The sequence below is a fragment of the Brachybacterium sp. p3-SID957 genome (assembly GCF_025144775.1).
Lineage (GTDB): Bacteria > Actinomycetota > Actinomycetes > Actinomycetales > Dermabacteraceae > Brachybacterium > Brachybacterium epidermidis.
Map to the genome: position 1 here is coordinate 1 of NZ_JALXKT010000003.1, position 100,108 is coordinate 100,108.

General features: G+C 71.0%; 74 protein-coding genes. 34 read left to right on the top strand and 40 right to left on the bottom strand.

Translation table 11 applies throughout. From position 1 onward, the window contains the following. Positions 1-941, bottom strand: a 941-nt coding sequence (locus M3B01_RS00870) for a hypothetical protein (RefSeq protein WP_259788952.1), incomplete at its 3' end; no start/stop codon positions are given. A 278-nt stretch (positions 942-1,219) separates the two neighbouring features. Between M3B01_RS00870 and M3B01_RS00875 the strand changes: the two genes are divergently transcribed. Continuing rightward, positions 1,220-3,406 (top strand): hypothetical protein, encoded by a 2,187-nt coding sequence (locus M3B01_RS00875; RefSeq protein WP_259788953.1) that lies wholly within the window; start codon positions 1,220-1,222, stop codon positions 3,404-3,406. Positions 3,407-3,477: 71 nt separating this feature from the next. On the opposite strand, the gene M3B01_RS00880 is transcribed toward M3B01_RS00875, so the two are convergent. The 4 genes from M3B01_RS00880 to glsA form a co-directional block, all read right to left on the bottom strand. Beyond that, a complete protein-coding gene (locus tag M3B01_RS00880) occupies positions 3,478-5,031 on the bottom strand; it encodes a glycosyltransferase (protein ID WP_259788954.1) in 1,554 nt (517 codons plus the stop codon). Further along, positions 5,028-5,858 (bottom strand): DUF5926 family protein, encoded by an 831-nt coding sequence (locus tag M3B01_RS00885; protein ID WP_259788955.1) that lies wholly within the window; start codon positions 5,856-5,858, stop codon positions 5,028-5,030. Before M3B01_RS00885 ends, M3B01_RS00880 begins: the two co-directional genes overlap by 4 nt. Positions 5,859-6,045: 187 nt before the next feature. Continuing rightward, the gene (locus tag M3B01_RS00890) at positions 6,046-6,504 is read right to left on the bottom strand and encodes a hypothetical protein (RefSeq protein ID WP_259788956.1); all 459 of its coding nucleotides are present in this window, start codon (positions 6,502-6,504) and stop codon (positions 6,046-6,048) included. Between the two features lie 435 nt (positions 6,505-6,939). After that, entirely contained in the window at positions 6,940-7,998 is a 1,059-nt protein-coding gene (gene glsA / locus M3B01_RS00895; protein WP_259788957.1) for a glutaminase A, read from the bottom strand. Positions 7,999-8,400: 402 nt separating this feature from the next. Between glsA and M3B01_RS00900 the strand changes: the two genes are divergently transcribed. The 3 genes from M3B01_RS00900 (at position 8,401) to pulA (M3B01_RS00910) (ending at position 18,717) form a co-directional block, all read left to right on the top strand. Then, on the top strand, positions 8,401-8,901 hold the full coding sequence (locus tag M3B01_RS00900) for an FAD-binding oxidoreductase (protein WP_259788958.1): 501 nt from the start codon (positions 8,401-8,403) through the stop codon (positions 8,899-8,901). 47 nt (positions 8,902-8,948) lie between these two features. Beyond that, positions 8,949-11,771 carry a pullulanase-type alpha-1,6-glucosidase gene (gene pulA / locus M3B01_RS00905; RefSeq protein ID WP_259788959.1) on the top strand — a complete coding sequence of 941 codons (2,823 nt, stop codon included), beginning with the start codon at positions 8,949-8,951 and terminating at the stop codon, positions 11,769-11,771. Between the two features lie 322 nt (positions 11,772-12,093). Beyond that, positions 12,094-18,717, top strand: a complete 6,624-nt coding sequence (gene pulA, locus M3B01_RS00910) for a pullulanase-type alpha-1,6-glucosidase (protein ID WP_259788960.1) — start codon at positions 12,094-12,096, stop codon at positions 18,715-18,717. 151 nt (positions 18,718-18,868) lie between these two features. On the opposite strand, the gene M3B01_RS00915 is transcribed toward pulA (M3B01_RS00910), so the two are convergent. The 4 genes from M3B01_RS00915 to M3B01_RS00930 form a co-directional block, all read right to left on the bottom strand. Next, on the bottom strand, positions 18,869-20,515 hold the full coding sequence (locus M3B01_RS00915) for an NAD-dependent epimerase/dehydratase family protein (protein ID WP_259788961.1): 1,647 nt from the start codon (positions 20,513-20,515) through the stop codon (positions 18,869-18,871). Positions 20,516-20,755: 240 nt separating this feature from the next. After that, on the bottom strand, positions 20,756-22,126 hold the full coding sequence (locus M3B01_RS00920) for a uracil-xanthine permease family protein (RefSeq protein WP_259788962.1): 1,371 nt from the start codon (positions 22,124-22,126) through the stop codon (positions 20,756-20,758). A gap of 117 nt (positions 22,127-22,243) precedes the next feature. Further along, a complete protein-coding gene (locus M3B01_RS00925; protein WP_259788963.1) occupies positions 22,244-24,118 on the bottom strand; it encodes a hypothetical protein in 1,875 nt (624 codons plus the stop codon). 91 nt (positions 24,119-24,209) lie between these two features. Further along, entirely contained in the window at positions 24,210-24,629 is a 420-nt protein-coding gene (locus M3B01_RS00930) for a YccF domain-containing protein (RefSeq protein ID WP_259788964.1), read from the bottom strand. A 210-nt stretch (positions 24,630-24,839) separates the two neighbouring features. Here M3B01_RS00930 and argS point away from each other — a divergent pair, with 210 nt between their 5' ends. Beyond that, positions 24,840-26,660, top strand: a complete 1,821-nt coding sequence (argS, locus tag M3B01_RS00935) for an arginine--tRNA ligase (protein WP_259788965.1) — start codon at positions 24,840-24,842, stop codon at positions 26,658-26,660. Between the two features lie 99 nt (positions 26,661-26,759). Then, the gene (locus tag M3B01_RS00940; RefSeq protein ID WP_259788966.1) at positions 26,760-27,467 is read left to right on the top strand and encodes a lysoplasmalogenase; all 708 of its coding nucleotides are present in this window, start codon (positions 26,760-26,762) and stop codon (positions 27,465-27,467) included. Here M3B01_RS00940 and M3B01_RS00945 read toward each other — a convergent pair. After that, positions 27,451-28,359 (bottom strand): alpha/beta hydrolase, encoded by a 909-nt coding sequence (locus M3B01_RS00945; RefSeq protein ID WP_259788967.1) that lies wholly within the window; start codon positions 28,357-28,359, stop codon positions 27,451-27,453. The genes M3B01_RS00940 and M3B01_RS00945 overlap by 17 nt on opposite strands. A gap of 152 nt (positions 28,360-28,511) precedes the next feature. Between M3B01_RS00945 and mtnN the strand changes: the two genes are divergently transcribed. After that, positions 28,512-29,246: a 5'-methylthioadenosine/S-adenosylhomocysteine nucleosidase gene (gene mtnN / locus M3B01_RS00950; RefSeq protein WP_259788968.1), complete on the top strand. Its 735-nt coding sequence runs from the start codon at positions 28,512-28,514 to the stop codon at positions 29,244-29,246. 307 nt (positions 29,247-29,553) lie between these two features. Next, positions 29,554-31,401 (top strand): BCCT family transporter, encoded by a 1,848-nt coding sequence (locus M3B01_RS00955; protein WP_259788969.1) that lies wholly within the window; start codon positions 29,554-29,556, stop codon positions 31,399-31,401. Here the strand turns inward: M3B01_RS00955 and M3B01_RS00960 are convergent, their stop codons facing one another. Continuing rightward, the gene (locus M3B01_RS00960; protein ID WP_259788970.1) at positions 31,402-32,346 is read right to left on the bottom strand and encodes an NAD(P)-dependent oxidoreductase; all 945 of its coding nucleotides are present in this window, start codon (positions 32,344-32,346) and stop codon (positions 31,402-31,404) included. Positions 32,347-32,410: 64 nt separating this feature from the next. Here M3B01_RS00960 and M3B01_RS00965 point away from each other — a divergent pair, with 64 nt between their 5' ends. Beyond that, positions 32,411-34,225, top strand: coding sequence for an alpha/beta-hydrolase family protein (locus M3B01_RS00965; RefSeq protein WP_259788971.1), 1,815 nt, complete (start codon positions 32,411-32,413; stop codon positions 34,223-34,225). Between the two features lie 2 nt (positions 34,226-34,227). On the opposite strand, the gene M3B01_RS00970 is transcribed toward M3B01_RS00965, so the two are convergent. Next, entirely contained in the window at positions 34,228-35,121 is an 894-nt protein-coding gene (locus M3B01_RS00970; protein ID WP_259788972.1) for a sulfurtransferase, read from the bottom strand. Between the two features lie 97 nt (positions 35,122-35,218). Next, positions 35,219-36,475 (bottom strand): endonuclease/exonuclease/phosphatase family protein, encoded by a 1,257-nt coding sequence (locus M3B01_RS00975; RefSeq protein WP_259788973.1) that lies wholly within the window; start codon positions 36,473-36,475, stop codon positions 35,219-35,221. A gap of 108 nt (positions 36,476-36,583) precedes the next feature. Between M3B01_RS00975 and M3B01_RS00980 the strand changes: the two genes are divergently transcribed. Then, entirely contained in the window at positions 36,584-37,507 is a 924-nt protein-coding gene (locus tag M3B01_RS00980; RefSeq protein ID WP_259788974.1) for an NAD(P)-dependent oxidoreductase, read from the top strand. 36 nt (positions 37,508-37,543) lie between these two features. Here M3B01_RS00980 and M3B01_RS00985 read toward each other — a convergent pair whose 3' ends face one another. The 4 genes from M3B01_RS00985 to M3B01_RS01000 all read right to left on the bottom strand — a co-directional run bounded on the left by M3B01_RS00985 (position 37,544) and on the right by M3B01_RS01000 (position 41,071). Further along, positions 37,544-37,690 (bottom strand): hypothetical protein, encoded by a 147-nt coding sequence (locus M3B01_RS00985; RefSeq protein WP_259788976.1) that lies wholly within the window; start codon positions 37,688-37,690, stop codon positions 37,544-37,546. Between the two features lie 13 nt (positions 37,691-37,703). Next, positions 37,704-38,033, bottom strand: a complete 330-nt coding sequence (locus M3B01_RS00990; protein WP_259788977.1) for a hypothetical protein — start codon at positions 38,031-38,033, stop codon at positions 37,704-37,706. A gap of 103 nt (positions 38,034-38,136) precedes the next feature. Continuing rightward, positions 38,137-39,867: a TFIIB-type zinc ribbon-containing protein gene (locus M3B01_RS00995; RefSeq protein ID WP_259788978.1), complete on the bottom strand. Its 1,731-nt coding sequence runs from the start codon at positions 39,865-39,867 to the stop codon at positions 38,137-38,139. 1 nt (position 39,868) lies between these two features. Then, entirely contained in the window at positions 39,869-41,071 is a 1,203-nt protein-coding gene (locus M3B01_RS01000; RefSeq protein ID WP_259788979.1) for an SPFH domain-containing protein, read from the bottom strand. Between the two features lie 893 nt (positions 41,072-41,964). Here M3B01_RS01000 and M3B01_RS01005 point away from each other — a divergent pair. Further along, the gene (locus M3B01_RS01005) at positions 41,965-42,633 is read left to right on the top strand and encodes an ATP-binding cassette domain-containing protein (RefSeq protein WP_193866593.1); all 669 of its coding nucleotides are present in this window, start codon (positions 41,965-41,967) and stop codon (positions 42,631-42,633) included. Between the two features lie 89 nt (positions 42,634-42,722). Further along, complete coding sequence (locus M3B01_RS01010; protein WP_259788980.1) at positions 42,723-44,861, top strand: hypothetical protein; 2,139 nt, start codon at positions 42,723-42,725, stop codon at positions 44,859-44,861. A gap of 159 nt (positions 44,862-45,020) precedes the next feature. Here M3B01_RS01010 and M3B01_RS01015 read toward each other — a convergent pair whose 3' ends face one another. The 7 genes from M3B01_RS01015 to M3B01_RS01045 all read right to left on the bottom strand — a co-directional run bounded on the left by M3B01_RS01015 (position 45,021) and on the right by M3B01_RS01045 (position 54,302). Continuing rightward, positions 45,021-46,823 carry an ABC transporter ATP-binding protein gene (locus tag M3B01_RS01015; protein WP_259788981.1) on the bottom strand — a complete coding sequence of 601 codons (1,803 nt, stop codon included), beginning with the start codon at positions 46,821-46,823 and terminating at the stop codon, positions 45,021-45,023. 181 nt (positions 46,824-47,004) lie between these two features. Further along, positions 47,005-49,272 carry a cation-translocating P-type ATPase gene (locus M3B01_RS01020; protein ID WP_259789048.1) on the bottom strand — a complete coding sequence of 756 codons (2,268 nt, stop codon included), beginning with the start codon at positions 49,270-49,272 and terminating at the stop codon, positions 47,005-47,007. 167 nt (positions 49,273-49,439) lie between these two features. After that, positions 49,440-50,234, bottom strand: a complete 795-nt coding sequence (locus M3B01_RS01025) for a Na+-dependent transporter (RefSeq protein WP_259788982.1) — start codon at positions 50,232-50,234, stop codon at positions 49,440-49,442. 167 nt (positions 50,235-50,401) lie between these two features. Next, positions 50,402-51,067 (bottom strand): response regulator transcription factor, encoded by a 666-nt coding sequence (locus M3B01_RS01030; RefSeq protein WP_259788983.1) that lies wholly within the window; start codon positions 51,065-51,067, stop codon positions 50,402-50,404. Then, positions 51,064-52,272, bottom strand: coding sequence for a sensor histidine kinase (locus tag M3B01_RS01035; RefSeq protein WP_259788984.1), 1,209 nt, complete (start codon positions 52,270-52,272; stop codon positions 51,064-51,066). The genes M3B01_RS01030 and M3B01_RS01035 overlap by 4 nt, the downstream gene beginning before the upstream one ends. 143 nt (positions 52,273-52,415) lie before the next feature. Then, on the bottom strand, positions 52,416-53,258 hold the full coding sequence (locus tag M3B01_RS01040; RefSeq protein WP_259788985.1) for an ABC transporter permease: 843 nt from the start codon (positions 53,256-53,258) through the stop codon (positions 52,416-52,418). Positions 53,259-53,324: 66 nt separating this feature from the next. Further along, positions 53,325-54,302, bottom strand: a complete 978-nt coding sequence (locus tag M3B01_RS01045) for an ABC transporter ATP-binding protein (RefSeq protein WP_259788986.1) — start codon at positions 54,300-54,302, stop codon at positions 53,325-53,327. A 99-nt stretch (positions 54,303-54,401) separates the two neighbouring features. On the opposite strand from M3B01_RS01045, the gene M3B01_RS01050 reads away from it, so the two are divergent. Beyond that, a complete protein-coding gene (locus M3B01_RS01050) occupies positions 54,402-55,991 on the top strand; it encodes an amidohydrolase (RefSeq protein ID WP_259788988.1) in 1,590 nt (529 codons plus the stop codon). 78 nt (positions 55,992-56,069) lie between these two features. After that, positions 56,070-56,852, top strand: coding sequence for a GNAT family N-acetyltransferase (locus M3B01_RS01055; protein ID WP_259788990.1), 783 nt, complete (start codon positions 56,070-56,072; stop codon positions 56,850-56,852). Positions 56,853-56,985: 133 nt separating this feature from the next. On the opposite strand, the gene M3B01_RS01060 is transcribed toward M3B01_RS01055, so the two are convergent. Then, positions 56,986-57,318, bottom strand: coding sequence for a hypothetical protein (locus M3B01_RS01060; protein WP_259788991.1), 333 nt, complete (start codon positions 57,316-57,318; stop codon positions 56,986-56,988). 148 nt (positions 57,319-57,466) lie between these two features. Here M3B01_RS01060 and M3B01_RS01065 point away from each other — a divergent pair, with 148 nt between their 5' ends. After that, positions 57,467-58,159 carry a Type 1 glutamine amidotransferase-like domain-containing protein gene (locus tag M3B01_RS01065; RefSeq protein WP_259788992.1) on the top strand — a complete coding sequence of 231 codons (693 nt, stop codon included), beginning with the start codon at positions 57,467-57,469 and terminating at the stop codon, positions 58,157-58,159. 84 nt (positions 58,160-58,243) lie between these two features. On the opposite strand, the gene M3B01_RS01070 is transcribed toward M3B01_RS01065, so the two are convergent. The 3 genes from M3B01_RS01070 to M3B01_RS01080 form a co-directional block, all read right to left on the bottom strand. Next, positions 58,244-58,744, bottom strand: coding sequence for a DUF1992 domain-containing protein (locus M3B01_RS01070; RefSeq protein ID WP_259788993.1), 501 nt, complete (start codon positions 58,742-58,744; stop codon positions 58,244-58,246). A gap of 23 nt (positions 58,745-58,767) precedes the next feature. Continuing rightward, positions 58,768-59,292 (bottom strand): SRPBCC family protein, encoded by a 525-nt coding sequence (locus M3B01_RS01075; protein ID WP_259788994.1) that lies wholly within the window; start codon positions 59,290-59,292, stop codon positions 58,768-58,770. A gap of 117 nt (positions 59,293-59,409) precedes the next feature. Next, entirely contained in the window at positions 59,410-60,501 is a 1,092-nt protein-coding gene (locus M3B01_RS01080; RefSeq protein WP_259788995.1) for a GNAT family N-acetyltransferase, read from the bottom strand. A 72-nt stretch (positions 60,502-60,573) separates the two neighbouring features. Between M3B01_RS01080 and M3B01_RS01085 the strand changes: the two genes are divergently transcribed. The 8 genes from M3B01_RS01085 to M3B01_RS01120 all read left to right on the top strand — a co-directional run bounded on the left by M3B01_RS01085 (position 60,574) and on the right by M3B01_RS01120 (position 74,427). Beyond that, positions 60,574-62,796 carry an NADPH-dependent 2,4-dienoyl-CoA reductase gene (locus M3B01_RS01085; protein ID WP_259788998.1) on the top strand — a complete coding sequence of 741 codons (2,223 nt, stop codon included), beginning with the start codon at positions 60,574-60,576 and terminating at the stop codon, positions 62,794-62,796. Beyond that, a complete protein-coding gene (locus tag M3B01_RS01090) occupies positions 62,796-63,386 on the top strand; it encodes a hypothetical protein (protein ID WP_259789000.1) in 591 nt (196 codons plus the stop codon). Before M3B01_RS01085 ends, M3B01_RS01090 begins: the two co-directional genes overlap by 1 nt. Before the next feature lie 9 nt (positions 63,387-63,395). Then, complete coding sequence (locus tag M3B01_RS01095) at positions 63,396-64,307, top strand: PfkB family carbohydrate kinase (protein ID WP_259789002.1); 912 nt, start codon at positions 63,396-63,398, stop codon at positions 64,305-64,307. A 66-nt stretch (positions 64,308-64,373) separates the two neighbouring features. Next, positions 64,374-65,507: an SPFH domain-containing protein gene (locus M3B01_RS01100; RefSeq protein ID WP_259789004.1), complete on the top strand. Its 1,134-nt coding sequence runs from the start codon at positions 64,374-64,376 to the stop codon at positions 65,505-65,507. A gap of 198 nt (positions 65,508-65,705) precedes the next feature. Then, positions 65,706-67,235 carry an arylsulfatase gene (locus M3B01_RS01105; protein ID WP_259789006.1) on the top strand — a complete coding sequence of 510 codons (1,530 nt, stop codon included), beginning with the start codon at positions 65,706-65,708 and terminating at the stop codon, positions 67,233-67,235. Between the two features lie 217 nt (positions 67,236-67,452). After that, a complete protein-coding gene (locus tag M3B01_RS01110) occupies positions 67,453-70,326 on the top strand; it encodes a PD-(D/E)XK nuclease family protein (RefSeq protein ID WP_259789008.1) in 2,874 nt (957 codons plus the stop codon). Further along, entirely contained in the window at positions 70,323-73,685 is a 3,363-nt protein-coding gene (locus M3B01_RS01115) for an exodeoxyribonuclease V subunit beta (RefSeq protein WP_259789010.1), read from the top strand. Before M3B01_RS01110 ends, M3B01_RS01115 begins: the two co-directional genes overlap by 4 nt. Before the next feature lie 64 nt (positions 73,686-73,749). After that, positions 73,750-74,427 carry a nucleoside/nucleotide kinase family protein gene (locus M3B01_RS01120; protein ID WP_396123321.1) on the top strand — a complete coding sequence of 226 codons (678 nt, stop codon included), beginning with the start codon at positions 73,750-73,752 and terminating at the stop codon, positions 74,425-74,427. 39 nt (positions 74,428-74,466) lie between these two features. On the opposite strand, the gene M3B01_RS01125 is transcribed toward M3B01_RS01120, so the two are convergent. The 6 genes from M3B01_RS01125 to M3B01_RS01150 all read right to left on the bottom strand — a co-directional run bounded on the left by M3B01_RS01125 (position 74,467) and on the right by M3B01_RS01150 (position 81,497). Further along, a complete protein-coding gene (locus tag M3B01_RS01125; RefSeq protein ID WP_259789012.1) occupies positions 74,467-74,964 on the bottom strand; it encodes an FBP domain-containing protein in 498 nt (165 codons plus the stop codon). A 125-nt stretch (positions 74,965-75,089) separates the two neighbouring features. Then, positions 75,090-75,998 (bottom strand): aldo/keto reductase, encoded by a 909-nt coding sequence (locus M3B01_RS01130; RefSeq protein ID WP_259789013.1) that lies wholly within the window; start codon positions 75,996-75,998, stop codon positions 75,090-75,092. A 26-nt stretch (positions 75,999-76,024) separates the two neighbouring features. Then, a complete protein-coding gene (locus M3B01_RS01135) occupies positions 76,025-77,074 on the bottom strand; it encodes a LacI family DNA-binding transcriptional regulator (RefSeq protein WP_259789014.1) in 1,050 nt (349 codons plus the stop codon). A 25-nt stretch (positions 77,075-77,099) separates the two neighbouring features. After that, positions 77,100-78,761: a fucose isomerase gene (locus M3B01_RS01140; RefSeq protein WP_259789015.1), complete on the bottom strand. Its 1,662-nt coding sequence runs from the start codon at positions 78,759-78,761 to the stop codon at positions 77,100-77,102. Between the two features lie 76 nt (positions 78,762-78,837). After that, the gene (locus M3B01_RS01145) at positions 78,838-80,358 is read right to left on the bottom strand and encodes an FGGY-family carbohydrate kinase (RefSeq protein ID WP_259789017.1); all 1,521 of its coding nucleotides are present in this window, start codon (positions 80,356-80,358) and stop codon (positions 78,838-78,840) included. 5 nt (positions 80,359-80,363) lie between these two features. Then, complete coding sequence (locus tag M3B01_RS01150) at positions 80,364-81,497, bottom strand: glycoside hydrolase family 172 protein (protein ID WP_259789019.1); 1,134 nt, start codon at positions 81,495-81,497, stop codon at positions 80,364-80,366. 438 nt (positions 81,498-81,935) lie between these two features. Here M3B01_RS01150 and M3B01_RS01155 point away from each other — a divergent pair, with 438 nt between their 5' ends. The 3 genes from M3B01_RS01155 (at position 81,936) to M3B01_RS01165 (ending at position 85,157) form a co-directional block, all read left to right on the top strand. Continuing rightward, positions 81,936-83,288 carry an extracellular solute-binding protein gene (locus M3B01_RS01155; RefSeq protein WP_259789021.1) on the top strand — a complete coding sequence of 451 codons (1,353 nt, stop codon included), beginning with the start codon at positions 81,936-81,938 and terminating at the stop codon, positions 83,286-83,288. 26 nt (positions 83,289-83,314) lie between these two features. Beyond that, a complete protein-coding gene (locus M3B01_RS01160; protein ID WP_259789023.1) occupies positions 83,315-84,238 on the top strand; it encodes a carbohydrate ABC transporter permease in 924 nt (307 codons plus the stop codon). 109 nt (positions 84,239-84,347) lie between these two features. Then, on the top strand, positions 84,348-85,157 hold the full coding sequence (locus M3B01_RS01165) for a carbohydrate ABC transporter permease (protein ID WP_259789025.1): 810 nt from the start codon (positions 84,348-84,350) through the stop codon (positions 85,155-85,157). Between the two features lie 586 nt (positions 85,158-85,743). Here the strand turns inward: M3B01_RS01165 and M3B01_RS01170 are convergent. Further along, on the bottom strand, positions 85,744-86,604 hold the full coding sequence (locus tag M3B01_RS01170; protein ID WP_259789027.1) for a family 43 glycosylhydrolase: 861 nt from the start codon (positions 86,602-86,604) through the stop codon (positions 85,744-85,746). Between the two features lie 231 nt (positions 86,605-86,835). Between M3B01_RS01170 and M3B01_RS01175 the strand changes: the two genes are divergently transcribed. The 4 genes from M3B01_RS01175 to M3B01_RS01190 all read left to right on the top strand — a co-directional run bounded on the left by M3B01_RS01175 (position 86,836) and on the right by M3B01_RS01190 (position 91,008). Beyond that, complete coding sequence (locus tag M3B01_RS01175; RefSeq protein WP_259789029.1) at positions 86,836-88,110, top strand: DUF4185 domain-containing protein; 1,275 nt, start codon at positions 86,836-86,838, stop codon at positions 88,108-88,110. A 239-nt stretch (positions 88,111-88,349) separates the two neighbouring features. Continuing rightward, the gene (locus tag M3B01_RS01180; RefSeq protein WP_259789031.1) at positions 88,350-89,321 is read left to right on the top strand and encodes a DUF4185 domain-containing protein; all 972 of its coding nucleotides are present in this window, start codon (positions 88,350-88,352) and stop codon (positions 89,319-89,321) included. 91 nt (positions 89,322-89,412) lie between these two features. Next, the gene (locus M3B01_RS01185) at positions 89,413-89,835 is read left to right on the top strand and encodes a GNAT family N-acetyltransferase (protein WP_259789033.1); all 423 of its coding nucleotides are present in this window, start codon (positions 89,413-89,415) and stop codon (positions 89,833-89,835) included. A gap of 162 nt (positions 89,836-89,997) precedes the next feature. Then, positions 89,998-91,008 (top strand): formylglycine-generating enzyme family protein, encoded by a 1,011-nt coding sequence (locus tag M3B01_RS01190; protein ID WP_259789035.1) that lies wholly within the window; start codon positions 89,998-90,000, stop codon positions 91,006-91,008. Positions 91,009-91,085: 77 nt separating this feature from the next. Here the strand turns inward: M3B01_RS01190 and M3B01_RS01195 are convergent, their stop codons facing one another. The 3 genes from M3B01_RS01195 to M3B01_RS01205 all read right to left on the bottom strand — a co-directional run bounded on the left by M3B01_RS01195 (position 91,086) and on the right by M3B01_RS01205 (position 94,344). Further along, the gene (locus M3B01_RS01195; protein WP_259789037.1) at positions 91,086-92,384 is read right to left on the bottom strand and encodes an alpha/beta hydrolase; all 1,299 of its coding nucleotides are present in this window, start codon (positions 92,382-92,384) and stop codon (positions 91,086-91,088) included. Positions 92,385-92,398: 14 nt separating this feature from the next. After that, the gene (locus M3B01_RS01200) at positions 92,399-93,418 is read right to left on the bottom strand and encodes a LacI family DNA-binding transcriptional regulator (RefSeq protein ID WP_259789038.1); all 1,020 of its coding nucleotides are present in this window, start codon (positions 93,416-93,418) and stop codon (positions 92,399-92,401) included. A 74-nt stretch (positions 93,419-93,492) separates the two neighbouring features. Then, complete coding sequence (locus tag M3B01_RS01205; protein WP_259789039.1) at positions 93,493-94,344, bottom strand: DeoR/GlpR family DNA-binding transcription regulator; 852 nt, start codon at positions 94,342-94,344, stop codon at positions 93,493-93,495. Positions 94,345-94,717: 373 nt separating this feature from the next. On the opposite strand from M3B01_RS01205, the gene M3B01_RS01210 reads away from it, so the two are divergent. Genes M3B01_RS01210 through M3B01_RS01225 form a run of 4 tightly spaced genes read left to right on the top strand, consistent with a single transcriptional unit; the run spans position 94,718 to position 98,629 of the window. Further along, on the top strand, positions 94,718-95,638 hold the full coding sequence (locus M3B01_RS01210) for an SIS domain-containing protein (protein WP_259789041.1): 921 nt from the start codon (positions 94,718-94,720) through the stop codon (positions 95,636-95,638). Between the two features lie 26 nt (positions 95,639-95,664). After that, on the top strand, positions 95,665-96,729 hold the full coding sequence (locus M3B01_RS01215) for an ROK family protein (RefSeq protein WP_259789042.1): 1,065 nt from the start codon (positions 95,665-95,667) through the stop codon (positions 96,727-96,729). Beyond that, the gene (locus tag M3B01_RS01220; protein ID WP_259789043.1) at positions 96,726-97,784 is read left to right on the top strand and encodes a 1-phosphofructokinase family hexose kinase; all 1,059 of its coding nucleotides are present in this window, start codon (positions 96,726-96,728) and stop codon (positions 97,782-97,784) included. The genes M3B01_RS01215 and M3B01_RS01220 overlap by 4 nt, the downstream gene beginning before the upstream one ends. After that, positions 97,784-98,629 (top strand): class II fructose-bisphosphate aldolase, encoded by an 846-nt coding sequence (locus M3B01_RS01225; RefSeq protein ID WP_259789045.1) that lies wholly within the window; start codon positions 97,784-97,786, stop codon positions 98,627-98,629. The genes M3B01_RS01220 and M3B01_RS01225 overlap by 1 nt, the downstream gene beginning before the upstream one ends. 55 nt (positions 98,630-98,684) lie before the next feature. Here M3B01_RS01225 and M3B01_RS01230 read toward each other — a convergent pair whose 3' ends face one another. Together M3B01_RS01230 and M3B01_RS01235 are read right to left on the bottom strand one after the other, a co-directional pair. Next, a complete protein-coding gene (locus tag M3B01_RS01230) occupies positions 98,685-99,242 on the bottom strand; it encodes a carbohydrate ABC transporter permease (protein WP_259789046.1) in 558 nt (185 codons plus the stop codon). Between the two features lie 43 nt (positions 99,243-99,285). Further along, positions 99,286-100,108: IS256 family transposase (locus M3B01_RS01235; RefSeq protein WP_259789047.1), on the bottom strand; the 823-nt coding region annotated here is incomplete at its 5' end.

The following is a 100,108-nucleotide window of genomic DNA, read 5'->3' on the forward strand; positions in this document are numbered from 1 at the left end:
GCCCCGCGGCTTCCGGGTTTCCCGGTGCGGGCCCGGTTGGCGCTGTCGGGGATGCGGCGAGCGATGGCGGCGGGCACGCACACCATCACTGCGCCCAGCACTGCGGACAGCAGGCCCACGATGGCTACCGCCACGGAGATGACGGTGCCGGCCACCCCGAGCACCATCTCCTGGTACTCCGGCTGTGCCACCCGCAGGAAGCCCAGCAGCCCGTGCATCGCCAGGACCTGTGCGGTGAGGCCGGTCCCCACCGCGATCGCGCCCAGCAGGGAGGTGAGCGAGCGGCGCCGCAGCAGCAGGTCGTGCGGGTCCGCGCTGGGCCTGCGCCGCACCACGATCACCAGCGCGCCGATGCCCGTGAGTGCCAGAACTCCCAGTGCCACCAGCACGGGCACCGTGTACCACTGCCCGGGGAACGGCCCGTAGGCGCCCGAGGTGAAACCGTCCACCCCGGTGTGCGCGAGGCTGCGGCCAGGCCTTCCCTGGTCGTCCGGTGAGGCCACAGCGGTGGTGAACAGGGCGTATGCGATCAGGGCGGTCGCGGAGACGGCGGCGTTCATCAGGGCGGGGCGCGACACCAGCGCGCGTGAGTCGCGGGGGGCGAGCAGGCCGTAGCGCTGTGAGGCGGAGCGCGCCGGCAGCGTCAGCTCACCGACGAGGATGGCGAGAACCAGGGCCGTCACCCCGATCAGGAGCGATGTCCCGGTCAGGGCTCCCAGTCCGAGCCGGCCTGAGGGCCATGTCCCCTGCAGGCTCAGCGCCACGATCCCGATGGTGAGGACGACGGCAGCGACCGCGCCGATCCACCGCGCCAGCAGTGCCCCGGGGTGCAGCCCGGTGCGCTCGCTGCTCGAGACGGTGGCGTACACCAGCAGTGCTGCCACTGCGAGCAGGGGGAGCACCAGCGTCCCCATCATCCCCAGCAGGGCGATTCCGCTCATGACTGTCTCTCCTCACCCGTCGCGGAGGGTCGGTCCGTCCCGCCCGTCACCGCTTGTATCGATTGTCTGACACAACCGTGCACCGATCTGGTGTTTGTGTCAAGGTGTTGGAACAAGATTCGTCATTGTCTGCATCTCTCCGCGGGGCGCGGTGCCCGGGGCACCGGCCACGAGGCGCGGGTGCGCAGGGCATTGGCCACGAGACGCGGGGCGCGGGCCGCTGGTGCGCGGGGCGTCGGCGCACCGTCCCGGCCCGGGGCGACCCGTAGCATCGGAGCGTGCTTCCTCACTGCCCCACCGCACCGGTGGCCCCCTCGTCACCGACGACGGGGGTCCTGACGATCACGCCACGTGGCGCTGCGGGCCCGGTGCTGCGCAGGCTCGCGCTCAGCCTGGTGGCCGCGCTGCTGATGGTTCCCGGACTGACGGTGCTGATCCCTCCGTCCGCGCAGGCCGATGACACGGGTGCCCCCGCCGAGGATCCGGTGCGCCTGGTGATCGCCACGGCCGGACTCACCTGGGAGGACATCAGCAGCGCGGACACCCCCTCGCTGCAGTGCCTCGCGGACGTGTCCGGGGCGGGTGCGATGAACACCACCTCCACCACAGTGGTGAGCACGAAGCGCCAGGGCATGGAGACCCTGCGCACCGGGTATCGGGGGCTCGCCGAGGAGGCACCGCGCACCGCCGGGATCCCCTCGCCGCCCATGGACCAGTGGCAGCAGCTGGACGTGCCCGTGGTCGAGATCGACGCCGCCGGTGGGGGCGAGACTCCCGCCCATGTCGCGCTGCAGGTCTCCAGCGGGCTGGACGACGGGGCGATCCTGCTGGTGGACGCCGGGTCCGTGCCCGATCACGACGACCCCGGCCGCCCCGAGGCACTCGCCGCGCTGGACTCGCAGGTGGGGGCAGTGCTGGACGCCGCCGGTGTGGAGCGCGGGCTCTCCGACGCCAAGGGCGATGGCGGGGTGAGCACCCGTCCCGGGGACGCCGCCTGCACTGAGGGGGCACTCCCCCGCACCCTGCTGCTCTCCGTCGCCGCGACCGACCCTCCCGTCTCCGAGCTCGACGAGGTGGAGCGCGCCGGCGCCGTCGCCTCCCGCACCGTGGGGTTGCAGGTCGCGATGGACAGCGCCTTTCCCGGCCAGGCCCTCACCAGCGGTGCCACCAAGCAGAGAGGCGTGGTGGTGCTCACCGATGCCCTGGCCACCGTCCTCACCTCGCACGACACCTCGCCCGACGGACTGATCCCCGGGCAGCCGTTCCGGGGGGTGGGCCATCCCGATCCGCAGCGCCTGGCAGTGGATCGCTCGATGGCGGCCGCCGCGGTCGACGCCGCCTCCGTGCCCGCCCTGGGCTCCTGGTTCGGGATCGGCCTGGTGGGCGCGGTGCTGCTGCTGATCCCGGCCACCGCGCGCCGTCCTCGCGTGGCCGCGGTGGCCCGGGCGGCGGCGTCGGTCGCACCCCTGCCGCTGGCCGTCGGACTGTTCGCCTCGATCGTGCCGTGGTGGCGGGCCGAGCCGCAGGCGCTGGCGCTGACCGGTGTGGTGTGGGCGGGCAGCGCCCTGCTGGCAGCCGTCTGCCTGGCCGGCCCGTGGAGGCGCCACCGCTTCGGCCCCGCCGGGGTGGCCGCTGCCCTGGTGGCCGGGCTGGTGCTGCTGGAATCCGCCACCGGCTCCCGCTTCCAGCTGGGCTCACCGCTGGGCGCTCAGCCCATCTCCGGCGGGCGTTTCTACGGCCTGTCCAATCACCTCTTCGGCCTGGTCCTGGGGGCATCCCTGATGGCCCTGCTGTGCCTGTTCACGGTGGTGCGCACCGCGCGGGCGCGGGTGCTGTGGACCCTGACGGCGGGGGCGGTGGTCGCGATCGTGTGCGTGGCCCCGTCGATGGGCGCGGACTTCGGGTCGATGCTCGCCACGGTCCCGGTGTTCGGGCTGCTGGCCCTGCTGGTCTCCGGGATCCGCGTGCGCATCTGGCACTTGGCCCTGCTGGCCATCGCCGGTGCCGCGGCGGTGCTCGGGGTGTCGTTCCTGGACTGGCTGCGCCCCCCGGAGGAGCGCACCCACCTGGGGCGCTTCATCGACGAGCTGCTCAGCGGGGAGCTGGTCGCGGTGGTGGTCCGCAAGCTCGCCCAGAACGTGGCGATGGTGACCGGGTACTGGGGGCTCGGCATACTGATGCTGCTGGCCATTGCCCTGTCGGTGGTGATCCTGATGCCGGGTCGGCTGGGCCTGCCGCGCCTGGCACGGATGGACGCGGAGCATCCCGCGTCCTACCCCGTGCGAGTGGCGCTGGTGGTGGGTGCCTGGCTGGGCTACGCCGTCAACGACACCGGTCCCGTGCTGGTGGCGGCGATGCTCGCCGTGTGGATCACGCAGCTGCCCGCGGTGCTGCCGGATCCGTCCGGTCCTGAGGTGTATAAGCCGGCGGCGGGCCCGCACGCGGAGCCGCCTGCTGGATGCTGAGCACAGGGGTCCTGCAGGCGGGCGCCACCGGGCCAGGATCGAAGCGCCGCGCCGGGCATGTGCCCTCAGGCTCAGTGCTCGTCGTTCTCCGCGTCCACGGCGGCGTGCACCACGAGCGAGGTGTACTCGTCGGCCGTCAGCGGCGGGACGATCGATGGCGGCAGCACCGGCTCGGGGGCGTCCAGGTGCGAGGCGATGATCACGGCGTGCTGCGGATCGAAGGGGCCCGAGACCGGAGCGCTGCGCAGACGCTCGGCGAGCGCATCCAGGTCGACGCCCGCCAGCAGCACCACGTCATCGGGCTCGAAGGCCCCCGCCACCGGGAGTGCGCGCAGCTGCCCGTCCACCCTCCCGGCGTCCACGTCGCCCAGTGCGCGGGTCTGGTCGTCACTGAAGGTGCCGGCGACCGGGAGCGCCTGCAGCGCTGCGCGTCGACGATCGGCGCGGTCGTCGGCGCCGGTGTCCGGCGTGATGGACCAGGCGTCCTCGTCGTCGGTGTCGTCCTCGTGGGGGCGAGCCGGGGCGATGGACGATGTGGCAGACCCGTCGGATGCCGTCCTCGACGAGTCCGGGGGCGCGTCGACCGGGGCGGGGCGGTCAGCGCCCTCAGCCGCGCCCGGCACCGCTGCCGGCCCGGGATGCGCGGGGTCGGGGACAGGGGGCGCTGGGTCAGCGGGCACCGGGTCGAGGCGCGCGGCCCCCGATGCTGCGTCGGCCTCCTGGGAGGTGCTGGTGCCGGTGGCGGCCGCCTGTGGGGCTGCTGCCGACGGGGTTGCCGCGTCGTCCTCGGCGGGGTCGTCCGGGGTGACATGGCGGCGCCGGGCCAGGGCCCGCAGCACGTCCTTGAGCTGGCGGGCGCGGTGCAGCTGACCGCTCAGGTCCCGACCCGTGGCCCGATGGTGCAGATCGCACTCGATCTCCTTGACCCAGAAACCTCCGGTGAGGGCGTCGATGGTCAGGGAGGTCTCCACGCCCCAGCCCGGTGCCAGCGGCTGGCAGGCGTCCCAGGTCTCCCGGGTGATGCAACGGGTGCCGGACAGCGGCTGGGTCGGCTCCCATCCGGTGGCGCGCAGGATCCCGGAGCGGGCGGTGCGCACCACGATGCCGAGCCCGGCGGCGCCGTCCTGCGGGGGCAGCAGGGCGATGGCCATGTCCACGCCGTCGCCGAGGACCGCGTCGACCAGCGGCTGCGCTGCGGTGCCGCTGCCCTCCATGTCGGCGTCGAGGAACAGCAGGGCGCGGGGACGTTCACCGTCCGCGTCGATCACCGGCAGCGGACCGGTGTGGCCGGGCACCCGCGGTTCGGCATGCAGCTCCTCGCGGAAGGCCTCCCCTCCGTCGGCCCGGTGGGCATCCTCGCGCATGGCGACCAGCTGGGCGCCCGTGGCCATCGCCGCGGCCTTGCCGCGGTTGGTCTTGTGCCGCACCACCAGGGCGTCCGCGCCCATGGCCACGGCGGCGGTGGCGTCGGTGGAGCCGTCGTCCACCACCACGACCAGGTCCACCCCGTCGATGCGGCGGGCGGCCTCGATGGTCGCCTCGATGCGCTCCGCCTCGTTCTTGGCGGGGATGACGACGGCGACGCTGGTGGGGCGGTCGGTCGTGAGCGGCCCCGCGGTGCTCATCGCAGCGTCACCTGTCGGGCCACGATGCCGCCGCGCGCCCTCCGCTCGAGTGGGGTGAGGGGCTCCTCGGTGTCCAGGGCCTCCTCGAAGCGGGTGCGGAAGGCCTCGGCCTCCTTCTCCACACCCTCGACGCCGTACCCGGCGGGCAGGTCCCACACGGGGATGGTCATGCCCTCGGCGCGGAAGGAGCCCACGTACTTGGTGTCCTCCCCCACGCCGGACTCGCGGCGAGCGTGGAGGCGGGCCACGGCGTCGATCACCCTGTCCTCGTCGGCATCCAGCACCCAGCGCAGGTGCTCCTTGGGGCCGGCGTCCACCCAGTAGGCGTGCGGCAGGCCCTCCACGGGCTTGGTGGACATGATCGACTCGTCGGCCTGCTTGATGGACTGCTCGATCTCGGCGGTGCGCTCGGCGCCCGGGTCCACCCAGAAGTCGAAGCTGTCGTGCACGGTGATCGGGAAGTCGCCGGTGAGATCCAGCAGGTCCTGCAGGCGCGGGGAGTCCTCGTCCAGCTGCACGGTGGTCACGGGGGTGCCGGGCTCGGCCTCGAGGGCCTGCAGCAGCGCCTGGCCGATACCGCGGGACAGGTCACCGCCCGGGAAAGTGGACTGCACGCCGATGATCACCGAACCGTCGGTGCGACGCACGGCCGGCCAGGCCATCGGCAGGATCGTGGCCAGCACGACGTCCACACCGCCGTGCTCCTCGACGGTGGTCGCGGTCATCGTGGCCGCCGGGATCAGCTGGCGCATCGCCACCAGGTCGCGCTCGGCGGGGATCCCCTCGAAGGGGCGTCGGACCAGGGCATTGCTCGAGGTGGAACTCATGGCGGGAAGTCTACCGACCGGCGGGGCCGCCACAACGGAGCCGGGCCTCACCTCGAGCCCGTCGGTGGGGAGAGCACTGCATCGGGCGCGGGCGGGCTCCCGGGCCCTGACGCGCTCGGGCGCCGACCCTTGGGGAGCCTGCTGTTGGTCGACGAGCCGGCCGACGCCAGCTGGCCCTGCTGCGCAGTCAGTCCGTCAGCGCGGACTCGTCGCAGGCACCCTCGACCTCCACGGCGAGGCCATGCAGGTAGATAGTCGATTCGCCCCTCCACGAGTCGATCCGCAGTCGCCCGCCTGCAGGCCCCTCCGTCTCGAACCCGTAGGCGGCTCCGCCGATGTACTCAGGATCGCCCACCTCCCCCAGCCCGTGCTCGGCCAGCACCTCGTTGACGCGCTCACGTCGATCAGGCCAGCTCGGGTCGCTCTCCTCGAACCGCAGCGGGGTGCTCCACGTACCGGGCCGCCACCGGCAGCTGCCGTCCTCCCCAGGCGCGAGCGCCTCCCGGTCCGGTCCGCTCCATTCCACCTCCTCCCCTAAGGTGAAGGCTTCCTGCAGTTCCCCCACCAGGGCCGCGACCTCGTTGCGCGCCTCCCCCAGCGGTACGGCCTCACCCGGCCCCGGCGTGCATCCTGAGATCAGCGCCATGACCAGTGCCCCTCCCCATATCCCTCGGTATCGCCACGTGTGCATCGACGTCCTTCCTGGCTCTCGCCCACGTTATCCACATACGTGGGACTGGTGCCATGTCGGTACCGACAATGGGGATGAGCGAGCGGAACGGGGATGGCATGTTCTACGGGGCCGATACGGAATCGCTGCGGCGGTGCGCCGATGTCCTCCCCGGCCACGTGTACGTCGTCGACGAGGTCATACGCCCGTCAGGCGGATCTGAGCCCCGCATCCGTCTCATCAATCCTTGGGGGGATGTGAACTCGCAAAAGCCGCAGGTCCTCGAATTCACCTAGAGCGAGTACTCACGGAGCTTCGTCTCGCACAATTCGCACGGGAATTGATCGCCTCGCCCCTTCCAGCCATGCGTCGTCCATGGCCGGGCGGCGCCACTGCCTCGCCCGACGTCGTTCAGGGCAGGCGCACCAGTTCCTCGGCCCGCCGCTCCAGGTCGGTCGGCTCCTGCCCGTCCAGCATGTGCAGGGCGAAGTCCTCGCTGATCCGCTCGAACGCCAGGGTGCCGCGCACGGAGTTGCCGTGCTGGTCCAACTGCGGTGCGTAGGTGGCGATGCCGAACCGCGACGGCAGAGCGGCGATGATGCCGCCGCCCACCCCGGACTTCGCGGGGATCCCCACATCGCTGACCCAGTCGCCGGCGTTGTCGTACATCCCGCAGGTGAGCATCACCGAAAGCACCTGCCGCGACGCCACCCGGGAGAACACCTCCACACCGGTGATGGGATTGGTGCCGCCCCCGGCGAGGGTCGCGGCCATCACCGCGAGATCCGCCACGCTCACCAGCACCGAGCAGCCCTCGGTGTACCCGCCGACGACGTCCTCCGCGTTCTCGTCCATCGAGCCGGCCGCACGCAGCATGTAGGCCAGCGCCAGGTTGCGGTCGGCGGTCTCGAGCTCGGCCTGCCGGGTCACCTCGTGCACCTCCAGGGTGCGCCCGGCGGCGGCGTCGAGCACATCGCGCAACCGCGCGGTGCGCTCCTGCTGGGTGGGGCCGAGCATGGCGTGGGTGCGGATCGCACCGATGTTCACCAGGGGGTTCTTGGGCTTCTTCGTGACCGGATCCAGGCTGAGCGCGTTGAACTCCTCTCCCGTGGGCTCCTCGTCCACGATGGAGGTGACGTAGTCCAGCCCGTGCAGGTCGATCGCCGCCCCGTAGGCGAACGCCTTCGAGATGGACTGCACCGGGAACGCGTGCTCACTGCCCACCGAGGTGATCTCCCCGTCGATCGAGCACAGGGCCACCCCGATCTGGTCCTCCTTCGCGCCGGACAGCAGCGCCAGCTCCGGGATCTCGCCCTCGCTCTCGGCGGAGGACAGTGCCTCCTCCAGGCGCTGCAAGTACGTGCGCAGGGCGGTGTCGGGGTAGGTGCTGGCCTCGCGGTCACTGTCCGGGTCGGAGCGCGGAGCGGGATGGGCGCTATAACCGGGTGTGGTGTGGAATGCGGCAGACACACCGCCGACGTTACATGGGCCGCGCCGCAGCGTCCCCCGCACGGCCGGACACCCGACCCACCGCGCCACCACCGACCCACCGCGCCACCACCGACCCACCGCACCACCACCGACCCGCGCAGCCAAGCCCCTGAGCTGCCGCCAACCGGCGGCCAGACGCGCTTCCGGCGGCTGGACCCGCTTCCGGCGGTTGGCCCCGCTCCCGGCGGCCGGACCCGCTCCCGGCGGCCGGACCCCCGACCTTGAGTTCGACATCGAGGCAGTTGGCGTTTACACGGCTCGATTCCGCCAACTGCCCCAACATCGACGCTCTCAACGCGCCGCGTCAGGTGCCCGCACCCTGCGCGAGCGCGAGCCTGCCCTGCACGAAGGGCTGCTGCGACTGATGCGCAGGTGCGCGAGGTGCCCGAACTGCGGCGCATCATCACCGAGCGCTTCGCCATGAAGAACACCATGGGCTACGGCATCAACGCCCTGCTGGACTTCGATCAGCCGGCCGATGTGCTCGCCCACCTGGTGGTGGGGTCGGAGGGGACGCTCACCTTCGTCTCCTCCGCGGTATTCCGCACCGTGCCGGTGCAGAAGCACGTGGCCACAGGGCTGCTCACCGCGCCGTCCCTGCAGGCGGCCACCGCGATGCTGCCGGGCGTGGTGCAGGCGGGCTTCGCCGCCGTGGAGCTGCTGGATGCCCGGTCCTTGCTGACCGCGCAGCAGCTGGCCGGGTCCCCGCAGGAGATCGCGGCACCGGACGTGCAGGACCATGCCGCGCCGCTGGTGGAGCAGCGGGTGCCGGTGGCCTGGGGCGGCAGCGACGGGCTGAGGAGGCCCTGGTCACCCGGAGCCGCTGGCCGCGGCCCACCGTCACGGACATTCGGCGACAATGGGACGTCGATCGGCGCCTGACCATCGCGCCTGCCCCACTCGTCCACGCCATCCGGGAGCCCCGCACCGTGACCCCCACTGAGCAGTCCGCCCACCAGAGCACCGCTGAGCACGCCGGGGCGGCCGACGCACCGGCCCTGCTCTCGGATGCGATCGCCACCGGGCCCGGACATCAGCGCGCGCACCTGCTCACCCCCGGTGTGATCGCCTGGCCCGCCGACCTCGTGGACGACGCCGCAGGCACGTCCTGGGAGCTGTGGGTGGCGCCGGAGGGTGGCCTCACCCTGGCAGGCGGGCGGGCCGGCGGGCAGGTCGCGGGTGGCGAGCGCCTGGGTGAGCTCACCCTGCGGGAGGGGCCTCTCACCGAGGCGGAGACCAAGGACCGTCGGCACCTGGCCGGCCACCTGGTCCTGGAGCTCGGCGGGCTGGACCGGACCGTGCTCGAGCAGGCCCTCACGGGTCAGCTGGCCGTGGTCCAGCGCCGCGGGGGCGGCATCGAGGTGGCGACCGGTGTGCAGATCGCGGGCGTGCTCGATGCGCTGTACGCCGAGGAGGCAACGGTCGCACCGCTGGGGCCCCGCCTGGCGGGCGACCGCTGGGAGCTGTCCCTGTGGGCTCCGACGGCGAAGAGCGTCGCCCTGCAGGTGTTCGGACCCGTCGCCCACGCAGCCCGCGACGCAGAGCTCGGCACACAGCAACCCGGCGCGCAGCCGCCCGCGGAACAAGAGCAGCCGGCGGTCACCGTCCCCATGGAGCGGGACGGCAACGGGATCTGGCGCGCCTCGGGCCCGGCCGTCGGCGCCGAGGACTGGACGGACCGCACCTACCAGTTCGAGGTGGAGGTGTACGTGCCCCGCGAGGACCGCGTGGTGAAGAACCGCGTCACCGACCCGTACTCGGTGGCCCTGACCGTGGACTCCGAGCACTCGGTGCTGGTGGATCTCACCGACCCGCGCTGGGCGCCCGAGCAGTGGGCGAGCACCCCGGCGCCGCGACTGGAGCGCCCCGCGCAGCAGACCATCTACGAGCTGCACGTGCGGGACTTCTCCGGTGGCGACGAGGCCCTGCCCGCCGAACTGCGCGGCACCTACCTGGCCTTCGGCCACCCCGACTCCACCGGCACGGCGCGGCTGCGGGAGTTGGCCGAAGCGGGCCTGACCACGGTGCACCTGCTGCCCACCTACGACATCGCCACCATCCCCGAGCTGCGCTCCCGGCAGAAGCAGGCCGTGATCCCCTCCGGCGCGGGCCCCGCCTCGATCGAGCAGCAGGCCGCCGTGGGCGAGGTGGCCGACGAGGACGCCTACAACTGGGGCTACGACCCCTTCCACTACCTCGCGCCCGAGGGCTCCTACGCAACCGACGGCCACCAGGACGGCGGCGAGCGCACCGCCCAGTTCCGCTCCATGGTGGGCTCTCTGCACGGCATGGGCCTGCAGGTGGTGCTGGACGTGGTGTTCAACCACACCGCGCACGACGGTCAGCACGAGCGCTCGGTGCTGGACCGGATCGTGCCGGGCTACTACCACCGGCTGGACGCGGCGGGCAGTGTGGAGGACTCCACCTGCACCTCCAACACCGCCACCGAGCACGCGATGATGCGCCGCCTGATGGTGGATGCCCTGGTGCTGTGGGCACGCCACTACCGGGTGGACGGCTTCCGCTTCGACCTGATGGGCCACCATCGGCGCGCGGACATGGAGGCCGTTCGCGAGGCGCTGGATGCTCTCACCCTGGAGACCGACGGAGTCGACGGGAAGGGCATCTACCTGTACGGGGAGGGCTGGAACTTCGGGGAGGTGGCCGATGGCGCCCGCTTCACCCAGGCCACCCAGGGCAATCTCGACGGCACCTCGATCGGCTGCTTCAACGACCGCATCCGCGACGCGGTGCACGGCGGCAGCCTGATGGACGAGGACGCCCGCATGAACCGCGGCTTCGCCACCGGCCTGTTCCTCACCCACAACGAGCTCTCACCCCATTCGGCGCAGGAGCAGCGGGCGGACCTGCTGCACCGCACCGACCAGATCCGCCTGTCCATGGCCGGCAATCTCAAGGACTACGAGCTGCTGGCCTCCACCGGGCAGGTGCTGCGCGGGCAGGAGCTGGACTACAACGGTTCCCCCGCGGCCTTCGCCTCACGCCCCGAGGAGAATGTCAACTACGTCGACGCCCACGACAACGAGACCCTGTTCGACACCTTCGTGTGGAAGCTGCCGCAGGACACCTCGATGGACGTCCGGGTACGGCTGAACACCCTGGCCCTGGCCACGGTGGCGCTGGGCCAGTCTCCCGCGTTCTGGGCCGCGGGCACGGACCTGCTGCGATCGAAGTCCCTGGACACCGACAGCTACAACTCCGGCGACCTGGTCAACATGATCGACTGGACGATGCAGGACAGCGGCTTCGGGCGGGGCCTGCCCTCGGCCGGCCGCAACCAGCACCTGTGGGTGCTGCAGGCCCCGATGCTGGAGGACCCGGCCATGCGCCCCACTCCCGAGCACATCGCCCGCAGCGCCGCCATGGCGCTGGACCTGCTGCGGCTGCGGCACTCCACGCCCCTGTTCACCCTGGGGGACGCCGAGCTGATCAAGCAGAAGGTGACGTTCCCGAACGCCGGCCCCGAGGCCACGCCCGGGCTGCTGCTGATGCGGATCGACGACACGATCGGGCCGGACGTCGACCCCGCGCTCGACGGGCTGCTGGTGGTGCTGAACGCCTCCCCCGAGGCGATCTCCGAGCAGGTCGAGGGCATGGAGGGGACCTGTCTGGAGCTGTCCGCGGTGCACGTGGAGGGGGCCGATGCCGTGACCCGCGAGACGACCTGGGATGCGGCAGCCGGGACCGTGACGGTGCCCGCGCACACGGCGGCGGTGCTGGTCCAGCGGTGATCTCGTAGCAGGGCCGCGTCCTTCGCCGCTGTCGAAGCGCTGCTGTGCGTGAAGTCCCCCGGGGGTGGTGCGGGGTGTCATGCGGGCTGCGCTGCGGGGTGCCATGCGGGCTGCGCTGCGGGCGCCCCTCCACCCCTGTGAACTGAAATATCTTGCAAGTTCTGGCTGGTGGTTGATGCTGGTGGGGCGGGCCTTTAGGGTGGAGTGAGCGTGCTGGAGGCGAGGCCGCCGCCACACCGATGAATATCTTGCACTTCCAATGCCTGGAGTGCGCCTCGGCCGTTCCCCTCGGCCGTTCCTTGCCCGGACAGAGGAGTCCCGCATGTCGGTCCCGCGGTTTTCCCGCCCCGTCCCCTCCCCTCGTGCAGCCCGCATCCTCGGGCATCCGCACCCCCGCTCGCGTCGGTCCTCGGCCGCGCCGGCGGTGATGCGGCACCGTGGCTCGTCGGCCGCGGCGATCACCGCACCGCTGCCACGTCGCGGGCTGGCGATCATCGCTGCCCTGATGATGGCGATGGCGAGCGTGATGGGCACCGCTCCGCTGGTGCACGCCGTCGGCTCGAACGACCCGGTGCTGGTGGGCTCCCTGCAGGACGAGCTGGGCTGCGGGGCCGACTGGGCACCGGACTGCGAGGCCACGAGGCTCCTGCCCACTGGTGAGGCCGGGGTGTGGGCCGCGACCTTCGAGGTGCCCGCCGGGCAGTGGGAGACCAAGGTCGCCATCGGCGGCAGCTGGGACGAGGCCTACGGCCTGGACGGCGGCGACAAGAACATCCCGCTAGCCTTCGCCGCCCCCACCACGGTGCGCTTCCAGTTCGACGAGGCCACCAGCCGACTCTCCATCGCCCTGCCCGAGCTGCCCGGTGAGTACACCGAGGACGACGCCGCGCTCGCAGCGGCGCCCCACCGCCACCCCGGCGCCGGGCAGACCTTCTACTTCGTGCTCACCGATCGCTTCGAGAACGGTGACCTCTCCAACGACACCGGTGGCATCGAGGGCGACCGTCTGGACCACGGCTTCGACCCCGCCGACAAGGGCTTCTACCAGGGCGGTGACATCGCCGGCCTGCACTCCCAGCTGGACTACATCGAGGACCTGGGGATGACGGCCATCTGGCTGACCCCCTCGTTCAAGAACAACCCCGTCCAGGGCGAGGGCGAGAACGCCAGCGCCGGCTACCACGGGTACTGGGTCACCGACTTCACCACCATCGACCCGCACCTGGGAACCAACGACGAGCTGAAGGCCCTGATCGACGACGCCCATTCGCGCGGCATCAAGGTGTACTTCGACATCATCGTCAACCACACCGCGGACCTCATCGACTACGAGGAGGGCGAGTACGGGTACATCGACCAGGCCACCTCCCCGTACCGCGACGCCGACGGCAACCCGGTGGACCTCGCCCAGGTGGCGCAGTCCCCCGACTTCCCCACCTTCGACCCGCAGACCTCCTTCCCGTACACGCCGGTGCGCAGCGAGGAGAACACGGTGATGGTGCCGGAGGCGCTCAACGACGTCACCATGTATCACAACCGCGGCAACTCGACGTGGGAGGGAGAGTCGGTCACCCACGGCGACTTCGACGGTCTGGATGACGTGATGACCGAGGACCCGCGGGTACTGGACCTCATGGAGGACATCTACACCACGTGGATGGACTTCGGGATCGACGGCTTCCGCATCGACACCGTCAAGCACGTGGACTTCGGTTTCTGGGAGTCCTTCACCAGCACGATGGCCGCTCACCAGGGCTCCACCCCGGCGGGCGAGGAGTTCTTCACCTTCGGCGAGGTGTACGACGCCGATGCGCGCCTGCTGTCCCCCTACGTGCGGGACACCGACATGGACTCGGTGCTGGACTTCGCCTACCAGTCGGCGAGCACCAACTGGGCGCGCGGCTACACCGCGCAGGGCATGGCGGCCCTGTTCGACGCCGACGACCACTACATCACCCCCACCTCCTCCGCCGCGGACCTGCCCACCTTCGTGGGCAATCACGACATGGGGCGCATCGGCTACCTGCTGCGGGACTCCGGCCGGCTCGATGAGCGCGCTGCCTTCGCGCACACCACGATGCTGCTGACGCGCGGCCAGCCGGTGATCTACTACGGCGACGAGCAGGGCTTCGTGGGCGATGGCAACGACAAGGACGCCCGCCAGTCGATGTTCCCCAGCCGCACCCCGTCCTACCTGGACGACACCCTGATCGACGGCTCCCCCTACGGGTCCGGCGACCACTTCGACACCGGCGCGCAGCTGTATCCGCTCATCAGCGAGCTGGCCACGCTGCGCAACTCCACCCCGGCGCTGTCCACCGGAGCGCAGATCGAGCTGTACGCCGAGGACGGCCCCGGCGTGTACGCCTTCTCCCGCGTGGACCGCGAGGAGAAGGTCGAGCACCTGGTGGCGCTGAACAATGCCGGCTCCGCCAGCACCGTCACGCTCACCACCCTCACCCCGGGCGCCAGCTACTCGGTGCTGCACGGCGACCACGCCCCCGTCACCGCCGGGGCGGACGGCACCGTGGAACTGACCGTGCCGTCGCTGTCGGCCGTGGTGCTGGTGGCCGATGCCCCGGTCGCCGCTGCCGGTGAGGCGCAGGCGATCACCCTCACCCCCGCCCAGGGCGGTGCAGTGGAGGGTCTGGCCCCGATCAGCGCGCAGATCGCTGCGGACCGTTGGGCGGAGACCTCCTTCAGCTACCGGATCGCCGGCGAGGTGGCGTGGACGCCGCTCGGCACCGCTGAGGACGACACCCCGCGGGTGTTCCACGACGTGCGCGGCCTGCCCACCGGCACCGTGATCGAGTACCGCGCGGTCTCCACCGATGCGAGCGGCTCCCGCGTGGCGGCCTCCACCAGTGCGGTGGTGGGCGCGGATCTCTCCGCTACCGGCCCGGCCGAGGGGCCCGGCGGGATCGACGCGGAGTCGATCACGCTGCCGGGCTCCCACAACGCGGCGATGGGATGCGCGGGCGACTGGCAGCCGGACTGCGAGTCCGCCCAGCTGACCCTGGACGCGGCCTCCAGGAAGTACACCGGCACCTTCGACATCCCCGCCGGGACCTACGAGTTCAAGGTCGCCCACGGCGGCTCCTGGGACCAGAACTACGGCGCGGGCGGTGTGCCCGGTGGGGAGAACATCTCCTACACGCACGAGGGCGGGCCGGTCACCTTCTGGTACGACCCGGTCACCCACATCGTCCAGTCCAGCGCCGAGGGTCCCTTCGTGACCCTTCCCGGTTCGTTCAACGCGGCCCTGGGCTGCACCGAGGACTGGATGCCCTCCTGCATGGCCACCTGGATGCAGGACGGTGACGGGGACGGCGTGTACACCTTCACCACCGATGCCCTGCCCACCGGCAGCTACGAGGTGAAGGCGGCCCACGGTCGCTCCTGGGACGAGAACTACGGGGTGGACGGTGCCCGCGGCGGCGCCAACTACTCCTTCTCCACCCAGGAGGGGAAGGTCGTCACCTTCTCCTACGACCTGGCCACCCACGTGCTGACCATCGAGTCGGAGGATCCGTTGGTGGCGGGCTCCGGCCAGCAGCTGGCGCACTTCGTGGACGCCGACACCATCGCCTGGCCCGCCGACCGGGTCAGCGATCCGGTCACCACCAGCTGGCAGCTGTGGTCGGCCCCCGAGGGCGGGCTCACGGTGGCCGACGGTGCGGTCACCGGCGGGCAGCAGCTCGGTGAGCTGGCCCTGCGCGACGGCGGCCTGGACGCGGCGGAGCTGGAGGGCCGCGGCCATCTGGGCGACTTCCTGGCGCTGGACCTCTCCGGTGTGGACCGCGACGCGCTCGAGCAGGCCCTCACCGGCGAGCTGGCCGTGGTCCAGATCGGGGCCGACGACATCGAGGTGATGACCGGTCTGCAGATCCCGGGCGTTCTGGATGCGCTGTACGCCGAGGACGCCGACGCCCACGAGCTCGGCGTGGTGTTCGACGAGGCCGGCACCCCGACCGTGACGCTGTGGGCACCCACCGCCAAGAGCGTGGACCTGCAGCTGTCCCCGGCACCGGTGATGGAGGCGGAAGGCCCGTCGGCCCGTGCCGCCGCCCCGGAGGGCGCCGAGGTGCTGCCGATGGAGCGCGGCGAGGGCGGCGTGTGGACCATCACCGGTGAGCCCGGCTGGGAGGACCGCGCCTACACCTTCGCGGTGGACGTGTACGTCCCCGCCGAGGGAGAGGTGGTCACCAACGTGGTGACCGATCCGTACTCCGTGGGGCTGACGCTGAACTCGCAGCAATCGGTGATGGTGGACCTGGACGACGAGCGCTGGGCCCCGCAGGTGTGGACGGACACTCCCGCCCCGCAGGTCGAGCAGTTCGCCGACCAGACCATCTATGAGCTGCACATGCGGGACTTCTCCGCCGGGGACGAGGGCCTGCCGGAGGAGGTGCGCGGCACCTACGCGGCGTTCGGGCACCCGGACTCGGCCGGGTCGGCGCGCCTGCAGGAGCTCTCCGATGCGGGCGTGACCACGGTGCACCTGCTTCCCACCTTCGACATCGCCACCATCGAGGAGGATCGCTCCGCTCAGGTGCAGCCGGAGGTCCCTGATGCGGGCCCGGCCTCCCCGGACCAGCAGGCGGCGATCGCGGAGGTCGCGGATCAGGACCCGTACAACTGGGGCTACGACCCGTACCACTACCAGACCCCGGAGGGCTCCTACGCGACCGCCGGGAACCAGGTGGGCGGTGCCCGCACCGCGGAGTTCCGCTCCATGGTCGGTGAGCTGCACCGGATGGGCCTGCAGGTGGTGCTGGACAAGGTGTACAACCACACCGCCGCTCATGGTCAGGCCGATCGCTCGGTGCTGGACAAGGTGGTGCCCGGGTACTACCACCGGTTGAGCCTGCAGGGCACGGTGGAGACCTCCACCTGCTGCTCGAACATCGCCACCGAGAACGAGATGGCCGGCCGCATCATGGTGGACTCCACCGTGCTGTGGGCCCGCCACTACGGGGTGGACGGCTTCCGCTTCGACCTGATGGGCCACCACTCCCGCGAGAACATGGAGGAGGTGCGGGCCGCCCTGGACGAGCTGACCCTGGAGGCCGACGGCATCGACGGGTCCGGCATCTACCTGTACGGCGAGGGCTGGAACTTCGGCGAGATCGAGAACAACGCCCGGTTCAAGCAGGCCACGCAGGGGCAGCTGGACGGCACCTCGATCGGTGCGTTCAACGATCGTCTGCGCGATGCGGTGCACGGCGGCAGCCCCTTCGACACCGACAAGCGCACCATGCAGGGCTTCGGCAACGGCCAGTACACGATGCCCAACGGGTTCTCCGAGCTGTCGGAGGAGGACCAGCGGGCGGATCTGCTGCACCGCACCGACCTGATCCGTCTGGGCCTGGCCGGCAACCTGACGGACTTCGAGCTGGAGTCCTCCAGCGGTGAGGTGCTGCGCGGTGACCAGCTGGACTACAACGGGTCTGCGGCCGGGTTCACCTCGCGTCCGGAGGAGTCGGTGAACTACGTGGACGCCCACGACAACGAGGCGCTGTACGACCTCAACGTGTGGAAGCTGCCGCAGGATGCGTCGATGGAGGTGAGGGGCCGGATGAACACCCTGTCCCTGGCCACGGTGACGCTGGGCCAGTCCCCGTCGTTCTGGGCGGGCGGAACCGATCTGATGCGCTCGAAGTCGCTGGATCGCGACTCCTACAACTCCGGGGATCACTTCAACGTGATCGACTGGACGATGCAGGACAACGGCTACGGCCGGGGCCTGCCGCCGGAGGGCAAGAACGGCGAGGCGTGGGACCTGATGGTGCCGATGCTGGAGGACCCGGCCAAGACTCCTTCCCCGGCGGACATCGGGTTCAGCTCGGAGGTGACGCTGGACCTGCTGCGACTGCGCTCCTCGACGAACCTGTTCACCCTGGGCGAGGCGGAGCTGATCCACCAGAAGGTCAGCTTCCCCAATGCCGGTGCGGATGCCACGCCGGGCCTGCTGGTGATGCGGGTCGACGACACCGTGGGGGCTGACGCCGACCCGGCCCTGGACGGTCTGGTCACGGTGTTCAACGCCTCCGACGAGCCGATCACCGAGCAGGTCGACGGCATGGTGGGACTGGAGTACTCGCTGCACGAGGTGCAGGCCGAGGGCGTCGACCCGGTGGTCAAGGAGGCCACCTGGGAGGCCTCGACGGGCACGGTGACGGTGCCGGCGCACACGGTGGCCGTGTTCGTGGCCCCGCAGGAGACGGCGCCCGGCGAGCCCGGCGAGCCCGGCGAGCCCGGCGAGCCCGGCGAGCCCGGCGAGCCCGGCGAGCCCGGCGAGCCCGGCGAGCCCGGCGAGCCCGGCGAGCCCGGCGAGCCCGGCCAGCCCGGCCAGCCCGGCCAGCCCGGCCAGCCCGGCCAGCCCGGCCAGCCCGGCCAGCCCGGCCAGCCCGGCCAGCCCGGCCAGCCCGGCGAGCCCGGCGAGCCCGGCGAGCCCGGCGAGCCCGGCGAGCCCGGCGAGCCCGGCGAGCCCGGCGAGCCCGGCGAGCCCGGCCAGCCCGGCCAGCCCGGCCAGCCCGGCCAGCCCGGCCAGCCCGGCCAGCCCGGCCAGCCCGGCGAGCCCGGCCAGCCCGGCCAGCCCGGAGAGCCCGGTGAACCCGGTGAACCCGGTGAACCCGGTGAACCCGGTGAACCGGGTGAACCCGGCGAGCCCGGCCAGCCCGGAGAACCCGGCCAGCCCGGAGATCCCGGCCAGCCCGGCCAGCCCGGAGAGCCCGGGGAACCGGGTCAGCCCGGCCAGCCCGAGGAACCGGGTGAGCCCGGAGAGCCAGGCGACCCGGGGAAAGCCGGCGATCCTGGCCGTGCAGATCGTGATCGCGGTCCGCTGGCCCGCACCGGCACGGACGCGTGGGGCTACGTGCTGGCGGCAGCCGCACTGATCGCCGTGGGTGGTGGGCTCACCGCCTGGAAGCGCCGGGCGGCCTGACACACCCCACACACGGATCCCCCGGTTCCCTCGCTCGATCGAGGGAACCGGGGGATCCGTTGTTCAGTCCTCAGCGCATCGCTGTCCTTCGTGCATCACGGTCGGCGACGTGCAGGCGTTCACCCTGGGACGAACCGGCGGCCGTGGCGGCTCAGTCCTGCGGGGTGAAGGTCTCCAGGTCTGTGCGGAAGGCGCGGCGGCGCGCGTAGGCGTGCACCTGGTCCAGCACCGCGACCTGCCGGTCCACGTTGTCCACCAGATCGGCGAACACCTGCTTGTCCAGGCCCAGCAGCTGGGCGTTGTCCCGCAGGGTCTCCCAGCCGCCCTTCTTCCCGATCACGGCGCTGCGCATCAGCTCGGCCTCCAGCACCAGCGTCATCGGCGAGCGCTTGACGAGGCGACCGTTGTTCTTGAGCCGCGCTGCCTTCTCCCCCACCCAGGCGGCGGCCTGCCGGTGCGGGAGCTGCTTGAAGCCGAGGTCCTCCAGCAGCTGTTCGAGGAACCGGCGCTCGTTGCGGATCTCGTGGGCCAGCATCGAGAGCTCGGCGAACACGGGGGTGTCCACGTTGGCCTCGGCCATCCGCTCGATGCGGGACATCCCGGCAGTGGCCCCGGTGAGGTGGTCGGAGATGTACAGGTTCAGCAGGTCCCGGTCGACGTCCTCGGAGATCCTCGGCGAGCCCTTTCCGGCCGAGGCACCCTCCCCGGCATCCGCCCCGCCGGGAACGGCCGAGACGGGAAGGGATCCCCCGCCGGCATCACGGGGGCGCATCGGCACCGAATCGGCTCCGGTGCCTTCGATCATCCCTCCCAGCAGTTCGGCGACGGCATCGGCTGCGGTGCGGGTGGGCTTCCAGCCCAGCTCTGCCTTGGCCCGGGCGTTGTCCATCACCGGGACGTTCATGCCCATGTCGAGCCATCCCGGGTCGGCCGCGACCAGTCCGGTGAGGTGCCCGGCCGACATCGCTGTGCGGACCATCGACGGCGGCAGCTCCACGGGCCGCACCTTCTTGCCGTCGCCGACGATGTCGGCCAGGTCCTGCACGCCGAGCACGTCGTCGGCGCAGATGTTGAAGGCACCCTTGACGCCGGCCACGGCGGCGGCCGCGTAGGCGGCGCCCATGTCATCGGCGTGGACGGCCTGGATGCGCAGGCCCTGCGGGAGCGGCAGCAGCGAGGGCCGGCCGGCCTTGAGCGCCTGCACGGGCATCCAGGAGCCCAGGAAGTAGCGCTGGATCTCGGATGCCGCGGCGGCCGAGAAGATCAGTGCGGGGCGCAGCCGGGTCACGGTCACCTCGGGGTGCTCGGCCTCGAACTCGTCCAGCACGCGCTCCTGGGCGGCCTTGTCGACGCTGTAGTGGGAGGTGGAGATCCCTCTGGTCTCCCAGCTCTCGTCCCGCACCTCCAGGCCCGGGGAGGGTGAGTAGGCACCCACGGAGGAGGCCACCACCAGGGTGTCCACGCCCGCGGCGGCGGCAGCGCGAGCCACGTTGCGGGTGCCCTCCACGTTGACGCGGTGCAGCAGGTCCCGCTTGGAGTTGGGCTGGATCAGCCAGGCCAGGTGGATGACGGCGTCGACATCCGCGAACGCCTTCGTCAGGTGGGCGATCGCCTCGGGCGCCTTGACGGCGGCACCGATGTCGATCGAGGCCCAGTCGGCCTGGGCGTAGGGCTCGGCGCCCTGGTCGGGCATGCGCCGGGCGATGCCCAGCACGGAGGAGACCTCCGGGCGTACGTGCAGGGCCGTGAGGACTGCGGTTCCGACGTTCCCGGTGGCACCGACGACGGCGACTCTCATGGGTTTCTCCCTCGTGGGGTCACGCGCTGCGCGACGAGTGGGCGTGCGTGGACCCCTCCAACCTACGCAGGGATCCTGAGCGCCCGGAAGGAAAGGCCTTCGCCTCGACCGGTCGGTCTCCTGGAGCAGAGGCCATGCGGGCCGGGCGTGAGCACGAGGCGAGGGATGCGAGCTGCCAGGTGCGGCCCGGGCCAGCACCGGCCGCCGCACCCCCGGGGCCACCGCAGCCCCCCGGAGTCGTCAGCTCCTGTGGGGATCCTCCCCCTGCACGGGATCGTCCACCTGCACGGGATCGTCCACCTGCACGGGGCCCTCCCCCTGCACGGGATCGTCCACCTGCATGGGCCCGCCGGGTTCGGTGTCGGTGCCGGTGGCGCGGCCGATGCCGGCCATCAGGTGGTACACCAGCAGTGCAGCCACTGTGCCCAGCGCGATGCCCGTGAGCTGGATGCCCTCGATCTCCCAGGTCACATTGGCGATGCCCACCACCAGGGCCACACCGGCAGTGAACTGGTTCTTGGACTTGGAGAAGTCCACCTTGCCGTCCACCCACATGCGCACGCCGATGATGCCGATCAGGCCGTACAGCACGAAGGTGACGCCGCCCAGCACACCGGGCGGGATGGTGAAGATCGCCGCGCCCACCTTCGGGGACAGCGACAGCAGGATCGCGACGATCCCGGCCACCCAGTAGGCGGCGGTGGAGTACACGCGGGTAGCGCTCATGACGCCGATGTTCTCGCCGTAGGTGGTGGTGGGTGAGCCGCCGAACCCGGCGGACAGCGCGGTGGCGGCGCCGTCGGCGAACAGGGTGCGGCCCACCATGTGGTCGAGGTTGCGACCGGTCATCAGGCCCACGCTGGTCACATGACCCACGTTCTCGGCCAGCAGCACCAGGATCACCGGCAGGAACATCGGCAGCAGCGCGAGGTTGAACTCGGGGTGGTGGAACTGCGGCAGGCCGATCCAGGGGGCCTCAGCCACGGGGGTGAAGTCCACCTCGCCCCGCAGCACCGCGACCAGGTACCCCACCAGCACGCCCACCAGCACCGAGATGCGACCCAGCAGGCCCTTGAACACAGCGGTGCACAGCACCACAGCGAACAGGGTGATAGTGGCGGTGACGGCGGACTGCTTGAAGTTGTCGTACGCGGTCGGGGCCAGGTTGAAGCCGATCAGCGCGACGATCGATCCCATCACCACCGGCGGCATCAGCACACCGATCCAGGCGGTGCCGATGCGGGCGACAAGCAGGCCCAGCAGGGCCAGCAGGATGCCGGTGACCATCACGCCGCCCAGGGCCGCGCCCATGGAATCGGCCTCGGTGGAGGCCACGATCGGCGCGATGAACGCGAAGGAGGAGCCCAGGTAGCTGGGCACCCGGTTGCGGGTGATCAGCAGGAACAGCAGGGTGCCGATGCCGCTGAACAGCAGGGTGGTCGAGGGTGGGAACCCGGTGAGCAGGGGCACCAGGAAGGTGGCACCGAACATGGCGATCACGTGCTGGGCGCCGATGCCGATGGTCACCGGCCAGGCCAGGCGCTCCTCGGGCTTGACGATGGCGGCGGGGGCGACGGTGCGGCCGTTGCCGTGCAGGGTCCAGAGCGGCATGGCTCTCCAGGGGTGTGAGCGGGGTGGGGATCGGGAGGAGTGACGGGGAGTCGGCGCAGGGACGGCAGGCGGCGCGGGCGGTTTCGGCCCGGCAGGATCGACCTTGCCGTCCGTGGCTCACCCGCCGGGGAAGGTCTTCCTGCGGGCGCGCTCGGCGTTGACGTCGGGCACCTGGTCCAGCAGGGAGGCGCGGCGGGTGTCGCGCATGCGGAAGTCGGCGAACATGCGGGTGAGGTCCGGTGCGCCGAACTCGTCGCGCACCGGGGCGGGGACGGTGAGCATCAGCACGGCGGCGATGCCGGTGGTCAGAGCCACGCCCCCGGTGAGCAGGCCGGAGCCGGCACCGGTGGCCACGGAGTTCACGATGATGTCCAGGAAGCCCACCATCACCAGCACGGCCCCGGCCATCACACCGCTGGCGCGGGCCACCTCGGCGCGGCGCTCCAGCAGGGCGCGCCGGGCGAAGATCGACACCGCCACGAAACAGGCGCACACCACGGCGTCCAGCAGGTGCAGCACAGGACCGCCCCGGGTCACGCCCGTGGGCGAGGCGATCGCGGCCAGCAGGTGCCAGATCACTGCGGCAGTGTGCATCAGCACGCTGAACTCGAACACGCGCACCGTGTACACCAGCCAGTCGGCGCGCCGGAAGGAGATCGGGATGGTGCGGATGAACGAGCGGGAGATCATCACCCCGAACGCGGCGAACAGCGGCGGCAGGTACACGAAGCCGGTGGCGAAGCTGAGCGGGGCGGCGAACTGGAGGCGCAGGGTGTTGTCGGCCAGGGCGCAGGCCACCAGGCCGGCCACCGCGGCCACCGAGAACACAATCCAGGAGCGGTCCCGCCGCCACACCGCAGCGAACACGATCGCCAGCAGCAGGGCGGAGATCAGGGCATCGGCGAACACCATCACCGAGAAGCCCCAACCGGTGGTGAACAGCCTGCCGACGATCATCACCAGTGCCAGCAGCAGTGCCGCGGCGGCGGCCACCCCGATGCCCAGCACCAGCAGGCGGGCGCGGTTGCGGGCCACGTGATGCGGGAGGTAGCCCTCGTGACGGCGCGGTTCGATGCCGACGATCGCGCCCAGCAGCAACAGCGGCACGCCCACCCCGATACCAACGGGGGGCCCGTCGGGCAGGGAGGAGAACAGCCGCGGAAGGGAGACGACGAGGTCCACGGCCACCACGACCAGCGGGACCGCCAAGGCGGGCAGCAGGCCGATCACCCGCACCGCGCGCACCACCGCCAGCGGCGGGCGGGCGGGGACCCACCGCAGCAGGTGCACGACGATCAGCGCGGCCAGGCCGATGCCGATGGAGATCTTCCCAGCCATGCCCAGCATCGGTACCGGAGCGTAGGTGAAAGTGGTGGTCAGCGCGGTGACCAGGCATACCAGCGCCAGCAGATCGCGCAGGGCGTCGAACACGCCGAGCTCGCGGAACCGCTCGGGCACCTCGATGCCGCCGGCGGCGCCGTCCTCGACGTTCGGGGTGGTGCCGGAGCGGGCGTAGGAGACGGTCCGCGAGGGCAGCACGGGTTGGTCCGTGCCTGGTCCCGCGCCGGGTGTCTCGCGCTCCTCGGTGTCCAGGTCCCAGTCGAGCGTGCGCCGGCGATCGGGGGCTGTCGGCGCATCGGGCCAGGGGCGCGCCTCGGGCCGCGGACGCGCGGACGGGCCCGGGGTCAGCGGTGAGCGGGGTGCCGCGGCGGGCGCGCCGCCGTCGTGGAGCGCGGGGCTCTGCGGGGCGCCGTCAGACGGGGCCGCCTCGGACGGGGCTCGAACCGTGGCTGCCGCTCCCGAGTCACGCTGGGCCACCTGTTCCTGCAGCGCCTGGGCGCGTTCGGCCCGCTTGCGCTCCAGCAGCGGGGCGGCGTAGCGGTCGAAGGCGGCGCGGTCAGGCAGCCGCTCGGTGGGAAGGGTGCGGGGGTCGTCGGATGCGAAGATCCAATCGGAATCCCCCGCCGTGCCGCGTTCGCGCTCCCCCGCCATGAACCCTCTTCCTCTGTCGGTCCTGCCGGCACGAGTCTAGAGAGGCTCGGGCGGGCGCCCGCGGTGGCGCGCCGGGGCGACGCAGTGATGCTCAGCGCGCGGTGGGGTACATCCGCGCGCGCTGCGAGCTGGAGTCGACGACCTCCTTGCCGAAGGGGAAGCAGGTCACGGGGATCAGCTTGATGTTCGCCCACGCCAGGGGGATGCCGATGATGGTCACGGCCTGCGCCACCGCGGTGAGCACGTGCCCGATGGCCAGCCAGAGCCCGGCCACCAGGAACCACACCACGTTGCCGACGCCGCTGAGCGCATTGCCGCGGCCGGTGACCACGACCTCGCGACCGAACGGCCACAGCACGAAACCGGCGATCCTGAACGAGGCCACCCCGAAGGGGATGGTGACGATGAAGATGCAGGCGATCACGCCGGCCAGCAGATAGCCGAGGAACAGGGGGATCCCCGCGGTGAACAGCCAGATGAGATTGAGGACCAGGGTGATGAAGAAGCGCATGCCTCCACACTAGGCAAAGGTCCCCGCGCGGCGACAGGAGGAAAGCCCCCGTTCCCGGGCGGGGACGGGCCTGCCCTCCCATGCGCGGGCTCTGCTTCCATGCTTCCATGCGGGCTCACGGGTCCGGGTCTCTGCGGCCGCACCGGCCCTCCGACGGATCTCACGTGCGCGGGCGCGACCCGCCTGCCTGCCCACGACTACCCTGAGTCCATGCCTGCTCCCGAGATCGTGCTGACCGAGCGCTTCCAGTCCGCCTTCGCCTCCGCCTTCGGGCCCGAGTACGCCGAGGCCGACCCGCTGATCCGCCCCTCCCAGTTCGCCGACTTCCAGTGCAATGCGGCGATGGGACTGGCCAAGCGCCTGGGGAAGAAGCCCCGCGACATCGCCGCGGAGATCCTGGAGGCCGTGCAGCTCGAGGACGTGGCCGAGCCCCTCGAGGTGGCCGGGCCCGGGTTCCTGAACATCCGGCTGCGCACCGAGTGGATCGCCTCGCAGGTCGCGCAGCTGGCCGACGACTCCCGCCTGGGCATCCCCGCCGGGCAGCCCCGCACTGTGGTGCTGGACTACTCCGCGCCCAACGTGGCCAAGGAGATGCACGTGGGGCACTTGCGCACCACCGTGGTGGGTGACGCTCTGGCGCGCACGCTGGAGAAGCTGGGCCACACGGTGATCCGCCAGAACCACATCGGTGACTGGGGCACCCCCTTCGGGATGCTGATCGAGCACCTGCTGGAGGTGGGCGAGGACTCGCCGGAGGCTGCCCTGCTGCTGACCGACCCCAATGCGTTCTACCAGGCTGCACGGCAGAAGTTCGATGCGACCGACGGCAAGGCCGCCAGCGACGCCGACGCGGCCGGCACCCCCGGGGCAACCGTGGCCGAGGGGACCGAGGCGCCCGCCGTCGCTGCTGATTTCGCGGCCCGGGCCCGTCGCCGGGTGGCCACCCTGCAGTCCGGGGATGCCCGCTCCCTGGAGATCTGGCAGCGCCTGGTGGAGATGTCCAAGCAGTACTTCCACCGCATCTACGACATGCTGGACGTGACCCTCACCGATGCGGACCTGGCCGGGGAGTCCACCTACAACGATCAGCTGGAGGCGGTGTGCCGCGATCTGGAGGAGGCAGGCATCGCCCGCATCTCCGACGGTGCGCTGTGCGTGTTCCCCGAAGGGTTCACCGGCCGTGACGACCAGCCGCTGCCGCTGATCATCCGCAAGTCCGACGGCGGCTACGGCTACGCCACCACCGACCTTGCGGCGATCCGCCACCGGGTGCGCACCCTGGGAGCGGACCGCATCGGCTACGTGGTGGGCACCGCTCAGGAGCTCCACTTCCAGATGATCTTCACGACCGCGCGGGAGGCCGGCTGGCTGCCCGAGGGCGTGAAGGCCACCCACGTCAAGATCGGCTCGGTGCTCGGTGAGGACGGGAAGATCCTGCGCACCCGCTCCGGTTCCTCCCTGCGACTGATGGCGCTGCTGGAGGAGGCCGTCGCCAAGGCCCAGGGCGTGATCGACGAGCTGAGGCCGGATCTGTCCCAGCAGGAGCGCGCCTCCATCGCCCATGACATCGGCATCGGCGGCGTGAAGTACGCGGACCTGTCCACCGCGCACGACTCCGACTACGTGTTCGACCTGGACCGGATGCTGGCACTGACCGGCAACACGGCCCCGTACCTGCAGTACGCGGTGGCGCGTATCCGCTCGATCGGCCGCCGGGCCGCGGAGCAGGGGGTGGACGCCGCCGGGGCCGCGCCTCGGGTCGACAACGACGCCGAGCGCGCCCTGGCCCTGCAGCTGCTGGAGTTCGGTCCCACGCTGGCCCAGGTGGGCGCTGCCTATGAGCCGCACCGCCTGTGCTCCTACCTGTTCGCGACCGCCCAGGCGTTCACCGCGTTCTACGAGGCCTCCCCGATCCTCAAGGAGGCCGATGCGCAGGTGCGTGCCGGTCGTCTGGCCCTGGCGCAGCTCACCGAGCAGGTGCTGGTCGAGGGTCTCGCGGCCCTCGGCGTGAACGCCCCGCAGCAGATGTGAGCGGGCGTGACCGGATCGTGTCCGGTTGTTATCCAAACGTGCCCAGGTGAGTCCCGGAACGGCCTTACCTTGAACACCCTCGTTCCATAATCTTGCAGGGTGCCATCGCTTCGCCTCGCCCAGCTCACCCTGTGGGCTGTCTATGCCCTGGTGGTGGCGGTGCACCTGGGGGCGCTGCTGACCGAGTCCAGCCTGACCCAGCGGGTCACGCAGCCATTGTTCGCTCCGCTGCTGATAGCGATCCTTCTGGTGAGCGCGCCCTCGCGCCACCGCACCACGGTGCTGCTCACGGCGGGACTGTTCTTCGCCTGGCTCGGTGACACCATGCCGCCGTTCCTGCCGCAGATGCTGCGACCGGCCGCCGTCGTGCTGTTCCTGGTGGCACTGATCCTGTACTGCCTCGCGCTGCTGCCGCTGTGGGCCCGCAACCGCGAGCCGCTGCGCCTGGCCCTGGCGATCCCCTACGCCGGTGTGGTGATCGGGCTGTTCGTGGCCTGCGCGGACGGCGCCGGCGAGATGACGCCGCTGGTGGCCGCCTACGCGACCGTGCTGGCCACAATGGCGTTCCTGTCCTCCGGCGGCAACGGGATGACCTGGATGGGCGGCACCCTGTTCCTGCTGTCCAGCTCACTGCTGGCGATGGACTGGTTCCTGCCGGGCGCCGCGATCATGTACAGCACCGTGTGGGTGATGCTCACCTACGCCCTGGGGCAGGCGCTGCTGGTGGCAGGGATGCTGCGCATCATCCCCTCGCGCGAGCACACGATGCAGCCCGTCGGGGCTGAGCTGGTCATCGTCGAGGGGTGACCCCCAGGACGCGGGCGATCAGTTCGCCCTGCTCCCGGTGCAGGCGCTCGAGGTCCTCACCGCGCCGCTGCATCAGCTGCAGGCCCAGGCGGCCGTTGATCTCCCGGTAGGCCACCTCCAGCCCGTTCTCCTCCAGCTGCAGCCGGGCCACCCGGACATCGGAGAGGAACAGGTCGCGCGTTCCCACGCTGAGGTGCACCGGCGGCAGGCCCTCCAGACTCGCGTTGATCGGGGAGAGGTCCGGATCGTCCAGCGGCGCACGCCCGGCGTAGGCGCGGGCGGCCTCGCGCAGCATCCGGCGCTCGTGCACGGGATCCACCTGGTCCGTCTCAGTGATGCCGGCGTTGGCCAGTTCGAGGTCCAGCCAGGGCGACATGGTCACCAGCGCGGCCGGCGCCGGGATCTGCGGATGCTCCCGGAGCCTGCGGGCGATCGCGAAGGCAAGTCCACCGCCGGCGTGCTGACCGCTGAGCACCCACGGGCCGGCGCCGAGCCGACCGTCGGCCGCCAGCGCCTGCAGCACGCTCTCGGCGTCGTCCCGCGCCACGGGGTGAGTGTGGTCCGGAGCGGTGCGGTAGTCGACCATCAACCCGGCGCAGTCGCGGGCATCGGCCTGCTTCGACAGCCACGTCCAGTCCCCGGTGAACGGCCCGGAGACGTAGGCGCCGCCGTGCAGGTGGATGATCAGCCCCTGGTCGCGGCGATGGCCGTCCAGCCACACGCAGCGGGTGCGGCCGATCATCTCCACGTCCACCGCGTGGCGCTTCTGCACCGAGCTCGGGGGCAGTGCCCGCCGGGCCTCTCGCAGCGCATGGTTGGTGACCGCTGAGGGGATCGGCACCCGGCGCACGGTGCGGGCGCCCACCACCACGGCGTCTCGGATGCGTCCCATTGCTGACTCCTAGCCGCGACCCTCTGGTCGCATCGATGCGGGGTGCCTTGCGCGGCCAGCCTAGCGAACCCCGCTCCTGCCCTCCTGGGCACGACGACGATCACCCAGGGCACGCGCCTTCGCGGCCGTGTGAGCGCAGGTAGCCTGCCTTCATGACGACGCCCTCCCCCGCCCCTGTCCTGGTGATGGTCGCGATGCCGGAGGAGGCAGCGCCGCTGGAATCCCGGCTGGACGGCGCGAGGGCGCTGCCGACCCCGTTCGTCGACGACGCGGCGATGCGCCCGGTGCGAGCGGTGGCCGGCCTCCTTGCGGGCACGCCCACGGTGGTGGTCACCACCGGCATCGGCATCGCCGCAGCGAGCGCCGCCGCCACCTGGGCGATCCTCGAGCATCGGCCCACCTGCGTGGTCGCGGCTGGTTCCTGCGGGGGCCTGGCGGCCGACGTCGAGGTGGGCACGGTGATCGTGGGCGATGCCTTCACCTGGTCGCTGGCGGACGCCACCGCCTTCGGCTACGAGCCCGGGCAGGTGCCCGGCTCGCCAGCACGCCTCGAGGCCGATGACGACTGGGCCGACGTCGCGGCGCGCGCTGCCGGTGCTGCCGGCACCGCGGTGCGCCGGGGGCTCATGCTCTCCGGTGACGCCTTCGTCACCGCTCCCCTGGCCGATCCCATGCGGGAGCGGTTCCCCGGTGCCCTCAGCGCGGACATGGAGACCACTGCCACCGCCCGCACCGCCGCCGCGCTCGGGGTGCCGTTCGTGACACTGCGCGCTGTCTCGGATCTCTGCGGCCCCGCTGCGGGCCAGCAGTTCCACATGGAGCTGGACCTGGTCGCGGAGATCTCGGCTAGAGCGGTGGAACAGCTGGTGCGGGAGCTGCCCGCATGAGCCACCCCGCATCGTTCATGTGAATCAGACAACCCCGCGGACGAACGGTCCCATGCCCCACGCGAACACCCCGTTCCCCTTCTGACCTGGCCTTTTGGTCAGGACTGGCGGTGTGCGGCACCGTTCCGGATCGCGCCACCCCCTGGCCTCGCCCGGGGTGCGACCCGTATGGTGCAGGCGAGCCTCGTGACCCGCAGATGCGCTTCGGCCTGCAACCACGGGGCTTTCCCCTGCCCCTCCACCGGAACGAGTGATCGTGTCGGCTTCGACTGCTGCCTCCCCGCCCCCCGCCCCGCCCCATGACCCTGTGGACGGGTCCGAGAACCGCAAACCCCGCCCGTACTCCCTGGCCAAGGGAGTGTTCGGGGTGACCGCCGGCGTGGTGGCCATCGCGGTCGCCTTCGCGCTGTTCCTGCCCACGGTGTTCGCCGAGGTCATCTCGACCCTGAACTCCACGGTGGTGAACTCCATCGGCTGGTACTACGTGCTGCTGGTGACCGGCTTCGTGGGCTTCGCGATCGTGGTCGCACTGAGCCGTCTGGGCACGATCAAGCTGGGCCGGGACGACGATGAGCCCGAGTACGGCCTGCTGTCCTGGTTCGCGATGCTTTTCGCCGCGGGCATGGGCATCGGCCTGGTGTTCTGGGGGGCAGCGGAGCCGCTGACCTTCTTCGCCTCCGACGGCGGGATCCCGCCGAACGCCGTTCATCTGGACGATCCGGCCCGGGCGCAGCGCGCCCTGGGGCAGACCTTCCTGCACTGGGGGCTGCACGCCTGGGCGATCTACGTGGTCGTGGGCCTGGCGATCGCCTACTCTGTGCACCGCCGTCGCCGTCCCGTGTCGATCCGTTGGGCACTCGAGCCGATCCTCGGCAAGCGCACCGACACCTGGATCGGTGACTTGATCGACATCATCGCCCTGGTGGGCACCCTGTTCGGCATCGCCACCTCCCTGGGCTTCGGCGTCAACCAGATCGCCGCCGGCCTGGACCACCTGGGCCTGCTGCCGAACTCCACCACCGTTCAGGTGATCATCGTGCTGTCGGTGACCGCGCTGGCCACCATCTCCGCCGCTTCCGGGGTGGACAAGGGCATCAAGTTCCTCTCCAACCTCAACCTGGGACTGGCGGCGCTGCTGCTGGTCGCCGTGCTGATCCTGGGCCCCACCCTGTTCCTGCTCCGCGACGTGGTGCAGAACATCGGCTACTACCTGCAGCACTTCCTCGAGCTCTCCTTCCAGACCCTGCCGTTCATGGGCGATGAGGGGGCCAGCTGGATCTCCGGCTGGACCACCTACTACTGGGGCTGGTGGATGTCCTGGTCGCCGTTCGTGGGCGTGTTCATCGCCCGCATCTCCCGCGGCCGCACCGTGCGCGAGTTCATCACCGGTGTGCTGCTGGTCCCCACCCTGGTGACTATGGTCTGGTTCACCGTGATGGGTGGCACCGCCCTGTACAAGAGCCTGTTCGAGAACATCGACTTCACCGGCGAGGACGGCACCATCGATGCCAACACCGCCCTGTTCGACACCCTCTCGACGCTCCCGCTGGGCATGCTGCTGTCCGGAATCGCCGTTGTGCTGGTGACCATCTTCTTCATCACCAGTGCGGACTCCGGCGCCTTCGTGATGGACATGATCGCCCACCGCGGCGACCCGAACCCGCCGCGCCTGACCCGCATCTTCTGGGCCTCGGCCTCCGGCATCATCGCCGCCGCGCTGATCTGGGCCGGCTCGGTCTCCGGTGCGGAGGGCGCAGGCATGACGGGCCTGCAGGCGATGGCTCTGCTGAGCGCCCTGCCGTTCTCCATTGTGATGATCGGCATGTGCGTCTCCACCTGGGTCGCCCTGTCGCGCGAGGTGAAGATCATCCAGCGCCTGGAGCTGCGGATCCGTCAGCGGGAGTTCGTGGAGCGCTACTCCGACCAGCTCACCGGCACGGTCAGCGACCGCGTGAGCGCGCAGATCGCCGAGCAGGTCACTGCTCAGGTCGACGGGCGGGTGGCCGAGCAGGTGGAGCAGCAGGTCGCCACCCAGATCGATGCCCGCGTGGACGAGCAGGTCAGCGCGCGCCTGGACGAGCACGCGGCGGATCAGGCTGCGCAGCCCGGGCAGCAGGACGGGCACCGTCGCGGCCGGAACCCCTTCCGCCGCTGATCACCCGCGCTCGGCCAGTTGGGTGATCTCCCCGTCGCCGTCGAGTGCGAGCAGGTTCTCGCGGATCCGCTCATCGGCACCGACGGGCCTGCCGCCGGCGGCGTGCGGGGTGATCAGCAGGCGGGGCGCGTCCCACAGGGGGTCCTCGGCCGGCAGGGGCTCGGGGTCGGTGACGTCCAGCGCGGCCGCCCCGAGGGTTCCCGCCTCGAGGGCCTCGGCAAGCGCCCCCTGGTCCACGGTGGTGCCGCGGCCCACGTTGATCAGCACGGCGTGGTCGGGCAGCGCGTCCAGCACCTCCCGGCCCACCAGTCCGCGGGTGGCCTCCCCGCCGGGCAGGATGTTGATCAGCACGTCCACCTCGGGCAGGGCCGCGAGCACGTCGTCGTCGGCGAGCACCTCGAAGCCGGCACGCTCGCCGGCGCTGCGGGCCGCACCGCGCACGGTGGCCCCCAGGGCGCTGAGAACGGGGGCGAGGGTCTGGCCGATCTGCCCGAAGCCCCAGATCAGCACCCGAGCGCCGACCAGGCTGGTCATCCGGCCCTCGGGGTTCAGCGGCTGCATTCCCCCGAGCTCCTGGGACCATTCGTGGCGCTCCTGGGCCTGCTTCGACTCGGGCAGGCGCCTCAGGATCGACAGCAGCAGGCCCAGTGTGTGCTCGGAGACCGTCAGGGAGTGCAGGCCGGCGCCGGTGGCGATCTGCACGTCCTCGCCGAAGCCGGCCTCGAGGATGCCGTCCACCCCGGCGGCGAGGGACTGCACCAGGCGCAGGTCGTGGAGGTTCTCCGCTGCTGAGGCGAGGTGGCGGCGGGAGGCGCCCCAGACCACGAGCACCTGGGCATCGTGGTGCTCGGCGGGGATCTCGGCGCGGGCGTCGATCGTGACGGCCTCCCAGCCCTCGGGCAGGTCGGGGTCGAGCTCGGTGGTGTCGGGCAGCAGGATCTTCATGGATCCAGGCTACGGGGCAGCGCTGCAGGACGTCCTGCCGGTCGCGTTCCGATAGCCTGCCGCCATGGTTCTCGGCCTCGGTTCAGCCGCCACAGGGATCGACCGCGCCGGCAGGGGGATCGGGCATGCCGCCCGGGGGATCGCCTCCGCGCTGCGCGGGGCGACACGCGCCACCGGTCAGCAGGTGTGGCGCACCGCCGTGCGCGCACCCCTGGACACCGGCGGCTTCCTGGGCGCCTCCGCCGCTGCCTGGATCGCCACCTCCCCCAGTCTGCTGCCGCGCACCTGGTGGATGTGGACGGCCAACATCGGGCTCTCGCAGATCTACGGGTACACCACCGGCGCTCTCACCCAGCGACTGCTGGGGCGCGCCGGCCGGGCGGTGGGCCTGCAGGTGAGCATCTCCCCGGAGGGTCGGCATCGGGCGCGCCTGCTGGGCGGGGCGGCGCTGACCGGCATCACCACCTACTCGTGGGTGCGTGGCGTGCTGCGGCAGCGGGAGATCAGCCACCTGGTGCAGCAGGAGCCCAAGAACCTCGCCACCCACCTGGTGGGCGCCGCCGGCGGGGTGGTCGCGTCGGCCGGGGCCCTGCTGGCGGCCCGCGCCGTGATCGCCACCGCGCGCGTGTACCGCGCGGTGCTGCGCCCCTACCTGCCGCCGCGGGTGCTGGAGGCGACGTCCCTGCTGCTGACCCTGGCCACCGTCGGTGTGCTGGCAGAGCGGTTCGTGCGGGGGCGGCTGCTGGAGCAGGCCATCGAGCGCGCCGAAGCCGCCAACCTTCTGATCTCCCCCGAGCTCACACCGCCTGCCTCACCGCTGCGCTCGGGCAGTGCCGCCTCGGGCGAGGACTGGACGGCCCTGGGTGCGCAGGGCCGCCGGATCGTGTCCTTCGGGGCCGACGCCCGCTTGATCTCCGCAACCACGGGCGAGCCGGCGGTGGAGCCGATCCGGGTGTACGCCGGCAAGTCCACCACCCGCACCATCGAGGAAGCGGTGGACGCGGTGCTGGCGGAGCTGGACCGCACCGGCGCCTGGGAACGGGAGGTGCTGGTGCTGTTCACCGGGACGGGCACCGGCTGGCTGCAGGAGTGGTCGCTCTCGGCGATCGAGTTCCTCACCGGTGGCAACTGCGCCACCGCGTCCCTGCAGTACTCGGTGTACACCAGCGCGCTCAGCTACATCCTGGACCGCCGCTCCCCGCAGCGGGCCGGGCACCTGCTGTTCGACGCGGTGCGCAGGCGGCTGGACCGGATGCCGGCGGCGGACAGGCCGCGACTGTTCGTGGCCGGGGAGTCACTGGGATCATTCGGCGGCCATGCCGCCTTCCGCGATCTGCCGGACATGCTGGACAGGGTGGACGGAGCGGTGTGGACCGGCACGCCCGGCTTCACCCCGATCTGGCGCCAGCTGGTGGCCCGCAGCCGACCGGGCGCCCCCGCGATCGCCCCGATCCTGGACAACGGCCGTCACGTGCGGGTGGTGACCCGGCCGCGTGACCTGTACCAGGACTACTGGGGCGGGCTCTACGAGCCGTGGCAGAGCCCGCGCGTGGTGTACGCCCAGCATCCCTCCGACCCGGTGGCGTGGTGGGAGCCCTCGCTGCTGTGGGCGGAGCCCGCGTGGCTGCGGGAGAGGGTGGGGCACGACGTCACCGACGCCATGCGCTGGTTCCCCTGGATCACGTTCTGGCAGATCGCGGCCGACATGCCCCTGTCGATCAAGGTCACCGGCGGGCACGGACACGCCTACCACGAGGAGCTCGTGCCGATCTGGGCCGCCGTGCTGGGCAGGGACGGCACCGACGATGACGAGCACGAGCTGCATCGCCGGCACCGCCGCATCGTCGATGCGATCCGCGAGCTGGGCCCGCCGGACTGACCTCAGGGGTTGGGGCCGGTGGCGACCTCGCGGGTGTCGTCAGCGCTCCACTGCGACCACGAGCCGGGGAACAGCCGCGCGCCCTCGTAGCCGGCGCGCTCCAGGGCCAGGATGTCGTGGGTGGCGGTCACCCCGGAGCCGCAGTACACGATGACCTCGCCGCCGGGCTCGACACCGGCGGCGGCGAAGCGCTCACGCAGCTGCTGCGGCGGCAGGAAGCGGCCGTGCTCGTCGGTGTTCTGGGAGAACGGCAGATTGATGGCCCCGGGCACGTGGCCGGCGCGGGGGTCCATCGGCTCCACCTCGCCTCGGTAGCGCTCTGGTGCGCGGGCGTCGATCACCAGGGCGCTCCCGGAGGCCACCTCGTCGATGGTGGCGATCGCCGTCTCCGGCCAGGGCCTGGCCGGGACGCTGCCGGGCTCGGGTCGCACGTCATCGGTGGCGAGCTCCCCGTCCCATGCGTCGAGACCGCCGTCCAGCAGGGCGGCGGGCTGGTCCAGGGAACGCAGCATCCACACCAGGCGGGAGGCCTGGGAGCCGTCGGCATCGTCGTAGGCCACCACGATCGTGGACTCGTCGACGCCGGCTGAGCGCAGGGCGCCGGCGAAGTCCTCCGGATCGGGCAGCGGGTGGCGGCCCCGCCCCACCTGGGCAGGTGCGGCCAGGGCGGTGGGCAGGTCGATGTAGACCGCTTCGGGAAGGTGCCCGGTGAGGTAGGTGTGGTGCCCCTTGGAGCCGTCCAGCGCCCAGCGCACGTCCAGCAGCCGTACCGTGGATTCCTTGCCGGTCTGGGCGGTGCCACCCTGCAGGTCCCGCAGTTCGGCCACGTCGATCACCGGGGGCAGGCCCGCGGTGCGTGCGGGCTCAGGGGCGTCGGGCGATGTGTGCGCGCTCATGGGAGCAGACTACGTCGGCCGATGGCGGCTGGCCCGGTGCGGTTCGTGGGGCCAGCAGACGTTCACGGCCCCCAGTGGTCGCAGATCTCGCTGCCGATCAGAGCCCGCGGCACTGGATGTCCACCCGGACCAGGCGGTGGTCCGAGGTGGGGAAGGGGTACTCGCCGGTGAGCTCGCTGCCGGGCTGTCCCGGGGCCGGCCAGTACACGGCCGAGCTCACCACCTGGAGGTCCTTGGAGGGCAGCACGTAGTCCACGCGGAGGTTGCCCGGACTGGGCACGTCGGAGAAGTCCGCCGTGTCGTAGCGGGGATCGCCCTGATGGTCCTCGTTGCTGCCGCTCTGCTTCTGGGCGGCGTCGACGGCGCCCTGGCTGGCGGGCTTCGTGTCGCGAACCCGGGGGTGGTTGAGCAGCTGGTCGATGGCGCCGGGCCAGGAGTCGCCGTCCTTCGGATCGGAGTTGTAGTCACCGGCGATCACGAAGGACTCGCTGGGGTGCAGCCCGCCCCGGGTGCCGGCGTCGTCCACGATCCAGCGGGAGGCCTTCCCGGGGCTGAGGTAATCCGCCCACAGGCGGATCTCGTCATGGTTGCGGCGGCCGTTGCGATCCTCGGGACCGTCGAAGCTGGGCGGGGTGGGGTGGGCGGCCAGCAGGTGGATGGTGGTGGAGCCCACCTGGACCGGCACATCCCAGTGGGACTTGGAGCTCAGGCGCAGCTGCGGGGCGATCTCGCTGCCGTAGAAGCTCTCCGGGATCAGGTTGCCGGGCATCGAGGCCCAGCGCAGATCCCGGAAGGTGCGCACCTGGTGCGTGAGGATCGGGTACCGGGAGAGCACCACCATGCCGTACTGGCCGGGGAACTCGCCGAAGCCCCAGGCGTCGTCCGGGCCGCCCACGGTGCCGTCACGGTTCAGGTCCAGCCCGCTGGGCACGCCGGTGTTCACCGGTGCGGTGTACGCGTACGGGTAGTGCACGGGGCTGCGGCCGTTCTGCCCCACTTCGAGGTAGTTGCGGCGGAACAGGTCGATCCCGCGGTGGCCAGCGTCGTGGTCGAACTCGTTGATCAGCAGGACGTCGGGGTTGTTGATCTGGATGACCTGGGCGACCGCCTTGATCTGCACGTCCTCCCCCGTGGCGAGGTCCTCCAGCAGCTCGCCCTCGGCGGCCCGGTTGAGGGAGGCGTTGTAGGTGGCGAAGCGGACGTTCATCGACCGGCCCCCGCCCCCACGAGCAGGGGCGGGCTGCGCGGCACGCTCCGAAGCTGCGGGCTGGGCCTGGGCGGCAGCGGTGGGGATTGCGAGGCCGGCAGCAGCGGCGGCGGTGAGGGCACGACGACGGCTGATCCTGGGCGACATGGCCTCCATTGTGCACGGTGGGCCCCGACACCGATAGGGCGGCCCACAATGCACAGGTCACGGCATGTTCCGGTGGCGAGGCATCTGTGCTGGTGAGAGACTCGCCCCATGAGGATCACGTTTCTGGGAACCGGACGCATGGGCACCGAGCTCGCCCTCCATCTGCTCGCTGAGCACGAGCTGAGGGTGTGGAACCGCACCGAGCGTCGCACGCAGCGCCTGGCTGAGGCCGGGGCACGTGTGGCCTCCTCCCCTGCCGAGGCCGTCCAGGGCGCGGAGGTGGTGGTCACCTCGCTGTTCGGCCCGGACGCGGTGCGCGAGACCGTCATCGGCCCCGGTCTGATCCCCGCGGGTGTCCCGTGGGTGGACACCACCACCGTCTCCCCCGCCGACGCCGAGGAGTTCGGCGCGGCCGTCCCCACCTATGTGGGCGTGCCCGTGATCGGCACCCTGGGCCCGGCCCGGGCCGGGAAGCTCGGTGTGTACGTCGGCACCCCGGACGATGCTCTGCGGGAGAAGGTGCTGGCGCTGGTCGCACCGTGGGCTGACCCGGAGCGTCTGCGCGGCGTGGACACTGCCGCGAAGGCCGCCACCGGGAAGCTGCTGGCGAACCTGGCGCTCGCGGTGAGCGCGCAGGGCCTGCGGGAGGCGCTCGCGCTCGGCGCGGCCACGGGGACGCCGGCCGAGGACGTGCTGGACATGCTGGCCTCGACGGGCCTGGCGTTCATCGCGGGGATGAAGGGCCCGTTCGTGCGCGGTGAGCGCACCACCGAGGGCGGTGACTTCACGGCCGATGCGATCGCCAAGGATGCCCGGCTGATGATCGACACCGTCGCTGCCGCTGCAGCGGAGCAGGGCGGCACGGCCGATGTCCCCGCGGGCACCGCGATCCCGGCCTCCCCTCGGCCCGGTTCGGACCTGCCCGCGGTCAGGGCCGCTCTCGCCTCCTTGGATGCGGAGATCGACGCCGGTCACGGTGACCGCGACTTCTCCACCATGCTGCTGCCCGAGGCGCGGCCGACGGGCGACTGACCACGCGGACCCGGACTCCGAGACCCGCTGCACGGCTCAAGCGGCTGCCGGGAGCAGGCCGTCGCGTCCTGTGTTCAGGAGGTCGGGTATCTCGCAGGCGGCGACCAGTCCTGCCAGTCCAGCGCCGACGACGATCGCGTCGAACTCGCGGCTGCCCGTCTCGCCCCCGGTGCCGGCGCCCATGGTCCTCGCTGTGTCATCGCACCGCGATGCGGCGCACTCGCTCCAGGTGGTTGTCCTGGTTGGCTCCACTCATGGTGCGGCTGCTCTGGCGGTTGTTGCTTCCGCGCCTGCGGTCTCCGGTGCGCAGGTTCCCCACCGCCACCTCGGTCTCCTTCTCGAAGTGGTGGCGCTTGTCGGTGTTGCGGTAGTAGCGGTAGATCCCCCCGTACACGGCGGCGAACACGGCCGGTCCCGCGATGAAGGGGAACATCAGCCCCACCACCCCGCTGTCCCCGGAGTCGGCGAGGATCATCACGGCAGTGGGGTCCACGGCGGTGGCGGCGTCGGCGAGCAGCGGCAGCATCGCGATGTCCTTCCCTGATAGGTGGGGTGGGCGGGTGGAGCAGAACCTGGCGGGCGGGTGGAGCAGAACCTGGCGGGCGGGTGGAGCGTGGGACGGGCGGGGTTCAGCCGAGGAAGAACCATCCCCAGCCGATGGCGGCAGCGATGGCCGTGGCCATGCTGCCGAGCGCGCAGGACAGCGCGAAGATCTTCGGGTGGGACACGGGCACCGAGCCCATGGTGTTGCCGTTGCGGCCGTTGACGGCGATGTAGTGCACCAGCGAGCCCTCGCCCTTGGCGGAGTCCGCGTAGCTGTACAGCCACACCGGCACGTACACGGCCACCCAGCGGGTGCCGTGCACGGCCACGCCCTCGTGCTCCCATCGCACGCCACGGTCGTACCGGGAGATGGTGGGGCGGGCCTTGGCGCGGGCGATGGACAGGAACTTCTCCTCGACGCTGTCGTCGACGTCGCGGATGTTCAGGTCGCGCCGCTCCGAGGTGAAGCCCCGCAGGTAGTTGGAGTTGTAGGCGACGGCGGCGGCGGTGTCGTACGGCTGGACGGCGTTGAGGATGTTGTTGGTGGAGCGGGTGTTGTCCCGCGCGTCGTACCGGCGGGAGGATTCCACGGTGAGGTCGTCCACCAGCAGGTCGAAGGCGCGGCGCACGTCGTACACGTCGGCGTCGTAGTAGGTCTCCGAGACGTAGTTGTCCCCCACCTTGCGGCGCACGGTGTACTGGCGGGTGGTCACCTCGCCCGTTCCCTGCATCACGGCGTGCAAGTTACCGTCGACCACCATGTACGGGATGTACACGCCCATCACGTTGTCGGGCACGAACTCGCTCTTGAAGCGGGCGTGGGCGAAGGCGCGGCGGGACCCGACGAACTCGTTGATCCGGTCGATGGCCTGCTCTCGGGTGAGCTGGAAGGGCAGGACCGCGTCGGGCACGGCACCGTTGGGGATCTGCGTGTTGATGGAGAGGGTCTGGCGGCACCAGTGGCAGCGCTTCTGCAGCTGCTCGTCGACCCTGATGACGACCTCGGCACCGCAGCCCTGGCACTTCAGGGTGACGGTGGTGAGGTCCTCGCGGATGTCGCCGGTGCCGGAGGCCATGGTGTGGCCGCGCAGCTCCTCGATGGCGCTGTCCAGGCCGAAGGCCTGCTCGGCCACGTTTTCGTTCCACTGGTTGCGGCAGTACCCACACACCAGGGCCTTCGCGGTGATCGAGTAGTGGATGTCGGTGCTGCCACAGCGGGGGCACTTGTCCAGGCCGTCGGTCTTGCCGGAGCTGGTGTCGACGATGCGGTTGCCGGCGTTCCTCAGTGCCTTCTGCGCTGCCTCGCCGAGGGACTGCTCGGGCAGCATGGTCGCTGCCCGGCCCTCGGGAGCGCCGCCCTGGCCCGGGGCCCCGTGCGGGGCGCCTCCGGCCTGGGGGCCCACGGGACGCTGCTGGCCGTGCGCCGGACCGGCCGGGCGCTGCTGACCGTGCGGGGTCCCGCTGCGCTCGGCGTGGGCGCTGCCGCTGCGGTACTGGTCACCGGCCCATTGGGGCACCTCCCGCTGGCCCGTGCTCTGGGTGCCCGAGGGGATCGGATCCCCCCGACGGGCCTCCTGGGATCCCGGTGCCGCCTGGGGTCGACGGCCGGGCGGGGGCGGCAGCATCCCGCCGCCGGGCGCGGCTGGATAGCTGGGCTGTCCGAAGACGTTCGGCTGCCCGGGCGCACCGGCCTGCGAGGGCGGCCCGGCAGGGGCACCGCTCCCGTCGTGCCCCCCGGGAGCAGGGTTCTGCTGGGTCCCCGGCTGGGCGGGCCACTGGGGGCTCGCCCAGCCCGGTTGCTGGGGAGGGACCGACATGTCAGAGCCCGAGGGCGTTCTTCTTCGCCGCCTCGTAGTCCTCCTCGGTGATCAGGCCCTCCTCCAGCATCTTCTTGTACTGGGCGAGCTTGGCCACCGGGTCGTCCTGCTGGGGCGCCTGCTGGCCGCCCTGCTGGGGCTGGCCCTGCTGGGGCTGCTGACCGGGCTGGTTCTGCCACGGCTGGACCGGCTGCACCAGACCACCGGCTGCACCGGCACCTGCCCCGAACATCGCCAGGCCCGCACCGCCGCCGGTCTCCCCGGCGGACTGCACACCGCGTGCCACGGCCTGGTGGATGAAGGACTGCGAGCGGTTGCCGGAGAGGGCATCGGCCTTCTGGACGTCCGCCAGCAGCTCACGGGTGCGCTGGTCGTACTCGATCGAGGCGATCGCGACCTTGACGATGGTGAGGCCGCGGTCGGTGGACCAGCGGTACCCCTCCTCCACCGCGGCGGCCAGGGACTGGGCGAAGCCCACCGAGTCGCCCTGGATGCGGGTGATGCGGTTGCCCTTGTCCGGGTCGTTGGTGTAGCGGGAGAATGCGGCCGCGAGCGAGCCGACCACCTCCTGGAACAGCTGGTTGCCGGCGGAGTTGTCCGGGTCGGAGAAGTCGAACACCGGTGCACCCTCGGAGATGAAGGTGGCGGGCACGAAGTTGTGCACGAACAGCAGCGGGTCGATGATCCGCAGCGTGTAGGAGCCGCGTGCCACGGCCCCCACCTGGGTGTTGAGGTAGGCGTCGTCCCAGTAGATCTCCGACTGGGTGCCGAAGCGGTTGTCCGGGATCTCCTTGAGGTTCACGAAGAACGCGAGCTGCTGCGAGGTGGGGCGGCCGCCGAACTTGAAGCGCTCCCAGGACATGCCCACGGTGGAGGCCAGCGGGTCGTCACCCGCGAACACGGAGCGGGAATCGGGCGAGTCGCTGTTGAACTCGTAGCCGCCGGCCTCGGTGATCAGGCCGGTGGCGCGACCGTCCAGCACGGTGATCAGGCCGTACCCCTGGGGCACCAGGATCCGTGAGCCGTTGGAGATGACGTTCTGCGAGCCGCGGGTGTTGGAGCCGCGACCGGCGTTGGTGCCGCGCGGCACCGCCGGGAACAGCGCTGCCGTCTGCGGCAGGCCCTCCGGGATGGTGAGGAAGTCCTTCCACTGATCGGCGAACATGCCACCGATGGCGCCCTTGAATGCCTGGATGAATCCCATGTGAGCTCCTTCGTCGCCCCCGAGTATCTGTGACGTGAGCCATCGTAGCCCCCGGCCCTGACACCGTCGCGTGGATCACTGCGGATGCTCGCGCCTTCGACAATCGGTTCCCAGGGCGCCGTTCCGACGCTCACCTCCGCGCCGCCGAGACCAGGCAGGCTGATGCCGAGAAGGCGAGGCGGTCACCGCAGGCGTCGTGGCTCCAACTCCGGTGCGCCTGCTGCTCGATATATCGACGGGCCGCGGGCGTTCGCGCACGATAGATCCGACCTGGGCCGAGTGCAGGCTCTATGCGCACCTCAGGCGGTGCACCGCGGTTCTGGAGCAACCAGGATGTCGTCAGCTGACCTTGCGGAGGCTCAGGTGGGGGGCGGTAGCGTCCACCTTGGTAGATCAGAGCCGATCTACTTCACTCAAGGGGGAAGGTGTTTGCTCATGTCAAAGACGACCGCACATCTCAGACGCGCACTGGTGACGGCGTTCGCAGCAGGGTGATTGCCACGGGAGCAGGCGCAGCCCAGGCGTATGCACAGAATTATGATGGAGGTGGTTCTGTCATGAACGTCAACAGCGCCAGAACCACTGTTTCCGTTCGCGACGGAAAGGCGGACGGGGTCCGTGCCTACGGGAACTATTGGCGAAACAACTCCTCCTCCCGGTACCAGCTGATCACCAGGGCCCACGGTGAGACTGCGAGCGCTACCCTCAGCGGCAGCACGAGGGTCTCCTCGTTCCAGACCTGTGTTGATCGCCCGGTCAGGCCCGATGGCTGCGGCACCCGCCAGTACATCTGATAATTCCTCGCCGCTCACCAGCGGCACCGGTCACGCCCGGTGATCGGCGCCGCTGGTTGCTGAATGCATGACCACCCTGCTCGAGAGGCCACTGATGTGATGCACTGCAGCGATGTTGCAATCCGTCATGGACGGCGCACTGTCGTCTCCGGAATCGACCTGAGCCTCGAGGACGGCATGTCCGCTGCGATCACCGGCAGGTCGGGATCGGGGAAGTCCTCACTCCTCAGCGCGATCCTGGGCATGGTCCCGATCGCATCAGGGACCATCGAGGTCGATGGGAAAGGCGTCCACTCCCTGCGCGGCGCTCATCGGCGTGAGTACCTCCGTCACACCGTGTCGGTCGTATTCCAGCACGGGGAACTGCTCGAGGAGCTTGAGCCCGTTGAGAACGTGGCCATCGCCGCGATCTTGGCGGGCTCACCTCGGCGAGCGGCGTTCCAGGAAGCGGAGGAACTCCTGGAGGACTTGGGGGTACCAGCCCGGGGGGTGAGCACGCAGGTGCTCTCCGGTGGGGAGCACCAGCGAGTGGCGGTAGCCCGAGCACTGATCACGCGCCCTTCCCTCGTCCTCGCCGACGAGCCCACAGGGTCACTCGATGCCGAGTTCCGCGAGATGGTCGGAGATCTCGTGCTGTCCATTCCCAAGCGATGGGGCAGCAGCGTCCTGATCGTGACTCACGACGATGCGCTGGCACGACGGGCGGACGCCGCCTTCTCCCTCGTCCCCGACCACAACGGGGTGGCCCACCTCGAACCTGCGCCGTGACGCGCCAAGCGGGTTCGGCGCGCTACTCGTGGGTCCGTCTCGGGAAGGACGTGGATCGCGGCACTCCGGAACGACGCACGGGAACCCTTGTGATCACAGTCGCCACAGCGCTTCTGACATTGGCCATCGCCGCGATGGGCATCCTGATCGGAAGCTACCAGGAGCGTTTGGAACGGGATTACGCGCGGGTTCCCACTGCCTACACCGGGGTCGGCGGGATGACCGTCGAGGGGCCGAGGTGGCGCATCATTGCCGATACGGCAGACGGTCGCTGGGTGCATGCCTTCGTTGTCGTCCCGGAAGCCGACACTCCTCTCCCCCCTGGTTTGGAGGCCTGGCCTGACCCCGGGCAGGTCGTCCTCGCGCCCGCTCTCCGTGGGACCCAGGCGGGACGGGAGGTCCTCGAGCGCTACGGCACGGAAAGCAGGCAGACGATCCAGTTGGAGGGCCTCGTCTCTCCACAGGAACGGATCGCCTATGTCCGTCCGGCCGATGACATCCTCGACCGGGTCGAAGGCATTCCCTTGACCGGCTACGGCGTCCCTTATCCGGCCCGCGCGAACCAAGAAGGGTTCTTCGGTGGTGCCGCATACCAGAGAAGCCTTGCCCAGGCGCTGTCAGGAGCAGGCATCGCCGCCGTCCTCCCAGCGATGACACTCATGCTGGTCGCTTCCCGCACCGGGTCCGCACGCCGCGATCGCCGGCTTCAGGTTCTCCGTGCCCAGGGCGCCGGTCCCCGTGAGCATCTAGCGTTCCTCTGGGGCGCCACGGGCCACGGTCTCGTCATCGGTGGACTCGGTGCGCTGGCGATCCTTGCCCTGATGATGCTGATCGACGTGCCCGTGCCCGCGTCCGAAGCAGTCATCCTGGCCCGCGACCTTCGGGCCCAGGCACCTCTGGCTCTCGGTGCCGCTGGGGCAGGGTGGCTCATCGCGGTGTGCCTCCTTATCGTGATGAACCGTCCCCGGCGCCTACGAGGGACCAGACCGCTTCCAGGGCGGGTCCGAGAACGCTGGTGGAGTCTTGCTCCTCTCCCCTTGGCCTGCCTCACGATGACGCAGGCACTCATCGCCACGCTCAGCTGGGAGGACTCAACTCCGAGACTGCTGATCGGCTATGCCGGCCTGGGCCTGGTCGCACTCACTCTTCCCTCGTTCATCGGCAGCGCCACCGCTCTTGCCGCCCGTGCTCTGACGCGGCTCGGGCGGGGTGCCGGCAGCCCCGCGATGATCGTCGCCGGCCGCCAATTGCTCAACGACCCGCGGTCCGTTCGCCGTCTCGGTGCCGGAATGGCCATCATGGTCGTCCTCATCGCCCACGCCATGGTCCTGTCCACTCTGACGAACTCCTTCACTCGCAATGCCCAAGCCACCCAGGCTGCCTTCGGTTCGTCCCTCCTCGAGGTGACCGGGCGAGTCGACACCCCCGACCAACGCGAACTGCTCGCCGAAACCCTCGGGGAGCGCGCGGGAGTGGTTGCCGTGTCGATGCCCGGGGACGTCCACGACCCCACCTCCACCACCGCCATCACCGGTTCGTGCGCAACCCTGACCTCACTTCGACTGCCTTGCACCAACGGCAGCCTGTCTCGCACGGAGATCGACCCAGATCCGCGTTTGGACTACCTGGCACCCGCGGCCTGGTCAACCACCATCACGGTGACGGTCGCCGATCCCCTGGTTGTCCCGCCGAGCGCTGAGTCCGTCTCCACCAGCATCATCAGCTACGACGGGGGTGATCTGCCCATCGAAGCTCTACGGTCAGACCTTGCTCACGCCATGCTTCCCCCACCTGCAATCTTCCCCGTCGGCGACTCGTGGATCACCGGCCTTCAGGAGAACCGGGACCAGGCCAGATGGAATGCTGCCGGTGCCGGCGTATTGACCGTGCTCTTCGGCCTCGCCATCACCGCGGCGGTTCAGGGAGACGTCACCACCCATGCCCGCCGGACGGGAGTCATGTCGATGTGGGGAGCTGGCCGTCAGTTCGTCCTGGGGGTTTCGATCATCCGCGTGTTCGTTCCCCTCCTCGTCGCCGTTGCTGCGGGAGGGGCTGTCGCGTACGTGACGACCTTCCCGTATCTCCTTCCACCCCTTGACGGCCAATTGCCCCGCAACTACGCCCTCACCACGACTGTCCTACCCCTGGTTGCAGCCGCCATGATCACGGCCATCAGCGCGCTCATTCAGGGTTCTTCCCTTCGCCGCTGGCGACCCGGACAGTCATAGCATCGATACCGTGCCTTCAGTGGTAATCGGCACTGGATCCCTGGCTTCGGCGTCAGATCGATTGCCTACGTGGGTCCTTCCCGCACGGGGCTAGGTCCCCCGGCCAAGGACCCCGCTTGCAGCGGAAGCTCCCTCGGGGTTTCGGGTGGCACAGGCCCATCAACCGGTGATGTCGAACCTGGCCAGCTGCTTGGTGTTGCCGGCGCTCTGCAGCTGCAGCAGCTGGGCGTAGATGCCACCGGACTGCGCCAGCTCGGCCGGGGAGCCGATCTCGTCGATGCGCCCGTCGTCCAGGGTGATGATGCGGTCCACGCCCGCGATGGTGGACAGGCGGTGGGCGATGATCAAGGAGCTGCGGCCCCGCATCAGTTCGTCCAGCCCCGCCTGCACCTGCCGTTCGGCCTTGGTGTCCAGGGCGCTGGTGGCCTCGTCCAGCACCAGGATCGGGGCGTCCTTGAGGATCGCCCGGGCCACCGCGATGCGCTGGCGCTGACCGCCCGAGAGGCGCAGTCCGCGCTCGCCGATGATCTGGTCGTAGCCGTCTGCGAAGCGCTCGATGAAGGTGTCGGCGTTGGCGCGGCGGGCGGCGTCGCGGATCTCCTCGTCGGTGGCGCCGGGGCGGCCGTAGGCGATGTTCTCGCGGATGGTGCCGGAGAACAGGGAGGCGTCCTGGAACACCACGCCGATGCGGGAGCGGAGCACGTCCAGGGGCAGCTCGGCCACGTCGTGACCGGCCACCTCGACCCTGCCCTCGCGCGGCTCGTACAGGCCCAGCAGCAGGTTGACGATGGTGGACTTGCCGCCGCCGGACTCCCCTACCAGGGCCACCTTCTCGCCGCGGGAGACTGCGAAGTCGATGGCGTGCAGCACGTCCTGGCCGTCCTCGTACGCGAAGTGCACGTCGCGGAAGGAGATCGCGGGCGCCCCCGCCACGGGCTCGATCGCATGCTCGGCAGGATCCTCACCCGTGGCCAGCAGGCGCGGGTCGACCTCGGTCTCCATCACCCGGAAGTAGTCCTTGGAGCCGGCGATCGCGTGCTGGGCGGTGTCGATCACGAAGCTCATGTTCTGCACCGGCTGGCGGGCCATGGTCATCAGCTGGATCAGCAGCACCATGGTGCCGATGGAGAACTCCCCGGCGGCGGTCTGCCAGAAGATGATCGCGTAGATCCCGAAGAACACGATGTTCAGCACCGCACGGCGGGCCATGTCCATGCCGTGCCAGTGACGGGATTGCTCACGGGTGATGCGGTCGGTGGACCAGAAGCGACGGGTGAAGTCGTCCAGCTCGGCCCTCTCCGCCACGAAGGACTTCACCACGCGGATCTGGCCGATCACCTCGGCGAAGCGACCCGAGGCGATGTCGATCTGCTCGTTCTTCTCGCCCTCCAGGCGCTGCCACTTCACCGACGTCAGCGCGGTCAGCCACACGTACACCGGGAACACGATCAGCAGCAGGGCGGCCAGCGGCCACGCGTACCAGGCGCTGATGGCGAGCACCGCGGCGGTGGTGATCAGCATGGTGGCGAAGGAGTTGGAGAACATCTTCGCGAAGCCCGTGATCTCGGTGATCGAGCGGTTCAGGCGGGCCACCACGGTGCCGGTGATCTCGTTGTCGAACCACCGCTGGGGCAGGTGCAGCAGCTTGTCGTAGTAGCGCACCGAGAGCATGGTGCGCATCCGGTTGCTCATCACGTCGCCGTACCAGCCGCCGATGTTGGAGATGACGGTGGAGGCCAGCTCCGCCAGCAGCAGCGCACCGGCCATCAGCAGGGCGGTGCGCAGCGCCTGCTCGGTGGTGGTCTGCCCACCGATCCCCGCGGCGATCGCATCGGTGGCGTTGCCGATCAGGAACGGCACCGCGAGCCCCGCCACCGCCGTCAGCACGGAGCACAGAATGATGGCGAGGTACAGCGGGGTCAGTTCACGGGTGAAGCGGGCGATGCGCAGGAGGGCGGACACCCCACCAGGGTATGCCCGGGCATCGTCCCTGGCTCGGGCCGCGGGGCCCCGTGTGACCCGTGCGGCACTGCCCGCCGGCCGATGCCCCGCACCCCCGGGGGCCGGGCTGCCGACGGGATGCACGGGGCGGGGCGCGCCGGCTCCGCAGGCTCGAGCAGCGGCCCGGCGGGCCGCCCGCGCGTCAGCCCTCGCTCGCCACGCTGCCGAAGCCGCGCAGGCGCAGGCTGTTGGAGACCACGAACACGCTGGAGAACGCCATCGCGGCACCGGCCAGCATGGGGTTCAGCAGGCCCAGGGCGGCCACCGGGATGGCGGCCGTGTTGTAGGCGAAGGCCCAGAACAGGTTGCCCTTGATGGTGCGCAGGGTGCGGCGCGAGAGGCGGATTGCATCCACGGCGGCCATCAGGTCACCGCGCACCAGGGTGATGTCCGCGGCCTCGATGGCCACATCGGTGCCGGTGCCCATGGCCAGTCCCAGGTCGGCCTGTGCGAGGGCCGGGGCGTCGTTGACGCCGTCGCCCACCATCGCGACGACCTTGCCGTCTGCCTGCAGGCCCTCGATCACGCCCACCTTGTCCTCGGGCATCACCTCGGCGATCACCTCGTCGATGCCCACCTCGGCGGCGACGCGGCGGGCCACGGTCTCGTGGTCACCCGTGAGCAGCACGGGGGTGAGGCCCAGCTCGCGAAGCTGGGCGATGGCCTGGGCGCTGGTGGGCTTGACCTCGTCGGCCACGGTGAGCAGGCCGCGCACCTGGCCGTCCCAGGCCACCAGCACGGCGGTGCGACCATCGCCGCGGGCCTTCTCGAGGGCGGTGGCGAGATCGGCCGGGAGCTCGTCGGCCCCCGGGATGTTGCGGCCCACCTGCACGGTCACGCCGTCCACGGTGCCGCGCACGCCGGAGCCCGCGAGGTTCTGGAAGTCGGTGACCTCCGGAAGACGGCCCAGTTCCTCGGCGGCACCGGCGGCGATGGCGCGGGCGATGGGGTGCTCGCTGGCGGCCTCCACTGCGCCGGCGTGACGCAGCAGGGCGGTGCGGTCGGTGCCGGCGGCGGGGACGACGTCCTGCAGGGTCATGGTGCCGGTGGTGACGGTGCCGGTCTTGTCCAGCACGATGGTGTCCACGCGGCGGGTGCTCTCCAGCACCTCGGGGCCCTTGATCAGCACGCCCATCTGGGCGCCGCGGCCGGTACCGACCAGCAGGGCGGTGGGGGTCGCCAGGCCCAGGGCGCAGGGGCAGGCGATGATCAGCACGGCCACGGCGGCGGTGCCGGCCATCACGGCGCTGCCGCCGAAGACCAGCCAGCCTATGAAGGTCGCGATGGCGATCACGAACACGATCGGCACGAAGATGCCGGAGACGCGGTCGGCCAGGCGCTGGATCTCGGCCTTGCCGGACTGGGCGTCCTCGACCAGCTTGGCCATGCGCGCCAGCTGGGTGTCCGAGCCCACGCGGGTGGCGCGCACCACCAGGCGCCCGCCCTCGTTGACGGTGGCGCCGGTGACCTCGTGGCCCTCCCCCACCTCGACGGGCACGGACTCGCCGGTGAGCATGGACATGTCCACGGCGCTGGAACCGGTCACCACTATGCCGTCGGTGGCGATCTTCTCGCCCGGGCGCACCACGAACTCATCCCCCACGGCGAGCTGCTCCACGGGGATCAGCTGCTCGGCGCCGTCGCGCAGCACCGCAACCTCCTTGGCGCCCATCTCCATCAGGGCGCGCAGGGCAGCGCCGGCCTGGCGCTTGGAGCGCTTCTCGAAGTAGCGGCCCAGCAGCACGAAGGTGATCACCCCGGCGGCGACCTCGAGGTAGATGTTGCTCATCCCGTCGGTGCGCTCGAGGGCGAAGCTGAAGTGGTGGGTGGTGCCGCGATCACCGGCGGTGCCCACGAACAGCGCCAGGATCGACCACAGGAACGCGGCGGTGGTGCCCACCGAGACCAGGGTGTCCATGGTGGCCGCGCCGTGGCGGGCATTGATCCAGGCGGCGCGGTGGAACGGCCAGCCGGCCCACACCACCACGGGAGCGGCGAGCGTGAGGGAGGCGAAGCCCCAGTAGTCGAACTGGAGCGCCGGGATCATCGCCAGCGCGATCACGGGGACCGAGAGGATCGCGGCACCGATCACGCGGTGGCGCAGGCTGCGCAGCTCCGGGTCCTCGGCATCGTGCCCGGTCGCGCCGCTGGTCGCGTCGCTGCGGCCGGCGGTGGCGTTGGCGGGATCGGCCGACGGGTCCGCACCATGACCGGCGGTCGTGCGGGGAGGCGGCGCGGGCAGGGTCGCGGTGTACCCGGTCTTCTCGACCACGGCGATGAGGTCCTCGGCGCTGATGCCCTCGGGCACGCGCACGTTGGCCTTCTCGGTGGCGTAGTTGACGGAGGCCTCGACGCCCTCGAGCTTGTTGAGCTTCTTCTCGATGCGGGCCGCGCAGCTGGCACAGGTCATCCCTCCGACCTCGAGGTCGATCACCTCGAGTGCGGAGAGGGGTTCGGTCGTGTCCGATGTGGTCGCCACGTGTGCCTCCTGGAAGTGCGGCGGTCCTGCGTCGCCTACACCACGAGGATATACCCCCTAGGGGTATCTGTCAGGTGGGGGTGACGGGGTCGGCTCACTCAGTCCGAGCGCGGCCCGACGATGCCCAGCAGCACACCCGCAGATGTCCGCTCCCCCGCCCGTCTGCGGCGCGCGTACCCGGTGGCCAGCGCATACGGCACCAGCATCACGAAGCCCACGGCGCTCAGCAGCAGGATCGCCAGCACCAGCTGGTGGCTGTCCTCCCCCGCTGAGCGTGCCACCAGCAAGGCAGCGGCGATGTTGCGCTGGCTGGAGAGGATCGCGGGGCCGTCCGGCACGGTGAGGGTGGGTCCGGCCAGTTCTCCGGAGACCCGACCGGCCACGAAGGCGAGGATCACCAGCCCTGCTGCAACCAGCAGCGCCGGGGAGAACAGCACCTCCAGCAGCAGGGAGGTGTTGCGGCCGAAGCCGGAGACGAACATCAGCACCGCCGAGACTGCCGCGACAGCCCCCGCCGTCCGGGCGAGGCCGTCGGCCCGGGTGGGGAGCACGGCGCTGATGGCGATGCCGGTGAGCATCGGCAGCAGCATGGTCCCCAGCAGCCGTCGGGCGATCGCCCACGCATCCACCTGCACGTCCTGCAGCAGGAACGGCACCACCAGCGGCATGAACACGATCGAGCCCAGCAGCAGCACCGCCATGGGACCTGCCGATTCGGAATAGGGGATGCGGGCCATCGCTCCCAGCTGCAGCACGAAGGGCGCCCCGGCCGCGCACAGGACGATCACGAACCCCTCGGCGATGTGCGCGGCCATAAGGCCGTTGAGCAGCCAGATCAGCAGGGTACCGACGGCGGGGATCACCACGAAGTTGGCTCCCAGCAGTGCCAGCACGGTGCGGCGGTCGCGCAGCTGGGCGCGGAGACCGCAGAGGGGTGCGCAGGCCCATCGAGAGCATCGACGCGATCGCGAAAGCCGGGACGCTGATCTGGATCATCAGTCCCAGGAGCGATTCGAGCGTGTGCACCGAGGAATCCTACGAGGCCGGCGGTGCGGCGGTCTCACAGCCAGCCGTTGTCGGTGGCGACCCTCACGGCGTCCACGCGGGTGGAGACCTGCAGCTTCCCGATGGCGGAGGAGACGTGGTTGCGCACCGTCCCTTCGCTGAGGAACAGGGACCGGGCGATCACGGCGGTGGAGTCCCCCTGGGCGGCGGCGCGCAGGATTTCCGTCTCCTTCGCGGTCAGCGGGCTGGGGCCGACGGCCAGCGATTGGGCGGCCAGGTCCGGGTCGACCACGCGCAGGCCCTGGTGGACCCTGCGGATCGCATCGACCAGGCGCTCCACGGGGGTGTCCTTGACCATGAAGCCCCGGGCGCCGGCCTCCATGGTGCGGCGCAGGTACCCGGCCCTGCCGAACGTGGTCAGCACGATGATGCGCGGCGGCTGATCCATCGTCCGGTGCAGGTGCCGCGCCACCTCGATGCCGTCCTCGGGCACCGCGCCGTCAGGCACCCCGCCGTCGGGATGAGGGACCTGCGGCAGGGACCCGGCGGGCATCTGCACGTCCAGCAGCAGCACGTCGGGGGTGTGCTCGTGGACCGCGCGGATGGTGTCGGCGCAGTCGGCGGTCTCGGCCACCACCTCGATGTCGGACTCCAGGCGCAGCAGAGCCACCAGTCCGGAGCGCAGGATGTGCTGGTCATCGGCGATGACGAGTCGGATCACAGGGTTTCCTTCGGCGAGCCGGGACGCGGGGAAGCGGGGACGGGGCCCATCGTCGCCGTGACGGTGGTGCCCGCCGGGGAGGACTCCACGGCGAGCGCTCCCCCGGCGTCGGCGACGCGCTGCTCGAGCCCGCGCAGCCCGGTGCGGGCGGTGCCCTCGGGAATCCCCACGCCGTCGTCGCTGATGCTGACCTCGTCCTCCGAGATGGCGATGCGGGCACTCTCGGCGCGGGCGTGGCGCACGATGTTGGTGACCGCCTCCCGGACCACGTAGCCGAACAGCTCCGCGCGATCGTCATCGAGGGTGGGCAGTGCGCTGGGCACCTGGGCGCCGATGCCGACGGCGGCCAGCACGCTGCGGGCGGAGGCGATCTCGGTGGCGGCGCGCACGGTCTGCATGCCGCTGGCCGTGGCGCGCACATCGGCCAGGGACTGGCGCAGGGTGGACTCGATGTGGGCGAGCTGCTCGCGTGCCGCTGCGGGATCGGCGTCCAGCAGGCGCTGGGCGAGCTGGGCGGAGACGGTCGCGGAGGTCAGGGAGTGGCCCAGGATGTCGTGGAGGTCGCGACCGATGCGCTCGCGCTCCGCGGCCACCGCGAGGGCGGCGTTGCGGCGCTCAGCGGCATCGAGCTTCTCCTGCAGCACCTCCTGCTGGATGCCGTGGCCGATGCCCCAGGACATCGCCAGGCCCATCACCGCCAGCACCACCGCGACGTACACGCCGAGCCACGCGGCGATGCCGGCGACCGCCACGCACATCACCACCATCGTGGGCACCGCCCAGCGCCAGGGCAGCAGGATCACGTGGGTCATGGCCTGGAACATCACCATGAACAGCACGTTCTCGCCGATCACGGGGATCAGTGCCAGCACCAGAGCGGTCATCAGGGCGAACCACACCAGCCTCACCGGCTGCGGGTACAGGGCGATGCCGGAGGCGTACACGAACAGCACGCCGTAGACCAGCAGCATCCCGGTGGCGACGGCGGCCCCGATGCCGGGCGCTTGGATCCACGCGAAGACGATCGGCAGGAGCAGGAACACCGTCGGGGGCAGGGAGAAAGGCACCGCTCCGGATTCGACGGCGGCCCGATGGATCTCCGCCGGGTGCAGGGACCGGGCGGGGGCGTCCTCAGCGATGGCGGGGTCGGCGGCCTGCGCCATTCCCGCCCAGCGCGGCCCGGAGGTCTCGTCCGTGGTGTCCATCGCGGTCATTGTCTCAGTGCTCCTCGGGGCGCGGTCGCGTCGTCGCGGCGGGGCCGGGCCGTCTGACGGGCGGGGCCGCGCCATGTCACGGGCGGGGTCGCGCCGTGTCACGGGGGCCGGGTCGTGTCACGTGCGGGTCCGGGTCAGCGGCGGGTGAGGCCGATGGCCTTGGACAGGCTTGCCGCGCACAGCACACCGAGCACCAGGGTCCAGGTGCCGATCACCAGCAGTCCGGTCACGGGCAGGTCCCCGCCGATGAGGGTCCACTCGCCCAGCTGGGCGATCCAGTAGCTGGGCAGCAGGCGCCCGGTGCTCTGCATCCACTCGGGGAACATCTCCAGCGGCATCCACAGCCCGCCGAAGATCGCCAGGGCCATCAGGACCACCACGCCCCCGGCGGAGGCCGCGCCTCCCTTCAGCAGCATTCCCAGCGCGATGCCGATGAGGATGGTGGGCAGCAGGCCCAGCCACAGCACGCCCATGGTGGCCATGAACGAGCCGGCGCCGGCCTGCACCCCGGTGGCCAGCCCGACGAGCCCGACGATCATCAGGGCGGGCACGATCACCACGCTGGCGGCGAGCACGGAGCCCAACAGGAAGGAGCGCGGGGACAGACCGGAGACGATCAGCTGGCGCAGGAAGCCGTTGCGCTGGTCCTCCTGGATCTGGGTGCCAGCGGTGATGGCGGTGCCGAGCCCGCCGTAGGCGGCCATGTTGACCATCACGATGCCGCGGGCGGCGCCGTCGGCCTGGTCGCCGAACATGGTGCCGAACAGGAGGTACATGCCCACTGGCATCGCGATCGAGAAGGCCATGAAGAACACGTTGGTCAGGGTCATGCGGGCGGTGTGCCCGGTGTAGCGCAGAGCGCGGGCGGTGGCGGAGGGCTGGTGGCGTGCCTCGGGAGCGGGGCGCGCGGAGCCGGTGGCAGGGGTATCGCGCCCCGGGCCGGAGGCGGGGGTGGCGGTGAGGTCGGCGGTGGTCATCGTGGATCTCCTCGGGAAATGGGGCGAGCAGGGGAAATGGGGGGCGTGGGAAGGGCGCCGCCGCTCTCAGGCGGCGGTCTCGTCGCTGTGACCAGTGATGTGCATGAAGGCCTCCTCGAGCCCGGGAGCGGTGACCAGCACGTCGTGCACCTGGTCGGCGAGGGGTGAGGTGTACAGGGCGCGCAGAGCCGCGTCGGCGTCGGCGCACACGGCCCGCACCCGGGTGGGGTCGGCCTCGTCGGGGGCCGCGGCCTCGACACCGGGCAGCGAGGCGACGGCTGCGGCGTCGGCCCCGCGCAGGGTGATGATGCGCCCGGCGACCAGGGCGGAGATGGTCTCCGCGCTCCCGTCGGCGACGACGCGGCCGCGGTCCATGACCACCACGCGGGCGGCTTCGCGCTCGGCCTCCTCGAGGTGGTGGGTGGCGAACACGATGGTGCGGCCGGTGGCGGCGACCTCGCGCATGCGGTGCCAGAAGGCGCGGCGGGCCGTGACGTCCATGCCCACCGTGGGCTCGTCCAGCAGCAGCACGTCCGGGTCGCCCAGCAGTGCGATCGCGAAGCGCACCCGCTGGGCCTGCCCTCCGGAGAGCCGGCCAATGCGCCTGCCCATGAGATCGCCGATGTCGGCCTGCTCGACGGCCTGCGCCAGCGGCATGGGGCGGGCCTGCAGGGAGTGCAGCATCGTGAGCATGGAGCGCACGGTCTGGTCCGGCAGCAGGGCGCCGCTCTGCAGCATTGCTCGGATCACGCCGGAGCGGGTGGCGGTGACGGGGTCGGTGCCGTGGATCGCCACGCTCCCGGCATCCGGGGTGGACAGGCCCACCATCATCTCCATGCAGGTGGACTTCCCCGCGCCGTTGGGGCCCAGCAGCGCGAGGATCTCCCCCGGCTCCACGGTGAGGTCCACACCGTCCAGGGCGCGCACCGGGCCGTAGCTCTTGCGCAGGCCGCGCAGGGAGATCGCGGCGGTCTCGGCCGTGGGCTCGGCGGCACGGCTACTGCTGAGGGAATCAGGGGTGGGGGCGAGGGCTGCACTGTTCATGGGGACCAGACTTCCGCCCCGGGCCCCCCGGTCCCAGGCACCGCGGTCACGTCGTGACCATGACGGGTGTCATGGTGCGAGGCTGGGTAGCCTGAATCGGTGCTGATCAGACAGGTGCGAGTGCGCGAACCGGCGGCCGGCGCCGCCGCGGGCTCGGGGGCCGGCGCCGCCGCGGGCTCAGGGGCCGGCACCGCCGCGACCTCCCCGATGAACGTGCACGTCACTGACGTGCGCATCACCGGCGGCGTGATCGTCGAGATCGGTGATCGCCTGGCCCGTCGGTCCGGCGAGGAGGTGCTCGACGGCGGCGGCGCGATCGCGATCCCGGGCCTGTGGGACCAGCACGTGCATTCCAGTCAGCTGGCGCAGGCCCATTCGCGGCTGGACACCACCGGCGCGGGGAGCGCGTCAGCGATCCTGTCCCTGGTGCAGCAGGAGCTGGCCCGGCGGCAGGAGACCGGTCGTTGCCGCGAAGAGGCACTGGTGGGGTTCGGGCACCGGCTGGTGGACCTGGTGGTGCCGCCCACAGTACCGATGCTGGATGAGGTGACCGGTGAGGTGCCCACGGTGCTGATCGGCGGGGACGCCCACCACGCCTGGATGAACTCAGCGGCGCTGCGGGCGCTCGGTGCACCCCCGCGGGACGGGGTGGTGGGCGAGGACGAGTGGTTCGACCTGGTCTCGCTCATGCCCGCCCTCCCCGGGGTCGGGGCGCAGGTCGCCACGGGCATGGCGATGCTGCAGCGTCAGGCCCTTGAACGCGGTGTGGTGGGCCTGGTCGACATGGAATGGGGCCGGGTGTGGGAGACCTGGCAGCGGCTGGGCAGCTCACTGCGGGTGCGCACCGCGGTGTACACGGAGGACCTCGCGTTCGTGCCGGGGCCAACGGGAATGCTGCTGGACGCGCCCGGCCCCGCAGGGGAGAGCCTGGTGGAGATGGGTCCGCTGAAGGTGATCCTGGACGGCGCGCTCGGCTCCCACACTGCCTACACCCGCGAGTCCTACGCCGGTGGGCACGGCCCGGCCGGGCACGGGGTGCTCACCTGGGAGCCGGAGGAGCTGGTGGCCGCGCTGCGCCGTGCGAAGGGCCTGGGCCTGCGCGCCGCGGTGCACGCGATCGGTGACGCGGCTGCCGGGGTGGCGCTGGAGGCGATCGAACGCTCTGGGATCCCGGCCCGAGTGGAGCATGCACAGATGCTGAGCGACCAGGACGTGGCCGCAATGGCTCGCCTCGGGGTGGCCGCTTCGGTGCAACCGGCCCATCTGCTCGATGACCGCGATCCCACCGAGGAGCTGTGGCACGACCGCACCGATCAGGCATACCGCCTGCGGGATCTGCTGGATGCGGGGGTGGAGCTGGTGCTCGGCTCCGACGCCCCGGTGGCGCCGCTGGACCCGTGGCTGGCGATGGCCGCCGCCGTGCACCGCAGCGCCGATGAGCGTGAGGGGTGGCTGCCCCGTCAGCAGCTGCAGCCGCGCGAGGCGCTGGCAGCATCGACTGACGGGGTGGGAGGGTTCGTTGTCGGAGGCAGGGCCGATGTGGTGCTGCTGGAGCAGGACGTGTTCGAGGACGTGCCCCTCGGTGGCGACGGCCTGATGGTCGATGCCGCGGCCCGCGAGGCGGCGCAGCGCCTGCGGGAGGCACGCGTGCTGGCCACGGTGGTGGCAGGGCGGGTCGCGGCGGGCTGAGCCGCCATGACACAGCGACCCCTGAGTTGTGGCTTCCCCCAGTGAGGCTCGAGGGGTGAACAGTTGGCGGTATGCGGGGTGGATTCCGCCAACTGCCGCGACGTCGCCGCGTCGACTCGCGCGGTGGTGTCGACTCGCACGGTGGTGTCGACTCGCACGGTGGCGTCGACACGCACGGTGGCGTCGACTCGCACGGTGCCGTCGACACGCACGGTGGCGTCGACTCGTGTGGTGACGACGCGCGTCGTGACGTCATGGCGATTCACGAAGCCTTCCGGCAGCACGACTAGCATTCTGCGGATGACGCTCGAACTGCGCCCACCCCGCCACGAGGACGAAACTGCGCTGCGTGGCATTCACGCGCAGATGCTGGAGGAGAACTTCGAGTTCCTGCTCGCCGAGGGTGAGGACTGGGGCGCCGTGCTCGAGCAGGTCACGCGCGAGTCCCGAGGCGTCGATCTTCCTCCCGGTCGGGTGCGCGCTGACTTCCTGGTGGCCGAGGTCGACGGCGTCATCGTCGGCCGCACCTCCATCCGCTACGCGCTGACCGACTTCTTGCGCGAGGTCGGTGGTCACGTCGGCTACGCGGTGGCTCCCCCGTTCCGCCGCCGAGGGCATGCCACCGAGATCCTGCGCCAGTCCTTGGCCCACCTGGCACAGGCGGGGGTGGAGCGCGCCCTGGTGACGTGCGATGACGACAACCTCGGTTCGATCCGGACGATCGAGCGATGCGGGGGCGTACTGGAGGACGTACGCAACGCGGGAGCGGACGTGCCGAAGCGGCGCTACCGGATCGATACCGGTGGTTTCATCGTCATGGACGGCATCCGGGGCAGCAGCGATCCCGTGCTGCGTGGGTGATGGCCCTCCTGGCCGAGCACACGGTCTCGCGCCGAGTGGGGCGGCTTCTTCACCGGACGCGCGACCCCGGCCACGACAGCGGCGAGCTTGCCATTGCTTTGTGTACACATAGGTGTCGCGGAGAGAAACGGGGTCAGCCGCGGCGGGCCACGCGCAGCGCCTGCGCGATGAGCACTCCCTGCAGCGGCAGCCTGCCAACGGCGATCGCCCGCATTCTGGGTGGCTTTCTCCGCCAGTCGATCGCCATCTGCACATTGGCGGGGAACACCGCCACGAAAAGCGTCGCCGCGGCCAGGCCGCCCAGCCTCCGGGTGCGGGGCACCGCGATCAGAGCGGCCGTGGCGACCTCGGCCAGGCCGGAGGCATAGGTGTAGGCGCGAGGCGATCCGGGCAGTGCCCGCGGGACGATGCTGTCGAACGGCTCTGGGTGCACGGCGTGCATGATGCCGGCCGCTCCGAGCAGCATCGTCAGGAAGATAGTGGTGCGCGGCGCACCGGGGCGGGAAGGGCTCGCTGGGCCGGGCATGGAACTCCGATGTGTGGGGCGCGGACCTGCCGCTCTGATTGTCGAAGCGTACTGCCTGCGCCCGGAATCACTGCCGTAGCCTTCCTGCATGAGCATCGTCCTGGTCGGCGGCGGCCCGACGTCCACACGGCCCACCACCATCGCCCCCTTCCTGGAGGCCTGCCAGGGCATCACGGGGCACGTCGCCATGCTCAATGCAGGCACCGCCGAGATCGCGGCGCAGTTCGCGTGGGACTACCTGGAGCTGCTCGAGCCCCTCGACGCGGACGTGCGGGTGGTTCCCCTGGACGGCGGCCCGGTGGCCGAGGAGATCCGCACCGCGGGTGCGATCGTGGTCGCCGGTGGTCCCACCCCGCAGTACATGGACTCCCTGCATCCGCATGCCGATCTGCTGCGTGAGCGGGTGAGCGGCGGTGTGCCCTACCTCGGGTTCTCCGCCGGGGCGGCCGTCGCCTCCGCCAACGCCCAGGTGGGCGGGTACCGGCTGCGCGGCATCGAGGTGTGCCCGCAGGAGTGGTCCGAGGGCCTGGACGAGCTCACGTTCCGACCCGGTCTGGGCCTGGTGCCGTGGTCGGTGGATGCGCACGCCGCCCAGGCGGGCACCCTGGGCCGGATCGTCCGCGCCGTCGAGGCGGGACTGTGCGGGGATGCGGTCGCGATCGACGAGGACACCGCCCTGGCGAAGGCCGCGGACGGGTCCGTGAGCGTCACCGGCTCCGGCCAGCTGTGGTGGGTGCGCGCCAGCCGGGGCGGCGTGCAGGTGTCGACGCAGAGTCCCTGAGCCGGTGGCCGCTGTTCTGGTGTCGACATCCTGGCCAAGGATCCTGCCGGTGCGCCGGGACCCCGCACGCGCAGTCGTGCCGTCTCAGCGGGAACGACGCCCGAGATACCACCAGCGGCGACGCTGCCGTGACACCTGATCACCGGCCTGGGGAACGGGCGGTTGTGCTCGATCTGCCTCGGCACGCAGTTCCCGCCACCGGGCCACCGCCTCCTCGGGATCCATCTCGGGGGCGAGCATGCGGGCCATGGGGCTGCGCAGCCGGTCGTCCCGGACCCGCCGCGTGTAGTCCTCGGCGTACTCGCGCGCCTCCAGTTCGGTGGGCAGCACCGCCAAGGTCTCCTCGCGTCGCTCGTACTCGCGGCGCAGTAGCATCACCACCGGCAGCAGAGCGTCGCGGTCCACGTCCTCCTCGTCGATGCGCTGCTTGATCCACCAGTCCGGGTCGTGCCGCGAGGGCAGGCGCAGGGGCTTGCCGGCGAGCGCGAGGTCGTCGAAGTCCCCGCGGGCGATCGCGGCATCGACCGGGTCCTCGGACCGGAACGGGTCCGGGTCCTCGGGCCGGAACGGGTCACCGGACGTCACGGAAGCGCCACCACCCAGCAGGCTCAGGCCACCGTGCCGGTGCCGCCGTCGGGGTCGAGGTGCCCGGCGCCGCCGCTCTCGGCGAGCTTCGCGAGCCGGTCGATCGAGGCCATCAGCATCTCGGCGGTGGTGGAGCGGGCCCTGTCGAAGCGGCTCTCGTCGGTCAGCTGGGACCAGTCGTAGGTGTGCTCCACCACGGTCATGTCGTCCGCGAGCGGGGTGAGGCGCCAGCCCCAGCGGTGGCCGGCCGGCTGCTCCCCCTCGGAGGCGGGCATCCAGGCGATCTCGCGGCCCTCCTCGAAGGCGACCACGTGGTTCTCGCGCACCTTGCCCTTGGTGAGGGTCATCGCGAACACGTCGCCGACGGCGTGGACACGCTGCCCCTCGGCGGCGTCACGCAGGTTGTCGTTGCCGTCCCAGCGGGGCTGCTGGGACGGGTCGGCGATCAGCTCGAAGATGCGCACGGCAGGAGCGTTGATCTCACGGGAGGCGGTGACCACGCGGGACTGGGCGTCATCGGATGCGGCGGGGGCGATGTTCTCGCTCATGCACCCATCGTGGCACCGGACCGTGCGGATCGCGACCATCGGCATGATGTACAGGAGCGCGGCCAGCAGCGCCCTCGGCGAGGTGCGGGCCCCGAGCCCCGACCGGGAGGCACCTGCTCAGGTGAGGCCGATCGCAGTCTCGTGCTGCACTCGCGGCAGCAGCCCGTCGGAGAGGTCAGGACGGCCCTGGAGGGCGATCTCGCGGAAGGCGCTCCGGTACCCCAGCCGCTCGTTGATCTCGATCATCCACGGGTTCACATGCGAGTTGAAGGTGATCAGGGACCGCACCTCCGGCAGCTCACTGCTCAGCAGGCGGTGGGTGGCGACCTTGAGGGCGAGGCCCAGGCCATGGCCACGGTGCTCCGGCATGATCAGGGTGTTCTCCTGCCAGGCGATGGTGGTGCCGGGCGCAGTCTGGACGTGCACCTCGGAGTTGCCGACGATGGAGCCGTCCGGTGCCACGGCCACGGCGGTCAGGGCACGCCCGCCGCTCTCGCGTCGGCGCTGCTCCATGAGGCGGATCCGTTCGGGGGTGTACTCGGCCGGTTCTTCCTCGATGTCCTCGTCGGGCTCATCGAGCGCCATCTGCCGCAGCAGCTGCCCGTAGGCCCCCAGGTGCTCCTGGGGCACCTGGTCCTGCCACAGCTCGATGCGGTACCCGCCCCGCTTCTGCCGGGACTCCTCCTCGAGCTCATCGAGCAGGGAGTCCTCGACCGGCAGTGGCAGCAGCCGGCACACGGAGACATTCCTGCGGCTCAGGCCCAGGCGAGCCGCGAGACGGTTCACGGGCAGCGCAGGATCGTCGACCTCGCCGTGGGCGGGGATCTCTCCCCATGCGGTGACGAGCGTGCGGCCCGAGCCGTGGATCGCCGGCGCCAGGGCCTGATCCAGCATCGCCGTGGCGATCCCCTGCCCGCGGAAGGCGGGATGGGTGGTGATGCCCAGGTGCACCGTCTCCAGGTTCTCCGTCAGGGGGAACAGGAGCGAGGCGGTGCCCACCACGCTGCTGCCGCCGGCCATCTGCTCCACCAGGGCGATGTACCGCTGCTGCCGCCAGTACGGGGTGTCGCGGTACAGGGTGCGCATCTGGTCAAGGGTCTGCTCCTCGTGGCCGCCGTAGCTGGCGTCGTCGGAGGCTGTGCTGACGGCCCGGTACTGCTCCAGCTCCGTGTCGGAGGAGAGGTCCAGGGGGCGGATCGTGATGTGCATGGGGGAAGTCGACCACGGCGGGCCCGCCGTGTGCACGCCAATTTCTCCCCACCCGCCTGGCACAATCGCGACATGCACACTGCGAGCCCCGGGTATGCCCGCCTGCTGTCCCCGCTGGACCTGGGGCGGTTCGAGGTGCGCAACCGCATCGTGATGGGCTCGATGCACGTCGGTCTGGAGGACTCCCCCGCCGATGCCGAGAAGCTCGCGGCCTACCTGGCCGAACGCGCCCGTGGCGGCGCGGGGCTGATCGTCACCGGCGGCTACTCCCCCAATCGCACCGGCCGCCTCACCCCGCGCGGTGCCGAGGCCGACGAGCGCACCATGGAGCGCCACCGGGTGATCACCCGCGAGGTCCACGAGGCCGATGGCCGCATCCTGCTGCAGCTGCTGCACGCCGGCCGCTACGCCTTCCATCCGCTGGCGGCCTCCGCGCAGGCCGGCCGCTCGCCCCTGTCGCCCTTCCGCGCGCGCCGCCTCACCCGGCGAGGCGTGCAGCGCACCGTCGAGGACTTCGCCTCCGCCGCGGCCCGTGCCGTGGAGGCGGGCTATGACGGGGTGGAGCTGATGGGATCGGAGGGGTACCTGCTGAACCAGTTCCTTGCCCCGGCCACCAACCGTCGCCGCGACCGGTGGGGCCGCGGCGCGGAGGCCCGTCGGACCTTCCCGCTGGCGGTGGCTCAGGCCGTGCGCGAGGCGATCGGGCCGGACGCCCTGCTGAGCTACCGCATCTCCCTGCTGGACCTGGTGCCGGGGGGGCAGGACTGGGTGGAGACCATGGTGCTGGCTCGCGGCCTGGTGGAGCGCGGCGTCGATGTGCTGTCCACCGGCATCGGCTGGCACGAGTCGAGGGTGCCCACCATCGTCACCTCCGTCCCGCGGGCCGCGTTCGCACCGCTCACCGAGCGGCTGCGAATGAACGTGGATGTGCCGGTGATCGCCTCCAACCGGATCCACGACCCCGCGGTGGCCGAGCAGGTGCTGGCCGCCGGTCAGGCGGATCTGATCTCCATGGCGCGCCCGCTGCTGGCCGATCCGCACCTGCCGCGGAAGCTGACCGAGGGCAGGGCCTCCCAGGTCGTGCCGTGCATCGCCTGCAACCAGGCCTGCCTGGACAGAGTGTTCGACGGCAAGCGGGCCAGCTGCCTGATGAACCCGCGCGCCGGCCGGGAGACGGAACTGGTGCTCACCCCGGTGCTGCAGCGCCGGCAGCGGAAGGTCGCGGTGGTGGGGGCCGGCCCGGCGGGTCTGGAGGCCGCTCTGGCGGCGGCGGAGCGCGGGCACGTGGTCACCCTGTTCGAGGCCACTGACGAGCTGGGCGGCCAGCTGCGGATGGCGGCCCGTATCCCTGGCAAGGAGGACTACGCCCAGGCCCTGCGCTCCTGGCCCACGCGCCTGGCGGCGGCGGGGGTGGGGATCCGGCTCGGGGTGCGCCCCTCGGCGCAGGACCTGCTGGGCTTCCACGACGTCGTGATCGCCACCGGGGTGCTGCCGCGCGAGGTGGACCTGCCCGGGTTCGCCACGACCCCCGATGGATCAGGCCCCGCCGCCGCTGCCGGCGGGCCGGATGTCCACGCCGCTGGCGACCGCGCCGGTGCGGACACGGCTCCCACCGGCCCGCACGTGATCACCTACGCGGACCTGCTGGAGGGCCGCGCGGAGCCCGGCGAGCGCGTGGCCATCATCGGGGCGGGGGGCATCGGCGTGGACGTGGCCCAGTACCTCTCGGCCCCGCAGCCCTCCCCCACCCTCGATGCGCAGGCATGGAAAAGGCATTGGGGCGTGGCCGATCCGGCCGACCACCGCGGTGGCATCCTGCCCCGGCTCTCCGCACCCTGTCCCAGGCCCGGTTCCGGTTCCGGTTCCGACGGGGCCGTGCCGCAGCCCGACCAGCCGGCCCTGGACGTGCCGGCCGACGGTCGACGGGCACGAGTGGTGCACCTGCTGCAGCGCAAGGACACCAAGATCGGGGCGGGCCTGGGCCGCACCACCGGCTGGGTGCACCGGGCGGAGCTGCGCCGCGCCGGGGTCGTCCAGCACACGGGCGTGGCCTACCAGCGCATCGATGAGCAGGGGCTGCATGTCCGAGTGGGTGACCAGGAGCAACTGATCGAGGTGGACACCGTGGTGATCTGCGCGGGGCAGGTATCGGAGCGCTCCTTGGCCGATGAGCTGCTGCAGGCGCGCTCCGGCCGCTCCCCCCGCGTGCACGTGGTGGGTGGGGCCGATGTGGCCGCCGAGCTGGACGCCGAGCGCGCCATCCGGCAGGCCGTGGAGACCGTGGCGGGCATCTGATGCTCTCGCAGCCGGTCCCCGATCCCCGGTTCGCCACTGCCCCGGCACGTCTGGGGGACGAGCTGCGCGGCACCCGGCTGCTGGGGCTCTGGGGCGGGCTGGTGGGCATCGCTCTGGTGCTCTCCCTGGCCGTCCCGGTCATCGCCACCATCGTGATGGGCGTGTGGGGCGACGAACTGGCAGGGCCGCCCGACGGGGACATGTTCCACGGGGCCGAGGTATTCTTCGGCTGGCTGCTGACCAGCCTGGCGGGTCTGGCCCTGATCTCCGTGCTCGCCATGGCCGCCCTCACCCTGGACATCCTGATGCTGGTGCGTCTGGACCGGTTGCGCACCCTGCGCGCGCAGCGCGTGGCACCGCTGGGCTGGTCGCTGCTGGCCGGCACCGGTGTCATCTCCACCCCGGTGCTGGGGGTGCTGCTGTTCGCACCGGTGCGGGTCTTCGGGCCCGGCACCGCCACCATGGTGTCCCTGGTGGTGCTGTTCGTGCTGATGGGGCTGCTGCCGATCGCGGGGCGGGTGGCCGAGATGGTCACCTCCCACGGGGTACGACTGCCCGCTGATCCGGGCCCTTGCCCGCCCGGTCCCTAGACTGGCCGCATGCCTCGCGTGCTGCACACCGCCCAGGCGCTCGTGGACGTGATCCTCGAGGTGCCCGCCCTGCCGCCGCGCGGCGGGAACGTCAACGCCACCAGCGAGCAGCGCTACGCCGGGGGCGCGGTGACCATCCTGGTGGCCGCCGCCCGTACCGGTGCGCAGGCCGCCCACGGGGGCGCGCACGGCACCGGCCCCAACGGTGACCTGGTGCGCAGCGTGCTGGAGGAGGCGGGCGTGCAGGTCTCCGACGAGCCCCGTCCCGACGACGACACCGGCTACTGCGTGGTGCTGCTGGAGCCGACGGCCGAGCGCAGCTTCCTGACGGTCTACGGAGCCGAGCGCTCCGTCACCGCCGCATCCCTGGCCCGGCTGGATCCGCAGCCCGGGGACCTGCTGTGCATCTCCGGGTACACCCTGTTCGAGCCCACCCGGGGGCCGCTGCTGGAGTTCCTGGACACCGTGCCGCGCGGGGTCGAGGTGGTGCTGGATCCCGGGGAGCCCTTCGCGTCCTTCCCCACCGAGGTGCAGGACCGGGTGCTGGAGCGCACCACCGTGTGGACCTCCAACGCGGATGAGGCGCGCGCGTTCACGGGTCTGGATTCCCTGCAGGACACCCCGGAGGCGCTGCGCCGGCGCATCGGCCAGCGCGCGGTGGTGGTGGTGCGGGACGGCTCCCGCGGGTGCATCGTGTTCCACCACGGCCGGGGCACGCACATCCCGGCGTTCCCGCAGAAGGCGGTGGACACCAACGGTGCCGGGGACACCCACACCGGGGTGATGCTGGCCGAACGGGCCCTGGGCGCCGATTGGGAGTCGGCCGCCACGCGCGCCAACGCCGCCGCGGCGATCGCGGTGACCCGCCGCGGCCCCCAGAGCGCCCCCACGCGCGCCGAGGTGGACGAGTTCCTGGCCTGAGCCGCAGGGCGCACGCCGCCTTGATAGCGTGGCTCACACCCGCTCACTCCTCAGAAAAGGACCCTCATGGACGGCTTCGTCCTCTTCCTCGTCATCGTCGTGGTCGCCGTCGTCGGCCTCGCGATCCTCGCGGCCCTGCTGTTCGGCGGCCTGCGCACCTCGCTCATGTTCACCGTGCACACCCAGGAGAACGTGATCGTGGAGCGCTTCGGCAAGTTCCGCCGCGTGGCCCGGCCCGGCCTGAACTTCAAGGCGCCGTTCATCGACAACATCACCCGCCCGATCTCCCTGCGCATCCAGCAGCTGGAGGTGAACATCGAGTCCAAGACCAAGGACAACGTGTTCGTCACCGTGCCGGTGGCCGTGCAGTACGTGATCAAGGAGGAGCAGGTCGTCGATGCGTACTACCGCCTCTCCAACCCCGAGGCGCAGATCCGCTCCTACGTGTTCGACACCGTGCGCTCGGCCCTGTCGGGCCTGGAGCTGGACGCCGCCTTCGAGTCCAAGGACGACATCGCCCGCTCCGTGGAGCAGACCCTCTCCGCCCGCATGCAGGAGTTCGGCTTCAACATCGTCAACACCCTCGTGCAGGACATCTCCCCCGACTCGCGCGTGCGCGACTCGATGAACTCCATCAACGCCGCCCAGCGCGACCGCGTGGCCGCACAGTCCCTGGCCGAGGCCGACAAGATCAAGCGCGTCACCCAGGCCGAGGCCGAGGCCGAGTCCAAGCGCCTGCAGGGTGAGGGTGTGGCCGCCCAGCGCAAGGCCATCGCCATGGGCATCGCCGAGCAGTACGAGATGCTGCGCAAGGTGGGCATCGAGCACTCCGCCGAGCAGCTGCTGCTGATGACGCAGTACTTCGACACCATGCAGGATGTGGCCCGCAACGGCCGTTCCAACGTGCTGTTCCTGCCCTCCAACCCGGGCACCGTGGGCACCATGGGCGATGAGATCCGCAACGCCATGCTGCAGGCCCAGGCCGCGCAAGAGGCCGACGCGGACGCCGACACCTCGGATGCCGATGGCCGCCGTCGGGCGGAGGAGCGCCGCCGCAGCCAGGAGAAGGACCGCGCCGCCCGCGCCCGCCGCGAGGCCCAGCAGCGGGAGGAGAGCGCCCGCCGTCAGGCACAGCAGGCCGCGCAGCCGCTGGCCCCCGGGGACGTCCCGCCGTGGGCACAGCCCGGAAGCGCGAACTGATCGATCGGCACGGGCCGGTCCCTGCGGGGGCCGGCCCGTCCTGTCGCCCGCGCCTGCCCTGCCGCCCGCGCCCGTCCTGTCGCCCGCGCCTGCCCTGTCGCCCGCGCCTGCCCTGTCGCCCGCCCCCGTCGGCCGCTGACACCCGTCGCGCCCCCGCACGCCCTCCCCACCCCCTTCTCGCCCACCCGGAGCTGCCCCATGGACCAGAGCACGGCCCCCACCGCCCAGAAAGACGAGACTCCATGGCGCCCGAACATCATCCTGGTGTGCGTGGACGAGATGCGGGCCGACGCCTTCGGGGCGGACGGCAACGAGCACATCGACACCCCGAACCTCGATGAACTCGCCCGCCGAGGCTATCGGTTCACCCGGGCCTACTCCGCCACCCCCACCTGCGTGCCGGCGCGGGTGGCGATGTTCACCGGGAAGTCCCCGCACCTGCACGGCCGCTACGGGTACCGCGACGGCATCGACTTCCCCTCCCTGTACCCGGTGACGCTGCAATCCACGCTGCGGGAGGCCGGGTACCAGGCGTTCGGGGTGGGCAAGATGCACGTGTTCCCCGAACGGGCCCGCTGCGGTTTCGACGACGTGCTGCTGCACGACGGGTTCATGCACATCTCCCGCACCCTGGCCCGCGGCACCCGCGGGGCGATCGACGACTACGTGGACTTCCTGCGGAGGGAGACCGGGGACCCGCGGGCGGACTACCAGGAGACGGGCCTGGGCTGCAACGCGATCACCGCCCGCCCCTGGGAGCGGGAGGAGCGCCTGCACCCCACCCGCTGGGTGGCCGACGAGTCCATGCGCTTCATCGAGCGGCGCGACCCCAGCCGTCCCTTCTTCCTGTACATGTCCTTCCATCGTCCGCACGCGCCCTTCGACCCGCCCCGCTGGCTGTGGGACAAGTACGTGGACCGCGCCCGGTCCGGGGAGCTTCCCGAGCGGGCCTATGGCGACTGGGTGGGCCACTTCGACCAGCAGCGTGACGATTACGGGATCGGCGCGCAGTTCGGTGCGCAGAAGGACTCCACCCACCAGCAGGTCAAGGCCGGCTACTACGGCAGCATCGAGTTCATCGACCATCAGCTGAACCGGTTGAACGAGACCCTCTCGGACCATGGCCTGCTGCAGGACACCGTGATCCTGTTCGTCTCCGACCACGGCGACATGATGGGCGACCACGACATGTACCAGAAGGCCGTGGGCTACGAGGGCTCGGCGCGGATCCCCTTCGTGCTGCACCTGCCGCCGCGGCTGCGGGAGCAGTGGGGCCCGGGTGGGGAGTTCGACGCGATCGTGGAGCTGCGCGACGTGATGCCCACCCTGCTGGACCTGGCCGGCGTGGAGGTGCCCGAGGGCGTGGACGGCATCAGCGTGCGCGAGGCCATCAGCGAGCGCACCCCGCTGCGGGACCATCTGCAGGGCGAGCACACCATCGTCGCCTTGGGCAACCACTCCATGCAGTGGATCCGCTCGGAGCGCTTCAAGTACATCTGGTTCTCCGGCGACGGCCACGAGCAGCTGTTCGATCTCGAGGCCGATCCCCGCGAGCTGCACGACCTGGCCACAGATCCTGATCATGCGGGCGAGCTGGAGCGCCACCGGGCCCTGCTCGTCGAGCACCTGCGCGACCGTGAGGAGGGCTTCGTCGACGGTGAGAGCCTGGTGCCCGGTCGCCGGATCCAGTCCGAGGCCTCCTGGGTGCGCGAGCACGCCCTGGCCTGAGCACGTGCACCCCCGACGAGGCCGGCCCGCCTGCCCACGACCGGGTCCAGTGGCGGTGGTGGCGCGGCTCGAAGGGGCCGTGACTGGGATTCTCACCCTCGTGCGGCCGTGAGTGCGACGGGGCGGATCCACGGGCGCGGGACCTCGTCGGTCACAGCCCGCCTCTAGGGTGGGATCATCCGGCGCCAGCCGGAAGGAAGGGCCGGTAGGAATGCAGATGGAGTTCGGATGGACGGCCGACGGCGCTGCCTGGGCCGATGCTCCCGGGCACGCCGCGCACGGGCAGGTGCGGATGGGCCCCCGGGGCCTGGTGCAGCTGCTGCAGACAAGGCTCGGCCTCACCCGCCCCGCCGTGGACCAGGCCGTGCGCATCGCGCAGTACATGCAACTCATCCACCAGCACCTGGATTCGGCTTCCGAACCCGAGGCGTTCTGGCCGTCCCGCTCCTTCGCAGTGGATCCGTGGAGCACCTCCCGCCAGCTGCTGCGCTGGCGGGATGCAGCGGTCGAGGCCGGTTGGAACCCTCCGGGCACGGACCACCCACTGCCACCGCGGCTGGCCGCGCTGCGCGATGTGGAGGACGCCGTGGTGGTCGGCATGCCCGGCACCACGGGCATCGCCGGGCGCCCGGCCACCCTCTCCCCGTCATCCGCTGATGACCTGGTCGAGCTGCTGTCCCTGCTGGAGGAGCTGGAGCGCACCGGCGGCACCTGGCCGCTGGGCATCACCCAGGTCACCGCGCAGGAGGACCCTTCCGCACTGCCCGGCCTGTGGCCCCGGCTGTTCGCCGCGCTGGCCCGCAGCGGGGTCGTGGTGCAGGCACCGCCGGCAGCGCAGCCCACGCCCGGCCCGCACCTCGAGGTGGTGGTCTGCCAGGACGAATGGACCGCCGCCGACGTCGCCGCTCGGTACCTGGCCGCCTCCCACGCGGCCGCACCCGCACCGGCTGCACCCGCTCCCGCCGCAGCTGCCGCGCACTCCCCCGAGGCCCCCGGGGGTGCATCCCTCACCCTCCTGGCAGGAGCCGACACCACCATCCTGGATCAGGCACTGCGGCGCCGCGGGCTGCCCGCGGCGGGTGCGGTCGCCCCCTCGACCGCACGCGCCCACCACCAGGTGCTGGGGCTGTACCTCGACGTCGCCACCGCCCCGGTGGACGTCCACCAGCTCGCCGCCCTGCTGGACCTGCGAGTGCTCCCGGGGGCCGATGGCGATGCCGAGCCCATCGGCCTGGTGCCCGCCGCTGCCCGTCGGCTCCTGCTGCGGGCGCTCACGCAGGAGCCCGGCGTGGGCGGCCCGGCCTGGCGGCGCGCCCTGGGCGAGCTCGAGGAGCGCCTCGCCGCCGCCGATGCGGATCTCCGCCCCAGCGCGGAGAAGGCACTGACGGCCGCCCAGGAGATCCACCGTCTGGTCACAGACCCGCTCCCCGCGGATCGTCTGCAGCCCCCGGCGGTCGCGGCCCGGCTGGACTGGCTGTCGCAGCGGCTGCAGGCCGTCTCCCACGGGGACGGGGACCTGCTGGCCTCCCTCACCCAGGTGCGCACCCTGCAGGCCGTGCTGGGGATGCTCGATCCGACCACTTTGCTCTCACGGCGCACCCTGCAGCAGATCATCGACGCCTGCGGCGGGTCCGGTCGCTCCCCGCTGGCCGGCGCGCAGGTGGCGACCTGGAAGGTCACCACCCGCCCTGCACAGGTCGCGGCCGCGGGCGGCACCGTGCTGTGGTGGGCCCCCGAGGGCGGTGAGACCCCGACCGCCGTGCAATGGGACCAGGCCGAGCGTGAGGCCCTGCGCTCGGCAGGCGCCCACCTGATCGATCCCGAGCAGCTCGCCGGCCTGCACGTCGATGCGGCCCTGCGGGGCCTGCGCACCGCAGGGCAGGTGATCGCGGTGCTGCCCGGGCGCCGGCTGGAGAAGCCACCGCCGCCCAGCGGCCTGCTGGCCCACCTGGAGAGCGCACGCAGGCAGGACGGGCCACCAGGAGCGCACCGCCGCAGCCCCGAATCACTGATCACCGGCGGCACCTGGGCGCTCGGCGGCGTCGAACTGCCGGTGCGCGTTCCCGGGCTGGTCCGGGCGGAACCGCCGGAGCACCTTCACCGTCAGTTCGCCACCGGTGCGCATCTGCTCCCACAGCGCCTGTCGTTCACCGCGGCGCAGACCCTCGTGGGGTGCCCGCTGCACTGGCTGCTCCAGCACGCCCTCGGCGTGCGCACCGCGGACGTCGCCGCCCTGCCCACCGGGGACCGGATGATCGGCACCCTGGTGCACGCCGTGATGGAGCAGCTGGTGCAGCAGCGGTGGGACGACGGCGTCGGTGGCGCGCCGCTCCGTCCGCCCACCGACGAGGAGATCACCTCCGTCTTCGATCGCCTCGTCCCCCAGTTCGCCTCCGAGCTGGACCTTCCCGGCCACGCGGCGCAGCGAGCCGATGTGCACGACCGCGCCGTGCGGTCCCTGCGCACCCTGTTCGCGGGCACGGCGCGAGCAGGCCTGCGGATCACCGGCACCGAGGTGCGCTTCTCCCATCCCCTCACGCTGCCGCTGGCCGGCGGCGCGCGCACCATCGAGTTCGTGGGCAGCCGCGACCTGGACCTGCGCGATGCCTCCGGGCACCCCACGGTGATCGACCTGAAGTGGTCCCGCAGCCGCACCCGCTACGGCGACCTGTACGAGACCGGGGACGCCGTGCAGCTGGCCTCCTACGCCTGGGCCCTCGACCAGGCCGAGTCGCTCGCCGAGCCCGCGCAGGTGGGGTACTTCCTGCTGCATGCCGGTGAGTTCGTCTCCGCGGACCGCGAGCTGGATCCGCGCCGTCGCACCCCGATGGACGTGCGCGACTCCTGGGAGCGCCTGACGCGCTCGGTCACCACCGCCCTGGATCAGATCGCCGAAGGCACGGCCGTGGCCGGCTGCCGATCGCTGCTCGCTGGCGCGAACCTGCCGCTGGACGCCCCCTACAGCAAGCGCAGGAGGGCACTGGAGGGCGCCCGGGCCGCGGCACGCTCCGAGGGCCTGGTGGCCGTCGACAGCTACTGCGCCACCAGCGAGTACGCCCAGCTGTGCGGCATGACGGGAGACTTCCGATGACCTTCACCCTGATCAACGCCTCCGCCGGCTCCGGCAAAACCCACACCCTCACCCACGACATCGCCGAGCGGATCAAGGGCGGCCTGCAGCCCTCCCAGCTGATCGCCACCACCTTCACCACCAAGGCCGCCGCCGAGCTCTCCGACCGGGTGCGGCGCACCCTGCTGGAGGTGGGCGACGCCCAGGCCGCCACCGGGATCGACAGCGCCATGATCGGCACCGTCAACGCGGTGGCCGGGCAGCTGCTGCGCGAGTTCGCCATGGACGCCGGGATCTCCCCGGACGTGCAGGTGCTGGACGCCGACCGGCAGAAGGCCGCCTTCAACGCCGCCATCGACGACGCTGCTGCGGCCGCCGGTGCCCGTTCGGGCGACCTGCTGGCGCGCACCGGCCACGACGGCGAGGAGGACCCTGCCCTCCCCTACAGCGCCACCCCGTCCTGGCGCTCCCACGTGCGAGACCTCGCCGGCCGGGCCCGCACCAATCGCATCGGAGCGGACCAGCTGCGCGCCGCGGCCGCGGCCTCGTGGCAGGAGTACCGGGACGCAGCACTGCCGGCCGCCTCCGATCAGGATCGCAGGCAGGCCTGGCTGGCCGGGCTGGACGGTGCTCTGCAGGCCCTTCGTGCCGAGGCCGATGCCGCCGCAGAGAGCCCTGCAGCGACCATCCGCAAGCATCTCGACCCCCTCGAGCAGCTGCGCCGTGACCTGGCCGATCCCTCGCGCGCCCCCTGGGCGGGATGGGCGAAGCTCGCGAAGCCCGCGCAGGTGGCCGAGGCCCGGGCCGCCGCCAAGGAGGCGGGCAGGAAGCTCCCTGGTTTCGCGTACGCCAAGGCCGTGGATGCTGCGCTGCTGGGAATCTCCCAGCAGGTCGCCGACGAGCTGCTGGCCAATCCTGTGCTGCAGGCCGATGCGCGGGAGCTGATCCACCTGGTGATGGACACGGCCGCCGGGTCCCTCGACGCGTACGCGCAGTACAAGGACGATCTGGGGCTGATCGACTTCGTCGATCAGGAGGTGCGCACCCTCGAGCTGATCCGCAGCAGTCCACGGGCTCAACAGGCCATCAAGGATCGCTTCCGCCTGCTGGCGGTCGACGAGTTCCAGGACACCTCCCCCGTCCAGCTCGAGCTGTTCCTCGAGCTGGGCAGGCTGATCGAGGACAAGATCTGGGTGGGGGACCCCAAGCAGGCCATCTACGGCTTCCGCGACGCCGACCCCTCCCTCATGCTCGATGTGCTGGCGCTGCTGGAGGCCGGCACGACCGAATGGGGCAAGGGCGAGATCACCGACCTCACCCATTCCTGGCGCTCCCAGGAACCGGTGCTGGACCTGGTCAACGCGATCTTCCCGCGCATCTTCCCCCACATGCCCATCGAACGTGTCACGCTGGCCGCCGCAGAGGAAGCCGTCGCCCGGCGCCGTGCGCAGGGCCACCCGCCGGGGCGACTGGAGGCGTGGATCCCCGAATACACCGGCCGCAAGCCCTTCGCGCAGCACGCCACCGCCGTGGCCGACGGCATCATGCAACTGCTGGCCGAACCCGGTGTCGGGCCCTCGGACATCGCCGTGCTGGTGCGCAAGAACCACCAGGCGGAGCAGGTGATCGAGGCGCTCACCGCGCGCGGCATCCCTGCCTCCGGTGAGGGAGCGAGCATCCTCGCCACCCGCGAGGGCAGGATCCTGCGCGCAGCCCTCGCCGTCACCCTGGACCTCAGCGACACCCTGGCACTCACCGAGCTGGTGGACCTGCTGCCCGGCCATCGGGCGCACCGCGACTGGTTCACCCAGCTCACCGCAGCCCCCGATGCCCAGGCGCGCCAGGAGGTGTTCCGGCAGTGGTGGAGGGATCCCAGCCTCGCCCGGCTGCATGCCCTGCGGGAGGGCTGCATCCTGCTCACCCCCGTCGAGATGATCGCCGCCCTCATCGACGCCCTGGACCTCCCCGAGCTGATCCGCACCTGGTCGCTGCCCGACCAGCGACTGCGCACCCTCGATGCCGTGCGCGCCCTGGCCGCCGAGTACGCCGACCAGGCCCGCATGGACTCCCGTCCCATCACCCTGACCGGCCTGCGGGCCGCACTGGACGAGTCCGACCGCGGCCCGAACCTCACCGGTAGCCCGGACACGGTGTGGGTGGGCACCGTGCACGGGGCGAAGGGGCTCGAGTGGTCCCGCGTGGTGGTGATGCTCGAGGCGAAGCCCACCGAGCGCACCCACACCTGGGGATCGTTCATCGCCCCGGCCCCGCAGCTGGACGTCACCGCTCCCCTAGCCGGGCGCTCCGCGCGGTACTGGCCCAAGCTCCTGGATTCCTACCCGCCGGTGCAGGAGGGCCTCGAGGCATCAGCGCACGCCCAGCACCGCCTGAGGCAGGACCGGAACGAGGCCGGTCGCCTGCAGTACGTGGCCTTCACCCGCTCGGCCGATGTCACCGTGCTGTCCGGGGAGGGCAGCGCGCCCGCACTCGACGCCCTCGTGGCCGACGACGACACGGGGACCACTGGCGCGGGTGCCAACGGCAGCACGGCGACCGCCGTCGACGGCGCCGCGGGCCCGGGGCCCCTGCTGTCGTGGTCCCTCGGCCAGTCCTTCCTCCAGGTCGCCGGCGCCGAGCAGCTTCCCGCGGTGGTGCGCTCCACCCGTGGAACGCTCCCCGAGGACGCCGAGGCCTACGGCTCGGCGCGCAGCCCCCTGGCCGCCACCGACCTGCCCGACACCCACCCGTCCCTGGCCGGCACCGACGTCGCGGCGTCCATCGCCCCTGCACGGTCCGTGCGTCTCCAGGCCTCCGGCGTGGCCTCGGCCGCGGAGCTGGGCACCGTCGGCGCACCCCAGCGGATCGGCACGCCTCTGGTCTCCCAGGGCGCGGCCGGCTGGGAGCGCGTGGGCGAGGCGGTGCACGCCTACCTGTCGCTGCCGCTGGACAGCCTCACCCCTGAGCAGCGCGCGCAGGCCGCGCAGCGCCTGGTGGAGCGCTGGACCGTGACCCGGTCCGTCGGCGCTGATGCACTGATGCGTGCCGGCGAGGCCTGGTCTGCTTTCCTGGAGGACCGGTTCCCGGGAGCCCAGCAGCTCACCGAGCAGCCCATCACCTGGTGGAACCAGGACGATCAGGTGATGGAGGGATGGATCGACACCCTCCTGCGACTGCCGGACGGCCGCATCGTGCTGGTCGACCACAAGACCTATCCGGGGGCGGAGCCGGTGCGGCACGTGCGCGAGCACTACCTGGGCCAGCTGGACACCTACTCGCAGGCCCTCGCCGCCGCCGGGATCCCGCCCGCCCAGGTGCTGATCCACCTGCCTCTGCGCGGAGAGGTGCTCGAGGTGGACCTGGAGGTCAACCGTGCCCGGTGATCCAGCGCGAGAGCCCACCCAGGCCGTTGCCGGGAGGACACCGTCTGCTGCCGCGCACGAGGCCATCGCGGCCGTCCCCGAGCCACCACCGTCCACGGCCCTCCCACCGGGGGTTCAGCAGGCCGTCCAGGCGGCACACGTACTGCTCGACGAGGCAGTGCGCGGCGGGAGCCGCCGGATGCTGGGGATCACCGGGGCACCGGGGGCGGGCAAGTCCACCCTCACGGCACTGCTCGCCTCCCACCTGCCCGCCGGGTCCTGCGCGGTGGTGCCGATGGACGGCTTCCACCTGGCCGATGCGGCCCTGGAACGCATGGGCCTGCGCGACCGCAAGGGCGCCCCGGCCACCTTCGACGCCACCGGCTACACGGCCCTGCTGCAGCGGCTGCGCAGCGCCCGAAGGCACGACCCACCGGTGTGGGCGCCCATGTTCGAACGCGACCTCGAGCAGCCCATTGCCGGGGCCATCGACGTCCCTGGCGGCGTGCCACTGGTGATCACCGAAGGCAACTACCTGCTGCTGGACGACGGCCCCTTCGCTCAGGTGAGGGCCCTGCTGGACGAGGTCTGGTTCGTCGAGACGCCCGAGGACCTCCGGCACCACCGGCTGATCGCACGCCACGAGCTGTTCGGGAAGGACCCGCAGGCCGCCCGCGCCTGGGCCCTGGGGCCGGACGAGTCCAACGCCCGCATCGTCGCCGCCACCCGAGCCCGGGCCGACCGGGTGTTCGCTCTGGTGTAGCAGCCGCGACCGACGGCGGGTCACAGGCAGCGCCCCGTCTCAGCGTCGCTGCACGGCCCTCACGAAGTCGGCCGAACGGGCGCGCAGCCCCGCGATCCGCTGCTCGCGGTGGTACTCCAGAAGCGCTGGGTCTGCCGTACGCAGCTCCACCGCGGTAGGGGCGCGTCGCACGTTCCTCGAGCAACCGAAGTCCGCACAGATGGCGGTGCCGATCGAGTTCCCGCGTCGGCCGGCCTCGCCTGCCAGCGGGGCCACGAAGGACGCAGCATGCACGCCGTCGATGACGTCCTGGCACCAGGCGCAGAGCATCTTCGTGGACGTCACTGATGAACTCCCGCGCAGCAGGAGGCAGGTGAGCTCACCATCGACCTCGAGGGCGACGTAGTGCAGGAGTGGACGGCGAGCATCCTGCCAGCCCAGGTAGTCCCGCTCCTCCCACGCGATCTGTGAGAGGTCGGGAAGGACAGCGCGCTTCGCGTCACCCTTGCTGATGTTGAGGAAGGAACTGCGGATCTGGTTCTCGGTCAAGGGGTTCATCACGGGGTCCTCACGGCGGGCGTGCGCACATGCCCCTTCTGTGGGGGACGGCGCAGGAGAGAGATCAGGTCACGATGGCGATGGCGCGCGGGGGCACGCCTCGTCACACCGAGGCGCACCGGAGCTCAGGCGATGATGCCGCAGAGCTCCTGGAACTCCTCCCCCGTCAGCTCCAGGCTCATGGCCTTGGCCGAATCGGTGATCGACTCAGGCCGGCTGGCGCCGGGGATCGGGATCACGTGCTCGCCCAGGCCCAGCTGCCAGGCCAGCACCACCTGCTGCGGGGACACGTCGTGCGCCTTGGCGATGCGGGCGATCTGCGCGAACCGCTCCCCCACACCACTGGCCCCACCGCCCGTTCCGCCCAGCGGCGACCAGGGCACGAAGGCGATGCCGTTCTCACCGCAGTGCTTCAGCTCCTCCCGGCTGGTCTGGAAGAAGGTGGGCGAGAACTGGTTCTGCACAGCCGCCAGGCCTCCCTCGCCCAGCACCTCGATCGCCACGTCGATCTCCTCGACGTTCGCGTTGGAGATGCCGATCTCCCTGATCAGGCCCTCCTGCTTGAACGACGCCAGGGTCTCGATGCCCTCGGCGTACCGGATGGAGCGATCAGGGCGGTGCCAGTAGTAGAGGTCGATGGCGTCGGTCTCGAGGTTCTTCAGGGACTTCTCCAGCGCGGAGCGGAGGTACTCGGCGGAGCCGTCCCGGCCCCAGGCCTCGCCCTCACCGCGCGTGATGCCGCCCTTGGTGGCCACCACCACCTGGGAGCGGTCGCCGTCCCAGTTGTTCAGGGCGTCGGCCACGATCTTCTCGTTGTGCCCCATGGTGTCCCAGGAGGGGGCGTAGATGTCAGCGGTATCCAGGAAGGTGATGCCGGCGTCGAGCGCGGCGTGCACGGTGGCGTGGGCCTGCTCCTGCGGGGCGGCGTCGCCGCGGCCCTGGGACAGGGGCATCACGCCCATGCCGATCGGGGAGACGGTCAGGGATCCGATGCGACGGGTTGCGACGTTCTCGTGGGCTGTGGTGGTGGTCATGCTTCGAGCCTACGCATGGTGCGGTGCTACGGGGACTGCTCGGTCCGAACGGTCGGGGCGGGGCCGGGTTGTCCTCGGGCCACGCGGGGGCGGGTGGACTCGCGCTCGATGATCTTCGAGCGCAGCAGCGTGGTGGAGGGCTCCTCGTCCGGGTCGGCCATGCGCTGTCCTAGCATGCGGGCCGCCGCCCGGCCGGTGCCGCGCACCGGCTGACTGACCACGGAGAGCGACGGGGTCACCAGGCGTGTCCACAGGTCATCGTCGGTGGCCAGCAGTGCGGGGGCTTCGGTCCTGCCGCGCAGGGCCTCGAAGGCCCCGGCGGACATGCGGTTGTTGGTGACGTACACGCAGTCCGCCTCACCGCCCGTGAGGATCTCCTGCATCGCTGAGCGGCCCGAGTCCAGGAACAGGTCGCCGCGCAGCAGGTTCTGCTCCCCCACCTCCACGCCGGCGCCCCGCCAGGCCTGCAGGAACCCGGTTGCGCGGTCCTCGGTGGTGCGCAGCTCCGGCGGTCCCGCGATCACCACGGGGCGCCGGAAGCCGCGCTCGTGCAGGTGCACGGCAGCCTGCCTTCCGGCATCGACGTTGTCGGTGGCCACCAGGTCCGTGCTGGCACCCTCGACCCAGCGGTCCACCAGCACCAGGGGGATGTCCGCCTCGATCAGCGGTGAGAGGTCCGTGTGGGTACGGTCCACGGGGATCAGCACCACGCCGGAGACCTGCCTGCCCACCAGCTGCGCGAAGCAGGTGCGCTCAATCTCGAGATCCTCCTCGGTGTGGGCGATCAGCACCGATTGGTTCTGCCCGCGCGCGATGCGCTCCACCTCGGTGGTGATCTGCGAGAAGTACGGGTTCTCCGCATCGGGCGCGACCACCGCGATCTGCGCCGAGCCGCCGCGCCGCAGGGAGCGGCCCATCGCATTGGGCACGTAGCCGGTGGTGCGCACGGCGGCGCGCACCCGGCGGCTGAGCTCCTTGTCGACGGTGGGGGCACCGTTGATGACGCGGGAAACGGTCGCCGAGGACACGCCCGCGGTGCGCGCCACGTCCATGATGGTGGGGCGGCGCGACGCCATGGGTTCCTCCTCGGGAAGAGGGCTGTCAGTCCACGGCGGGGCGGGCATCACCGCACAGGTGCACGGTGACCCCGAGTCGCTCGAACGCGGCAGCCTTCGCGGTCAGGGCACGGTCGGCGGAGACCGCGTCGTCAGCGTAGACGAGCTGGGCGTGATTGGCCTTGTGCCGGGCCATGAACTGGTCGCGGCTCACGCCGTGCAGCACCACGTGGGCGATGGGCCACTCGGGATTGGTGGCCTCCTTGCGTCGGCGGGTCTCCTCCTCGGGAAGCTCAATCACGCTGCCACGGCCGATGTCCAGGTGCAGGGCGTCGTCCTGCACGTACAGGCGGGACCAGACGATCTCCCCGGGCTTGGAGACGCCGTTGATGGTGGAGCCGCCTGCGGGGAAGAACGCCGGGCCCTGCCGCCAGCCCTCGGCGCCCTCGTACCCGCCGATCAGGTGGCTGGGCGGGACGGAGCCGGAGATCTCGTACACCCACACGTACCGGCCCTCGTACTCCTCGCCCCAGCGCACGTCGTGCAGGGTGGTGGCGGGATCCATCCCCATCGCGGTCCACAGGCGGTTGGTGAGCAGGGCATCCACTGCCACGCCCTCGTCGACCTCGTTGAAGTGGGGCAGCGCCTGCCCCTCCCACAGCACCCGGGAGCCGTCCCGGCTGGTGACCGGAGGACGCTGCACGTTGTTCAGCAGGCCCTCGACGAGGTCGGAGGCGGGGCACACGTCCTTCAGGCCCTGCTGGTACTGGATGCCCACGGCGTCCAGGCCGTAGTCGTCGCTGATGCGCAGGGCGGCCACGTACATCTTGAACTGCCAGCGCAGCTGGGTCTCGGTCAGCTCGGTGGCCTCGTCGGTGCCGAGCCGGAACGTCATCCCGGCGTCCTTCAGCCAAGCGCCGACGGCATCGGCCTCCTGGTCGGTGACGGTCTGCATCTCGGCCCACAGGGCCGACTGGGACAGGCGCTCCTTGTAGATGCCCAGGGGGTTGAGCATCTCGTCGTCGATGATCGCGTTGTACATGCCCATGCAGCCCTCGTCGAAGATGCCGATGATGGCCTTCTGGTCGAGCAGCTGCTCGGCGACCTCCCGGCCCAGCTCCACCTCGGGGGTGATCGGCAGGTCCGGCAGGGGCGCGACGTGGGAGTCGTCGTGCTCGATGCGGCCGGTCTCCACGAAGCTGCGGATGCCGTCGCGGAACCAGTCGTCGGTGCCGTCGACGGTCCAGGTGGTGGCGTACTCGCGACCCATCTTGGTCAGGCCGCCGTTGAGGTTCAGCAGGCCCACCAGGCCAGGCCAGGTGGGGTCGAAGTTGGCGACGGTGAGGACGGGACCCCGGTGGGTGCGCAGCCCGGCCAGCACATGGTGGCTGTACTGCCAGTTCGCGGTGGCCACGATCAGGGGGGCCTCCGGGGGGATGGTCGCGAAGACCTCCATGCCCATGCGCTGGGAGACGATGAACCCGTGGCCTCGCTCCGCATCCGGTTCGAAGGCGCGCTGCAGGCGCCAGCCGGTGGCCTCGACGGCCTCGGTGACGATCCGCTCGAGCTCCTGCTGGAACGGCCAGCTGGGCAGGTTGGCGCTCTCGCGCAGGTCGCCGCTGGGGATCAGGTAGGCGGTGCGCTCCGGCGCGGTGGGGGCCTCGCGACGCTCGGGGAGGGCGTAGGTGCGGGTCTCGGTGGCGGTCATCGGTGACTCCTTCGGGGTCGGGCGGTGCATCGTGAGCCCACTCGTCGTGGGCCCGGTCGTGGGTGGTCCGGTGGTCTCAGCGGCGTCGCTGCAGAGCGGCCAGGGCGTGGGTGATGCCCCGTGTGGCGGGGTAGAGCTCCCGGTAGGAGCGGTACAGCTCGTCGTACAGCGCTCGCCTCTCGGGGTCGGGGGTGAGGGTCCGGGCCGGTGGGTTCCACGCACGGGCCCGGGTGCGGGCCTCGCCGTCGAACCCGTCTGCATGGTCGGCGGCCAGCATCGCCGCCCCGTAGGAGGCGCCGACGGTGGAGGTGGGGATCACCTGGTCGATGCCGGTGACGTCGGAGACGATCCGGGTCCACAGCCCGCCCTGGGTGCCGCCGCCGACGGCGACGACCCGCTCGATGGGGGCTCCGGCCTGCCGCAGCTCCTCGACGTTGTGGCGCACCCCGAAAGCGGTGGCCTCCAGTGCGGCGCGGTACAGGTGGCCGCGGCCGTGGTCCAGGGTGAGGCCGGCGATCACGCCGCGGGCGTCGGGGTCCTGGACGGGGGTGCGCTCCCCCGCGTAGTACGGGAGCATCAGCAGCCCGCCGGCGCCGGGCCCGACGGCGTCGGCCTCGGCGAGCAGCTGCGGGTAGGGCACCTCGCCGGTGAGGCGGCGCAGCCAGGCGGTGATCGCCCCCGAGGTGGCCATCCCGCCGGCCAGGCAGTACGTGCTCTCGAAGGCGCCGACGGTGCCCCACATGGTGCCGCCAGTGACTCGCTGGTCGGTGGTGGCCACCAGGAACATGGTGGTGCCGTACATCAGCATCAGGTCGCCCGGGTTCTGGGCGTCGGCACTGACGGCCTCGGTCCAGGCGTCGATCGAACCGGTGATCACCGGGGTGCCGGGCTCGATGCCGGGCAGGACCGAGGCGGCCTCCGCGGTGACCGTGCCGGCCTGGTCACCGGGCCACCGCAGCTCGGGCAGCGGCAGGCCGGGGGCGATCAGCTCGGCCCACGGCTGGTGCCAGGCCAGCTGCTCGGAGTCGTACAGCGGGGAGGACTGGCTGGCGCTGTGGTGGTCCAGCACGTAGGCACCGGTGAGCTTCAGCGCCAGGTAGCTGGCGGGCATCAGGAAGCGCTGGGCGCGGGCGTAGGCCTCGGGCTCGTGCTCGCGGATCCAGGCGATCTTGGGCCCGGCGGCCTGGGAGGTGAGCACGGAACCACCGCGGGTCAGGATCTCCTGCTCGCCGAGCTGCTCGGTGAGGCGGGAGATCTGCTCACCGGCCCGGGTGTCCACCCCGTAGAGGATGGCCGGGCGCACCGGCTCGCCGTCCTGATCGGCCAGCAGCACGCACGGCCCCATCCCGGAGACGCCGAGGGCCTGCACCTCCGTTCCACCGGGTGCGGTGAGCTCCGCGGTGATGGAGGCGAACTCCTCCCACCAGAGGCGGGCGTCCATCTCCACGTGCCCGGGAGCGGGGCGGTCCACCTCGTGCTCTCGCACCGCGGTGCGCAGGATGGTCCCGTCGGCCGCCACCAGCACACCCTTGGTGCTGGAGGTGCCGACGTCGACCCCCAGCACGGCGGGCGCGGCGGGTGATCTCTCGCCTGCCACGACGGTCAGGCCTGCTCGGTGCGGGCCGGGCCGATGGGGCTGAGGGGGCCGGGGCCGGCGTTGTACTGGATCTCCATCGCGTCGTAGTCCGGGGCTGCGGGTCGCGCGGCCGCGGGCCTGTCGAGGTAGAAGATCGCGGTGGAGGCGATGTCGTCGCGCAGCGGAAGGTAGCGGCCGGCGGACTTCCAGCCCAGTGCCTGGATATCGACCTTGGGCAGGCCCTTGGCGAAGCGGATCGGATCCGCCACGTGCCAGCGGTACATGCCGAACCGCTGCTGAGCGACGTACAGGCCGTCGGGGCGGATCACCTGCGGCATGCCGAGGTAGGGGGTGGTGAACGCGGTGTATCCCTCGCCGGGGATGTCGAAGTTCCAGGCGCCGCCGAAGTAGTCCTCGGTACCGGTGCCCGCGATGGTCGGGAAGCCGGAGACCGGGTCGTCATCATCCATGTAGAACTTGATCTCGCCCTCGCCCCACCAGCCGTTGGAGTGCACACCCCAGGCGATGTAGGTGCCCACGTACTGGCCCTGGCCCTCGATGCCTTCCAGCAGCACGTGCGGGGTGGCCTCGTCCAGGGGGTTGGAGCGGCGCCACTGGGCATGGAAGTAGGCGTCCTCGCTGTGATCGCCGCCGATCTCGTAGGTGACCTGGTAGTACACGCGGGCATCGGTGTCCGAGGTGTTCTCCAGGGTGAGCCGTGCGCCCTCGCGGAACGGCATCGGCCAGTAGGAGTTGAAGCCGCCATGCGGGTTGGCGGCGACCATCTGCGAGTCCACCTGGGCGAACACGCCCCAGCCGTGGCAGAAGAAGTCGCCGTAGGGCACCTCGACCGCGGGCTCCTCGCTGCCGTCCCAGTAGGCGCGCAGCACCAGCGTGCGCCAGTTGTCAGGGTGCGTGGTGACCCAGATGTGGGTGATCACGCCGGCGGTGTCGATCTCCGCCAGGGTGAAGGTCTCCCCCGCCTTCACGTCGACGCTGGGCGAGATCTTCCAGCCCTGACCCAGGTCCCGGCCCGCCTCGGCGCCGGTTCCCTCGGTGGCGCGGCCGCCGCCGCCCGGGGAGCCGTCGAAGTTCTCGGGGCTGATCGAACGGGTCAGGGTGGGGCGCAGGCGGGCGAGGTGCGTGGGATCGTGGCTCATGGTGGATGGCTCCCTGGGGCGGTGTCGACGCTGAGACTGATGAGGGGAAACGCCCCCTTGACGAGGAAACGTTTACCAGCACCATACGGAGTGGGGGCGGTTGGAGTCAACGATGACCCCGCCCGGGTCGACGTTTGCCGACGAGGCCCCTCTACCCTGCGCGGCTGCACCGGATCCTCCCCGGAGCCGGACAGGACGCGGCCGCCGACAACCTCACGGAGCGCGGGTGGCACTCGGGCACTAGGTCCCGTTGACGGCATCACAGATCGGGGCTAGGGTGTGAAAACGATTACCGCCTCGTGAGCCCTCTTCGTGGTCAAAGCACGCGATGTCGCGTGCGAGGAACCGCCGCCGGAACCACGAGCACTCTCACCCGCCCCGGGCTCCCGGGCGAACCGACCCCGATCCGCAGCATCCCCGATGACGAGGAGAACGATCATGAAGCGACGTACATTCATCAGCGCAGCCGGTGCCGCTGCGGCCGTGGGCGGTCTCGCCGCCTGCGGCAGCGGCACCCCCGGGCAGTCGAAGGAGGACCCTCAGTCGGCGGGCCGCGCCCAGGTCGAGTTCTGGGGCAGCGTGTTCACCACGCCGGAGAACGACTGGTACCAGAAGGTCGTCGACGACTTCAACGCCGCCCAGGAGGACGTGTTCGTCAACTACCAGGTGGTCCCCGGTGACGCCTGGGACCAGAAGCTGAAGGCTGCGCAGGCAGCGGGCAATGCGCCCGACATGTACGTGCAACCCGGGCGTCTCGACACCGCCGCCCGCACCGGTCTCCTGCTCCCCCTGGACGACCTGTTCGATGCGAGTGCGCTCGATGGCGCCACCGACGCGGCCAAGGAGGTGTGCCAGTACCAGGGCCAGTTCTACGGCTTCCCGCTGCTGGTCGAGCCGCAGATGATGCTCTACTGGAACAAGGAGCTGTTCGAAAAGGCGGGCCTGGACCCCGAGGCGCCGCCCGCCTCCTGGGACGAGACCTACGAGGCATGCGAGGCCCTGGCCTCCGTGATGGGCAACGGAGAGTTCGCACTGAACACTGCGGTCGACTCCGGCACCTTCGGATGGACCACTGTCGCCGCCCAGATGCACGTGGCGGGTCATCTGCCGATCTCTGATGACTGGTCCACGGCTGACGCTGAGGATCCTGCGTACGAAGAGCTCATCACCTTCTACAAGACCCTTCAGGACAACAAGTGGATCCCGCGGCAGCCGCTGGGAGCCGGCAACTCGGCGCAGGCGCTGGGCGAGGGCAAGGTGGCCATGATGTCCCAGGGCTCATGGGGCATGTCGGAGATCGCTGCGGACTACCCGGACATGGTGGAGAAGATCGGGATGGCCCCGTGGGTGCAGAGCGACGGGGATCAGACCACCTCCGTCTCCACCATCGGCAACATGAAGTGGGTCATCGACGCCAAGGCGAAGGAGCCCGAGGGAACCGCCGCCTTCTTCGAGTGGGTGCTCACCGACGCGGAGGTGCTCAAGCCCTTCTTCGTGGATACGCAGTTCACCAAGGCTCCGGCGCGCGACGAGGTGACCGAGGTGGTCAACTCCGACCCCGCGGCCGAGGACGCTCCGTGGTCCGACGTGGTCTTCGAGGACGTGGTGCCCTATTGCATCCCCGAGGCCCAGTACCCGTGGGACGTCAACTTGGCGATGGGCAATGCGATCCAAGCCGGCATGCTCGGCGAGAAGTCGCCCGCCGATGCCCTGGCCGAAGCGCAAAAGGAGATCCAGAAGGTGATCGACCGCGAGAACCTTGCGGAGATCCGCGCCGAGATGGACGCCTGATCGGCGTCGGCGAGGGAGGACAGGCGATGGCCATCAGCACGACGACCCGTACCAGACCCAAGTCGGCGGTGCACCCCAGCCGCCGCGGCGACACCAGCATGGCGTACATCATGCTGGCGCCGGTCCTGATCCTGCTCAGCATCTTCGTGCTGTGGCCGGCGATCCAGGCGGTGTACCTGAGCTTCTTCGACTGGAGCTTCTACTCCGAGTCGGCCTTCGTGGGCTGGAAGAACTACACCAACGTGCTGACGGACGGGAACTTCTGGTCGGCGATCGTGCGCGGCCTCCAGTTCGTGCTGATGACCGTGCCGATCGGCCTCGTCCTGGCCTTCCTCGTCGCCTCCCTGGCGACCTCCGTGTCGCGCAGGATCTCCACGCTGCTGAAGATCAGCATCTACATCCCGTCGGTGATCTCGGGCGTGATCGCCTCGATCACGTTCGTGATCATCTATGACTACTCAGGCGGCCTGCTGAACGCCCTGGTCAACCTGTTCGGCATCGACAACCAGGCGTGGCTGGGAGATACCCGCTTCGCGCTGGCTGCGATCGCCGTGCCGGCGGTGTGGCTGGGAATGGGCATCAGCACGCTCATCATGATCGCTGCCATGCTCGACATCCCTGAGAGCCTCTATGAGGCGGCAGAGCTCGAGGGCGCCAACTGGTGGCAGAAGACTATCTACATCACGATTCCGCAGATGAAGAATGTGCTTCTGTTCCTGCTGATCACCGGGTTCGTCGGCTCGATCCAGCAGTTCGAGCTGCCGCTGGTGATGACCGGCGGCGGCCCCAACAGCGCCACCGAGCTGCCGAACCTCTTCATCTTCAATCACTTCCGCGGGGATGCTTACGTGGGCTATTCGATCGCCGCGGCGCTGCTGCTGTTCCTGGTGCTGGGGACGATCTCCTCGATCATCTTCCGCATCGTCAACTCCGAGAAGCTGGTCGACTGACATGACCGTGACCACTGAACAGACCGCTGCCCCACTCATGCAGGATGCTGCTCAGGCCGCATCCGTGCGCCGCACAGCCCGCAGGCGCCGCATGCTCCATCCACGATGGATGCTCACTTTCCTGATGAAGGCGTTCTTCTCGCTGATCATCGTGATGCTGGCGCTGTTCCCCCTGGCCTGGATGGTGATCTCGGGGTTCAAGATCCGCACCGAGGTGGTCTCCACCCCCTTCCAGTTCTTCCCGGAGGTCTGGCACTGGGAGAACTACGTGCAGATCCTCTCGGATCCCAGCTTCCTGCGGACGCTGATGATCACCGGGCTCGGAGCGGTCATCTTCACGACAGGGTCGATCGCCGTGAACTCCATGGCCGCCTACGCGTTCGCACGGCTCGAGTTCAAGGGCAAGCGCTTCGTGTGGCCCCTGGTGCTGATGACGATGTTCATCCCCGGCATGACGATCCTGCTCACCAGCTTCATCGTGGTGACGGACCTGCGGATGCTGGACACCTTGGCGGTGCTGATCATCCCCGGTATGGCCACCGCCGGCCACGTTTTCTTCGTGCGCCAGTTCTACCTGAACATCCCCTCCAGCCTGGAGGAGGCCGCCGTGGTGGACGGGTGTGGAAGATGGGGTGTGTACCTGCGCATCTTCCTCCCCCTGTCCAAGGCGCCCTTCGTCGTCGTGGGCATCACCAGCTTCATGGCGTTCTGGAACAGCTTCGTGTGGCCGGTGCTCACGATCACCAGTCCGGACCTCTACCAGGTGCAGCAGTACCTGGCCGCTTTCCGCGGAGAGCGCAGCTCGGAACTCGGGATCCTGATGGCGGGCTCCGCCTGCGCGGCCGCCCCGATCATCATCATCTTCCTGATCTTCCAACGACAGATCATCGCCAACATCAAGATGGCGGGCCTGAAGTAGTCAGGGGAGCCCGCATCAGCGGTGCCGTGCAGCAGCTACAGTGCATCGGCGGTCCTACTTCCCCGCGAGGCCCAAGCCCAGTCCACGAATCGCACCGTGCCGTCCGGTGCGGTGGGACTCCTGCACAGTGGGCGGGTCGGGCGCCGGGCACGGTGTCGCGGGGCCTGCAAAGAGTCGAGTGCCTCCCGTACCTGCTCGATCTGTACGGGCGTCAAGGGGGGATGTGGGCAGTGGCCCGGTAGCAACCTCGGCGACCAGGACGAACCAGTCTCCTTTAGTGAAGCTCGCGACCAGCGAAGGTACGGGCGCAGCGGCGGGGAGTGCCGCGAGGGTGTCCGCCGCGCGTCGATTGAGTCGTACGGAGTCAGGAATGTCGAGTTACCGAACTGCCGTGACGAACAGGCTGTGACCTGTCGTAGCTGTGACGATCTAGGTGCTGCTCGGAGAGAATCCGTCGGAGCAGGGCCGTGTGTGCGCGACCGGGCCCCGCGTATCGCCCTAAGTCTGCCGCGCAGGGATGTCGGGAAGTGGACCACGTCCGGCGGTGGTTCATGCGCGCCACCTTCCCACGAGCGCTTGGTCATTGCTACGGCATTTCGATCCCCAGCGGGCGAATGGTGAGGCCGCCCCTCCCCCAGCCGCCGCCGGTGACCCAGCAGCGCCCCTCCGCCTCGGGGTCCGTGATGATCTCGGCGCAGTGCTCATCGAGGTCGAGATCCACAGCACCTGCGTCCTCGAAGCGCATCGGGTCGGTGGACCAGTAGGCGAGGGTGCGGTCGTACTGGGTGGACTCGCACACGAACAGAAGCCACCCCTGCCCCGCGCGCACCACGAACGGCGACTCGGTGGGCCCGCCGTAGGTGCCCTCGACGGTGGACTGGTAGGCGACCTCGGGTTCGGACCATGCGAACAGGTCGTCGCTCGTGCGCACGGCGACCTGGTGGAAGCCGCCCTCGGGTGCGGACGTGCGGGTGTAGTACATCAGCCAGCGCTCCCCGTCATGGATCACCATCGGGTCGCGGGCATCGAAGCCGTCCTCGAACAGGGTGCCGCCGGGATGGTGCTCCCAGGTGAACAGGTCCCCACTGGTGGCGAGCTCCATGCGGTACCGGGTGTGGTCCTCGGTGCCGCCGGCATAGAACATCCAGTAGCGGTCGTCGTGGGCGATCACATGCGGCGCCCACACGTGGGTCTCGCCGATGTCCTTCCGTGCATCGAGGACGGGGTCGTGAATGGTCCACGTCGCCCCGTCGAGGTCGTCGGCAGAAGCGTGGAGGAAGAGATCCTCGTGCAGCGGATCGGCGGGCTCCGGGTGCCAGATGCCGAAGACGTGCCAGCGTCCATCGGCCGCACGGATCAGCGTGTGGTCGTTGATGTACCAGCGCTCCTGGGCCGACGGCGAGGCGTCCAGCAGGCGGCGCTTCTCCCCGGGAATGAGACGGACCATCGGGCAGCGCTCCTTCACGGCGACGACGTAGTAAATCGTTTACCCACTCCATCATGCAGACGAGCGGGCACCCGAGCATTCTTCGCGCCATCGCACGGGATGACGCGACACATGGGTCGCACACGAGCCTATCCTGTTCGCGAATCGGCGGTAAACGATTGCTCTCGTAGCCCGTTGAGGCCTACTCTGGCAGGGCAGTGTCGTGCTCACCCCACACCAATGGAGCTTCGGATGAACACCCCTCGTACTGACCGCACCCGGCCCACGAGAACCCGGCCCACGAGCGCCGCGGCCACGAGCACCCCAGCCACGAGCACCGCGCCCCCCGGCGCCGTCGACCGCGCCTCGTTCCTGCGCAGCGGCGCGCTGGCCGTGGGCGCCGGAGCGCTCGGCGTCGCCGCGGCCGCCCAGCCTGCCCTCGCCGACCCCGCCGCGCCTGAACCCGGCAGGGGTCCGCGCGGCGTCGGCCCCGGCGTGGATCCGAACCCGCACTACGAGCGTCCGCGCATCACCCGCCTGAAGACGGTGACGGGACCGGGCATCACCACCCGGTTCCGCATGGATGCCACGGACCTGGGCGCCCCGGCCGTCACCCCCGACGGCCGCATCCTGGTGATCTTCGGCGACACCTTCGAGGAACCCGCGGTGGGCGGGGGCTGGTGGCGCTCCCCCGTCGGCCTCTACGCGGATCCGAAGCGCAAGCTCAAGCACGGCCTGGAATGGACCGGCGCCGTGGGAGGCGAGGCCGCCGAGGAGCTCGTCGAGTACGCGCACGACAGCAATCCTGTCTCCACCATCCTGCCCGGTGATGTGCTCACCGTGGGCGACACGATGTACCTGTGGGTGATGGTCAACCACGGCTTCGGCAACGTCGGCTCCACCGAGATCTGGACCTCGGCCAATTCCGGGGAGACCTGGGAGCGCACCGCTCAGATGTTCCCCGGCGACCACCTCGACGGCTTCTCGCAGCAGTGCACCTGGTGCCTGAACCCCGAGGACGACCACGTCTACCTGCTCACCACCGGTTTCCAGCGGGACAAGTCCTCGATCCTGCAGCGCGTCCACAAGGATTCGATCCTGGACCCGGACGCCTACGAGACCTGGGGCGCCACCGGCGAGGGCGAGGACCAGCAGTGGGCCTGGGGCAACCCGCCCACCCCGGTGCTGCACGGCGCGATCGGTGAGATGTGCCTGCGCATCGTGGAGGGCACGTGGGTGCTCACCTGGTTCAACGCCGGCCTGTACCGGGTGGACGTGGCGATCGCCGATACCCCCACCGCATTCGGCAAGGCCCCCTTCATCGAGACCCTGCTGTGGGGCTGCGGCTGGGGCCAGGAGGACGACGAGCGCGTGGCGCAGCTCTACGGTCCGTACGTGCTCCCCGGCTCGACGCTGGATGACCTGCACCTGCTGTGCTCGCAGTGGAACACCGGCGCCGGCTGGCCGTACCACGTGCAGCAGTACCGCGTGCAGGGCCTCGGCACCGGGATGCGCGCGCTGCGATGACCCCGCCTCGCGCGAGACCATCGCCCCACATCGACACCTCCGCCATGACGCGTTCCGGCTTCCTCCGCGCCGGGTTGGGCGCGCTGGGGGTCGGCGCGGGCCTGGGGGCCGGCGCGGCATGCTCGTCCCACAGGGATGGGACGCCCGACGGGGCGGTGACGGAAGGCTCCAGCGACCCCGCCCCATCGGCACGGTCCGATTTCGGGCCCGTGGCCGACGGGTGCCCGCGCGTGGAGCGCATGCACCCGATCACCGGGCCCGGCATCACCACCCGGTTCCGCATGGAGGCAACGGACCTGGGTGCCCCGACGGTCACGCCCGACGGCCGCATCCTGTTCATCTTCGGGGACACCTTCGAGGAGGCTGTGGTGGGTGGCGGCTTCTGGCGCTCGCCCGTGGGGCTGTTCGCCGATCCCGACGTGCCGCTGGACGACGGCATCACCTGGACCTCCGCGGTGGGAGGGCAGACCGCCGAGCAGCTGGTCCCCTACGAGCACGACGACGCCCCTGTCTCCACCATCCTGCCCGGTGATGTGCTCACCATCGGGGAGACGATGTACCTGTGGGTGATGGTCAACCACGGCTTCGGCAACGTCGCCGGCACAGAGATCTTGACCTCGGCCGATTCCGGCGAGACCTGGGAGCGCACCGCCCAGATGTTCCCGGGCGATCACCTCGACGGCTTCATGCAGCAGTGCACCTGGTTCCTGCACCCGGAGGACGGTCACGTGTATCTGCTGACCACGGGCTTCCAGCGGGACAAGGGCGCGATCCTCTCCCGGGTCCCCGCCGACGCGGTGCTCGATACTGAGGCCTACGAGACCTACGGGCGCACGGGCGAGAGCTGGGAGTGGGGCGGGCAGCCGGAGCCGGTGGTCGAGGGCACCGTGGGCGAGATGTGCCTGCGGGTCGTGGAGGGCACCTGGATGCTCACCTGGTTCGAGACCGCGGGGTACCGGGTTGACTGCCTGGGGGCGGACTCCCCCGAGGCGATCGCCGAGGCAGAGCCCCTCACGCTGCTGCACGGTGGGGAGTGGGGGAAGGAGGGCCACGACGTGGTGGCCCAGCTGTACGGGCCGTACATCGTTCCCGGCTCCACGCTCGAGGTGCTCCACCTGGTGTGCTCGCAGTGGCACACAGGTCCGGACTGGCCGTACCACGTGGAGCAGTACCGGATCGAGGATCCGCTGCGCCGTCAGTGCGCAGGCTGAGCCACGGGGACGATCCGCACTCCGGCTCGCGGGCACGACCGGGGCTCGGCACCGAACACGACCTGGACTCCGCACCGGGCAGAATCGACCCATGGCCTTCACGATTGACTTGCAGATCCCCACCGATACCGAGCTGCTCTCGCTGTACGACGCCGTGGGCTGGAGCGCCTACACCGCTGACCCGGAGCGCCTGGCGCGTGCGGTGCGCGGATCCCACCTGGTGCTGTGCGCTCGCAACGAGGCGACCGGTTCCCTGGTTGGCCTTGCCCGCACCGTCTCGGACGGGGAGACCATCGTGTACGTGCAGGACATCCTGGTCACGCCCGATCATCAGCGCGAAGGCATCGGCGGCGCGCTCCTGGACGCAGTGCTGGAGCACTACGCCGATGTGCGGCAGCTTGTGCTTCTCACCGACGACGAGCCCGGACAGCGCGCCTTCTACGAGTCGCGCGGGCTCACCGAGGCCCACGATATGAGCCCGCACCCCACCCGCGCCTTCGTGCGGTTCGTCTGAACGCGCACCGGGGCGCGACGATCCCCGAAGCCGTCGGCCTCCGGGATCGCGCCCCATCCCGGTGGCCTCGATGCCCAGCTCGTGGAACTCCGCGACGGTGGTGTCCAGCACTGCCTGGGAGGCCACCGCAGCCCTGTCCCTTGAGCGGCCTACGCTGGCCCCATGCACACATCCGATGACTCGTCCCCTTCGTGCTGTGCCGCCGGTAGGGAGCAGCTCGGCCCGGACACCGTTGCCTCCCAGGCATCGGCTGAGGGGACCGACAGCGCCTCCGTGGCCGCTCCCGTGCGTCGGGGTCCCGAGCACCCGCATGCCTTCGCGGCACCGTCCGAGCAGGTGCGCGCCCGCGCCCTGCACGCTGTGCCGATCGAGGCCGGTCCCTTCCGGATGGGAACCGAGGACGTCGACCGGAACCCCATGGACGCCGAGTCGCCGATCCGCGAGGTGGAGGTGGGCGCCTTCCGCATCGACCCCACCTGCGTGACCAACGCCGAGTTCGCAGCATTCGTGGACGAGACCGGGTACGTGACCGAGGCCGAGGAGTTCGGCTGGTCCTACGTGTTCGGGGCGCTGCTGGAGCCCGAGGTGCGCCGCTGCTCACCCAAGCCCCCGGGCACACCGTGGTGGAGGGCCGTGCACGGCGCTCGCTGGGATGCCCCGGAGGGCCCCGGCTCGGACGCCGAGGACCGTGCCGACCACCCCGTGGTGCACGTCTCCGTGCGTGACGCGGAGGCGTTCGCCGCCTGGTGCGGGATGCGTCTGCCCCGGGAGGCGGAATGGGAGAAGGCCGCCCGCGGCGGCATCGACCAGGCTCGCTACGCCTGGGGCGATGACCTCACCCCGGACGGTGAGCACCGCTGCAACATCTGGCAGGGCGCCTTCCCGTTGCGCAACACCCTCGAGGACGGGTACCTGGGCACGGCCCCGGTGCGGTCCTTCCCGCCCAACGGCTTCGGCCTGTACGAGGTGGCGGGCAACGTGTGGGAGTGGTGCGGCGACACATGGGACGCGGGGCACGCACCGTCGATGAGGGGTGACGTGCGTGTGATCCGCGGCGGCTCGTACCTGTGCCACGACTCGTACTGCAACCGCTACCGGGTGGCGGCCCGCCATGCCTCCGCCGTGGAGGACGCCAGCGACAACAAGGGCTTCCGCCTGGCCGCGGACGCCTGACCCTGCTGACCGGCAGGCCCTGCCGTCACGCCGTGCCGTCAGGCCTCGCCGTCAGGCCTCGCGGTCAGGCGTTGCCGTCAGGCCTCGCGGCGCCCCTTGGCCAGGTCCAGCAGGTGGTCCAGCACCACCTGGCCGCTGGAGCGCAGGCCGCCGTGCTCGTACTCGCTGGTGACCCAGGTGCGCAGGCGCGGCAGCAGGGCGGCGGTGGCCATGGAGTACTCGCGCGGCACGTAGGCGTCGTCGTAGTACACCGCCGCAGCACCCGGGACGTCCGCGGCCCGCAGGGCGCCCTCGTCGTACAGCCGCGGCCATGGGTGCTGGGCCAGCAGCTCGGCGGCCTCGGCCCACACCTGCAGCTCCGGGTCCTCGGTGAACAGCTCGCGGTGCACGTGCTCGCCGGCCAGCAGCGTCGGGTCCTCGCGCACGGTCCCGGGCATGGCGCGCTCGGCGGCCCAGTCCGTGACGGTGCCGTCGGCCCAGCAGGACTCGTGGATCACGGCGTAGATGGGGTTGCGGCCGCCGAAGGGCAGGGCTGCGGCCAGGTCGTGAGCGAAGGCCGGGGAGTCCGGGTCCAGGCCCAACAGGTGGTGCAGCTGCTCCTGGCCCTGGGAGCGTCCCAGCAGCATGCCGATGCGGCGCAGGCGCTCCACGCCGACCTTCTGCCCGCCGGGCAGGCGCAGGCGACCGGCCTCCGCGCGGTCCACCAGCACGCGCATGCGGTCGCGGTCGCCGGGGAAGCGGGCCCAGTGCCGCTCACTGCGGGCAGCCATGCCTTCCCAGGTGGTGCGGTACACGGACTCCATGTCCGGCCCCAGGGAGGGGATGCCGCCGGTGAACAGGGCGGTCTCCACCGAGGCCGCGGCGGCGCTGAGGTAGCGCAGGGTGGTGAACCCGCCGAAGGACTGCCCCAGCAGGGACCAGGTGTCCACGCCCAGGTGCTCGCGCAGCAGCTCGGCATCGCGCACGATCGCGTCGGCCCGGAAGTGGGTGAGGTACTGGGCCTGTTGGGCGGGGGTGGCCTCCCGCAGGGTGGCGGCCCCGTCGATCGCGCCCTCGGGCAGCGCCACATCGGGGCCGACGGGCGTGGAGCGGCCGGTGCCGCGCTGGTCCAGCATGATCACGCGGTGCTCGCGCAGGGCACGGGCGAGCCAGGGCGGGCTGTCGGGGCCCACGCTGCGGGGCGCCTTGGAGCCGGGCCCGCCCTGCAGGTACACCAGGTAGGGGCGGTCGGTGCCCTCGGGGTCGGCGTAGATGCGGGCGAACAGCTCCAGGCGCGCGGAGGTGTCGTCCTCGTGGTCCAGCGGCACGGGGAGCGTCACCTCGGTGACCTCGAGGCCGGGCAGGGTCCAGGTGTGCGAGCGGGTGTCGGTGCTCATGGTTCCTTCCGTGATCATGGGTCCTGGCGGGTGCTGTCCCCGGCGAAGAACTCCCATTCGAACACGTGGCGCCGCCCGGGGCGGTCACTGCGGTCCAGTGCACGCCCCACCACCACCTGGGAGATCCGCTCGAACACGTCGGCCACGCCGTAGTAGCTGATGGGCCCGTAGAACTGGGCCTCCTCGGGGATGTCGCCGATGGCGATGATCTCCAGCTCCTCCGGCATCGTGATGCCCAGGTTCTGGGCTGCGGTCTGCAGGGCGACGGCCTGATAGCCGGTGTAGCAGACCACCGCGCGGGGGGCGTTCTCACCGCGCAGCCACTCCAGGCTCGAGCGGTATGTCTCGCGGCGCCCGGGCAGGGTGGAGTGCAGCAGGTCCGGTGTCGGGCCGTCGCCGTGCTCCTCTGCGGCCTCGAGGAAGGCGCGGGTGCGGGCGGGGATCCGGGCGTCGGAGGCGGGGTCGTAGCGGTGCGGGACCAGCAGGTGCACGCGGTCGTGGCGGGCCCGCAGTCGCTGGTAGGCCGAGCGGATCGCGGCCAGGGGGGAGGAGGAGATGACGTCGAAGCTCTCCGGCTCCATCCTGGTGGTGAAGGCGACGATGCCGGTGCTGGTGGTCTCGGCCAGGCGGCGCACCTTCTCGGGCCCGTCGGCCACGAAGTCCACGCTGGTCACGAAGGCGCTGTCGGCCGAAGCGCCCTGCAGGTACTCGTACCAGCGCTCGTCGGCCAGGATCAAGGTGGACAAGTCGTTCGGGAGGGCATCCCGGCGAACCTGGCGGGCCAGGCTCACGCCCCACGGATCGGCCAGGGTGCCCAGGGCCAGCACCACTCCCCCGCCGCGGCCGGTGCGCATGGCCTGCGCGGTGCGGTTGGGGACATAGGCGAGGGCCTCGGCAGCGGCGCGCACCTTGGCCTTGGTCTCCGGGGAACCGGAGGAGCGGCTGCCGCTGCGGCCGGAGAGCACGAAGGAGGCGGTGGCCACCGAGACCCCGGCCTCGCGGGCGACGTCGGCGAGGGTGACGGTGGCGCGCACGGGGCCGCTCCCGTTGGCTTGGCCGTGCCCGTTGATGGGGCCGCTCCCGCCTGCACCTGTACGGCCGTTCGGGGTCATCGACCGCGCCCCGTCGTCTCGACCACGTGCACAGTGACGCCTGCCTCGCGCAGCGCCTGAAGGGCATCCGGGTCAGCGGCGTCGTCGGTGACCAGCTCGTCGATCGCGTCCACGGGACCGATGCGGGCGAAGGCATCAGCCCCCACCTTGCTGGAATCGGCCACCACCACCACGCGGGATGAACGGTCGATGAGGCGCGCGCTGATGTTGGCCTCGGACTCGTCGTGCGTGGAGGCACCGTCGATGGCGTTGACGGCGTTGATGCCCACGAACATGGTGTCGATGCGGATCTGCGCGAGGAGCTGCTCGGCCCAGCTGCCCACCAGTTCGTAGCTTGACTCGCGCACCACTCCGCCGGTGACCACCAGCTGCAGGTGGCGGCGCACGGCGAGCTCCTGGGCGATGTTGACCGCGTTGGTGACCAGCACGGTGGGCCGTTCGGCGTCGCGGAACTCCTGGCGGGAGGCCAGTTCATGGGCGACGGCGGTGGTGGTGGTACCGCCGTTGAGGCCGATCACGCTGCCCGGCCGCACCAGGTCCACGGCGCGTGCGGCGATCAGCTCCTTCTGCTGCGCGTTGCGGGAGGCCCGGTAGCGCATCGGCAGGGAGCGGGCGTCGGGGTTGGCGGAGGCGCCGCCGTGGCTGCGGATCACCAGCTGCTGATCGGCCAGTGCATCCAGGTCGCGGCGCACCGTGGCCGGGGAGACGCCGAGCTCGGTGACCAGGTCCTCCACGCTCATGTGGCCGTGGTCGATGATCAGGTCGAGCACCAGGTCGAGGCGGCGCCTGCGGCCGCGCACCCGCTTGGGGCCCTCGGCGGTCTCGCACGGGTCCTTGGGATCCGTCATCCCTGCTCTCCTGGTCCCGGAGCGCACATCGGTTCTCAGCGCTTACTTCCGTCACCAGATGATAGGCGCTGTTCTGCTCGACGATGGCGCTTCTCATGCCGTTCGCTCACGAATGATCTTGGACAGGGGTCCAGGAACGCCCTCGCGGACGTACCCGCCCGCCGCACGTGGACGCGCGTCCCCGTCGTACACAGACGCGCGCCCACGTCGCACACATGGGCGGTCACCACGCCGCACAAAGGGCGGTCGCCGAGGGTCACCACGCCGCTCGGTAGACCCGACCCGCACCCCGCCAGACAGTTGTTGATTGCTTTTGATTCTTTTCTGCTCGTACAATCAGACCAACGCATCAACGAGAACCCCGGGAGGGACCATGACCGCCGCCGACGACACCGCCACCGAACCCACCGGGACCGGTGCCACCGCCACCGAGACCGAGCTGCGCACCCAGCCGGAGACGTGGCGTCGCGCCATCGAGCTGGCCCCCCGGTTCACCGAGGCCCTGCCCCGCAAGGGAGAGACGGTGCTGATCACCGGCTGCGGCACCTCCTGGTTCATGGCGATGGCGTACGCGAAGCTGCGCGAGGCCGCCGGCGAGGGCATCACCGATGCCGCCACCGCCACCGAGGTCTCCACCGCCCGCACCTACGACCGGATCATCGCGCTGTCCCGCTCCGGCACCACCACCGAGATCGTGGACCTGCTGCGCGAGACCGACACCCCCTCCGTCCTGATCACCGCCGTGGCAGGCGGCCCCGCCGCCGAGTTCGCCAGCGCCGAGATCGTGCTGGACTTCGCCGACGAGACCTCGGTGGTCCAGACCCGCTTCGCCACCAGCGCCCTGATGCTGCTGCGCGCCTCCGTGGGTGAGGACCTCACAGGCGCGATCGCCGACGTGGAGAAGGTGCTGGCCACCGAGCCCCCTGCCGAATGGATCGACGCCGAGCAGGTCACCTTCCTGGGCACCGGCTGGAACAAGGGCCTGGCCGACGAGGCCGCCCTGAAGCTGCGCGAGGCCACCCAGTCCTGGACCGAGGCCTACTACGCGATGGAGTACCGCCACGGCCCCATCGCGATCGCCCAGCCCGGCCGCCTTACCTACGTGTTCGGTGAGGCCCCTGCGGGCCTCGAGCAGCAGGTGGGCGAGACGGGGGCGACCTGGGTCGCCACGGGCCTGGACCCGGCCGCGCAGCTGGCGGCCGTGCACCTGTGGGCGGTGCGTCGGGCGGAGAAGCTGGGCCTGAACCCGGACACCCCGCGCAGCCTGAGCCGCGCGGTCCACCTGGACGCGTGAGAGCGGCCGACGCCACGATGGTCCCCATGGACACCTCCGACACCGCTCCCCCGTCACCCCAGCGCGCCATCGGGGTGGACGTGGGCGGCACCCGCACCAAGATCGGGCTGGTCAGCGCCGACGGCTCCCTGGGCATCCCCTACTCCCTGCCCACGCCGCGGGATCCCCGTGAACTGTGCGCGATGATCGCGCGGGAGACCACCTCGCTGGGCGAGCGGGCGGGCGTCGGCTGCGAGGTACCGGTCGGGGTGGCGGTGCCCGGGATCATCGACGAGGACCGCGAGGTGGTCGAGCTCGCCGTGAACCTGGGCTGGAAGGACCTCGCTCTCGGCGCGATGCTGCGCGAGGCCCTGAGCGCCCCGATCGCGCTGGGGCACGACGTGCGCGCCGGCGGCATGGCCGAGGCGGCGTGGGGCACCGGCAAGCTGCTGCCCCAGCGCAGACTCCCGGACTCGGGGAACCTCCCACCGCTGGCGGATCTGCTGTTCGTGCCGATCGGCACCGGGATCGCCGCGGCCGTGGTGCATGACGGCAAGGTGTTCGGCGACCGCTTCACCGGTGAGATCGGCCAGGTCATGGTGGAGGAGCCGTACACCGGCAAGAGGATGCGTCTGGAGGAGGTGGCCTCGGCCTCCGCCATCGGCCGCCGCTTCGCCGAGCAGATCGACCATGACGCGCACGCGCTGGTCACCACCGATGGCGGCCGTCCTGCGGCACGCGCCGTGGTGGACCTGGCCCGCGAGGGCCACCCGGGGGCCGAGCGCATCCTGGTCAGCGCCCTGGACACCCTGGGGCAGGCCCTGGCTACTATCATCTCCAGCGTGGGCACGCTGCCGGTGGTGATCGGCGGGGGCCTCGCCGAGGGCGGGTCGATCGTGCTGGACACCCTGCGCGGCGCGATCCAGTCCCGCCTGGGCGTGGTGCCCACTCCCCCGGTGCTGCCCAGTTCCCTGGGCATGTGGGCGGGCTGCCAGGGCGCGGCACTGCTGGGCATGAGCCGCGCAATCGCCGAGGCGCCCTCGTCCAGCGACGCCCCCGGGCCCGCGGCCGACAAGGCCCCTCGTCCTTCGGATCATGAGGCGGCGCGATGATCCTTGCCATCACCCCGAACCCCGCCCTCGACGTCACCTACACGGTCGACGCCACACGCCCGCATGAGGTGAACCGGGTGCGGGAGGTGCGCATCGAGGCCGGCGGCAAGGGTGTCAATGTCGCCAAGGTGCTGGCCCAGCTGGGCGAGCCAGTGCGCTGTGCCGGCCCCCTGGGCGGGCCCGCCGGTGACGAGCTGCGCCGGCGGTTGGCAGCCACAGCTGGCCGCCCCAGCACTTCCGACGCAGCAGACACCAACGCCGCCGACACCACCCCAGCCGATACCGACTCAGCCCACGCCCCCGCACAGGCGGCCGATCCTCTGCTGCGCCAGGGCTGGACCTGGATCGACGGCACCACCCGCCGCACCCTCGCCGTGGTGGATTCCGGCGGCGCCACCGGCCTGTACGAGCCCGGTCCGCAGCTCAGTGCTGCCGAGGTGCAGCAGCTGCTGGCCGACGTGGGCGCTGTGCTGACCGGCGCCATCCCCCCGATCGAGGCCGCCACCATCAGCGGCTCCCTTCCCGGGGGCATGAGCGGCGAGGACCTCGCCACCCTGATCGCGGCGATCCGCGACGCCGGCCGCCCCGTGCTGGTCGACACCTCCGGCCCCGGACTGCTCACCGCGGCCCGCGCCGGCGCCACCGTGCTGAAGCCCAATGCCGAGGAAGCGATGGAGGCCACCGGCGAGTCCACTGCTCTGGATGCCGCCCGCGCCCTGTGCGAACTGGGTGCCGGCACCGTGGTGTGCTCCCTTGGCGGGGAGGGGATGCTGGGCCTGCAGCCTGTCGAGGCCGTGGACCGCACCGCTGCCACGACGGTCCGCGCCTGGCGGGCCCGTCTGCCCCAGGCGCTGGACGGCAACCCCACCGGGGCCGGCGACTCGGTGGTCGCGGCTCTGGCCTCCACCGTGCTGCTGGGCCGCACCGACCTGCCCACCGCTCTGCGCCGGGCCGTCGCCGTCGGCGCCAGCGCCGTGACCCGCCCCGTCGCCGGGGAGATCGACCTGGAGCTGATCGATCAGCTCGAACCCACCGTCACGATCGAGGAGATCTGATGCCCCTGAGCCCGCTCACCCCCGTCGCTGCTCGCGCCCGCGAGGCCGGTCACGGCCTGGCCGCGTTCAACGTGATCCACCTGGAGAACGCCGAGAGCTTCCGCATCGCCGCCGAGGCGGTGGGGGTTCCGGTGGTGATGCAGATCAGCCAGAACTGCGTGAAGTACCACGGGGGCCTGGCCCCGATCGGTCTGGCCACCCTGGAGATCGCCCGCCGCTCGGAGGTGGATGTGGTGGTGCACCTGGACCATGCCGACGACCTGGACCTGGTGAAGGAGGCCCTGGACCTGGGGTTCTCCTCGATCATGTACGACGGCTCCAAGCTGCCCGACACCGAGAACCGTGCCCGCACCGCCGATGTCGTCAAGGCCGCCCACGAGCTGGGTGTGAGCGTGGAGGCCGAGCTCGGTGAGGTGGGCGGCAAGGACGGCGTGCACGATCCGTCGGCCCGCACCGACCCGGCCGATGCGGCCCGCTTCGTGGCCGACACCGGGGTGGACCTACTGGCCGTGGCCGTGGGCTCCTCGCACGCGATGACCGAGCGCACCGCCGCGCTGGACGAGCAGCTGATCTCCGCGATCGCCGCCGAGGTCCCGGTGCCGCTGGTGCTGCACGGCTCCTCCGGTGTGGCCGACGAGAACATCCAGGCCGCGATCCGGGCGGGGATGACCAAGATCAACGTGTCCACGCACCTGAACAAGGTGTACACCGGCGCGGTGCGGGGGTTCCTGGACCAGAACCCCACCGTGGTGGACACCCGGAAGTGGATGAAGGCAGGCCGCCAGGCAGGCACCGGGGAGGCCGAGCGGCTGATCCGCCTGTTCAAGGACGCCGCCCAGGGCTGAACGACCAGGCGAGCAGGGCTGGCCACCCGGGCAAACCGGCAATCCCCAGTCGGCGTCAGCCCTTCATGCCGGAGTGCGCCAGGCCCTCGACCACACGGCGCTGCAGCACGATGAACAGGATCATCAGCGGCAGCATCGCCATGAAGCTGGCGGCCATCATCACCGGGTAGTTGGAGGTGAACTGGCCCTGCATGGTGGAAAGGCCCACCGCCAGGGTGGTGCGGTCGTCGTAGGTGGCCACGATCAGCGGCCACATGAGGTCGTTCCACGAGGCCAGCGCGGTGAGGATCGCGACAGCGCTGAGGGACGGGCCGGACAGCGGGAACATGATCCGCCAGAACGTCTGCCACGGGGAGGCCCCGTCCAGGCGTGCCGCCTCCTCCAGTGAGCGAGGCATGCCCATGAAGTGCTGGCGCATCAGGAAGGTGCCGAAGGCGCTGAAGATACCGGGGGCGGCGATACCGGCCACCGTGTTCAGCCAGCCCAGCTCCTGGATGATCCCGTACTGCGGGATGAGGTAGATCTGGTACGGCACCATCAGGATCGACAGCACCAGGGCGAACAGCACGTTCTTGCCGCGGAACTGCATGCGGGCGAAGGCGTAGCCGGCCATGGCGCACAGGATGGTCAAGTCCCTTTGAGTGGTGGCTTTTGGGTCAGGCGGTCATGAGGAGCCGGCTGTTGTTCTCGGGGGTGTCGGTGGTGAGTATGTCGGCGAGGCGGCGGAGGGAGATGTCACTGATGTAGCGACGCTCGCCGTACTGCCATTCCTCGTGCTGGTCCTGGAGGACGGCGCCGACGAGACGGGTGGCGGAGTCTCGGTTAGGGAAGATCTGGACCACGTCTGCGCGGCGCTTGATCTCGCGGTTCACCCGCTCGATGGGGTTGTTGGACCAGATCTTGCGCCAGTGCTCGATCGGGAACGCTGCGAACGCGGTCAGGTCTGCTTCGGCGTCCTTCAGCATCGCCGCGATCTTCGGGAACGAGCTCTCGAGCGAGGCAGTGACCTGCTGGAACGAGTCCCGGACGGTCTCCGGGCTGGTCTGGGCGAAGATCGTGGAGACCAGGGCGTTGACGGGCTTGGAGCGCGCAGAGCCCAGCGTCTGGGTGATGTTGCGGGCGAAGTGGACCCGGCAGCGCTGCCATGACGCGCCGGGCAGCACGGCTTTGATCGCGTGCTTCAACCCGGAGTGCGCGTCGCTGGTCACCATAAGCACGCCCTCGGGCGCGGCGGGGGTGGAGATCGTCAGACCGCGTTCGCGCAGGCTGCGGAGGAACTCGGTCCAGAAGTCGGTGGTCTCCGCGTCACCGATCGCCATGCCGAGCACTTCCCGGTGACCGGTCGCGGCAACGCCCGTGGCGACCACGACGGCTTGGGAGACGACGCGCCCGCCCTGGCGGATGTCGAGATAGGTCGCGTCCAGGAACAGGTAGGGGAACCAGGTGTGGTCCAGGCGGCGGTGGAGGAACTCCGCGACA

Bases quoted from the DNA above. Each gene is read 5' to 3' on its own strand.
- M3B01_RS00880 (WP_259788954.1), bottom strand. From the start codon at position 5,031: ATGAGCACCGCGGGGCCGCTCACGACCGACCGCCCCACCAGCGTCGCC.
- M3B01_RS00885 (WP_259788955.1), bottom strand. From the start codon at position 5,858: ATGAGTTCCACCTCGAGCAATGCCCTGGTCCGACGCCCCTTCGAGGGG.
- M3B01_RS00890 (WP_259788956.1), bottom strand. From the start codon at position 6,504: ATGGCGCTGATCTCAGGATGCACGCCGGGGCCGGGTGAGGCCGTACCG.
- pulA (WP_259788960.1), top strand. From the start codon at position 12,094: ATGTCGGTCCCGCGGTTTTCCCGCCCCGTCCCCTCCCCTCGTGCAGCC.
- M3B01_RS00915 (WP_259788961.1), bottom strand. From the start codon at position 20,515: ATGAGAGTCGCCGTCGTCGGTGCCACCGGGAACGTCGGAACCGCAGTC.
- M3B01_RS00920 (WP_259788962.1), bottom strand. From the start codon at position 22,126: ATGCCGCTCTGGACCCTGCACGGCAACGGCCGCACCGTCGCCCCCGCC.
- M3B01_RS00925 (WP_259788963.1), bottom strand. From the start codon at position 24,118: ATGGCGGGGGAGCGCGAACGCGGCACGGCGGGGGATTCCGATTGGATC.
- M3B01_RS00930 (WP_259788964.1), bottom strand. From the start codon at position 24,629: ATGCGCTTCTTCATCACCCTGGTCCTCAATCTCATCTGGCTGTTCACC.
- argS (WP_259788965.1), top strand. From the start codon at position 24,840: ATGCCTGCTCCCGAGATCGTGCTGACCGAGCGCTTCCAGTCCGCCTTC.
- M3B01_RS00945 (WP_259788967.1), bottom strand. From the start codon at position 28,359: ATGGGACGCATCCGAGACGCCGTGGTGGTGGGCGCCCGCACCGTGCGC.
- mtnN (WP_259788968.1), top strand. From the start codon at position 28,512: ATGACGACGCCCTCCCCCGCCCCTGTCCTGGTGATGGTCGCGATGCCG.
- M3B01_RS00960 (WP_259788970.1), bottom strand. From the start codon at position 32,346: ATGAAGATCCTGCTGCCCGACACCACCGAGCTCGACCCCGACCTGCCC.
- M3B01_RS00965 (WP_259788971.1), top strand. From the start codon at position 32,411: ATGGTTCTCGGCCTCGGTTCAGCCGCCACAGGGATCGACCGCGCCGGC.
- M3B01_RS00970 (WP_259788972.1), bottom strand. From the start codon at position 35,121: ATGAGCGCGCACACATCGCCCGACGCCCCTGAGCCCGCACGCACCGCG.
- M3B01_RS00975 (WP_259788973.1), bottom strand. From the start codon at position 36,475: ATGTCGCCCAGGATCAGCCGTCGTCGTGCCCTCACCGCCGCCGCTGCT.
- M3B01_RS00980 (WP_259788974.1), top strand. From the start codon at position 36,584: ATGAGGATCACGTTTCTGGGAACCGGACGCATGGGCACCGAGCTCGCC.
- M3B01_RS00985 (WP_259788976.1), bottom strand. From the start codon at position 37,690: ATGGGCGCCGGCACCGGGGGCGAGACGGGCAGCCGCGAGTTCGACGCG.
- M3B01_RS00990 (WP_259788977.1), bottom strand. From the start codon at position 38,033: ATGCTGCCGCTGCTCGCCGACGCCGCCACCGCCGTGGACCCCACTGCC.
- M3B01_RS00995 (WP_259788978.1), bottom strand. From the start codon at position 39,867: ATGTCGGTCCCTCCCCAGCAACCGGGCTGGGCGAGCCCCCAGTGGCCC.
- M3B01_RS01000 (WP_259788979.1), bottom strand. From the start codon at position 41,071: ATGGGATTCATCCAGGCATTCAAGGGCGCCATCGGTGGCATGTTCGCC.
- M3B01_RS01005 (WP_193866593.1), top strand. From the start codon at position 41,965: ATGCACTGCAGCGATGTTGCAATCCGTCATGGACGGCGCACTGTCGTC.
- M3B01_RS01020 (WP_259789048.1), bottom strand. From the start codon at position 49,272: ATGACCTGTGCCAGCTGCGCGGCCCGCATCGAGAAGAAGCTCAACAAG.
- M3B01_RS01035 (WP_259788984.1), bottom strand. From the start codon at position 52,272: ATGGACACCACGGACGAGACCTCCGGGCCGCGCTGGGCGGGAATGGCG.
- M3B01_RS01040 (WP_259788985.1), bottom strand. From the start codon at position 53,258: ATGACCACCGCCGACCTCACCGCCACCCCCGCCTCCGGCCCGGGGCGC.
- M3B01_RS01045 (WP_259788986.1), bottom strand. From the start codon at position 54,302: ATGAACAGTGCAGCCCTCGCCCCCACCCCTGATTCCCTCAGCAGTAGC.
- M3B01_RS01060 (WP_259788991.1), bottom strand. From the start codon at position 57,318: ATGCTGCTCGGAGCGGCCGGCATCATGCACGCCGTGCACCCAGAGCCG.
- M3B01_RS01065 (WP_259788992.1), top strand. From the start codon at position 57,467: ATGAGCATCGTCCTGGTCGGCGGCGGCCCGACGTCCACACGGCCCACC.
- M3B01_RS01075 (WP_259788994.1), bottom strand. From the start codon at position 59,292: ATGAGCGAGAACATCGCCCCCGCCGCATCCGATGACGCCCAGTCCCGC.
- M3B01_RS01080 (WP_259788995.1), bottom strand. From the start codon at position 60,501: ATGCACATCACGATCCGCCCCCTGGACCTCTCCTCCGACACGGAGCTG.
- M3B01_RS01085 (WP_259788998.1), top strand. From the start codon at position 60,574: ATGCACACTGCGAGCCCCGGGTATGCCCGCCTGCTGTCCCCGCTGGAC.
- M3B01_RS01090 (WP_259789000.1), top strand. From the start codon at position 62,796: ATGCTCTCGCAGCCGGTCCCCGATCCCCGGTTCGCCACTGCCCCGGCA.
- M3B01_RS01095 (WP_259789002.1), top strand. From the start codon at position 63,396: ATGCCTCGCGTGCTGCACACCGCCCAGGCGCTCGTGGACGTGATCCTC.
- M3B01_RS01100 (WP_259789004.1), top strand. From the start codon at position 64,374: ATGGACGGCTTCGTCCTCTTCCTCGTCATCGTCGTGGTCGCCGTCGTC.
- M3B01_RS01105 (WP_259789006.1), top strand. From the start codon at position 65,706: ATGGACCAGAGCACGGCCCCCACCGCCCAGAAAGACGAGACTCCATGG.
- M3B01_RS01110 (WP_259789008.1), top strand. From the start codon at position 67,453: ATGGAGTTCGGATGGACGGCCGACGGCGCTGCCTGGGCCGATGCTCCC.
- M3B01_RS01115 (WP_259789010.1), top strand. From the start codon at position 70,323: ATGACCTTCACCCTGATCAACGCCTCCGCCGGCTCCGGCAAAACCCAC.
- M3B01_RS01125 (WP_259789012.1), bottom strand. From the start codon at position 74,964: ATGAACCCCTTGACCGAGAACCAGATCCGCAGTTCCTTCCTCAACATC.
- M3B01_RS01130 (WP_259789013.1), bottom strand. From the start codon at position 75,998: ATGACCACCACCACAGCCCACGAGAACGTCGCAACCCGTCGCATCGGA.
- M3B01_RS01135 (WP_259789014.1), bottom strand. From the start codon at position 77,074: ATGGCGTCGCGCCGCCCCACCATCATGGACGTGGCGCGCACCGCGGGC.
- M3B01_RS01140 (WP_259789015.1), bottom strand. From the start codon at position 78,761: ATGACCGCCACCGAGACCCGCACCTACGCCCTCCCCGAGCGTCGCGAG.
- M3B01_RS01150 (WP_259789019.1), bottom strand. From the start codon at position 81,497: ATGAGCCACGATCCCACGCACCTCGCCCGCCTGCGCCCCACCCTGACC.
- M3B01_RS01155 (WP_259789021.1), top strand. From the start codon at position 81,936: ATGAAGCGACGTACATTCATCAGCGCAGCCGGTGCCGCTGCGGCCGTG.
- M3B01_RS01160 (WP_259789023.1), top strand. From the start codon at position 83,315: ATGGCCATCAGCACGACGACCCGTACCAGACCCAAGTCGGCGGTGCAC.
- M3B01_RS01165 (WP_259789025.1), top strand. From the start codon at position 84,348: ATGCTCACTTTCCTGATGAAGGCGTTCTTCTCGCTGATCATCGTGATG.
- M3B01_RS01170 (WP_259789027.1), bottom strand. From the start codon at position 86,604: ATGGTCCGTCTCATTCCCGGGGAGAAGCGCCGCCTGCTGGACGCCTCG.
- M3B01_RS01175 (WP_259789029.1), top strand. From the start codon at position 86,836: ATGAACACCCCTCGTACTGACCGCACCCGGCCCACGAGAACCCGGCCC.
- M3B01_RS01180 (WP_259789031.1), top strand. From the start codon at position 88,350: ATGCACCCGATCACCGGGCCCGGCATCACCACCCGGTTCCGCATGGAG.
- M3B01_RS01185 (WP_259789033.1), top strand. From the start codon at position 89,413: ATGGCCTTCACGATTGACTTGCAGATCCCCACCGATACCGAGCTGCTC.
- M3B01_RS01190 (WP_259789035.1), top strand. From the start codon at position 89,998: ATGCACACATCCGATGACTCGTCCCCTTCGTGCTGTGCCGCCGGTAGG.
- M3B01_RS01195 (WP_259789037.1), bottom strand. From the start codon at position 92,384: ATGAGCACCGACACCCGCTCGCACACCTGGACCCTGCCCGGCCTCGAG.
- M3B01_RS01205 (WP_259789039.1), bottom strand. From the start codon at position 94,344: ATGACGGATCCCAAGGACCCGTGCGAGACCGCCGAGGGCCCCAAGCGG.
- M3B01_RS01210 (WP_259789041.1), top strand. From the start codon at position 94,718: ATGACCGCCGCCGACGACACCGCCACCGAACCCACCGGGACCGGTGCC.
- M3B01_RS01215 (WP_259789042.1), top strand. From the start codon at position 95,665: ATGGACACCTCCGACACCGCTCCCCCGTCACCCCAGCGCGCCATCGGG.
- M3B01_RS01220 (WP_259789043.1), top strand. From the start codon at position 96,726: ATGATCCTTGCCATCACCCCGAACCCCGCCCTCGACGTCACCTACACG.
- M3B01_RS01225 (WP_259789045.1), top strand. From the start codon at position 97,784: ATGCCCCTGAGCCCGCTCACCCCCGTCGCTGCTCGCGCCCGCGAGGCC.
- M3B01_RS01230 (WP_259789046.1), bottom strand. From the start codon at position 99,242: ATGGCCGGCTACGCCTTCGCCCGCATGCAGTTCCGCGGCAAGAACGTG.